The 90,941-nt window shown below is 71.2% G+C and carries 71 protein-coding genes and 3 pseudogenes (1 of these 74 only partly in view); 43 read left to right on the top strand and 31 right to left on the bottom strand.

The window, feature by feature from the left end; all coding sequences use genetic code 11:
• Positions 1-398, top strand: partial view of a helix-turn-helix domain-containing protein gene (locus tag ACZ4SV_RS12860; RefSeq protein WP_468003876.1) — the 3' portion only. It extends 34 nt beyond the left edge of the window; 398 of the gene's 432 nt are visible here — the last part of the coding sequence; its start codon lies beyond the left edge, outside the window; it ends in the stop codon at positions 396-398.
• Between the two features lie 851 nt (positions 399-1,249).
• Here ACZ4SV_RS12860 and ACZ4SV_RS12865 read toward each other — a convergent pair.
• Positions 1,250-1,978, bottom strand: a complete 729-nt coding sequence (locus ACZ4SV_RS12865; RefSeq protein WP_468003878.1) for a DUF4232 domain-containing protein — start codon at positions 1,976-1,978, stop codon at positions 1,250-1,252.
• A 773-nt stretch (positions 1,979-2,751) separates the two neighbouring features.
• On the opposite strand from ACZ4SV_RS12865, the gene ACZ4SV_RS12870 reads away from it, so the two are divergent.
• The 4 genes from ACZ4SV_RS12870 to ACZ4SV_RS12885 all read left to right on the top strand — a co-directional run bounded on the left by ACZ4SV_RS12870 (position 2,752) and on the right by ACZ4SV_RS12885 (position 7,003).
• Complete coding sequence (locus tag ACZ4SV_RS12870) at positions 2,752-3,471, top strand: RNA polymerase sigma factor (RefSeq protein WP_468004146.1); 720 nt, start codon at positions 2,752-2,754, stop codon at positions 3,469-3,471.
• Positions 3,468-4,571 carry a CU044_5270 family protein gene (locus ACZ4SV_RS12875; RefSeq protein ID WP_468003880.1) on the top strand — a complete coding sequence of 368 codons (1,104 nt, stop codon included), beginning with the start codon at positions 3,468-3,470 and terminating at the stop codon, positions 4,569-4,571. Before ACZ4SV_RS12870 ends, ACZ4SV_RS12875 begins: the two co-directional genes overlap by 4 nt.
• 435 nt (positions 4,572-5,006) lie before the next feature.
• Positions 5,007-6,002, top strand: a complete 996-nt coding sequence (locus ACZ4SV_RS12880; RefSeq protein WP_468003882.1) for a YdcF family protein — start codon at positions 5,007-5,009, stop codon at positions 6,000-6,002.
• Between the two features lie 413 nt (positions 6,003-6,415).
• A complete protein-coding gene (locus tag ACZ4SV_RS12885; RefSeq protein WP_468003884.1) occupies positions 6,416-7,003 on the top strand; it encodes a sigma-70 family RNA polymerase sigma factor in 588 nt (195 codons plus the stop codon).
• Between the two features lie 102 nt (positions 7,004-7,105).
• On the opposite strand, the gene ACZ4SV_RS12890 is transcribed toward ACZ4SV_RS12885, so the two are convergent.
• Both ACZ4SV_RS12890 and ACZ4SV_RS12895 read right to left on the bottom strand, forming a co-directional pair.
• Positions 7,106-7,696, bottom strand: a complete 591-nt coding sequence (locus tag ACZ4SV_RS12890) for a hypothetical protein (RefSeq protein WP_468003886.1) — start codon at positions 7,694-7,696, stop codon at positions 7,106-7,108.
• Entirely contained in the window at positions 7,693-12,342 is a 4,650-nt protein-coding gene (locus ACZ4SV_RS12895) for a DUF6531 domain-containing protein (protein ID WP_468003888.1), read from the bottom strand. Before ACZ4SV_RS12895 ends, ACZ4SV_RS12890 begins: the two co-directional genes overlap by 4 nt.
• Positions 12,343-12,508: 166 nt before the next feature.
• Here ACZ4SV_RS12895 and ACZ4SV_RS12900 point away from each other — a divergent pair, with 166 nt between their 5' ends.
• From ACZ4SV_RS12900 to ACZ4SV_RS12925, 6 genes are all read left to right on the top strand, one after another.
• Positions 12,509-13,684, top strand: coding sequence for a sensor histidine kinase (locus ACZ4SV_RS12900; protein ID WP_468003890.1), 1,176 nt, complete (start codon positions 12,509-12,511; stop codon positions 13,682-13,684).
• Positions 13,681-14,340, top strand: coding sequence for a response regulator (locus ACZ4SV_RS12905; RefSeq protein WP_468003892.1), 660 nt, complete (start codon positions 13,681-13,683; stop codon positions 14,338-14,340). The genes ACZ4SV_RS12900 and ACZ4SV_RS12905 overlap by 4 nt, the downstream gene beginning before the upstream one ends.
• Positions 14,341-14,733: 393 nt before the next feature.
• On the top strand, positions 14,734-15,876 hold the full coding sequence (locus ACZ4SV_RS12910) for a polyprenyl synthetase family protein (RefSeq protein WP_468003894.1): 1,143 nt from the start codon (positions 14,734-14,736) through the stop codon (positions 15,874-15,876).
• Positions 15,873-17,444: a phytoene desaturase gene (locus ACZ4SV_RS12915; RefSeq protein WP_468003896.1), complete on the top strand. Its 1,572-nt coding sequence runs from the start codon at positions 15,873-15,875 to the stop codon at positions 17,442-17,444. The genes ACZ4SV_RS12910 and ACZ4SV_RS12915 overlap by 4 nt, the downstream gene beginning before the upstream one ends.
• A complete protein-coding gene (locus ACZ4SV_RS12920) occupies positions 17,431-18,426 on the top strand; it encodes a phytoene/squalene synthase family protein (RefSeq protein ID WP_397939037.1) in 996 nt (331 codons plus the stop codon). The genes ACZ4SV_RS12915 and ACZ4SV_RS12920 overlap by 14 nt, the downstream gene beginning before the upstream one ends.
• Positions 18,423-19,430, top strand: coding sequence for a DUF5914 domain-containing protein (locus ACZ4SV_RS12925; protein ID WP_468003899.1), 1,008 nt, complete (start codon positions 18,423-18,425; stop codon positions 19,428-19,430). The genes ACZ4SV_RS12920 and ACZ4SV_RS12925 overlap by 4 nt, the downstream gene beginning before the upstream one ends.
• Positions 19,431-19,441: 11 nt before the next feature.
• On the opposite strand, the gene ACZ4SV_RS12930 is transcribed toward ACZ4SV_RS12925, so the two are convergent.
• The 4 genes from ACZ4SV_RS12930 to ACZ4SV_RS12945 form a co-directional block, all read right to left on the bottom strand.
• Positions 19,442-21,016: an FAD-dependent oxidoreductase gene (locus ACZ4SV_RS12930; RefSeq protein WP_468003901.1), complete on the bottom strand. Its 1,575-nt coding sequence runs from the start codon at positions 21,014-21,016 to the stop codon at positions 19,442-19,444.
• A 127-nt stretch (positions 21,017-21,143) separates the two neighbouring features.
• Positions 21,144-22,367, bottom strand: a complete 1,224-nt coding sequence (locus tag ACZ4SV_RS12935; protein WP_468003903.1) for a lycopene cyclase family protein — start codon at positions 22,365-22,367, stop codon at positions 21,144-21,146.
• On the bottom strand, positions 22,364-22,750 hold the full coding sequence (locus ACZ4SV_RS12940; RefSeq protein ID WP_468003905.1) for a hypothetical protein: 387 nt from the start codon (positions 22,748-22,750) through the stop codon (positions 22,364-22,366). Before ACZ4SV_RS12940 ends, ACZ4SV_RS12935 begins: the two co-directional genes overlap by 4 nt.
• A gap of 405 nt (positions 22,751-23,155) precedes the next feature.
• Positions 23,156-24,172 carry a MerR family transcriptional regulator gene (locus ACZ4SV_RS12945; RefSeq protein ID WP_468003907.1) on the bottom strand — a complete coding sequence of 339 codons (1,017 nt, stop codon included), beginning with the start codon at positions 24,170-24,172 and terminating at the stop codon, positions 23,156-23,158.
• A gap of 190 nt (positions 24,173-24,362) precedes the next feature.
• On the opposite strand from ACZ4SV_RS12945, the gene ACZ4SV_RS12950 reads away from it, so the two are divergent.
• On the top strand, positions 24,363-24,971 hold the full coding sequence (locus ACZ4SV_RS12950; protein WP_468003909.1) for an RNA polymerase sigma factor: 609 nt from the start codon (positions 24,363-24,365) through the stop codon (positions 24,969-24,971).
• Between the two features lie 253 nt (positions 24,972-25,224).
• On the opposite strand, the gene ACZ4SV_RS12955 is transcribed toward ACZ4SV_RS12950, so the two are convergent.
• Complete coding sequence (locus ACZ4SV_RS12955; protein ID WP_365873690.1) at positions 25,225-25,950, bottom strand: dienelactone hydrolase family protein; 726 nt, start codon at positions 25,948-25,950, stop codon at positions 25,225-25,227.
• Positions 25,951-26,438: 488 nt separating this feature from the next.
• Between ACZ4SV_RS12955 and ACZ4SV_RS12960 the strand changes: the two genes are divergently transcribed.
• Both ACZ4SV_RS12960 and ACZ4SV_RS12965 read left to right on the top strand, forming a co-directional pair.
• Positions 26,439-27,704, top strand: a complete 1,266-nt coding sequence (locus tag ACZ4SV_RS12960; protein ID WP_468003911.1) for a cytochrome P450 family protein — start codon at positions 26,439-26,441, stop codon at positions 27,702-27,704.
• A 248-nt stretch (positions 27,705-27,952) separates the two neighbouring features.
• Positions 27,953-28,225: a dienelactone hydrolase family protein gene (locus ACZ4SV_RS12965; RefSeq protein WP_468003913.1), complete on the top strand. Its 273-nt coding sequence runs from the start codon at positions 27,953-27,955 to the stop codon at positions 28,223-28,225.
• 235 nt (positions 28,226-28,460) lie between these two features.
• Here the strand turns inward: ACZ4SV_RS12965 and ACZ4SV_RS12970 are convergent, their stop codons facing one another.
• A complete protein-coding gene (locus tag ACZ4SV_RS12970; RefSeq protein ID WP_468003915.1) occupies positions 28,461-29,201 on the bottom strand; it encodes a GH32 C-terminal domain-containing protein in 741 nt (246 codons plus the stop codon).
• 989 nt (positions 29,202-30,190) lie between these two features.
• On the opposite strand from ACZ4SV_RS12970, the gene ACZ4SV_RS12975 reads away from it, so the two are divergent.
• The 17 genes from ACZ4SV_RS12975 to ACZ4SV_RS13055 all read left to right on the top strand — a co-directional run bounded on the left by ACZ4SV_RS12975 (position 30,191) and on the right by ACZ4SV_RS13055 (position 47,612).
• On the top strand, positions 30,191-30,508 hold the full coding sequence (locus ACZ4SV_RS12975; protein WP_468003917.1) for a hypothetical protein: 318 nt from the start codon (positions 30,191-30,193) through the stop codon (positions 30,506-30,508).
• A 163-nt stretch (positions 30,509-30,671) separates the two neighbouring features.
• Positions 30,672-31,721, top strand: a complete 1,050-nt coding sequence (locus ACZ4SV_RS12980; protein ID WP_468003919.1) for a transcriptional regulator — start codon at positions 30,672-30,674, stop codon at positions 31,719-31,721.
• 105 nt (positions 31,722-31,826) lie between these two features.
• Positions 31,827-33,473, top strand: a complete 1,647-nt coding sequence (locus ACZ4SV_RS12985) for a phosphohexomutase domain-containing protein (RefSeq protein WP_468003920.1) — start codon at positions 31,827-31,829, stop codon at positions 33,471-33,473.
• Positions 33,474-33,820: 347 nt separating this feature from the next.
• Positions 33,821-34,204, top strand: a complete 384-nt coding sequence (locus ACZ4SV_RS12990; RefSeq protein WP_468003922.1) for a peptidase inhibitor family I36 protein — start codon at positions 33,821-33,823, stop codon at positions 34,202-34,204.
• Positions 34,205-34,512: 308 nt separating this feature from the next.
• Entirely contained in the window at positions 34,513-35,565 is a 1,053-nt protein-coding gene (locus ACZ4SV_RS12995) for a hypothetical protein (RefSeq protein WP_468003924.1), read from the top strand.
• The gene (locus tag ACZ4SV_RS13000; protein ID WP_468003926.1) at positions 35,558-36,859 is read left to right on the top strand and encodes a galactosyltransferase-related protein; all 1,302 of its coding nucleotides are present in this window, start codon (positions 35,558-35,560) and stop codon (positions 36,857-36,859) included. The genes ACZ4SV_RS12995 and ACZ4SV_RS13000 overlap by 8 nt, the downstream gene beginning before the upstream one ends.
• The gene (locus tag ACZ4SV_RS13005) at positions 36,856-38,220 is read left to right on the top strand and encodes an MFS transporter (RefSeq protein WP_468003928.1); all 1,365 of its coding nucleotides are present in this window, start codon (positions 36,856-36,858) and stop codon (positions 38,218-38,220) included. The genes ACZ4SV_RS13000 and ACZ4SV_RS13005 overlap by 4 nt, the downstream gene beginning before the upstream one ends.
• Positions 38,217-38,858, top strand: a complete 642-nt coding sequence (locus ACZ4SV_RS13010; protein WP_468003930.1) for a hypothetical protein — start codon at positions 38,217-38,219, stop codon at positions 38,856-38,858. The genes ACZ4SV_RS13005 and ACZ4SV_RS13010 overlap by 4 nt, the downstream gene beginning before the upstream one ends.
• Positions 38,855-40,153, top strand: coding sequence for an FAD-dependent oxidoreductase (locus ACZ4SV_RS13015; protein ID WP_468003932.1), 1,299 nt, complete (start codon positions 38,855-38,857; stop codon positions 40,151-40,153). The genes ACZ4SV_RS13010 and ACZ4SV_RS13015 overlap by 4 nt, the downstream gene beginning before the upstream one ends.
• Complete coding sequence (locus ACZ4SV_RS13020) at positions 40,141-41,043, top strand: nucleotidyltransferase family protein (protein WP_468003934.1); 903 nt, start codon at positions 40,141-40,143, stop codon at positions 41,041-41,043. Before ACZ4SV_RS13015 ends, ACZ4SV_RS13020 begins: the two co-directional genes overlap by 13 nt.
• A 30-nt stretch (positions 41,044-41,073) precedes the next feature.
• Complete coding sequence (locus ACZ4SV_RS13025; RefSeq protein WP_365871354.1) at positions 41,074-42,249, top strand: glycosyltransferase family 4 protein; 1,176 nt, start codon at positions 41,074-41,076, stop codon at positions 42,247-42,249.
• A 68-nt stretch (positions 42,250-42,317) separates the two neighbouring features.
• Entirely contained in the window at positions 42,318-43,217 is a 900-nt protein-coding gene (locus tag ACZ4SV_RS13030) for an aminotransferase class IV (RefSeq protein WP_365871356.1), read from the top strand.
• Complete coding sequence (locus tag ACZ4SV_RS13035) at positions 43,217-43,810, top strand: NUDIX domain-containing protein (RefSeq protein ID WP_468003937.1); 594 nt, start codon at positions 43,217-43,219, stop codon at positions 43,808-43,810. Before ACZ4SV_RS13030 ends, ACZ4SV_RS13035 begins: the two co-directional genes overlap by 1 nt.
• A complete protein-coding gene (locus ACZ4SV_RS13040; RefSeq protein ID WP_468003939.1) occupies positions 43,807-45,153 on the top strand; it encodes an alkaline phosphatase in 1,347 nt (448 codons plus the stop codon). Before ACZ4SV_RS13035 ends, ACZ4SV_RS13040 begins: the two co-directional genes overlap by 4 nt.
• Positions 45,154-45,244: 91 nt before the next feature.
• Positions 45,245-46,450, top strand: a complete 1,206-nt coding sequence (locus ACZ4SV_RS13045) for an Nramp family divalent metal transporter (RefSeq protein ID WP_365871362.1) — start codon at positions 45,245-45,247, stop codon at positions 46,448-46,450.
• Positions 46,451-46,535: 85 nt separating this feature from the next.
• Positions 46,536-47,084, top strand: a complete 549-nt coding sequence (locus tag ACZ4SV_RS13050) for a GNAT family N-acetyltransferase (protein ID WP_365871364.1) — start codon at positions 46,536-46,538, stop codon at positions 47,082-47,084.
• A 363-nt stretch (positions 47,085-47,447) separates the two neighbouring features.
• Positions 47,448-47,612, top strand: a complete 165-nt coding sequence (locus ACZ4SV_RS13055) for a hypothetical protein (RefSeq protein ID WP_468003942.1) — start codon at positions 47,448-47,450, stop codon at positions 47,610-47,612.
• Between the two features lie 107 nt (positions 47,613-47,719).
• Here the strand turns inward: ACZ4SV_RS13055 and ACZ4SV_RS13060 are convergent, their stop codons facing one another.
• Complete coding sequence (locus tag ACZ4SV_RS13060; protein WP_468003944.1) at positions 47,720-48,619, bottom strand: alpha/beta fold hydrolase; 900 nt, start codon at positions 48,617-48,619, stop codon at positions 47,720-47,722.
• An 85-nt stretch (positions 48,620-48,704) separates the two neighbouring features.
• Here ACZ4SV_RS13060 and ACZ4SV_RS13065 point away from each other — a divergent pair, with 85 nt between their 5' ends.
• A complete protein-coding gene (locus ACZ4SV_RS13065; protein ID WP_468003946.1) occupies positions 48,705-49,295 on the top strand; it encodes a TetR/AcrR family transcriptional regulator in 591 nt (196 codons plus the stop codon).
• 609 nt (positions 49,296-49,904) lie between these two features.
• On the opposite strand, the gene ACZ4SV_RS13070 is transcribed toward ACZ4SV_RS13065, so the two are convergent.
• The 3 genes from ACZ4SV_RS13070 to ACZ4SV_RS13080 all read right to left on the bottom strand — a co-directional run bounded on the left by ACZ4SV_RS13070 (position 49,905) and on the right by ACZ4SV_RS13080 (position 52,221).
• Positions 49,905-50,480, bottom strand: coding sequence for a TetR/AcrR family transcriptional regulator (locus ACZ4SV_RS13070; RefSeq protein ID WP_468003948.1), 576 nt, complete (start codon positions 50,478-50,480; stop codon positions 49,905-49,907).
• Between the two features lie 129 nt (positions 50,481-50,609).
• A complete protein-coding gene (locus tag ACZ4SV_RS13075) occupies positions 50,610-52,001 on the bottom strand; it encodes an amidase (protein ID WP_468003950.1) in 1,392 nt (463 codons plus the stop codon).
• Positions 51,988-52,221, bottom strand: coding sequence for a hypothetical protein (locus ACZ4SV_RS13080; RefSeq protein ID WP_468003952.1), 234 nt, complete (start codon positions 52,219-52,221; stop codon positions 51,988-51,990). The genes ACZ4SV_RS13075 and ACZ4SV_RS13080 overlap by 14 nt, the downstream gene beginning before the upstream one ends.
• A gap of 126 nt (positions 52,222-52,347) precedes the next feature.
• Here ACZ4SV_RS13080 and ACZ4SV_RS13085 point away from each other — a divergent pair, with 126 nt between their 5' ends.
• The 3 genes and pseudogenes from ACZ4SV_RS13085 to ACZ4SV_RS13095 all read left to right on the top strand — a co-directional run.
• Positions 52,348-53,619 (top strand): MFS transporter, encoded by a 1,272-nt coding sequence (locus ACZ4SV_RS13085; protein ID WP_468003954.1) that lies wholly within the window; start codon positions 52,348-52,350, stop codon positions 53,617-53,619.
• Positions 53,620-53,641: 22 nt separating this feature from the next.
• The gene (locus tag ACZ4SV_RS13090; protein WP_468003956.1) at positions 53,642-54,541 is read left to right on the top strand and encodes an MBL fold metallo-hydrolase; all 900 of its coding nucleotides are present in this window, start codon (positions 53,642-53,644) and stop codon (positions 54,539-54,541) included.
• A gap of 485 nt (positions 54,542-55,026) precedes the next feature.
• A pseudogene (locus ACZ4SV_RS13095) lies at positions 55,027-55,218 on the top strand (IS630 family transposase); the annotation flags it as partial.
• A gap of 42 nt (positions 55,219-55,260) precedes the next feature.
• Here the strand turns inward: ACZ4SV_RS13095 and ACZ4SV_RS13100 are convergent.
• On the bottom strand, positions 55,261-55,944 hold the full coding sequence (locus ACZ4SV_RS13100) for an alpha/beta fold hydrolase (protein ID WP_468003958.1): 684 nt from the start codon (positions 55,942-55,944) through the stop codon (positions 55,261-55,263).
• Positions 55,945-56,126: 182 nt separating this feature from the next.
• Here ACZ4SV_RS13100 and ACZ4SV_RS13105 point away from each other — a divergent pair.
• Positions 56,127-56,959 (top strand): annotated as a pseudogene (locus tag ACZ4SV_RS13105) (IS5 family transposase).
• Between the two features lie 382 nt (positions 56,960-57,341).
• Here ACZ4SV_RS13105 and ACZ4SV_RS13110 read toward each other — a convergent pair.
• From ACZ4SV_RS13110 to ACZ4SV_RS13120, 3 genes are all read right to left on the bottom strand, one after another.
• Entirely contained in the window at positions 57,342-58,685 is a 1,344-nt protein-coding gene (locus ACZ4SV_RS13110; RefSeq protein ID WP_468003959.1) for an LGFP repeat-containing protein, read from the bottom strand.
• A 610-nt stretch (positions 58,686-59,295) separates the two neighbouring features.
• Positions 59,296-60,783, bottom strand: coding sequence for a UvrD-helicase domain-containing protein (locus tag ACZ4SV_RS13115; protein ID WP_468003960.1), 1,488 nt, complete (start codon positions 60,781-60,783; stop codon positions 59,296-59,298).
• The gene (locus ACZ4SV_RS13120) at positions 60,776-62,947 is read right to left on the bottom strand and encodes an ATP-dependent nuclease (protein WP_468003962.1); all 2,172 of its coding nucleotides are present in this window, start codon (positions 62,945-62,947) and stop codon (positions 60,776-60,778) included. Before ACZ4SV_RS13120 ends, ACZ4SV_RS13115 begins: the two co-directional genes overlap by 8 nt.
• A 401-nt stretch (positions 62,948-63,348) precedes the next feature.
• Between ACZ4SV_RS13120 and ACZ4SV_RS13125 the strand changes: the two genes are divergently transcribed.
• Entirely contained in the window at positions 63,349-64,791 is a 1,443-nt protein-coding gene (locus ACZ4SV_RS13125) for a hypothetical protein (RefSeq protein ID WP_468003964.1), read from the top strand.
• A gap of 50 nt (positions 64,792-64,841) precedes the next feature.
• On the opposite strand, the gene ACZ4SV_RS13130 is transcribed toward ACZ4SV_RS13125, so the two are convergent.
• The 4 genes from ACZ4SV_RS13130 to ACZ4SV_RS13145 all read right to left on the bottom strand — a co-directional run bounded on the left by ACZ4SV_RS13130 (position 64,842) and on the right by ACZ4SV_RS13145 (position 71,742).
• Positions 64,842-65,930: a tyrosine-type recombinase/integrase gene (locus ACZ4SV_RS13130; RefSeq protein WP_468003966.1), complete on the bottom strand. Its 1,089-nt coding sequence runs from the start codon at positions 65,928-65,930 to the stop codon at positions 64,842-64,844.
• A gap of 63 nt (positions 65,931-65,993) precedes the next feature.
• Complete coding sequence (locus ACZ4SV_RS13135) at positions 65,994-66,290, bottom strand: helix-turn-helix domain-containing protein (RefSeq protein WP_468003968.1); 297 nt, start codon at positions 66,288-66,290, stop codon at positions 65,994-65,996.
• A gap of 81 nt (positions 66,291-66,371) precedes the next feature.
• Positions 66,372-66,995 (bottom strand): tyrosine-type recombinase/integrase, encoded by a 624-nt coding sequence (locus ACZ4SV_RS13140; protein WP_468003970.1) that lies wholly within the window; start codon positions 66,993-66,995, stop codon positions 66,372-66,374.
• A gap of 2,404 nt (positions 66,996-69,399) precedes the next feature.
• Positions 69,400-71,742 (bottom strand): CRISPR-associated endonuclease Cas3'', encoded by a 2,343-nt coding sequence (locus tag ACZ4SV_RS13145; protein WP_468003972.1) that lies wholly within the window; start codon positions 71,740-71,742, stop codon positions 69,400-69,402.
• Between the two features lie 155 nt (positions 71,743-71,897).
• Between ACZ4SV_RS13145 and cas5c the strand changes: the two genes are divergently transcribed.
• The 3 genes from cas5c to cas7c all read left to right on the top strand — a co-directional run bounded on the left by cas5c (position 71,898) and on the right by cas7c (position 75,434).
• The gene (gene cas5c / locus ACZ4SV_RS13150; RefSeq protein ID WP_468003974.1) at positions 71,898-72,671 is read left to right on the top strand and encodes a type I-C CRISPR-associated protein Cas5c; all 774 of its coding nucleotides are present in this window, start codon (positions 71,898-71,900) and stop codon (positions 72,669-72,671) included.
• 1 nt (position 72,672) lies between these two features.
• Entirely contained in the window at positions 72,673-74,499 is a 1,827-nt protein-coding gene (cas8c, locus tag ACZ4SV_RS13155; RefSeq protein WP_468003976.1) for a type I-C CRISPR-associated protein Cas8c/Csd1, read from the top strand.
• Positions 74,500-74,564: 65 nt separating this feature from the next.
• Positions 74,565-75,434 (top strand): type I-C CRISPR-associated protein Cas7/Csd2, encoded by an 870-nt coding sequence (cas7c, locus tag ACZ4SV_RS13160; RefSeq protein ID WP_468003978.1) that lies wholly within the window; start codon positions 74,565-74,567, stop codon positions 75,432-75,434.
• A 911-nt stretch (positions 75,435-76,345) separates the two neighbouring features.
• Here cas7c and ACZ4SV_RS13165 read toward each other — a convergent pair.
• The 5 genes from ACZ4SV_RS13165 to ACZ4SV_RS13185 form a co-directional block, all read right to left on the bottom strand.
• Complete coding sequence (locus tag ACZ4SV_RS13165) at positions 76,346-76,600, bottom strand: hypothetical protein (protein ID WP_468003980.1); 255 nt, start codon at positions 76,598-76,600, stop codon at positions 76,346-76,348.
• Between the two features lie 10 nt (positions 76,601-76,610).
• A complete protein-coding gene (locus tag ACZ4SV_RS13170; RefSeq protein WP_468003982.1) occupies positions 76,611-78,575 on the bottom strand; it encodes a CRISPR-associated endonuclease Cas3'' in 1,965 nt (654 codons plus the stop codon).
• A gap of 96 nt (positions 78,576-78,671) precedes the next feature.
• A complete protein-coding gene (locus ACZ4SV_RS13175; protein ID WP_468003984.1) occupies positions 78,672-79,535 on the bottom strand; it encodes a hypothetical protein in 864 nt (287 codons plus the stop codon).
• A gap of 736 nt (positions 79,536-80,271) precedes the next feature.
• Complete coding sequence (locus ACZ4SV_RS13180) at positions 80,272-81,600, bottom strand: class I SAM-dependent RNA methyltransferase (protein ID WP_468003986.1); 1,329 nt, start codon at positions 81,598-81,600, stop codon at positions 80,272-80,274.
• A 117-nt stretch (positions 81,601-81,717) separates the two neighbouring features.
• Positions 81,718-83,766, bottom strand: coding sequence for an APC family permease (locus ACZ4SV_RS13185; protein ID WP_365871388.1), 2,049 nt, complete (start codon positions 83,764-83,766; stop codon positions 81,718-81,720).
• 371 nt (positions 83,767-84,137) lie between these two features.
• Between ACZ4SV_RS13185 and ACZ4SV_RS13190 the strand changes: the two genes are divergently transcribed.
• The gene (locus tag ACZ4SV_RS13190) at positions 84,138-84,809 is read left to right on the top strand and encodes a potassium channel family protein (RefSeq protein WP_365871390.1); all 672 of its coding nucleotides are present in this window, start codon (positions 84,138-84,140) and stop codon (positions 84,807-84,809) included.
• Positions 84,809-85,477, top strand: a complete 669-nt coding sequence (locus ACZ4SV_RS13195) for a potassium channel family protein (protein ID WP_365871392.1) — start codon at positions 84,809-84,811, stop codon at positions 85,475-85,477. The genes ACZ4SV_RS13190 and ACZ4SV_RS13195 overlap by 1 nt, the downstream gene beginning before the upstream one ends.
• Positions 85,478-85,635: 158 nt before the next feature.
• Here the strand turns inward: ACZ4SV_RS13195 and ACZ4SV_RS13200 are convergent, their stop codons facing one another.
• From ACZ4SV_RS13200 to ACZ4SV_RS13220, 5 genes and pseudogenes are all read right to left on the bottom strand, one after another.
• Entirely contained in the window at positions 85,636-86,424 is a 789-nt protein-coding gene (locus tag ACZ4SV_RS13200) for a DUF3159 domain-containing protein (RefSeq protein ID WP_398213032.1), read from the bottom strand.
• Between the two features lie 3 nt (positions 86,425-86,427).
• Positions 86,428-86,826, bottom strand: a complete 399-nt coding sequence (locus tag ACZ4SV_RS13205; protein ID WP_078629620.1) for an OB-fold nucleic acid binding domain-containing protein — start codon at positions 86,824-86,826, stop codon at positions 86,428-86,430.
• Positions 86,827-86,908: 82 nt separating this feature from the next.
• Entirely contained in the window at positions 86,909-87,598 is a 690-nt protein-coding gene (locus ACZ4SV_RS13210; protein WP_468003990.1) for a response regulator, read from the bottom strand.
• Positions 87,595-90,150 (bottom strand): ATP-binding protein, encoded by a 2,556-nt coding sequence (locus ACZ4SV_RS13215; protein ID WP_468003992.1) that lies wholly within the window; start codon positions 90,148-90,150, stop codon positions 87,595-87,597. The genes ACZ4SV_RS13210 and ACZ4SV_RS13215 overlap by 4 nt, the downstream gene beginning before the upstream one ends.
• 136 nt (positions 90,151-90,286) lie before the next feature.
• Positions 90,287-90,842: pseudogene (locus ACZ4SV_RS13220) on the bottom strand (ABC transporter ATP-binding protein).
• Between ACZ4SV_RS13220 and ACZ4SV_RS13225 the strand changes: the two are divergent.
• A partial coding sequence (locus ACZ4SV_RS13225; protein ID WP_468004155.1) for a hypothetical protein occupies positions 90,757-90,941 on the top strand: 185 nt, incomplete at its 3' end. The pseudogene ACZ4SV_RS13220 and the gene ACZ4SV_RS13225 sit on opposite strands and share 86 nt — an antisense overlap.

The raw sequence follows: 90,941 nt of genomic DNA on the forward strand, positions 1-90,941 counted from the left end.
TCGCCCGCAGCCTGCGGCAACTGCTCACGGATCTCGACATGATCACCCGTCTTCTGCGCACACTGGTGGACGCCCAGCAGTTCCCGTCCGGTCCGCCGGACCACTCGGTGACGGTGCGCGAGGTCCGGGCTCACTCCGGGAAAACGGCGGGGGCTCCGCTCGGGGAAAGAGCGAAGTCGCTCACGGATCGGGAGAACGAAGTATTCCGGTTACTGCTGACCGGAATGACGAACCGGCAGATAGGACGCAGCCTCGGCATAGCCGAGCGCACCGTCAAGAACAACCTGCACTCGATCTACCGCAAACTCGGAGTGGCGGGCCGGACCGAAGCGGTATCGAAATACCTCGGCTCCTCCGGCCGACCGGGCACCGGTTCCGCGGAGGCGAGCCACGGGTGAAGTCTTTGGATCACGTGAGGGCGCGGACGGGCCTTATTCGTTTATCGGGGTGGTGAAATCTTTTCCACGGCGCCGTCACGTGGAATTCAGGCGCTTGTTTCACCGGCGTACCACACAGCACGCGCCCTGGACGAGGGTCGTCCAGGGCGCGTGACGCGTCATCGCGGTCGGGTCGGAGCGGGCGGTCCGGCCGGCCGGCTCGCGGGGGTGGTCTGCAGGTGCCGGGCGGGGGCGGCGTCCGCCGGGGTGGCGAGGCCCGTTGTGGCGCCGAGGCCGTGCCGGGCATACGCCCGGTGTCTGTGTATGGGGGCTCTCCTGAACGTCTTCGCGCCGCGCCGGCGCAGGAGGTGAGGTGACGGTGCGGCCAGGCGTGTGCCGTGGGCGCCGGTTTCCGCGCCGGTCGTCAGGCGTGCGGGACGGCGTTTCCGGCGGCGGTGCCGGAGCCGGCCGGCCGCATCGCTCCGCGCCCCGGACGGGCGGCGGTGCGCCTGCACACCGGGCGGCCGAAGCGCCGCGCGGGAGCGCCGCGGACACCTCGGCGGGGTTCGGGGTGCGGCCGAGCCCGGAAGCGGCTGCACCGCGGGCGCGACCGGCCCGGGCCACGTAGAAGCAGGCCCGGCGGCGGTGGGGCCGGGCGTGCCACGGCCGGGGCCGGCTCCCGGAGCACCGTGGCCGCGAGAGCAGGCCCGGCGGCGGTGGGGCCGGGCGTGCCACGGCCAGGGCCGGTCCCTGGAGCACCGTGGTCGCGAAAGCAGGCGCGGCGGCGGACGCGGGGGCCGGTGGCGCGGAATCCGCGACCGGTGGCCGCCCGGGGTGTTCAGCCCGCCCGACCGGTGGCCGTCCCGGGGTGTTCAGCCCGCCGGAACCGCGTCCGCCGGGTTCGTGTGCCAGTTCGTCACGACCGGCTGGTCCACGACGATGTTCCCCACGGACAGCGAGACGGGGTGCGGGTCGGCGTCGCTGACGGACACGATGACGGTGCTGTACTCGGTGCCGCCGTCGCTGTTCGTGGTCTTCGGGTTGACGCCGGCGTAGAGCGTGGTGCCGCCGCTCAGGGTGATCTCGCCGCCCGCGGACTGCTCGGCGGGGTGGGCCTCCGTACCCCCGGAGCCGAAGGCGACGACCGGCAGCCCGCCGGGCAGCACACAGGTGATGCCGGGCTTCGCGCTGACGCTGATCCGGAGGTAGCCGCCGGCCTGGGTCATCGACTTCGCCGCCCAGCGCAGGTCGTTGGAGCCGCAGCTCTGCCCGTAGCCGGTCTTGTCGGCGGCACCGCCGCCGTCGGGCGTCTGGGCCGCGTCCGTGCCCGTGCTCTTGCCGCCACCGCCGCTGCCACCGCCGCTGCGGGCCGTGCCCGCCGTGCCGGCGGTCGACGGGCTCTCCTGGCCGCTGCCCGCACCGCCCGTCCCGGTGGCGCCGGACGACGGCTGGGAGGAGGAAGAGGACGTCGCCGTCGAACTGGCGGTGGACTGCGCCGAGTCGTCGCCGGTGGCGCCGGAGTCGTCCTGGCAGGCCGACAGGAACAGCCCGGCGCCGAGGACGGCGGAGACGGCGAAGGCGGCGCGGAAGCGGTGGTTCATGAGGGGTCCTCTCGATCTGCGGGCACCTGGCGGCGCCCTGGGTGACTGCCTCGTCCGATCAGCACAACGGGAGCGCCCAGGGATCAGTTCGATGCGGTGGCGCCTTCAGGACGGCTCCGGCACACGGCTGTTACAGAACACACCCGAACCTGGGCGATTACCGCTGGTTTGCCCATGGTTGGGCCTGGTGTGGGGTGGCTGCGCGAACGGCCGGTGAGGCCACGGGACTCATCAGGGTGTGCCGCATCCGGTTCCCTCCGCGCGGTGCTTCACCCGCGTCCAGGGAGGGCTGTCACCGTCACGTCCCGGGGTGGCCGTGGCCGTTCGTCGACGGGAGGACATGCAGCGAAGGGTGGGACAGCCCGCTCGTCGCGCCCTCTGCCGAAAGTCGTAGCGGTCGTCCCGGAGACCTGTCCTTCGCCGGATCCGCACAGCGGCCGGCGTCCGGGAGGGTGGCCACCTGTCCTGCCGGAAACCGGAGCAACTGCCGCATGCACGTGAACCTGACCATCGAAGCGCCCTACGTCCTGGGCCCCGCGCAAGGACACCCTGGCGGCCCATCCCAACTCGGCAGGCCAGTTCGCGATGGCGGCGGCAGCGTACGAGGCGGTCCGCAAGCCGTAACCGCCCGTATCCTTGCGTGTTCTCGGGGCCGGCGCCTTGGCGCGTCGGCCCCTTCGCGTTTTCCGTACCGGCCGAGCGCGCCCTCGACGTGACGCAGATCACGGGAAGCGGAGCCGGACTTCCGACAGGTTTCAGAAGTGAGCATTGACATGCGTGCCCGGCTACGGGCGGGGGAACCAGCCGCGTTCGCCGAGTTGTTCGACAGTTACGCCCGCGGCGTGTACAACCACGCTTTCCGGCTGACCGCCGACTGGTCGGCGGCCGAGGACATCATGGCCGCCACCTTCATGGAGGCGTGGCGGCTTCGCCTGCGGATCGACTCCGACGGCGGTTCGCTGCGCCCCTGGCTGCTCGGCATCGCCACCAACACGGCGCGCAACCAGTACCGCAGCAACCGCCGGTACCGGCGGGCGGCCCTCGCCACCGCGGCCGCCGAGCTGAACGTGCCGGACCACGCGGACGAGGTGACCGAGCAGATCGACGACCACCGCAGACTGGCCGTGGCCCTCCGGGCGCTCGCCACGCTGCGCAGACCCGAACGCGAGGTCATCGCGCTGTGCGTGGGAGAAGGACTCGACTACGAGGCCGCGGCGAAGGCGCTCGGGATCCCGGTGGGCACGGTCGCCTCCCGGCTGTCCCGCGCCCGCAAGAAGCTGCGTTCCCTCGCGGACGCCGAACTCGCCCGCCCCGCCGGGCCGGCAGCGGGTGCCGGCGCCGTCCCGGAGGACCCCGTACTCCACGCGACGCGCACCGGGCCGGCCGGACCAGCCGAAAAAACTCGCGGCAGACGGGAAGCCGGGGTGACCGGGCGACAGACAACAGGTGATCGGATCCACACCGTCCGGCCCGCACAGGAAGGAAACCGATGAACGCGAACACGCCCCGGCCCGGCCCGGCCGAGTGGGAGGAAGCCGCACGGCTGCTGTCCGGGACCGCGCGTGACCTGCCGGTGGGCCGCCATGAGCAGCACAAGGAGCGTCTGATGGCCCATATCGAGCAGGCACGGCGTACGCAGGACAGTTCCCCCGCCCCCGCGAAGGACCGCCGGGTGCGGCTGCCCCGCCCGGCGATCGCCCTGCCCGCCCTCGCCGCCGTCCTGGCCGCGGCCGTCGTCGCCGGGACCGCGATGTCCGGCGGGGACGGCGACGGGGACGGATCCGGCCTGCTCGCCGCCGGGCCGGCCCTGACCACGCGGCTCGGCGCCACCAGCCCCGACGGGGTGACCCGGCTGCTCGACCAGGTCTCCCTGGCGGCGGCGGAGGACGATCATCCGGCCGTCGGAGCGGGCCAGTACGTGTACATCGAGTCCAAGACGGCCGACACCTTCGTCAAGACCGTCGGCGACAAGAGCAGCCTGGCCAGCTACCCGCTGCACAAGCGTCAGGTGTGGCACTCCGCCGACGGGACGAAGGGATGGCTGATCGACCCGGCCGTCAACGACAGCCCGGAAGGGGAAACCCTCAGTCTCCCCGACGAGCAGGGCAACACCCCGGTCGCCGGCCTGAACAACCCGTCGTACGACTACCTGGCCAAGCTGCCCACCGATCCCGACGCGCTCCTGTCGAAGATCTACCAGGAGACCAAGGGCCAGGGGAACTCACCGGACCAGGAGGCGTTCACCACGATCGGTGACCTGCTCGGCGAGAGCTACCCGCCGCCCGCGCTCTCCAAGGCGCTGTTCAAGGCCGCCGCGAAGATCCCCGGCGTCGTCACCGTGAACGACGCGGTGGACGCCGCGGGGCGGCACGGCGTGGCGGTCGCCCGGCTGGACGAGACGAGCGGCCAGCGGGAGGAGTGGATCTTCGACGGCAAGACCCATGTGTTCCTGGGCGAGCGATCCGTCCAGGTGCGCAAGGTCCGCGGCCCGGAGGCAGAACTCGTCAAGCCCGGAACCGTCCTGTTCACCAGCGCCATTCTGCGCCGCGCCGTGGTCGACGGCATGAAGCAGGTGCCCACGCAGGCCGGGTGACGACCACGGCGGGGCCCGAGCGGGGCACCGCGGCACCGCGAAACGGCCGCCCACCGCGCCGCCCGAGAGGCGCCGCAAGGTGGGCGGCCGTACGTTCCTCAGGGCGGTGCGCCCGCCGCGCGCCGTGCGGGCCGGCGGCTGCTCGGCCGACGGAAAACCGCGGCGGGATGAACCAGCCCGGCCGGTCCGCCGTTGCAGGCGGTGAAGGCCGCCCGAGGAAGCGAGTGAGTCACCGTGCAGAAGAAGCGCAGCGCCCCGCCGGGAACCACTGCCATCTCTCCAGTCCTGACGACAACGCCCGCGGGGCAGCCGTACACCGGGCCGGTCGGTTTCGACTGCGACAAGTGCGGCGACAAGCAGCTCTGGGCGACCGGCTGACGGCCGTCTCCGACCTTGCCGGGCTCGTACGGTCCCGGCCGACCAAGGAAGTCCAGGGTGCTGATCGACATATTGGCCGCCGTCGCGCTGCTGCTGTTCGTCATCGGTGTCATCGCCGACGCGAGGCGCTTCGCGAACGCCGTGCTGCTCGGCATCTTCCTCACGCTCATGGCGGTGGCCCACGGACCGGACCTCCTGGCCCTTCACCACGCCCTGGACGGCACCTGGCTGACCAGCCCTGTCCTGGGCGGGCTGGCCGTACTGCTGGTCTGCTGCCTGCTGATGGGCAACGGGGTGCGGATGGTACGCAAGGAGGGCAGCCGCCCGGCCAACCTCCTGACGCTCGTCGCGGGCCTCGGGCTCCTGTCGCTCCTGGTGCTGACCGTGGTGGCGTTCATGACCGAGCAGCGCGCGCTGGTCGTCGCCGTCGTCATCGCGGCGCTGCTCACCTGCTACTTCGTCTTCCTCTTCGTGTGTTTCACCGTGTACGGCTACGCCTACAGCCGCCTGGCCGTGCCGTCCGGCCTCGACTACATCGTCGTCCTCGGGTCCGGTCTGACCGGCGGTGACCGGGTGCCCCCGCTGCTCGCCGCCCGGCTGGACCGTGCGCACGCGGTGTTCGAGGCCCAGGTGGCCCGGGGCGGTGAGCCCGTGCTGATCACGTCCGGCGGTCAGGGCCCGGACGAGGCCGTACCCGAGGCGCACGCGATGGCCGACTACCTGGCGGCGCGCGGGGTGCCGGCCGGGAACCTGCTGCGTGAGACGGAGTCCGCCACCACCGCGGAGAACCTCCGCAACAGCAAGGCCGTCATGGACGAGCGCGGCAACGGTTACCGCTGCGCGATCGTCACCAACGACTTCCATGCCTTCCGGGCCGCGATCATCGCGCGGAGCGTGGGTGTCGACGCCCAGGTCCTCGGCTCCCCCACGGCGTCCTACTTCCGGCCCAGCGCGACCATGCGGGAGTTCATCGCCGTCGTCCTGCACCACCGGTGGGTGCACCTCACGGTCTGCCTGTGCCTGGCCCTGGCCTGCTGGCCGATCCTCTTGTGACGGCCGGGCGCAACGCACCCACGATCGGCCGCGCTGCACCACCGCACCACGACCGCCCGGCTCGTCGAAGCGCCCCGCGCCGGCCCAGCCGAGCCCCGCCCCGCCTCGCCCAGGCGGCCGACCGGGGCCGAACAGCCGGTTCCGCATCCCGTGACGGCGTCCCACGTCGCTTGCGTTCCCGCAGGTGGGACGCCGTTTCGGCGTTCCACCCATCCCTGATACGCGGTGAGCGCCACCGGTGGGACAGGCCATGCCGCAGGCTGAGCACATCGCAGCCGCCGCTCCGCCGGCTCCACGGCGACCGGCCTGCGGCATCCACGTCCGACCCACCCGGCGACGACTGCCGCGAGCATCCGCCGGCGGAGGTCACGCGGCGCCGATGAGCGGACGCCCACCCATCACGGGGAGAGATCATGAGCACCCAGCAGACGACCGTCCCGACCGCCGAGCGCACCGGCTCCACGGCCCCGCGGGCCTCCGTACGACGCGAGGACGCGGACGCCGAGCGCTTCGTCCGCGAGCTGTACGCCGAGCACGGGACGGCTCTGCTGGCCTACGCGGCCCGTCGCCTGGACAACGACTGGCACCGCGCCCAGGACCTGGTGCAGGAAACCGCCGTACGCGCCTGGCGCCACGGCCCCTCGCTCAGCCTCTCCGCGGACGGTGTCCGGCCGTGGCTCTTCCGGGTCCTGCAGAACCTGGTGATCGACGAGCACCGGGCGCGGGCGGTGCGCCCCAAGGTGCCGCTTCAACTGGACGACGTGGTCATCGCGGTCGGCGACGACACGGACCGGGTGCTGGCCGCGCAACTGGTGCGGGAGGCACTGGCGGACCTGACCGGCCGGCAGCGCGAGATCCTGCACGTCATGTACTTCCGCGGCCTCAGCGTGGCCCACGTCTCGGACCTCCTGGGCATCCCGCCGGGCACGGTGAAGTCACGCACCTACTACGCGATGCGCGCGCTCAAGACGGCCCTGATCACCCGCGGCGTCCGCGACTGAACGCCCCGCCCAGCCGGGTCCGGCACCCCGGGACACGAGCGTCCGCCACCCCCAGAAGGCACGCCCCAACACCGAACCGACCAAGGCGGAGCATCGACCCGGCTAGAAGCCCATGGGGCGCGGGTGCGGTACGGCGCCGGGATCACTGGACCAGACCAGCCTCAGTTCGACGTTCTCCGGACCGACGATGGACCGGATCAGTCGCGCTGCCCATCCGTTCCAGTAGACGTACGTCCGGTTGTCCGTCAGCCGGAAGCACGGTGCGTCCAGCGGTAGTTCCTCGGGGACGAATACCGTGCGCTCGATTTCTCCTGCCTCGTCCGGAGGGGAGGACGCATTCTTGTCGAGGCAGTCGGCGACCACCGTGGGAACGTACGCGTAGTAATCACCGGCCTGCGTACCCGGTGCGGTCACGGGGATGTAGTAGCCGAAGTCCTGGAAGCGGGAGCGGGTCTCCTCGGTGAGCCGACGGCTCAGCACCGGGGCAGCCGGATGTCCGCTCGGATACTCCGCCGCCACGCCCTTCGGGTTCCCATGCCACTCGCTGGAAATGTCCGGAGGGAGGTCGTTCGCTTCGCTGTCGAGTTCCCAACCGATGACCGGCCTGCCGTCGATGAGGAGCCCCTTGAAATGATCGCCGAAGGGCGGGACGAGGCGGAATACCTCTAGGGGCGACTCGGATGGTTCGATCATGGTGCCGTCCAGTGTGCGGTCGAGTCCGGAGCTCCGTTCTTGAGCTCGCGGAGAATGTCCGTTCCGATCCTACGGAGCTCGGATCGCAAGGAGTTGGCGATGGTCTCGTTACTTGCGCCGCGCTGTTGCAACATCTGCACCCGAGCGTTCAGGTGGTCTTCGATGCGCTGCAGGAAGGCGCCCCGGTGCGTGTAATTGTGCGGCGTGGGATGGTCGAGTGGGACACCGTTGGAGGCGTCGTTGATGTCCACCCCGTACTGCTGGAGGAGCTGGCGGGCGCGGGCGCCCGGTGACCAGTGGCCTTTCGCGCCGCCGGACGGGACGATGTGCGCGGCCGCCTGCCCGGGCCGGAAGGTGACCCCGTTGGCCTCCATGTTGCCGCGCAGGATCTTGGCGTTCTCCTTGCAGGTGGCAAGGCCGAGCAGGTCGAACCAGGTCGCCGGGTTGAGGACGTACGCGCACGGGTTGGGGCCCGGTTCCAGGCCGAGGGGGTCGGGCGATACGTAGCGGGCGGTCTCGGGGTCGTAGTGGCGGAAGTAGTTGTAGTGCAGGCCGCCGGTCTCGGCGTCGACGTACTGGCCGGGGAAGCGCAGCGGGGTGTCGGCGAGGGCGCCGGTGTTCGGTGCGGTGGTGCCCCAGGTGGTCGTGCGGGTGTGCCAGGCGATCTCGCCGTCTTCGGTGACGAGTTCGGTGGGCGTGCCGATCAGGTCGGTGACGATGGCGAAGAAACGGGAGTCGACCTCGGTGTCCGACAGCGGTTTGCGCTCGTACTGCGCGAGGGGGCGGTGTCCGTCGTACTCCCAGGTGACGGTGACGCCGGTCGCCGTATGGGTCTCCTCGGCGAGACGGGTGCCGTCCCAGGCGAAGCGGATCTCGTCGAGCCGTGTGACGCCGTCGTCGGCCAGCCGGTACTTGGCGGTGCGGCGGCCGAGCGGGTCGTAGCGGTAGTGCCAGGTCCGGCCGTCCGGGGTGGTGCAGGACGTCAGCCGGTTCTCCGCGTCCCACGTGTACTGCCAGGTCTCGGGCGTGCGGGACAGACGCTTCTTGGTGCGGGAGGTCAGGCGTCCGGCCCGGTCGTAGCGGTACGTGGTGTTACCCGCGCGCACCAGGCGAGTGCCGGAATAGGTGCGCTGTCCGCGTGCGTCGGGGTCGGCCGGGTGGTCGGGCCAGTGGGCGCCGGTCTGGTTGCCGGCGCTGTCGTACGTGTACTGCTCGTGCCAGCCGCCGCTGTTGGCGGTGGTGGTCAGGGGGCGGCCGACCGGGTCCACGGTGTGCGTGAGGATGCGGCCGGTGACCTGCTCGGCGAGTTCGGTCAGCTGGCCGTCCGGGCGGTAGGTGTAACGGCGGTCGCGCAGGAACCGCCGGTCGGTGCCGCTCCGGGCGCTGAGTGTCTGCCGGGTGAGCCGGCCGAGGCCGTCGCGGACCGAGGAGAGCAGTACCCGCTGCCCGATGGTGCGTTCGGTCTCCTGGCCGAGGAGGTCGTGGGCGAAGGCGATGCCGTGCCGGGTGTCCAGTGAGAGACGGGTGCGGTTGCCGAACTCGTCCCATTCGGCGCTGGTTCGCGCGCCGGTCGGGGTGGTGCGGCCGACGCGCTGCCCGGCGTCGTCGTACCGGTAGTGCGTGGTGTGCCCGTCGACGGTCTCGGCGATCAGCCGGCCGAGCGCGTCGTAGGAGCGGGTCAGGGCCGAATCCGGGGAGCGCACACCGGTCAGCCGGCCCGCGGTGTCGTACGTGTAGCTGGTGCGCAGGCCCGAGACCTCTCTCGCCACGAGACGGCCGACCTCGTCCCGGACGAACGTGAACACGTCACCGGCAGCCGTGCTGGTGGAGACGAGGAAGCCGGCCGGGTCGTGGGCGAAGGTGGTGCGGCGTCCGTCGAAGTCGGTCTCGGCCACCACCTCGCCGCGCGCGTTGAGGGAATACCCCCAGGTCGAACCGTGCGGGTCGGTCACGCCCGTCAGGCGGCGCTCGGTGTCATGGGTGAAGGTATAGGTCGCGCCGTCCGGGGTGGTGCGCGAGGCGAGAAGGTCGAAGGGGCCGTAGGTGAAGGTGGTCACGCCGCCGATGGGGTCGGTGTGCCCGACGCAGTTGCCCTCTCCGTCGTACGCCCAGGACTCGCGGCTGCCGTCCGGGGCGGTGAGCATGACCAGGCGGCTCTCCGCGTCCCAGGCCATGCTGGTGACTCCGCCGAGCGGGTCGGTGACGGTGAGCGGGCGGCCCAGGGCGTCGCGGGCGCAGGAGGTGGTCGCGCCGCGTGCGTCGGTGACCGAGACCGGGAGGCCGGCCGCGTCCGCGTCGACGGACAGGGTGGTGCCGCGCGGATCGGTGATGCCGGCGAGGGCCCCGGTGGCGTGGTGGGTGAAGGTGGTGGCCGTGCCGTCGGGGGTGTGGACGGCGAGGCGGTTGCCGCGCGGATCGAAGTCCTGGCGGGTGACGGTGCCATCCGGGCCGGTCACCTCCACGGGAAGGTGCAGAGCGTTGTAGGAGAAGCGGGTGGTGGCGCCGTCGGCGGCGATCACCGCGGTGAGGTCGCCCTCGTCGTTCCACTCCCACCGGGTGGTGTGCCCCGAGGGGTCCGTACGGCTGAGCGGATGGTCGCGGGTGTCCCACTGGTGGTGGGTGGTGTGCCCGAGCGGGTCGGTGACCGCGACGATCCGGCCGTGGGGGTCGGCGCGGTAGGTGGTGGCGTGGCCGAGGGAGTCGGTGTAGGTGGCGGACGTGGTGCCGTCCTCGTCCGGCCCGCCGTACGCGATGCGGGAGTTGAGGATGCCGTCGGTGCCGTGGGTCTCGACGACCCGGCCCGAGTCGTCGTAGACGTACGTGAACCTGGTGCCGTTGGAGTCGTGCCAGCCGGTGATGCGGTGCGCGTCGTCGTAGGTGAAGCGGGTGAGCGCGCCGACGGCGTTGGTCACCTCGGTGAGGTCGCCGCTCTCGTCGTATCCGTACCCGCGCAGCCGGAGCGGTCCGTCCTCGGTGACGGCGTGCAGGCCGGTGACGCGACGGCTGTCCGGGTCGGTGGTGATCGTGAGGCGGTAGCCGCCGGAGTGGGTGACTTCCCGCAGTGCGTCGTCCTCGGCCCGCTCGACGCTGACGTGGTTGTGGTTGCGGTCCTCCGTCTTCGTCAGCCACCACACGTCCGCGCACGCCTGGGAGGGTTCGAAGTGCCGGGTCAGGCCCGTGTACGGGTCCTGCACCACCAGCGCGTACGAGGTGCCCTGGGACACGTACGTCAAAGGCAGCCGCTCGCCCGCGACCGGTTCGACGCGGTCTCCCACGATGTCCGGGGTGCGGGGGTAGTAGAGGCTGGAGCCGTCCTCGCGGCGCCACCACACTCCGTCCGCCTCCGGATCCCGCTCCAGGCGCTCGTCCAGAGTGGAGGCCCAGGACGGGCCGAAGCCGATGCCGTGGGTGTAGCCGGACAGGTGAGTGCGGTGCAATGCCAACGGGAGGACGCCGGGCAGGTCGGCGTCGGTCTGGGCGAGGATCATCTGGCCGGTGGCCATGTCGATCGGGTCACCGCAGGTGAACTTGTTCACCAAGGCACGTGCCCGCCGGGACAGTTCCTCCCGGGACTGCTTCTGCCCGTCCCTCCGTGCGGGCCCGCCGCCGGAGCCGGGCAGTCCGTGGCCGCCGTCGCCGTCACCGTGTTCGCCGGTCGTGATGGCGGCCACCTTGTCACGGACACCCAGGTCGTTGTGCTTGTGCAGCCGCGAGGTGGCCTTGACCCGGTCCGGCACGGTCTCCGTGATGTGCGTGGTGATCCGCTTCAGGGCCTTCTCCGAGCCCTGTATGGCGCCGTGCAGCACGCTGTCGAAGACCTTTGTGAACGGGTCGCGGCCCTTGCTGCGGCCGAAGGCCCCCTTGACCCGGTCCAGCGGGGAGGAGGCGGCGGTGCGCATGTCGCCGCCGTGCCGGGAGACCCGGTGCGCGCCGTGCTCGAACTCGGCGTGGTCGATGCGGAGGTTCTTGCCGCCGCCGGAAGAACCGGAGCCGCCTGCCGAGGCGAGGTGCATGCCGCCGTGTCCGCCCCCGCCGCCGGCACCGCCACCGGAAGCGCCGCCGGCCGGCATGGAGAACGCGCCCTCGGCCAGGTCGAGGACCATGTCCTCGACCATCGCCTCCAGTTTGGCGTTGACCGGTTCGGTGACCTTGGCGATCACCTCGTCCACAATCCGGTCCACCGCCTCGTCGATGATCCGCTTGACCGCCTGCCGCATCGCCGCGATCTCGGCCGCGCCCAGGACCGCCGACAGACCGCCGGTCACCCACGCGAGCCCGATCGACAGGCCGACCGACCCGGCCATCATGGCCAGTTCGGCCTCGGCCTTGGTCTTCATCCAGAAGATGATCTCGGCGAGGGCGTCGCACGCGTCCGCGAACAGCCGGGCCAGTTCGGGCAGTTTCTCCAGATGGCTCGCCTTGATCCTGGCCCAGTGCTTCTCCATCGCCTCCACGGCCCAGCCCTCCGAGGAGGACAGGAGCCGGGAGAACGCCAGGTGCGCATCGGCACCGTGCCCCTCGAACCGGTCGGCGAAGTCCCGCATGGCCTCGGCCATTTCGCGGTAGTCGTCCTCGTCGACGTTCGGGAAGTTGATGCCTATGAAGTCCAGGACCTCGTCCAGCCAGCCCGGGATCGTGTAACCCACCCTCGTCCAACCCCCACCAAGCGCGGCAGTTCACCTAGCACGTCATCACGAACAATGACGCGAGTGTATGAACACTAGTTCCTGCGGTTCCGTGGTGTCGGCGGGCCCAACCGGTGCTGGCCTGCGGCTACTTCGGCGGAGACGTCGGCGCGGTTAGACTCGCTCGGTGATCAGTCTTCGGAGGGTCCCGGTGCTGTGGCGCCGATGGGACGTCACGATCCTGGATCTCTCGCTCGGGCTCTTCTTCCTCGCCCAGTCGTTCCTGCCGGTGTTCGCCCGACACGGAACACAGCTCGGCGGCGTGCCGTCCCGCCCGTTCGACGGGGTGACCGTGCTGGCCGTCGCCCTCGAATGCCTCCCGCTCGCCGTGCGCCGGCGACGGCCGGTCCTCTGCCTCGCCCTCGTGTCGCTCGGTTTCGCCGTCGATCAGCTACGCGGTTACCACTTGGTCGCCGGCACCGCGCTGCTGGTCGCGCTGGTGAACGCGGGATGCTTCGTGGCGCGGCGCCGGTACGCCACCGCGCTGCTGTTCTCCGTGGCGTACGCGGTGCTGTCGGTCGCCCTCTCCCGTCTCGGCTCGGGCGAACCCGCGAGCGAGTTCCTCACGTGCTACCTGATCATGGCCTTCGGTTGGTGCGCCGGGGCGTGGTTGCGCTCCTTCCGGGCCGCGGAGGCCGAACGCCGTCGTCGCGTCGCCGAGGAGACCCGCGCGGCCGAACGCACGCGGATGGCAAGCGAGTTGCACGACGTGGTGACCCACCACGTGACGGCGATGGTCGTACAGGCCGAGGCGGCACGCTATCTGACCGCCGCGCCCGACCGGCTCGACCAGGCCATGACCGCCGTGTCCGGCACCGGTCGGCAGGCCATCGGGGACCTGCGGCACCTGCTCGACCTGCTCGACCCCGGCTATCGCGCCGGGGCGACGGAGACGGCCGGGCCCGGCGCGCCGCCGGCCGGCGAGCTGCTCGTGCTCGTGGAGCAGACGCGCCGGGCCGGGCAGCCGGTGGAGTTCACCGAGCAGGGCACACCGCCGGAGCCGGCCGGGAGCGCCGGCCTCGTGGCCTACCGGGTGGTGCAGGAATCCCTGACGAACGCCCTCAAGTACGCCCACGGCAGCCGCACCTCGGTCCGGGTGCGCCACGGCGAGCAGGACATCACCGTGGAGGTCAGCACGGACGAGTCCAGTTCGCGGACGACGGCATCCCCGGGCGGGAGCGGACGGGGCCTGGCCGGGCTGCGCGAACGGGTCGGCGTCCTGGGCGGCGACTTCAGCGCCCACCCGAGAACGGGCGGCGGCTTCGTCGTCCGGGCACGGATACCTGCGGGGAACCCGTCGTGACCGCGCCGACAAGGGTTCTGGTCTGCGACGACCAGATACTGATCCGCACCGGGCTGGTGACGATCATCGACGCCCAGCCCGACCTGGAGGTGGTGGGCGCCTGCGGGGACGGGCAGACCGCGGTCGACCTCGCCGGCACCTTGCACCCGGACGTCCTGGTGATGGACGTACGCATGCCGGTGCTCGACGGCATCGAGGCCACCCGGCTGCTGGCCGGCGCCGGGGTGCGGCATCCCGTCAAGGTACTCGTGGTGACCACGTTCAACCTGGACGAGTACGTCTACGAGGCGCTGCGCGCGGGGGCGAGCGGGTTCCTGCTCAAGGACGCGCCACCGGCCCGACTGCTGGACGGCATCCGGACCGTGGCCGCGGGCTCGGCACTGCTGGACCCCGAGGTGACGCGCCGGCTCGTGGGCCGGTACGCCTCCCGCATCCGGCCCGCCGAGGACGCTCCGCAGGACATCCCGCTGACCCCCCGTGAGCTGGAGGTCCTCCGTCTCATCGCGAACGGCCTGTCCAACAGCGAGATCGCCGCGACCCTGGTACTGAGCCGGGAGACCGTCAAGACCTTCGTGTCCCGCATCCTCACCAAACTCGGCCTCCGCGACCGCGTCCAGGCGGTCGTCTACGCCTACCGCCAGGGCCTGGTGACCTGACACCCGCGCAGTCGGCGTCATGACCGGGCAACCGGCTGCCCCCCCCCCCCGTCCGGTGCCCGCACCCGAGCGGGTGCCGACGTTCCCGGCCTGCCCGGCGACAGCCACGTGACAGGCCACGGCCGGGCCGCCCGTACACCGCCGGCCACCGGCCCCTCCCCGGCCGGCACCGGGACCGGCTCACCGACCTCACCGACCTCACCGACCTCACCGACGTACGCGACCAGGCACGCGCGCGGGGCGACGCACCACCATGAGAGGCCCCCCATTGCGCCGCTGAGGTGAGTTCGGCCGGCGTCGGGTGCCGGACCGGGCAGGAATCAGTGCATCCGTGACAAGGCACCCGGCGGAAACAGTGCCGTGCGGATAACCAAGAGCGAGAAGGGGTTGTGCATGCCTGGACTGCCGTCGACGGTGGCCCCACCTGCCGGACTCGCCGACGACCCTCTCAGCGCGATCGACGCCGCGGGGGCGGTCGGCACAGTCCTCGAGCAGGTACTCCACGAACGGCTGCGTCACTGTCGTAGCGTCGACGCCGTCTTCGCCCGGGAGCTGGCCGACCGCCTCGCCGCGCTGGCCGTGCGGGGAGGCAGACGCCTGCGCACCGCGTTCGCCCACTGCGGCTGGCGCGCCGCAGGCGGCTCGGGAGACGCCACCGCCGTCCTGCGCACGGGAGCCGCCCTCGAACTGCTCCAGGCGTGCGCCCTCGTACACGACGACGTGATGGACGGATCCGTGCAGCGACGGGGCGCACCGGCCCTGCACGTGCACTTCGCCCGCGCGCACTGGGCGAGGGGCATGCACGGCCGAGCGGAGTCGTTCGGCACGTCGGCCGCCGTGCTCGCCGGTGACCTGGCGCTGGCGTGGGCGGACGACCTGCTGACGGAGACGGCACTCGGCTCGCCGCACGGCTCGCGCCTGCACGAGGAGTGGCGGGCGATGCGCACCGAGATGGTCGCCGGGCAGTACCGCGACCTGCACGCCCAGGCCGCCCGGTCCTCCGATGCCGACGAGGCGCTGAGCATCGCCACCCTGAAGAGCGCGCTGTACACCGTCGCCCGGCCCCTCGCGCTGGGAGCGTCCCTGGCCGGAGCGGACCAGCATGTGCTGGACGCGCTGCGGGCGGCCGGCCGGTGCGCCGGGCTGGCCTTCCAGCTCCGTGACGACCTCCTGGGCGCCTTCGGCGACCCCGCGCTGACCGGCAAGCCGGCCGGCGACGACCTGCGCTCCCGCAAGCTCACCTACCTCCTCGCCATCGCCGTCCGGCTCGCCGACGCCGCCGGTGACCACCTGGCTGCCGCGGCGCTGGCTCCGGACGCGGACCCGAAGTCCGAGAAGGCCGTACGGCAGGTGCGGTCCGCGCTGCGGCGCACCGGCGCCCGGGACCTGGTGGAGGCCAAGATCGAGGAGCTGACCGACATGAGCCTCGCGCACTTCGAGCGCGCCGGCGCACGCTCCGCCGTGCGGCACGAGTTCGCCGCGCTGGTCTCGCGCGCGACGGGTGTGGCCCCGCGCCGTGCCGAGGAGGTCGCGTGAAGAGGGTGCCGGGGCCGACCGACCATGTCGTCGTGGTGGGTGCCGGGCTGTCCGGGCTGGCCTGTGCCCTGCACCTGCTGGGCGCGGGCCGCCGGGTCACCGTCGTCGAACGGGACGCCGGTCCCGGCGGCCGGGCCGGCCGGGTACGGCTGGGCGGCTACGAGCTGGACACCGGCCCCACGGTGCTGACCATGCCGCACCTGGCCGACGAGGCGTTCGCCGCCGTAGGGGACAGCCTGCACCGCCGCGTCGAGCTGACGGCCCTGGACCCGGCCTACCGGGCGTGCTTCGCGGACGGTTCCTCGCTCGACGTGCACACCGACGGCGAGGCGATGGAGGCGGAGGTGCGCCGCTTCGCCGGACCGGCCCAGGCGGCCGGCTACCGCGACCTGCGGCAGTGGCTGGAACGTCTGTACCGGGTCCAGATGCGCCGTTTCATCGACACGAACTTCGACTCGCCTTTCCAACTGCTGCACCCGGATCTGGCCCGGCTCGCGGCGCTGGGCGGTTTCGGGCGGCTGGACGGCCGCATCGGCCGCTTCCTCTCCGACGAACGCCTGCGCCGCGTCTTCTCCTTCCAGGCGCTGTACGCCGGGGTGGCCCCGGCCCGCGCGCTCGCGGCCTACGCGGTGATCGCGTACATGGACACCGTGGCCGGCGTCTGGTTCCCCAAGGGCGGGATGCACGCACTCCCCCGCGCCATGGCCGACGCGGCGGCGGATGCCGGTGCCGAGCTGTGCTGGACCGCCGACGTCCGCACGCTGGAGCGCTCCGCGGGCCGGGTACGGGCCGTCCGCCTGGCCTCCGGCGAGCGCATCCCCTGCGACGCGGTGGTGCTGACGTGCGACCTGCCGGCCGCCTACGGGCTGCTGGGGCGGGCGCCCCGGCGGCCGGCACCGCTGCGTCACTCACCGTCCGCCGTGATCCTGCACGCGGGAACCGACCGCACCTGGCCGCACCTCGCCCACCACACCCTCTCCTTCGGCGCGGCGTGGCAGCGCACCTTCGACGAGCTGACCCGCACGGGCGAGCTGATGAGCGACCCCTCTCTGCTCATCACCCGTCCCACCGCGCACGATCCGGCCCTGGCACCGCCGGGACGCCACCTGCACTACGTCCTCGCCCCCTGTCCGAACACAACCGTCGGTCCCCCGGCCGCCGCGTGGCGGGACCTCGGCCCGCGCTACCGCGACCGGCTGGTGGGTGAACTGGAGCGCCGGGGCCTGGACGGGTTCGCGGACAGCATCCAGGAAGAGCTTCTGGTGACGCCGCTGGACTGGGCGGGGCAGGGCCATGCCGCCGGCAGCCCCTTCTCCGTCTCCCACACCTTCGCCCAGACCGGACCATTCCGTCCGCGCAACCTCGTCAGGGGGCTGGACAACGTGGTGCTCGCCGGCTGCGGTACCACTCCGGGCGTCGGCGTGCCGACCGTGCTCATCAGCGGCAGACTCGCCGCCGTGCGCGTCACCGGCGGCACCGGCACCCGGCGCGCACGGACGGCGTCGCCTCCGACCGCGGCCGGCGCATCCTCCGTCCCGGCCCGGGCAGGTGCCGATGACCCGTCGTGAGCTGGACGCCGCCGGGATCACCGATCCCGCACTGCGCGCCGCCTACACCCGGTGCCGACGGCTCAACGCCCGCCACGGCAGGACCTACTTCCTGGCCACCCGCCTGCTGCCCCTGGAACGCCGCTCCGCCGTGCACGCCCTGTACGGCTTCGCCCGCTGGGCGGACGACATCGTGGACGACCACGACCGCCATCGCGCGCCCGAGGAGCGCGACCGGCTGCTGGGACGTCTGGAGAGCGACCTGGCCGACGGACTGCGCACCGGCACGGGCGACGAACCGGTGGTCCGGGCCGTCGCGGACACCGCCGGCCGCTATGGCATCGATCACGCCCTCTTCGCCGACTTCCTGTCCTCGATGCGTGCCGACCTGACCGTCACCCACTACCCCACCTACGCCGATCTGCAGGGGTACGTGCACGGTTCGGCGGCGGTGATCGGCCTGCAGATGCTGCCGGTCCTCGGTACGGTCACGGCCCGGGAGGAGGCGGCACCGCACGCGGCGGCGCTCGGTGTGGCGTTCCAGCTCACCAACTTCCTGCGGGACGTGGGCGAGGACCTCGACCGGGGCCGCGTCTACCTGCCCGGCGATCTGCTGGCCGCGCACGGTGTGGACCGGCCCCTGCTGGAGTGGAGCCGGCGCACCGGGCGGCGCGATCCCCGGATCCGCGCCGCCCTCGTCGCGGCGGAGGCCATGACGCGGGACGTGTACCGGACGGCGGAGCCGGGCATCGCGATGCTCGATCCCCGGGTACGTCCCTGTATCCGTGCCGCGTTCACCCTCTACGGCGGGATTCTCGACGCGATCGCCGAGCAGGACTACACCGTGCTGCATCGCCGTGCGGTGGTGTCGCGCCGGCGTCGGGCGGCCACGGCCGCGGCCGGTGTGCTGCGCGTGGCCGGCGCCCGGTGGCGTGCTCGCGCCGCGCACCGAGCGGTCCCGGCGGGTGGTCCGGCGGTCGAGTGGAAGGAACCGGTGCGGTGAGCGGTCGAAGGGACGGCGGGCGCTGGTCGCCGCCGTTGCGGCGGCGGTCCGGTGGGGACTGGGCGGCGCAGACACCGACCTGGCGCCAGGCGCGTCCGGCGCTCATCGCCGACGCGCTCGGGCGGGCGTCCGCCCGCCCGTCCGGCAACTGGTTCGTGGTGGGTGCCTCCCGGAACGTGCGCGCGGACGACCGCCCGTACGGCCGGACGGTCGGTGGTGTGGAGGTCGTGCTGTGGCGCTCCGAGGACGGCGGGCTCCATGCCGGTTCGGGCGTCTGCCCGCACCTGGGCGCTCCGCTGCGCGACAGCCGGGTGGTGTGCGGCGCGCTGGTGTGTCACTGGCACGGGCTCGTCCTGGACGGTTCGCCGTCCGCCGGCTGGCAGCCGTTCCCGGTGCACGACGACGGCGTACTCGTCTGGGTGCGGCTGGACGCGGTGGGGGGCGAGGAGCCCACCGAGCGGCCTGTCGTGCCCGCCCGGCCGGCGCGGGGCCGCGGGGTGGACGCGGTGTTCACGGCGGTGGGGCGGTGCGAACCGCAGGACGTGGTGGCCAACCGGCTCGATCCGTGGCACGGCTCGTGGTTCCACCCGTACTCGTTCGTCGACCTGTCGGTGGTGCGGGAGCCGGCGGGCGGCGAGGACGACGCCTTCGTCGTCGACGTCTCCTTCCGGGTGGCGGGGCGGTTCGTGGTGCCGGTACGGGCCGAGTTCACGGCGCCGGAGCCGCGCACGGTCGTCATGCGCATCACCGACGGCGAGGGCGCGGCATCCGTGGTCGAGACCCACGCGACACCGCTGACCGGGCCCGGTCACGAGCGTCCGCGCACCGCCGTGGTGGAGGCGGTCGTCGCCGCGTCGGACCGGCCCGGCTTCGCCCTGGCGCGGGCCGCCGCCCCCGTACTGCGCCCGCTGATGCGCCGTACGGCCGGCCGCCTGTGGCGCGACGACCTGGCCTACGCCGAGCGGCGCTGGACGCTGCGCAGCACCGGGCGGTTCCCCGGCTGACCGGGCACCGGTCAGCGAGACGAGCGGCGCCCCGCGACGGCTCCGAGGGCCCGGAGCCAAGGTGAGCGGCCCGCCCGGGGAACCGTCCACAGGACCTGGCCGCGCACCCCCCGGTCGGCGAGCAGGGCGTTCGCGGCGAGGAAGCCCGTGGTGGCGGCCCGTTCCATGAGGGCGACGGGCAGGTCGCAGCGGATTGCGTCGCCGGCCAGGGTCAGCCACGGGTGCGGGGTGCGCACCGTGGGGCGCCGGCGGTGGGAACCGGCCTCGAAGAGCGGGCAGTCCGAGCGCCACTCGTGCCGGGCGTCGACGGCGCGTGCCTCGCGGGTCTCCGGGTACACCTGGTGCAGCCGGTCGACGAGCATGTCCTGCACCTCCTTCGGTTCGGCCGACGGGGCCACGGCGTAGGCGTGCAGTTCCACGACCGAGCCCCCGGTCCGTGCGGCCCAGCGGGCGGCCTCGCCCTCGTACCGCTCCAGGACGCTGATGTTGTCGAGCCCGCCGTAGCCGCTGGTGCCGAGGAATCCGGGCCGGTCGGCGCGGACCGGCCGGTCGAGCCAGAGCCGGGAGACGAGGAACGGCGGTGCGGTGCGCAGGGCCGCGATGTCCTCGCACCAGCCGGGCGTGCCCAGGCCGGGTGACGCGCCGACGACCCGGCGCAGGCTCCCGGGGTCGAGGGCGAGCACCACGGCGTCGTGGCGCCCGGCGCCGGTGTCGGTGTGCACGTGCGCTCCGCCGTCGCCGTCGCCGAGGGGGAGCACGCCGTGGACCGGGGTGCCGGTGCGGATGTCCACGCCGAGGCGCTGGAGGTAGTCGCCGAGCGGGTCCCAGAGCGCCTGGGGGAAGGGTTCGCCGGGTACGTCGAAGAGCAGTCCCTCGGCCGATCCGAGGAAGTAGATGTGGAACATCAGCAGCAGTTCGGCGGCGGACAGCGTGCGCGGGTCGGCGAAGAAGCTGCGGGAGAACACCTCGAACGCCAGGTGGTGCGCGGCTTCCGGGAACCCCACGCCGTCCAGGAAGCCGGTCGCGGTGACCTCGTCGAAGCGTTCGTACACCTCGGGCACCCGCACGTCGAGCAGGGGCAGTGCCGCCCGGGCGTCCATGGCGGCGAGGTCGCGCCAGCCGAAGGTGGGGCTGAGGGCGACGAAGCCGAGCGCGCTGAAGGGCGGCGTCCTCGGGACCCGGGCGAAGCTGTCGGTCAGGCCGCCGCTGTGCCGCAGGGGGTAGTCGGGCAGCGCCGTGAGCCGCGCGAGGGCGGGGTCGGTACGGCGCAGCAGGCCGCGCAGGTTGTAGTACTGGCGGAAGAAGGCGTGGAACCCGCGGGTCATGGTCACGGTGGAGCCGTCCGCCAGCCTGGTGGGCCGGCCGGAGAGCCGGCCGCCCAGTGCGTCCTCTTTCTCGTAGAGGGTCACGCGGGCTCCCCGCTCGGCCAGCAGGGTGGCCGCGGCGAGACCGGCGATCCCGCCGCCGACCACCGCGACGGACGGCTCGTCCCCGCGCTGGAACCGGTCCCTGCCGGGTGGCGGCGCCAGCACCTCGGCCTTGCGGTCGCGGCCTCGCCGGGCGGCAGCGATACGACGGGCCGTCACCGGACTCCCTCCCGGCGGGCCGGGCGCGCAAGGCCGGTGCGGCGGCCGGGGTGGAGAGCGGTGAGGCGACCGCAGGCGCAGACGGCGTGGTCGAGGACACGGGCCGGGTCGTGCTCGCGCAGGAGGCTCATCGGTGATCGTCTCCGGTTCGTGCGAAGGGCTGGGAGCGTCGGCGGACGAAGGGCAGTTCGGCGGCCGTGCGAAGCATCGGCAGGACCGGGGTGCACAGCCCGATGTGCCACTCCTCCCGCAGGGAGGTGGCGCCGTCGAGGAAGCGCAGCAGGCGCTCCGCCGGGACCCGGCGGAACAGGTCGGTGAAGAAGCGCGGGCCGTCGACGCGCCCGGTGTCCAGGGCGCGCAGCAGGACCGCGTCCATGGCCGAGGCCCTCCGCCCGTGGGGTGGGGGGACGGCGGTGCGCCCGTCGAGCAGGGCGGCGGCGATGGCTCTGCTCTGCCGCTGCACCGCCGCGAAGGTGTAGCCGGTGGCCGCACGGGTGGCGCCCCCCGCGGTCCCGATACGGAAGTGGGCGGGACCGGCCCGTCGCGGAAAGCGGGCGTCGGTCATGGGGATGACCCCCTGCTCCGACCGTTCCACGGTGAGCGCGCCGAGCCCGAGGACGTCCCGGCAGTAGTGACGCAGAGCCGATTCGTACGCCTCGGTGGTCAGCGCGCTGCCGGAGAACCCGGTGTATTCCACGAGCGCCCGGTCCGGCGCCAGCGGCAGGACGTAGCCGAAGGCGAGTCCGTGCGCCGGCTGGGGAACCCGGAAGTCCATCAGATCCGCGACCGAGGGATCGAACCGGTCGGTGGCGGTACGTACGAACCAGCCGCGGAAGTGCTGCAGCCACCGCGTGCGGGCCGGCGGCAGGACAGGCAGCGGCCGGGAGTCGAACACCCGCCGGGCGCGCAGCGTCAGGGACCAGCCCCCGGGCAGCGTGCACCGGACCTCCGCGCCTGCGGACCCACCGCGCACACCGCGCACCGACTCCACCGTCGCGCGCAGGAGACGCCCGCCGTCCGAGCGGGCCAGGCGGCCGTGGACCAGCCGCTCGAAGTCGGCGGAGCGCACCATGCGGTAGGTGAACGGGGCGGGTGTGACGACGACCGGCCGCCCGTCGGTGCCGTACAGACGCAGCACGGACCAGGACGCGCCGACCGCCTCTTCCAGGCCGTCGGCGCCCGCTTCCCAGTAGCACCAGGTCCGTTCCGCGGGGCGGAGCGGACCGTCCGGCGGCTCGACCACGGTCACCGTGGCGGCGCCGTTCTCCGTCAGCCGGTGGGCGAGGCTGAGGCCGGCCGCGCCACCCCCGATGACGATCACGTCGGAGTCGTCGGCGGGGCGGGGCGTCACCGGCCTCGCCGTTCGGCGACGGGGCTTCGACCGGGGCCCGGGCGCGGCGGCCCGGCGCCGCGGCTCTGGCCGGGGCCCGGGCGCGGCGGCTCGGCGCCGGTCTCCTCGGCCGCGCCGAAGGCCACCGGCCCGGACGCGACGACGGCGGCGTCCAGCCCCTGGCGGGCTGCCGCCGCTGCGTGCCCGGCCCGGGCGCACGACCCGGGATCGTGGGCGTCGGAGCCGGCGGCCGGGGCACCGGAGTGCGCCCGCACGGTGTGGGCCGGACGGCCGCGGTCGCGTCCGGTGAGGGCCACCCGGGCGCCCCGGCCGGCCGGTTCGGCGGTGGTCGCACCGCCCAGCGCTCCCGTGGCACCGGCCACCAGGACACGGGCACCGCTCACTTCCACGCTTCACCCCTCGATACGGCCAACAGGTCCATCCGATCGTCACTGCTTCGCGTCCGAGACCGTCCGTGGATGCGGCCGGACACCGCTTCGGCCCACGGCGTCGCTCCTTGCCCCTGGTCGGCGACCACCTCCCTTGCTCCCGGTCGGCGACCACCTCGCGCGCGGCGCGCGCCCGGCGACGCCATGGCGCCCTGCACCGGACCGGTCGCCCGGTGGTCCCGCACACGTGTCCTCGGCCGGTACCCCGGAACCAGCGGATACGGACCCGCCGTGCCGCAGCGTGGCGCGGAAGCAGCGCTCACCCGGGGACGAACGACGCGGCCGCGACCACTGGTCAGCGGACCGTTTCCCCGGCCGCTGCCCAGGCGCCACGACCGGGTGCCGTCCGACGGCACCATGTCACGAGCAGGCCGACGACTCCAGAGCGGCGACCGCCTCGGCGAGTCCCGCCGGACGCGCCAGGCCCGCCACCGCCTGCCCCGCCCAGCCGGGTCCCAGCGTCAGCACGACCGGCCTGCGACGGGCACCGCGCACTCCCCACTCCATGGCCGCGACGTGCTGGGCCAACGGCCGGCTGGCGGTGGTACGGGACTGCGCCCACAGCCCGACCGCGGCCGGCCCGGTCCTGCGCACGGCCGCGACGAGCGACTCGACGGGCAGGGCACCGCCGAACATACGCACCGGAACGCCGCGTTCCGTCAATGCCGCGGCCAGCACCTCCAACGGCAGAGTGTGGTTCTCCCCCGGGACACAGGCGAGCACCGTGGTGGCGCCGGCACGGGCGGCGACCGTGGGGGGCGTGGCGCGCCGCAGCGCCCCGGAGACGTGCCAGGACAGGAAGTGCTCGACCTCGACGTACTTCTCGCCCGACGTCTCCCACTTGCGGCCGACGGCTTGGAGCGTCGGCACGATCACCTCGGTCCAGGCGACGACCAGTCCGTGTTCGGCGATCGCGGCGAGCAGCAGTTCGTCCAGCGCGGCGGCGTCGAGGCGCAGGGCGGCCCGGGCGATTCCCCGGCATTCCTGGCGTACGTCACCGAGCCGCAGGCCGCTTCCCGCCCGGCTGCGGGCCCGGACCGAGGCCCGCTGTGGCCCGGCGGTCCGTCGGGGCCGGGGCGCCGCCGGTGATGCTCCGCTCAGCGCGAGCCGTGCGGCCTCGGCCGGGGGCAGCCCTGTCGCCGTCAGCGCGCACATCCGCTCCAGCCGCGCCACGTCCCGGGCGGTCCAGCGGCGGTGCCGGCCGCCCGTGTGCGCGTCGGGCCCGAGGCCGTACCGGCGGTCCCATGTGCGGACCGTGGTGGGGGCCACCCCCAGGCGCCGGGCCACCTCGCCGGTGGTCAGCCCGCCGTCCGGCGGACCGTCCTCGCCCGACCGGCGGTCGCGGTCCTCACCGTCTTCCTCGCCAGACTCGCTCATGCGGTCACTGTACGACGCACAAACGACGCATGTTGATCGCGTCGTTCCGGCGTTCCAGACTCCAACCACACGGACGGCGGACCGGCGGACCTGCCCTCCGGGCACGCCCTTTCGTCCCCGGCGACGCACGGCAGGAGGAACCGGGCACGCCCTTTCGTCCCCGGCGACGCACGGCAGGAGGAACGCGCTCATGAACACGACCACGCGACCGAGTGCCGCTCCGGTCCCGCCGGTGGCGGAGACGCGGCGCGAAGAGGACCTCGCCCGCGGCCTCGTCGCCGCCGACGAGGAGGCGTTCGCGGCCATCTACCGGCGCTGGGGACCACTCGTCCACACCATGGCCGCCCGGTCCCTCGGCGACGCCCACGAGGCCGAAGACGTGACGCAGCAGGTCTTCATCGGCGCCTGGGGCGGGCGGCACGGCTTCCGCCCGGAGCGGGGCGCACTCGGTGCCTGGCTGGCCGGCATCGCACGCCGCAAGATCATCGACGCGCTGGCCGCCAGGACGAGGCGTCTGGCCCTCGTCGACTCGGCCACCCACGAAGCCGCGCCCGCCCGGCTCGTCCAGGAGATACCGGGCGAGGTGCTCGACCGCGTGCTGCTCGTCGAGGCCCTGTCCCGGTTGCCGCACGCGCAGCGCGAGGTGCTCTGCATGGCGTTCTACGAGGACCTGACCCAGGTCCAGATCGCTCAGCGCACGGGTGTGCCCCTGGGGACGGTGAAGAGCCACGCCCGCCGCGGCCTGCACCGGCTGCGTCTGGCCGTCGACCTCGGCGACGCGCACGGAACGGGAAGCTGACCGAGCCCGAGCCGCAGGAGGGCGCAGTGGGCCACGCGGAACCCTCACGCTTGGTGGAGCTGGCACTCGGTCACGCGAGCGGCGACGCGGACGCCGGTGCCCTGCGGCACGCCGCGTCGTGCCCGCGGTGCCGTGCGGAGCTGGCGCGGACGACCCGCGTGGTGACTGCCGCACGCGGCACGGAGGTGTCGGACCTGACGGCTGCTCCGCCCGAGCGCCGGCCGGACCTCGAACGCGGCCCTTTACCGCATCGTCACACCGTTACGGGCACACACTCGTCGAGCAGACCGACGACGTCACTCCAGGCACGTCGCGCGTGCCGGGGGTGGTGGCCCACTCCGGGGCGCACGCGCTGGTTCACCGGGGGGTGGTGGAAGGCGTGCAGAGCACCGCCGTAGATCACGAGACGCCAGTCGACTCCCGCGGCCAGTATCTCGGCGACGAAGGCCTCTCGTTGCGCGGGCGGCATGATCGGGTCTTCCGATCCGACCCCCGCCCACACAGGGCAGCGGATGCGCGCCGCCTCACCCGGTCGGCCCGTGGTCAGGGCGTTGACCGTCCCGATCGCCCGCAGATCGACACCGTCGCGCCCGAGTTCCAGCCCGATGGCGCCCCCGGTGCCGTAGCCGATGACGGCGATCCGGTCGGGGTCGGTCCGCGGTTCGGCGCGCAGCACGTCGAGCGCCGCGTGACCGATATGCCGCATCCGGTCCGGATCCGCGAGGAGTGGAGTCACTCGGGCCATCATCTCGTCGGGGTCGGTGAACCACCGTCCGCCGTGGATGTCGAAGGCGAACGCCACGTACCCCAGCTCGGCCAGGGCGTCGGCCCTGCCGCGCTGGAAGTCGTTCAGTCCGGTCCCCTCGGGCCCCACCAGAACTGCGGGCCGGCGGTCGGCGCCGGCCGGGAGCGCCAGGTGCCCGACCATCGTCAGACCGTCGGCCGGGTAGGCGACCGAGCGTGTGGTAACCGTGGTCATGGGAACGGACTGTAGCTACCTCCGGGCCGGGACGACCGGACCGACAGCGCCGACCGGAACACCGCTGCTACCTCTCTGAAGTGCGGCGATGGGCCGACAGGCCGCCCGATCTCGGTCCCGGTATGTCACCGGCATGGAGTAAAGCCCCGATTGACCCTATATAAGGGAAGCGAGGAGAGGGGACGGCCTCAACACCCTTCTCCCCGCCGGAATGCGCCACCGCACCGCCGACCGCGACTGGCTCACCGGCTACCGACCACCGGCCACCGGCCACCGGCTACCGGCTACCGGCTACCGCCGAGTTGATCACCGCGATCCGGCACGGCTGTCGCCGATTCCAGCACCGGCACGGCTCCCGCATTTCAAGGTCAACAGCAAGAAGGGCAAGGTAGTTGTGCGGGTAACAGTGCGGGATTAGAGTGAGCGGCCGTGCTCGGAGTGATCGGCGGGGGCCGGTTGACCCGGGCCTGAGGGAAAGGGATTCCGTCGTGACCGAGACCCAGAAAGCCGCCGCCGATCCCGCGATACCCGACCCAGCCGACGGGCTCGACAGCCCCGGCGACATCGAAGTGCTCGCCTCGCTCAGCCCCGACTTCGTCGCCGACCCGTACGTCGCCTACGCGCTGCTGCGCGAGCGCGGACCGGTGCACCAGGTCATCACACCCGACAGGGGCCGGGTGTGGCTCGTGGTCGGATACGAGGCCGCGCGCGAGGCCTTCAGCTCCCCGAAGCTCAGCCGGGACTGGCAGCGCGAGTGGCGGCAGGCCGGCTGGACCCCGCCGTACGCCCTGAACATGCTCGGCAGCACCAACATGCTGATGAGCGACCCGCCCCACCACACCCGGCTGCGGAAGCTGGTGGCGCGGGAGTTCACCGCCCGGCGGGTCGAGAAGATGCGCGAGCGCGTCCAGGAGATCACCGACGAGCTGCTGGACCGCATGACGGCGGACGGAGCGCGCCGCGCCGACCTCATCGACGCGTTCGCCTCCCCGCTCCCCATGATCGTCATCTGCGAACTGCTGGGCGTGCCCAACCTGGACCGCGCCGCCTTCCACGCCTGGTCCAACGAGACCCTCGCGCCCACCAGCCCGGAGGCGGAGAAAGAGGCGTACGAGCACGTCATGCCCTATCTCACGGGGCTCATCGCCGCCAAGCGCGAGAACCCCGGGGAGGACCTGCTCAGCGCCCTCGTCCACACGGTCGACGAGGGCGGCGACCGGCTCACCGAGGAAGAACTGCTCTCGCTGGCCTTCCTGATGCTCGTCGCCGGGCACGAGACGACGGTCAACACGATCGGCAACGCGGTGCGCGCGCTCCTCGCCCATCCCGAGCAACTGGCGGCCGTACGGGCCGATCCGGCCGGGCTGGCGGCGGGGCTGGTGGAGGAGACGCTGCGCTACGACGGGCCGGTGGAGACCACCACGCCGCGCATCGCCCTGGAGGAGACCGAGATCGGCGGCGTACGGGTGCCGCGCGGCGCCATCGTGCTGATCGCCATGGCCGCCGCGGACCGCGACCCGGCGCGCTACCCCGAGCCGGACCGCTTCGACGTACGGCGCGACGCCCAGGGCCACACCGCCTTCGGATACGGGGTCCACTACTGCCTGGGCGCCCCGCTCGCCCGCCTCGAGGCCGAGGTGGCGCTGCGCTCGCTGCTGGAGCGCTGCCCGGACCTGGCGGCTGACGGGGAGCAGGGCGAGTGGCTTCCGGGGATGCTGATCCGGGGGGTGCGGACGCTGCCGGTGCGGTGGTGACACGTCCGCCGCGGGCGGGCCGAGGGGCGGGTGAGCGCTCGCGGCACGCTGTTCGCGCGGGTCGGCGGGGACTGTGGGCGGCGGGGGCCGCACGGTCCGCAGCGCTGCGAAGCGCACTCAGCCTCCGGGAGAAGCTCCATGTCCGCTGCTGAAGCCGTTGACCTGAGCAGCCCAAGTGCCCCGGCCGGGGCTCGCAGCGGCTGAAGGGGCACCTCACCCGGCCGGACGGCCCGGGGCCCTGGCCGGGCGTGGTCATCGCGCACGAGGTACTCGGCGTCGACGACGTCATGCTCCGCCAGGCCGAGCGCCTGGCCGGCGCCGGGTACCTCACGCTGCTGCCCGACCTGTTCACCGAGGGCGGCGCACGGCGCTGTCTGATCCCCACGATCCGCGCGGCCCTGTCCGGGACCGGGCGTGCCCACCAGGACCTGGAGGCCGCCCGCTCCTTTCCGCTGTCCCGGAGCGACTGCACCGGCGCGGTCGGCATCATCGGCTTCTGCATGGGGGCGCGTTCGCTTTGATGACGGCCGGACGCGGTGGCTACGACGCGGCGTCCGCCAACTACGCACGCTCCCGGCACCTGAGCCGGGCATCACCTGAGCAGTTCACCCGACGCAGGCCGCCCGCCCTGGGAGACATGCCACACCTGCCCGCAAACAGCGTCACCAGGCCATGCGCCGGCCCGGCCCGCGGCGGAATCGCGGACCGGGCCGGCAGGGGCATGGGCGCCCGGGGCCGTCGGACAGGGCGGCTGGGTCAGTCGGTCATGTCGCCCATCTTCCAGACGGTCATGGACTCGACGACACTGCCGTCGCCGAAGAGGTGCAGGCCGAGGGAGTCCTGACGGAAGGGGTAGGCGCGGGTGGTGAGGGACTTGTGGTCGTTCGCGTACGCCTCGACCATCGAGCGGTCGACGAACACGTCGAGCGTCAGGCTGCCATTGGCAAGGGTCAACGGGCCTTGGTTGACGCCGAAGTTCGGCTCGGCGCTGGAGTTGTTCCCGGATCGCGTCCGGTCGACGCCCAGCTGTCCTGCGGGAGCGTCGTAGAACAGGCGGGTCCGTTCCTCGTCGCCGGGGCTGCGGAGCACGTCGAGTCCGAACGTGGCGGCGGTGCCGCGTTCCATCGTCAGCTTGATGTGGAGCATGTCTCCCTTGATGCCGGCCAGGCGGGTGTTGGCGTCGGTGAGGGAGGTCGGGGCGCCGATGTCCAGGAGGGGTGCGCCGGTGTGGAGGCGGGAGACCTCCTCCACGGGGCGGAATCCGAGGTCGCCGTCGGGACGCATGGACAGTTCGACGGGCAGGCCCGCGTTATGGGCCCAGCCGGCGTCGTAGTGGGCGCGTTCGGTGCGACGGTCCTGGGCGATGCTGAAGACGAGGGAGCGTCCCTTGTCGTCCACCGTTCCGCTGGGGCCGGTGAAGTGGTCGCCGTAGTCCATGAGCCGGGGCTCGGTGGTGTCGGGGGTCCAGCGGCGGGCCTGGGCGTCCCAGGTGCCCATCCCCGGCGCGAACCCGCCCTGGGCGGATGAGAGGGAGCCGGGGGCCGGCGTCAGTCGATTCCCGGCGCGACGAACGGGCTGACGGACTCCAGCCGCGTCTGGGCTGGCACGGGTCAACTCAGCCTCTTCGGCGGCGATGGGGGCGACCCCGCCTGCGCCCTCTCGTAGCCGGGCGCCACCAGGCCGTACACCCGGCCGTCCGCAGCCGGCCCGCGCTCTCCGACGTCTCCGACCCGCGGGTCGGAGAGGGAACGGCACCGCTCGTCACGCCGCCGTCCGGTGTGCGGGCCAGGCTCATGCCGCACTGCCGCGCCGTACGGGCAGTGGGTGGACGTGGCGGGGGACCCGGCGGACGGTGCGGCGGGTCCGGCCGGACGATTGGTGCTTTTCCGTCGTCGGCCGTGGCCCGCGTACCGGGAAGCCGGTGGGCACAAGGAGTGCGGGCACCGGGGCGGTCCGACAGGTGGCCTAAAAGGCCCAGAGGGGTGGCCTGAAACCGCTTGTCGGGAATCGACATCTGGGTAGGGTGAACTTCGGTTCGGTGATCAGTTTCTGCTCTTTCCCGTCGGCGAGGAACCCGAAAGGGCACAGCCGCCGGACTCCCGCTCGGTGCCTGACAAGCCATGGCGAGGGGCAGCGGGACAGATCCCGAGGTCGCGTCGAGCCAGTGGGAACCCGGGGAAAGGCGCATTCGCTGTAGGCGGTGAACCGGATGGTCCGACGGTTCGTCGTCCCGGACGTACAACACCGGGAAACCGGACGTGAGAAGGAGCGAAAGCCGCGTCGACCACGGCGGCCTCCGTCCCGGTTCTCGGTGTGTCATACCCAAGGGGTGCGCACGAGATGATGATCGATCAGCTCTGTTACCCGGTCGGTGGCACCAAGGTGGTGCGCGGAAAGGGGGTCCGCCTGTGCGACGCGGACGGCAGGGACTACACCGACTTCGCCTCCGCGCCCTCAACCTCGGCCTCGGCTGCTCCCACCCCGCGATGCGACGACAAACCGACGAACTGGCCCACCTCACCTCCTCGTTCCAGAGCGCCCCGGTCGACGGCCTGGCCCGACCGCTGGTGGAGACCTCCCCGGCGAACCTCACCAAGGTGCACCCCGAGGTGTCCGGAGGCTCGTCGGCCAACGAGGGCACCATCAAGAGGGCCCGGTGGCTGCCGCTGGAGCGGCTGGTGACGCGCCAGTTCCCGCGCTCCGAGGCCGACAAGGCACCGCAGGGCCTGCCGGCGGCGCCGGGCACCCAGTACACGGCCCAGAAGGTCGTCCTGGCGCTGGAGGGGCGTATGGTCCCGGCCTAGCGGACGTCCCGGGCACCCGTGGGCCCGGGGGCCGGAGGCTTGCGGGAGCGCTCCCGCACACTGCCAGGGAACTCTTCACAGGGCCTCCGGGCCTCATGGGAGCGCTCCCGCACCCCGCTTGGCACCAGCAGAGACCATGTGACGACAGGGCATAGGGGATGGGATGAGCAACGCCAGCCGACCGGACACCGATGACAAGGGAGCCGCCCGCGAGATCGCCCGGAGGATCAGCGAGATCCGCCGGTCCCCGGTGGAACAGGTCCTCATCGACGAACTGCGGCTGACCGGCTCGCCCCGGTCGCGCGGTAAGGACTCCCGTCATGTGCGACTGCTCGGGGAGGCGGACACCGAACTGCCGCCGGTCGTGGTGCACCGGGCCACCATGCGGGTCGTCGACGGGGCGCACCGGGTGAGAGCCGCCTCCTTACGGGGGCTGCGGCGGATCGACGCGCAGTTCTTCGAGGGCGGGGAGGAGGAGGCGTACCTTCTGTCCGTCGCGCTGAACACGGCGCACGGGCTGCCCCTCTCCCGGACCGACCGGACCGCCGCCGCCCTGCGCATCCTGGCGACCCACCCGTGCTGGTCGGACCGGAGCGTCGCGGCCGTCGCGGGGGTCTCCGCGTCGAAGGTGGCGCGGCTGCGGCAGGGCGCCGCGGCCCCCGGCGTCGGAACCCGGATCGGGCGCGACGGCAGGTCACGGCCCGTGGACCCGGCCGCAGGACGGGCCCGTGCCAGCGAGCTGCTGCGGGAGGACCCCACCGCCTCGCTCCGGCACGTCGCCCGGGCGGCCGGGATCTCGCCCGCCACCGCGGCGGACGTACGGGACCGGCTGCTGCGGGGAGCCGACCCGCTGCCCGACCGGCTGCGCCGTACGGCGGAGCACGCGGCGCGGCGGCCCGGTCACCGGGCCGGGCCGGCGGACGGGGGGTTCCCCCGTACGGCGCCCGCCTCGCCCGAGGCGCTCACCCGGGTGATCGAGACGCTGTGCCGCGACCCGTCGCTGCGGCTCACCTCGACCGGCCGCGAGGTCCTGCACCTTCTGCGGGTCTGCGCCACCGCGGTGCGCGATCAGCGGCGGATCGTCACGTCCGTGCCTCCGCACTGCCTGGCTCCTCTCGCCGAACTGATGCGGGGCTACTCCGGCATCTGGCAGTCCCTCGCCGAAGAACTGGAGCGGGCGCACAGCGCGAGCACGCAGGACCTGACGCACTGATCTCCCCCTCGCCGGGGCGGGGACCACACCGGGGCCACGGAAGAAGCACGAGGCAGCGGGGACCGCTTGCGCGCGGGCCCCGGACGAGGAGACGAGGAGACGAGGATGCCCCAGGACCAGACCGACGTGGCCGTACCGCACCGGGAGGAGCTGATCGACGTCTCGCGGGTGGTCGGTGCGTACCACTCGCTGCGGCCGGACCCCCAGGACCCACGGCAGCGCGTCGCCTTCGGCACCAACGGGCACCGCGGCTCCTCCCTGGATGCCGCCTTCAACGACGACCACATCGCCGCCATCAGCCAGGCGGTCGCCGAGTACCGCGCCGCACGCGGTGTGACCGGCCCGCTCTTCCTCGGCGTGGACCCGCACGCCCTGTCGGAACCCGCCCGGATCACCGCCCTCGAGGTGTTCGCCGCCAACGGGGTGATCGTCCTGCAGGACGCGCCGGGTGCCTTCACCCCCACTCCGGCCGTCTCCCACGCGGTGCTCGCGTACAACCGGGGGCGCGGCACGCAGGGCCTGGCCGACGGCGTGGTGATCACGCCGTCGCACAACCCGCCGGCCGACGGGGGCTACAAGTACAACGAAGCGCACGGCGGTCCCGCCTCCGCCACGGCCACCGCGTGGATCGAGCAGCGCGCCAACGAACTCCTCGCCACCGGGCTGTCACAGGTGCGCCGCGTGCCCTACGCCCGCGCACAGGCCGCGGACACGACAGGGCGGTACGACTTCCTCGGTGCCTACGTCGACGACCTGCCGTCCGTGCTCGACCTGGACGCGGTGCGCGCCGGCGGCGTCCGGATCGGGGCGGACCCGCTGGGCGGCGCCTCGGTGGCCTACTGGGGCCGGATCGCCGAGCAGTACGGCCTCGACCTGACGGTACTGAACGGCCACACCGACCCCACCTGGCGGTTCGTCACTCCCGACCACGACGGCAGGCTGAGGACGGACTGTTCGTCGCCGCACACCATGACACCGCTGGTGGAGCGGCGCGGCAGGTACGACGTGACCGTCGCCAACGACGCCGACGCCGACCGGCACAGCATCGTCACCCCGGACGGCGGACTGCTCCCCGCCAACCACTACCTCGCCGTGGCCGTCCCCTACCTGCACGCGCACCGGGAGGGCTGGCCGGCGGCGGCCGGGATCGGCAAGAGCGTGGTGACCTCGGCCCTGGTGGACCGGGTCACCGCCGAACTGGGCAGGCCGCTGGTGGAGATGCCGGTCGGCTTCAAGTGGTTCACCGAGGGACTGCGGACCGGGGAACTCTGCTGGGGCGGTGAGGAGTCGGCCGGAGCGTCGTTCCTCCGCCGGGACGGTTCGGTCTGGACGACCGACAAGGACGGCATCGTTCCCGCGCTGCTGGCCGCCGAGACCATGGCCGTCACCGGGTCCTCGCCCTCGGAGCAGTGGAGCCGGCTCACCGAGCGCCTCGGCCGCCCGCACCACGTCCGGGTCGACAGCCCCGCCACTCCCGGGCAGAAGGCTGCGCTGGCCCGGTTGTCCGCCGATCGGCTGCCGGGCGGCCGGCTCGCCGGGGAGGACGTCGAGTCAGTACGCACCCACGCACCGGGCAGCGGCACACCCCTGGGCGGCATCAAGGTGACCACGCGCAACGCCTGGTTCGCGGCCCGGCCGTCCGGCACGGAGAACATCCACAAGGTCTACGCCGAGTCGTTCCTCGGCCCCGGGCACCTCGCCCGCGTCCTGGAAGAGGCCCAGGCGATGGTGGAGAAAGCCCTCCAGGAGTGACCACGGCCTGAGCAGCGCCACGCTGCCCGCCCGTACCGCATTCCGGCCGCCGCGGGACGCGCAGAATGCGGAGGCAGCCCACCGGGGAAAAGGACGGTGAAGCTGTGCCGCACGCCGGCACCGGCATGTCGGAATGCGGACGCCGTGGCGCCAACACGTCCCAGAGTTCCGCCGGGCGTCGTCGGCCTTTTCTTGAGCGCCGATGAATTCCGGGGAAATGTCCGCGCTTTTCACCCCGTCGGGGTGAGCGCGGTCCGTACCGGATCCCCACCCCTCCCGTGTTTCCCCGCGTCGTGCGGCCGGGAGGTGCCGGGAAGTACCCATCCGTAACGAGAAAAGGGGTTTTCATGTTCCGTGCAGTACTCACCCGCGGCCGTGTGCTCGCCGCCGCTGCCTGTGCCGGCGCGATCGTCGCGGCGGGCACCGCGCCCGCCGCGGCGCAGCCGGCGCCGGCGTCCGCTGCGGCGTGCGAGTTCTCGGGCGCGCTCTGCCTGTTCGAGGGGACGGACTACACCGGCGAGAGGTTCACCGTCCAGTCGCTCGAACCGGGCGTCGCGGTCTGCGTCGACCTGGCGGAGCACGGCTGGGCGGACCGCGCGCACTCCGCCGTCAACAACAACAGCAGGTCCGCGACCCTCTTCACGGGCGCCGGCTGTACCGGGAGGGGCCTGCCCGTCACCGGCAGCCTGCCGTCCTTCGACTTCCCCGCGCTGAGCGTGCGGGTGTACTGACGGCCGGCCGCGGTGCGTGCCCGTCCGCGTCGGACGGGCACGCACTGCTGTTCAACCGCTTTGTCGGCGCGGTCGGACACTCCGACACGCCAACGTGGCGCCGCGGATCCGACGGAAGCACGGGCCTTTCCCGTCTGCCGCCCGTCGGGGTGGCCAACTTGGAAAAGGGAAACGTTGACAGTGAACGTTGCTTCCCGGAAGTACGCGAGATCGCCTGAACGCGAGCGCGCACACGTTGGAGGACGACGATGAACGAGCGGCCCGTTCTTATTCACACCCATGGAATCGGAACGATCGACTACAGCTCGATGTCTCCCGAAGAACTGGGCGCGGTGCATGAACTCGCCGTGGAAGGGGGATTCGACGTCGTCCCGGGAATTTTCTTAGGGCGCGACCATCTTTCTGCGCTGACGGACGTGATGTGCGCCTGGCACGAGAACCGCTCGTCACTGTCGGCCATTTCCGGCTTCTCCGTGGAGGGCCCTCTCCTGGGACGTACGGGCGGGGTGCCGCCGCGCGGGATCTGGTCGCCCACCGCCCGCGAATGGGAGCGCATCGCCGCCCTGGGCCGGTACGGACTCCGGTACCTCGTGATGGGCCCTGACATGGGCGACCTCGACGACGAGCTGGACGACGGTCTCTCCTACCGGGACGTCATCGACCTCTTCTACGCCAACGGCGTCAAGGTCGCACTCGGGCACTTCCAGCACGACGCGCCGGAGCTGAGCGCCGATCGCACCCGAGCCGTCATCGAGCACGTGCAGGACCGTTACGGTCCCGGCCCCGAGGTCCTGTTGACGGACCACCTCTACAACGACATGCCGCGGGCCTTCCGGCATGTGTGGCGCACCGCGCAGGAACGTTCCCGCCGTGCTCAGCAGCTCGCGCCGGTGCTCGCGGCCGACTGGGACACGGCAGATCTGGACCGGCTGCTGGGCCCGGTGCCCGCCACTCTGCTGCGGGCCGCCCGGGAAGGGCGGCTGCTGCCGTTCCTCAACTTCGACGGGGACCACGTCGACCTGGAGGTCTGCCGCCGCACGCTGGAACACCTCGGTCCCGAGGGCGTGATCGGCATCACCGACGACACCAGCATCCCCTTCCTGGCCGGCGAGGAACTCCACCACCGGGAAGGCAGCGGTCTGTGGTACCGCTCCGACGGCATCGTGGCGGCCGGCTCCAAGGGGCTCGCCACCCAGCGCCGCAACCTCGCCGGCCTCACCACCGACGACACCGCCTTCGACCGCCTGTTCCGGCACAACCCGCGCCGTGCGCTGACCCCGCTGGGGGCGCCCGCGACGGCAGGGGTGGGCGGCCGGCCGGCCGACGGGGCCCTGAGTCACGGGAAGCACGGCCGTGCCTGAGCCCGCCGTGGGGTACCAGCCCGCCGGTTCCGGCCCGCGGCAGCCCCTCGCCACCGCTGCCGGGACGACGGCCCGCGACGCGGCGGGCGTGTACGTCACCGCCTGCGACCCGGAGTCCGCCGTCAACGCCAGCACCTGGCGGGAGACGGAGGCCGCCCACCGCGCCGTACAGACCGCGCTGCTGTCCCACGCCTGGGCGGACGGGTCGGTTCCCCAGGTCCTGCGGCGACTGGCCGGAGACCCCGCCGACGCCACCGCGTACCGGCATGTCGAGGCGGCCCTCACCGCCGAGTTGGCCCGTGACGGCGCGTTCGCCGCACGGCTCACCGGGCTGCTCTCCGAGGTGACGCGGACCAGCGTCGTCCGGTACCACCTGGGCGCCGCCTACCGGCAGCCCACGCGGGACGAGCCCCCCGCTCCACAGACCCCGGAAGAGGTCCGCGCCCTGCTCGCCGAGGACCCGGCGGCCCGTCCGGCCCCCCGGGCGGGCGCGCCCGGCCCATTGGTGGCGGTCGTCGTCCCGGTCCGGGCGCACCCGTCCGACACCGGCCGGGCGCGCAACGCCGTGGCCGCCGTCGCCTCCGCGATGCGGCAGGACCTCGACCGGTCCGCGTACCGCGTCGTCGTCGTGGAGCAGGACACGCGGCCCCGGATGGACCGGTACCTCGCCGACCTCGCCGACGCGTACCTCTTCCTCCCCAACCCCGGTGCCTTCAACAAGAGCTGGGCGCTGAACGCCGGTGCGGCGGCCGTGCCGGAGGCGCGGTATCTGTGCTTCCACGACGCCGACATGGTGGTGGAGCCGGACCACCTGTCCAAGGTGGTGACCAGCCTGGAGGAAGGTCCGCCGGCGTTGCTGCCCTACGGCGACCTGATCTTTCTCGACCCGGTCAGCAGCGGCCGGGCCATCCGGTCGCGGCTGGCGCCCGGCGGCCCGGCGAGCGTGGCCCCGGCCGGCCTGCGGGGTTTCGCGCTCCGCGACGTGTGGGGCGGGTACGTCTGCGTCACCAGGGAGCTCTTCGAGGCCGTGGGCGGCTACGACGAGCGTTTCCGCGGCTGGGGCGACGAGGACAACGAGTTCTACCGGCAGGTGCTGCGGCACTCGTCCGTGCCCCGCTGGAGCCGGCCGCTCGCGCACCTGTGGCACCGCCGGCCGGTCATGGTCGACGCCGAGGGCCGCCGGGCCAACCAGCACATCGCCAGGACTCCGCGGCCCGCCGACCCGGGGCCGCTCGGCGACCCGGCCAAGTACGCGCACGAGATGCCGCACGACATGAGGACGGACACGGCGTGAGCACAGAAGACAAGGGACTGCTGGCCCGGTTCGGCGTACCCCCGCTGACCGAGGTGCGCCGGACCACGGCCGCGGTCCTCGTGGACACCGTGGGGGTGGGGCTGCTGATCCCCATCTCCCTGCTGTACTTCACCCTCACCACGGACATCCGGGTCGCGGAACTGGGCGTCGCCCTCACGGCGGCCACCCTGCTGTCGCTGCCCGCCGGGCTGGCCGGCGGAGCGATGACGGACCGCTTCGGCCCCAAGCTGGCCATGGTCACCAACAACCTCGTGTCAGCGGCGGGTTATGTCCTGTACCTCTTCGCGGACGGGCTGGTCACGGCCTTCCTGGCCATGCTGCTGGTCGCCGTCGCGGACCGGATGTACTGGGCCTGCTGGTCGTCGTACGTGCATACGCTGAGCCACAGACGGCCCTTCGAGCGCTGGTTCGCCTTCCTCGAGTCGATCAAGGCGGGCGCCATGGGGCTGGGTGCGCTCCTGGCCACCTTGATCCTCGCCGTCAGCACCGACGTGGGCGCCCGCTGGCTGGTCGTCCTCAACATCGCCACCTGTGTGGTGGCCGCGCTGCTGTTCGTCCTCCAGCCCATGACCCCGGCGGCCGGCGCCGTGCCCCCCGCCGCGGACGACGAGGACCCCGAACTGCTGCAGGCCGTACGGGGCTGGCGGACCGTGCTCGCGGGCCGCACCAACCTCCTCTTCGTGATCGGTCAGTTGCTGCTCAGCCCGGTGATGCTGCTGCCCTCCGTGGCGCTGCCGCTGCTGTTCGTGGAGAAGTGGGGCATGCCGGTCTTCGTGTCCACGCTGCTCTTCGCGCTGAACACCGGTATCGCGGCGCTGATCCAGACGCCGCTCAGCCACGCCGTGCGCTTCCGCTCCCGCGCCGGGGTCGTCTGCTTCTCCGCCGGGCTGCTGTCCGCCTCGCTGCTGGTGATGGCCATCCTGCCGGAGCGGCAGTCGGCCCTGGCCTGGTGCGTCGTGGTGTTCGTGGGCATCGTGCTGGCCGTCGTGGACGCGCTGTACATGCCGGCCTCCAACGCCCTGATGACCGAGTCGGCGCCCGACGCGGTGCGCGGCCGCACCGTCGCGGTGTTCCAGACCGCGGCGGCCGTGGGCATGGCGGTCTTCCCGGCCTGCTTCAGCTTCGTCTTCGAACAGTCGTCGGCGCTCACCTGGGTCCTGCTCGCCGTCGTCATCGCTGCGGGCGGGGTGTGCTTCGCGGCCGCCTCGGCGCGGCTGCCGTACGCCGTGCGCTTCCCGGAGTCCCGCACCCCGGACCCGGCCGCGCCGCCCGCGGCGGGCACCACGGAGCCCGGCGGCTCGCAGACCCAGGTGCCGGGGAAATGGGCGGGATCGCCGTGAGCCGCCTTTCCAGCGGTCCCGGACGCCCCGCCCTGCCGGTGCCGCAGGACCGGATGACCCCGGGCGTGCCTGCGGACGCCGCCGCCGTGACCGTGCACCGGCTGCGCGTCCCGGCCGCCGCGGTGCGCGGGCCACTCGTCCGCGACGGCGTCCTCTTCCACATCGACGTATGCCACCAGCACCTCGCCGCGGTCGTCGAGGGGCGGACCAGGGTGGTGCTGCCGAGCGTGCCGGCCGATGCCGTGCTCTGCGCGGTCGGCGACGAACTGCGCATCGCGTACCCGGTGCCCGGCGGCTTCGGTGGTGTCGGTTTCCACGTGCGCGAGGGCCTGTCAACCTGCCCGGTCCCCCGGTCCTTCCCGCCCGTCCTGCGGGCCCCGCTGCAGGCCGCCGCCGCGCCCGTCGGCGTGCCGGCGGGCGCGGTGAGGGAACACACGCAGATCCGGATGGAGACCGGCGGCCTGGCCCTGGAGCTGTCCCTGCCCGCCGCCCCGGCGGACAGCGGACCGCTGCTGCGGCCCGGGGACCGGGGCGCCATCTGGCCCGTACGGCGGATACTGCTGGAGCCCGCCGGTGAGGGAGGGTGCCTGGTCACCGAACGCCTCCCCGGCCTGGTGTCCGGGGCGGCACCGTGGTGACCGGCCTTCCGGCGGGGGACGGCGCGGGCGAGCGGGTGCACTGGCCGGGCGTGGTCGTCGTCGGCGCCGGTGTCACCGGACTGCTGGTCACGGAGCGGCTCAGACAACGCGGTGTGCCGGTCCTCCTGGTGGAGCAGAGCCGGCTCGGCGCGGGCCAGACCGGGCACTGCCACGGCTATCTGCACCGCGGCTACATCTACCGCGGCATCACCGCCGGCCAGCGGCAGGCCCTGGCCCGCTGCGCCGACTGGTGGGACGACCACCTCACCGGGGCGGGCGGCGACGCCGTCGTCGGCGTACAAAGCGTCGTCGGCTTCACCGGGGCCGCGGAGCGGGAGGAGACACTGGCCGCCTGGAAGACGCTCGGCATGCCCTGGCAGGACGTCGACGCGCCCGGTCTGGAGGGCACCGCCGGGACGTTCGCGGTACCGGAGACCACGGTGTCGCCGCGAGCGGCGATGCGCGTCGTGGCCGGCGCCGCGGCCTCCACCCCCACCGTCCACGGCCGGGCCACGGCCGTGCGGCTCTCCGGCCGGTCGGTGCGGGCCGTGGACGTCCTCACCGGCGAGGGCACGGTGACCGTAACGGCCCCCGCCTACGTCCTGGTGACCGGGCTGGGCACACCGGACCTGCTGGGGCCCTGGGCGCGCACCCTCGGCATACGGACCCGGCTCTCCTACATGCTGGTGTGCCGCACCGGCCGGGACCTCCCCCGGGCGTTCTGCCTGCCCGCCGACAGCGCGCAGGGCCTCTTCGTGGCGTCACGGCCTCTCGGCCCGGACCGCGTCTACCTGATGTCGACCTTCGTCAGCTTCTGGGCGAGCACCGAGGACGCGGACGCGCGCCGGTCCTGGCTCGGTGCTGCCTCCCGGGTGCTCGCCACCCACCTGCCCGGTCTGTGGGAGGACCCCGAGGCCCGGTGGGGGATCTACCCGGCGAGGAAGGTCGAGGTGGACGCACCCGGCGGCGGACTGCCCGAGGGCGGCGTCTTCGACCTCGGCTGGGACAACGCGGTGACCGTCCTGCCGGGAAAGATGGTGCTCGCTCCGCTGTACGCGGACCGCTGTCTGGAACGGCTCGCCCGGCTCACCGACCTCGGCCGCCTGCGCGGTCCGTCGCTGCCCGGGCCCGGCCCGCTGCCCACGCCGCACGGCCCCGGCGACTCGCCCTGGGCCGCCGAGGACTGGGAGATGACACCGCTCTTCACCCGCGCCGAGCTCTTCGGCCACCCGGAGCCGTACCACCCGGTCCTCGCGCCGCCGTCCCGAAAGGAAACCAACCGGTGGAGTGCCTGATACTCAGCGCCGGAGCCGGCAGCAGACTCATGCCGCTCACCGCCCGGCTGCCCAAACCCCTCCTGCCGCTCGGCCCGACGACCGTCCTGGGACGGCTGGTCGGACAGGTGGCGCCGCTCGGTCCCCGGCGGGTCCTGTGCAACCTGCACCACCACGCGGCGGCGGCCGAGCAGTACTTCGCCCGCGCGGATCTGGCCCTGCCGGTGGTCAGCCGCCGGGAGGACCGGCTGCGCGGACCGGCCGGCTCGATGCTCACCTTCCAGGACGAACTCGCCGCCGCCGACACCGTGCTCGTCGTCTCCGGCGACCTGTACCTGGGGGACGGGGCGCTGGCCGAACTGGTGGGACGGCACCGGGAGAGCGGGAGCGACCTCTCCGTGCTCGCCGTCGAGGTGGACGACGGTTCGCGCTTCGGCGTCTTCCGCTTCGACGACGGCGGACGCGCCGTCGCGCTGGAGGAGAAACCGGCCTGGGCGGACGGCCGCCGCAGCTGGGTCAGCGGCGGGGCGTACTGCCTCCGCCCCGAACTGCTGAAGAGGGTCCCGGCCGACGGCCTGTACGACTTCGGCGCCCATCTGATCCCCGAGCTGCTGGCCGAGCGGGCGGCGGTCTGCGTCGTCCCGTGGCTGGGACGGTGGGACGACCTGGGAACCACCGACTCCTACCGGCGGGCCGTCCTCGACGACCTCGCCTCCCGTGCCCCCGCGGGCGGGGACGTCAGCCATGTCGCACCCACCGCCCGCGTCCATCCGACGGCGCACCTCACCGGCCGGGTCCTCGTCGCGGACCTCGCCGTGGTGGGAGCCGGCGCCTGGCTCCACGACACGGTCGTCCTCCCCGGCGCGATGATCCCCGGCCACACCACCGTGGCCGACGGCTGCGTCGCCTGACCCCGAAGCCGAACGAATCCGGGAGATCCCATGCGCGTCCTCGCCCTCGCTCCGGCCTACCACCCGCTGATCGGCGGCGCCGAGTCCTACATCCGCACCATCGCGACCGGACTGGCCGCCCGCGGCCACGACGTGCTGGTCGCCACGGACGGCGACCGTGTCCCCGCGCCCGCCGACGACCTCGACGGCCAGGCCCGGATCCGGCGCCTCGTGGCGTACCGGGAACTGATAGACGACCCGACGAAACTCCGCTGGGAGCAGATGCAGTTCAGCACCGCGGAGGAACTCGCCGCCTTGGTCGACGACTGGGGCACGCCGGACGTCGTGTTCGCCAACAGTCACGAGACGGCCGTGCTCGGCAGCATGGTCGCCATGACCTACGGCCGCCCGCTGGTGGCCAACTTCCACGAGCAACAGCCCGAACGCGGCCCACTCGGCCGCGGTCGCGCCCGGCTGGTCTACGCCACCCTGCCGGTCAACGCGCTGGTCGCGGGCAGCCGCTTCTACTACGAGAAGGCGATCGCCTACGGCAGCCCGGTGGAGACCACCCACCACATCCCGCACGGCATCGAGTGCGAACGGTTCGCCACCGAGGGGCCACGGCGTCCCGACGGCCGCTTCGTCATCGTGCTCAGCGGCCGCATCGCCCCCCGCAAACAGCAGGACTTCATGGTGCGGGTGCTCGCCCGGCTGGTCGCCGGCGGGCTCGACGCCCACCTGGTCATCGCGGGCCGGGCCCACTCCTCCGACCTCAGCTACCACGAGCGGCTGCTCGCACTCGTCAAGGAGCTCGAACTGACGGACCGGGTCACGCTCCGCCAGGACCTCGCCCTCGACGACATGCCCGAGGTGTACCGGGAGTGCGACGTGGTGGTGCAGCCCAGCCTCGCCGAGGGCCTGGGGCTGGCCGTCCTGGAGGCGATGGCCGCGGGCCGCCCCACCGTGGTCAGCGACGTGAGCGGTCTGCGCGAGGTGATAGGCGACCCGCACGTCGGGCTGCGCCTGCCGCCCGGCGCCGAGGGCGCCTGGGCCGAAGCGCTGGCGCAGCTCGCGGCCGACGAGCGGCTGCGGGCCCGGCTGACCGCCAACGCCCTGTCCACCGTGCGCCGGGAGTTCAACGTCCGCCGGATGCTGGAGCAGACCGAACGGCTCCTGGAGGGCGTGCGCGCGGCGTGGAGCCCGGACGGGTTCGACACCGCCCGATAACGTCCCCGCGGCCGGCCGCCGCCGAACGGCCCGTCCCCCCTTCCGCCCTGACGCAAGGACACCTCACCATGCGCGTACAGAACGGCACCATCTGGCTCGACGGAGAGATCGCCCACTGGGACGAGGCGAGGCTCCCCCTGATGTCGGACGCGTTGCTGCGCGGACTCAGCGTCTTCGACGGTCTGGTCGCCCGGCGGCAGACCGACGGATCCCTGGCACTGCTCGGCGCCGAGCGGCACCTCGACCGGCTGGCCCGGTCCTGCGAGGTGCTCGGCCTGCCCCTGGAAACCGGCGTCCCCGGGCTGCTCGAGGGCTGCCGCGCCGCCGCCGAACGGGAGGCCGCCGGCTTCCCGGACTGCGACGTGTACGTCCGGCCCATGGTGGTCGGCGCGGTCCTCACCCCGCGCGCCCGTGAGGCGTCGGTGACCGTCGCGGCGTTCCGTCAGGCGCCCGCCGCCCCCGCGCCGGTGGCTCTGCTGACCAGCGCGTGGCGGCGCCCCACCGACGACACGCTGCCCCCCGCGCTGAAGGTGGTCGGCAACTACCAGCTCACCCGTCTCGCCCGGCTCGAGGCGAAGAAGGCCGGGTACGACGACGCCCTGGTCCTCAACGCCGCGGGGCGGGTCGCGGAGTCGGCGGGCGCCGCCGTGGTGCAGGAGCGCGGCGGACGGCTCAGCACCCCGCCACCGTGGGAGGGCTGTCTGGACTCGGTGACCGTCGCCCTGCTCGCCCTGCTCGCCCGGGCCGAGGGCATCGAGTGGGCCCGGGAACCGCTGCAGCGCACCACCGTGCTCGGTGCGGACGGCCTCGCCCTGGCCGGGACACTCGCCGATGTGGTCCCGGTGAGCAGGCTGGACCACCGCTCCTACGCCGCGCCCTCGCCCCTGCTGGAGCAGCTCGGCCTGCTGTGGGCCGACGCGTCCCGGGGCGGCAAGCACGCCGGGCTGCTCGAGACGGTGACGGTCTGATGGCGGAGCGGAACAGCACCGGCGCGTTCGACGTCCTCGCCACCCGGCAGGCGTACACGTCGCCGTACATGCGGCTGCGCGAGGACGACGTGCGCTTCCCCGACGGCTCGCTCGGCGTCTGGACGGTGCTGGAGCGGTCCGACTTCGCCTTGGTGGTGCCCGAGGCGGCGCCCGGCCGGCTGGCCATGGTCAATCTCTACCGGCATCCGGCCGGCCGCCGGTTCTGGGAGTTCCCCCAGGGCTCGGCGTCCCACCCGGGCGTCCCGCCAGAGGAAGCGGCCGCCGGGGAACTCCGTGAGGAGGCCGGCTTCACGGCCGGTGAGTGGCATCGGCTCGGCGTCCTGCACGAGGCGTACGGATACGCGACCGGCGTGTGCCACGTCTTCCTCGCGCGGTCACTCACCGCGGTCGGCCGTTCCCCGGAACCCGGGGAGGGAGACGTGTGGACCGGCGTGTTCGGCACCGAGGACCTGTGGCGGATGCACGACGCGGGCGACCTCACCGACGCGGTGACCGTCGCCGCGCTCGCCCTGTACGAGCGGACGCGGCGCGGGACCGGACCGCGCCCCGGGCAGCCGGGAGGGACGGCGTGAACTCCCGGACGGCCGCGCACGACGGCCACCGCACCGCCAGGTCCGCCGGCGCCGGCTCCTGGGGCGACCCGGCACGGGCCGGGGAGGCGCTCGCCCTCTCCGCCAAGGGCACGCCCCGCAACGTCATCCTGTTCGTGGGCGACGGCCTGGGCGAAGACGAGCTGACCATCGCCCGCAACTACCTCAGGGGTGCCGACGGGCGGCTCGTCCTGGACGGGTTCCTCTTCACCGGCACGGTGACCAACTACTCGGTGATGCCCGGCGACCCGACCCGGCACAACTACGTCACCGACTCCGCCGCCGCGGCCACCGCCTGGGCGACCGGGGTGAAGACCTACAACGGCGCGATAGGCGTGGACGCCTTCGGTGACCCCGCCCCCACCCTCGTGGAACTGGCCAGGGCACGCGGGATGGCCACCGGCATCGTCACCACCGAGGAACTCTGTGACCCCACCCCTGCGGCGCTGGGCGCCCACGTGGCCGACCGCAGCGGCCGGGGACCGGACACCATGCAGCGGTGCCCGGCGCAGGCGGCCGAGAACGGCGGACCGGGCTCCATCGCCGAACAACTGGTGCGCACCCGCCCCGACGTCCTGCTCGGCGGCGGCGCGCAGTACTTCCGGCAGACCGTCCGGGCCGGCGCATTCCGCGGCCGCACCGTCCTCGACCAGGCCGCCGCCAGCTACCGGCTGGTCACCACCGCGGCCCAACTGGCCGCCGCGGACGCCGGCGCGCCGCTGCTCGGCCTGTTCGGCGACGGCGCGCTGGCCCGCGCCTGGGTCGGACCGACAGCGCGCGTCGACCGGGGCCCCGCAGCCGTGTGCCGCGTCAACCCTGACCTCCCGGCGGACCAGCCGACGCTGGCCCGGATGACGGCGAAGGCGCTGGAGATCCTGGAGCGACGCGCGGCGGGCCGAGGGTTCCTGCTTCAGGTCGAGGCCGGCCTGATCGACACCGCGAGCCACGACGGCGATCCCTGCGGCATGATCAGCGAGGTGGCCGCCTTCGACGAGGCGGTCTCGGTGGGACTGCGCTGGGCGGACCGGCATGGGGACACCCTGGTGCTGGTCACCGCCGACCACGGGCACTCCGCCCAGATCGTCCCCACCGACGTCGAGAGCCCCGGGGCCACAGCGATGCTCCTGGCACACGACGGCGAGCCCATGCTGATCAACTACGCCACCAACCTGCCCGGCGAGATCCTCGTGCACACCGGCGCCCAGGTGAGGATCGCCGCCCACGGCCCGTCCGCCGCCTCGGTCCTGGGCCTCGGCGACCAGACGGACCTGTTCCACCTGATCACCCGGACGTGGCAGGAGGCGCACGACCGTGACGGCGGCTGACCCCGGCCCCCGGGGGCGAGGCCGGCCGACCGGCACGCTGCCGCGGAGCGGGGCGAACGGGCCGGCGGCGCGGGGCGCCGGACGGGGCGCCATGAGCCGCGCGGTCATGCTGGGCCCCGCCTTCGTCGCCGCCGTCGCCTACGTCGACCCCGGCAACTTCGCCACCAACTTCGCTGCCGGGTCACACTTCGGCTACCACCTGCTGTGGGTGGTGCTGCTGGCCAATGTGACCGGTCTGTTCTTCCAGGCACTGGCCGCCAAACTGGGCGTCGCCACCGGCCGTAACCTCATGCAGCTGTGCCGGGCCAGGTATCCGCGCCCGGTGACCTACGGCTTGTGGGCGCAGGCCGAGACGGTCGCCGTGGCCACCGATCTGGCGGAGATCATCGGCGGTGCTCTCGCCCTCCACCTGCTGTTGGGCATGCCGCTGCCGCTCGGCGGCGCCGTCACGGCGGCCGTCTCCTCCGCGCTGCTCTTCCTGGACCGGCGGGGCCGCCACCGGTTCGACTGGATGGTGGCCGGCGCACTGTTCGGCATCACGGGCGGGCTGCTGTGGTGCACCGCCGTGGCCGGCCCCGACATCCGCAGCCTGTCCGCCGGTCTCGTCCCGGGCTTCGAGGGCCGGGGGAGCCTGCTGCTCGCCGTCGGCATCATCGGGGCCACGGTCATGCCGCACGCCATCTACCTGCACTCGGCCCGGTCGGCGGAACGCGTCGGGACGCTGCGGAGCGCCGGGGTCTTCCGGCCCGGCCGCGACGACCGTGCGGTGCTGCGCGGGATCCGGTTCGACGTGACCGTCGCCATGGTGCTCGCCGGGATCGTCAACGCCTCCATGCTCGTCGTCGGCGCACAGTTGGCCGGGGGCACCGGACCGCTCGCGGAGTCCCTGGAGGACGTACGGGACGGACTGCGAGCGACGCTGGGCGAGGGTGTGGCACTGGCCTTCTGCGGGGCGCTGCTCGTCTCAGGACTCTCCTCCTCCTCGGTGGGCACCTACGCCGGGCAGGTGATCATGGCCGGGTTCCTCCGCCGGGTTCCCCGCCTGATGGTGCGCAGGGCCCTGACGGTGTTCCCCTCCCTGCTCGTGCTGGCAGCGGGCGTCGATCCGACGACGGCGCTCGTGTGGTCCCAGGTCGTACTGTCCTTCGGCCTTCCGTTCGCCCTCGTCCCCCTGCTCCTGGCCACCCGGGACAAGGAACTGATGGGCCCCTTCGTGAACCGCCCGGCGACCACGGCCTGCGGCGCCCTGGCGGGAGCCGCGGTCGTCTGCCTCAACCTCAGCCTCTTCCTGCCGTGACCAGCGGCTCCCCGCGCGAACCGGGGCCGCGGGCCGGGCGACAGTACGCTGTATGCCCGTCGGCGACAGAACGAAGCGAGAACCCATGCGTACCGGACCCGCGACCGAGACATACAGGCCCACCGACAGGACGCGGCTGCGCCCCGCGACCGCGGCGGACGCCGGCTTCCTGGCGGAGGTGCTCCTGGAGGCGTTCAACTGGTCCCAGCCGCGGTTCACCCTGGAGGAGATCCTGCGGACGCCGAGCATCGCGCACTACGTCACCGGCTGGCCCCGGCCGGGCGACTTCGGCGTGGTGGCCGAGGACGGCGCGGGCCGCCCGGTCGGTGCCGCATGGGCACGGACCTTCCCCGCCGACGATCCCGGCTACGGCCATGTCGACCCGCGGGTACCGGAACTGACGCTCGGTGTCCTCCCCGGGTACCGCGGTCGTGGCATAGGCGGCGCCCTGCTCGACGCGCTGGTGGCGCGGGCGGCCCAGGCCCGCGTCGACCTGAGCCTCAGCGTGGAGGACGGCAATCCGGCCGTCCGCCTCTACGCTGCCCGCGGCTTCGTGACGGTCGGCCGCGAGGGGGAGTCGGACACGATGCTGCTCCGGCTCACCGGCACGCCCGCGGGCAGCCCCCGGGCCTGACCGGCACCGCACGAGTGCCACGGACCCAGGCCGACCGGGCGCTGCGGATCGTGCACGCTCTTCCGACCGAGGGGGAACGCCACGGTGATCAGGTGGAGACCCTCACCGTCCACCGCCGCGGGGCCGTCCAGGAGATGGCCGTCGTCATCCGCGACCATCCGTTTCCGCTGGCCATCAGGGAGCGGACGACCAAGGTGCCGCACGAGCCGAGCCGGCAGCAAAGTGACGGCCGGTGGCGCTCACGGAACCTCCCTGAGTGCGCGAACGCCTCCGTCCTGTCCTTGAGGGGACAGTGCGGAGGAGTGTTCACGCGGCGATGACGAGCGGGCAGTCCAGGCGCTGCCACGCCCCGAGGACGGCCTTGTGGGCGTCGAGCCGGAGGCGGGCAAGATCCTGGCGGTCGTGCGGGAGGCGGACGGGCCGGTGCGAGTCAGGGCGGTCGGTGAGCGGCTGGGGCTGGACGCGTCGGTGCGCGGCAGGCTGGGACCTTTGCGGGCGAGGACGACCCAGCTCGCCGACCGGGACTGACTGCACAAGCGGGGCGGCGGGCGGTTCACGGCACGTCCGTGGGCGCGCGCGGCGGGCCCGTAACCGACAGGCCCCGACGGCAAGGGAATCGCCCTCCTGCCAGAGCGCTAACGGCCGCTGAAGAAGCCGGTGAGGGCGGCGGTGACGGCCTCGGGCTGCTCGTCGGGGATGTAGTGACCGGCGTCGGGCACGATGACGCCGGTCACGTTCTCGGCCCACGGGCTGAGGGAGGCCGCCATGTCCGGGATCGAGCCGTGGCTGCCGGAGATTCCGAGGACGGGCACGGTCAGTCGCCGTTGCTCGAGTGCCGCGCGGTTCCTGCGCGCGGACTCGGCGGCGTCGCGGTAGTAGGCGAGGGAGGCGCGCAGGCCGCCGTCGACGGCGAGGGCCGCGCCGTAGTGGTCGAGCTCCGCTTCCTCGAACGCGTCGGGCGCGAGGGACTTGGTCTTCAGGAACCAGCCGATGTACTCCCGCTCGCGGCCGGCTATCAGCGTCTCGGGAAGGCCGGGCACCACGTGGAACGCGAAGTGCCAGGTCTTGAACGCCAGAGCCGGGTCGAGGGGGATCGCTTCCGGCATGGTGATACCGGGAATTCCGGCGTCGAGCAGCGCGACCCCGTGCAGTCGGCTCTCGTAGTTCAGGGCGAGGGAGAAGGCGACCCAGGCGCCGATGTCGTGCCCGGCGAGCCAGTAGTCCCCCACGCCGAGAGCGTTCACGGCGGCCTGGGTGTGCGCGGCGACCGTGTGCGTGTCGTAGCTGAGTTCCGGATGCCCGGAATGGCCCTGGCCCGGCCGGTCGAGCGCTATGACCCGGAACCGGTCGGCGAGAGCGGGCATGACCTTGCGCCAGGCCCACCACGTCTGCGGGAAACCGGTGAGCAGGACGACGGCCGGTCCGTCCGGCCGGCCGCCTTCGACGGCGTGCAGGCGGACGCCGTCGGCGTCGACCCAGCGGTGCGTGAATCCGGCCAGGTCGTGCAGGGGCAGGGCGGGGACGGGGTTGGTCATGGGAATCCTCCATCGAGGCGGGCGGACCGTGATGCGACGCTAGCACGTCTTGAACTGATCAGTTCAAGATGGGAGGATGGGCCGCATGGCAGGCAAGAAACAGTTCGACATGGACACGGTGCTCGACGCCGCGATGATCCAGTTCTGGCGCTCCGGCTACGCCGACACCTCGCTCGACGACCTGTCCCGGGCGACCGGCCTGAACCGCAGCTCGATCTACTCCTCGCTCGGCGACAAGGACGCGCTCTTCCTTCGCTGCCTGGATCGCTACGCCACGCGCTACGGCGACAAGTTCGACGCCGCCCTCTCGTGCGCGGCCGAGGACCCGGTCGCCGCCGTCCGTGCGTTCTTCGACGTCACCCTGGGGCGCATCGCCGATCCCGCCGTGCCCGATGGATGCCTGATGGCCCAGTCGGTCATGGCGAGTCCGGCGCTGAGCCGGAACGTCGCAGAGCACGTCAAAGAGCTGTTCGGCCTCCAGCGCCCGCGCCTGCGCACCGCCCTGAAGGCCGGCGGAATGTCCGACGAGAACGCCGAGGCCTTCGCCGTACACATAGCGGCCGTGAATCAGTCCCTCGCGGTGATGGGCAGGGCCGGGTCGAGCCCGGAGCAACTCCGGGCGATCGTCGGCGTGACCGTCGACGCGCTCGCACGGGCACTGAGTCCGGCCGGATAGCTGGCACATCAAATCTCTGCCCGAGAGTCACCGGACCGAGGCGGTCCCGGCTCGCTCGCGTATCCGCCGGGGGTCGGATGTGCTTGCACGCGATGCCGTGTGCAACGACACCGCCGTACGCCGATCACCCCGTCTCTGCGGCGTCGCCGGGAGACGGCCGGCCTCCCTGCGCGGAGATGACCGCGTCGCCGAAGGCCCGCACAAGCGCGGCCACCTCAAAAAGTCTGCTCCCCGCACCCGCGGGGATGGTGGTCAAGGGTGCCCGCAGCCCCACCAGCCCGTCCTGCGCAAGCCGCGTCAGCGTAGGGGCCTCTACCGGACCGTCCCGCACGAGGGCCTGCGCGACGACCTGCCCCGCTGCCTCGACCAAGACCTGCTCCTCCGGCTGTGGCCGGTGCTGCGCACTCTCGTCGGCCGCACCGTGCGCGCGGTAGGGGAAGGCGCCTTCCCTCAGCTCGTCTCCCGCACCCGGGCAGCCGCGTGACGGACATGCCGGAGCTGCGCACGCGGCTCCTGGCGGAATCGATCACGTCCGGATGAGGCTCGCGGTGAGACTGCGGGGCTTGGGTGCTGCAATCGCTTTCGCAGACGACGGAGACAGCCGCCCGGTCACTGGTCGCCCTTCCCGCGTATGCCGAAGAGCCCGGTCACCAGCCGGCGGGCGTACGCGGCGTCGAGCCCGGCCGGGCGGAAGAGGATGCGGTACATCATGGGGGCGACGACGCGGTCCATGACCGTCTCGACGTCGGGAGTGTTCTCCTCGCGGTCGGTCGCTCGGGCGAGAATGACGTTGATCTGTTCCGCCGCGTAGGCCGAGCACTGACCGGCGTTGCCGCCGTCCGGGTCGCCGAGCAGGGCGTCGCGGATATAGGCGCGGCCCGAGGGGGACGTCATTTCGTCGAGGAACTGTTCGGCCCATGCCGTGAGGTCGGACCGCAGGTCGCCGTGGTCCTCCGGTTCGGTGTCGGGTCGCAGCCGCTCCACCGCGACGTCCGACAGCAGTTCCTGAAGGGTGCCCCAGCGCCGGTAGATGGTCGACGGGGTGACTCCGGCGCGCTGGGCGACCAGGGGGACGGTCAGTGCCTCGCGGCCCGTTTCCGCCAGGAGCTCCCGTACAGCGGTGTGCACCGACGCCTGGACGCGTGCGCTGCGCCCGCCGGGGCGGGCCCTCTGCTTGCTGCTCATCGCACCAGCTTAAAGCACATTACTTGCGTTTAACGGGAACGATATCCGGGCTCACCAAAGCTGATCCCGACGGAGCCGAGCGGCGTGTGGACCGGGCCGGAACTTCCCGGTCCGGCCCACACACCGCTCTCAGGCGAGGGGTGCGAGCGATCGGGCGGACTGCGTCCGCTCGTATGCGTGGCCCACCAGCAGCAGCGTCCGCTCGCCGAAGGGCCGCCCGAGCAACTGCAGGCCGACAGGCATACCTGCCGCGTCCTGGCCGACCGGGACGGAGAGTGCGGGCACTCCTGTGATGTTGGCCGGGGAGGAGAGCCGCACGTAGGCGTCGGAGACGCTTTCGACCGTGCCGTCGGGCCAGGTGACGGTCTCCTGGCCCGACGGGACCGCGGCCATCGGGACCGCGGGGGCGGCGATCACGTCAACTCCCTCCATGACGCGGGCCCATTCGTCGCGCATCAGCGTCCGGGCGCGCTGCGCCCGCAGGTAGTCGCCCGCACCCATCAGCTCGCCGGCCTCCAGGAGGATCCGCACGTCCGCCTGGTACAGCTCGGGGACGGTACGCAGGGTGCTCTCGTGGTACGCGGTGGCTTCCGGCACCATCAGACCCCACTGGACGGCCTGGATGTAGCGGGTCATCGGTATGTCGATCTCGATGAGCCGGGCGCCGAGCGCCTCCAACTGCGCGATGGCGCGGCGGACGGCGGCCTCGACTGTGGCGTCGACGTGTTCGAAGTAGTAGTTGCGCGGCACGCCGACGCGCACTCCCGTCAGGTCCGGGTCAGGGCGCGGCCGGTAGTCGACACCGGGGACGGCCACCGAGGCGGTTTCTCCGGGGTCGTGCCCGGCGATGGCCGTCAGAACCAGGGCCGCGTCGTCGACGGTGCGGGTGATCGGGCCGACGTGGTCGAGCGACCAGGACAGCGACGTGACGCCGCGACGGGGCACGAGTCCATACGTCGGCTTGAGCCCGACCACCCCGTTCAGGGCGGCGGGCACCCGGATCGATCCGCCGGTGTCGGTGCCGAGGGCGAATGTCACCGCACCGGAGGCCACGGCGACGGCGGAGCCGCCGCTGGAGCCACCGGCGACCCTGCCGCGATCCCAGGCGTTGTTGGTCTGCGGGGTGGTCAGACCGTAGGCGAACTCGTGGGTGTGCGTCTTGCCGATCAGAATCGCGCCGGCCGCCCGCAGACTCGCGGCGACCGCGCTGTCGGAGGCCGCACGGTGACCGGCCCGGGTCCTGGAGCTTGCCGTGGTGGATACGCCGGCGACATCGATCAAGTCCTTGAGCCCTACCGGGATCCCGTGCAGAGGGCCTCGGCAGGAGCCCTGTGCGGCCTCGCGCTCGGCCTCGCGGGCGGTCCGGCGGGCCTGATCAGCGTAAACCGCGACATAGGCCGCAAGGTGCGGCTCCACCTGCTCGATGCGGTCGAGGACCGAGTCGACCAGCTCGACGGGGGACAGCCGTCGCTCCCGGATCTCCTGCGCGGCGGCGGCGAGGGACAACTCATACGGCTGCATCGCGCTTCTCCTTTTCCGCACGGAAGGCAGCGACGGGTTCCGCACGGAAGGCACCGGCGGGCGGGGTGTCACCGAAGTTCAGCTCGCGCAGGACCGCGACGACGGAGTGGATGTGGTTGGCGGTGGCGGCAACCACGGAGTGGCGGTCATCGGGCAGCGGAAGCCCGCCACGGGCGGCCCAGCGGGCGGCCTCGGGCGGCGTGAGTCCGGCGGAGGACATGGATTCTCCCCTGGTCGGGCCTGAAGCGACGAGGCACCCCAGACCAAAAGCTATTGGTTTGCTTTAGCTCGACCGTAGAACCTATCGTCCCTTAAGGCAAACCCATTGCTTTTAGGGAGGAGTCTCATGCCCGACGCCGTGTCCGGCTCACTGGCGCACTGCCCTGTCGGGGGCAGTCGCGCCCGCGGGAGAACCCGCGCCGCCTCTTTCGGCCTGGACGCGTCCGTACTCGTGGCCCTCCTGGCGGCATCCAGCGCCCCGACACCGCTGTACCCGCTTTATCAGGACCGGTGGGGCCTTTCAGCGCTCGCCGTCACGGTGGTCTTCAGCGCATACTCCCTGGCGCTCCTGTCGGCCCTTCTCACCACCGGAGCGCTCTCCGACCGTCTGGGACGGCGTCCCGTCCTGGCAAGCGCCCTGGGCGCGCAGGCCGTCGCCATGGTTCTCCTCGCCTCAGCGGACGGCGCAGGCTCCCTGACAGCGGCCCGCCTCCTGCAAGGAGCGGCCACCGGCGTGGCCACGAGCGCCGCAGGCGCGGCTCTCCTCGACCTGGAAAACCCGCGGCATCCCGGTCGGTCCGCCCTGACCAACACCACCGCCCCGGTCGTCGGCATGGCCGCGGGCGTTCTCCTCTCCACCCTCCTCGCCCGCTTCGCCCCGGCCCCCACGGTCACCGTCTACGCACTGATGGCAGCGCTCTTCGCCGCCCAGGCGATCGCCGTCCCCTTCACCACGGAGACAGTCAACCGCCGGGCCGGCGCGCTCCGATCGCTGCGCCCGCAGCTCGGTGTACCGCCCGCTGTGCGGTCCACCCTGCTGACCACCGGCACCGCGATCGTCGCGATCTGGGCACTGGGCGGCTTCTACTCCTCCCTCGGGCCGGCCCTCGTGCGCCTGGCGGCCCCCCACGCCCCGCAGGCGGCCCTCGGCATGGTCTTCTTCGCCCTCAGCGCCGCAGCCGCACTCACCGTGTGGGTTCTGCGCCGCACCGATCCCCTCACCACCGCGATCGGTGGATGCCTCTCCGTCCTGCCCGCCGCGGTCCTGACCCTGAGCGGTCTGCACGGCCTCGGACTGCCGGCCGTCTACGGCGGCGCGGCCCTGGCCGGCGTAGCCTTCGGCGCCGTCTCCCAAGGAGTACTCCGCATGCTCCTCGCCTCGCTCGACGAGCAGTACCGCGCCGCGACGCTGGCCGCCTACTACGTTCTGAGCTACCTCTCCATGAGCCTGCCCGCCATCGCCGCGGGGGCCGCCACCCAGCACTACGGGCTCAGGACCACCTCGCATGTCTACGCCGTCATCGCCGCACTCCTCGCTGCGGCGGCCCTCACGGCGCTCGCCGTGTCACGAACCCGGACAAGGCCCGACAGCAGGACACGCAACCGGCCACTCCGCTGAAGGACAAAGGAAACGACAGATCATGCAGACTCCCTCGGACATCCCCATCCCGTCCTGGGCCGTGGGCGACATCACCGTCCACCGCATCGACGAGATACTGCTGCCGCCCGCGACCGGACCCTGGCTGCTGCCCGACGCCACGCCTCAGGTAGTAGCCGGCCAGGACTGGCTGCGCCCCCACTTCGCCGGCGATGACGGCATCCTCCACATCGACAGCCACAGTTTCGCGTTCGCCGTGGACGGGCTGCGCGTACTCGTCGACACCGGCATCGGCAACGGCAAGGAACGGGCCAACCCGGCCTGGCACAACTTGCGCACCGGCTTCCCCGAGCGCCTGGCCGCCGCCGGCTTCCCGCCCGACTCCGTGGACCTGGTGGTCCTCACCCACCTGCACGCCGACCACGTCGGCTGGAACACCCGGAAGGTGGACGACGAGTGGGTCCCGATGTTCCCCGGGGCGCGATACCTCACCGCACGCGCCGAAAGGGAGTTCTGGGCCGCGTACGACATGGAGGAGGCGCGCCGCCAGATGTTCCGCGACTCGGTGATCCCGGTCGAGCGGGCCGGTCTGCTCGACCTGGTCGACGTCCCGGCCGACGGCGTGCGGATCACCCCGGGCCTGCGCCTGGTCCCCACCCCCGGCCACACCCCCGGCCATGTCGCGGTCGAACTGAACAGTCAGGGTGAAACGGCGCTGATCACCGGTGACTGCGTTCACCACCCGGTCCAACTCGCCCACCCCGCCATCGGCGCCTGCGTGGACATCGACCCGCAGCAGTCCGCGACCACCCGCGGTGAATTGCTCGCTTCCCTCGCCGGCACGGACACCCTCCTCCTCGGTACCCACTTCGCCCCGCCCACAGCCGGCCGTGTCGTCGCGCACGGAGGCGCCTACCGGCTGCGGCCCGTCCCGGCGACCTGACCTGCAAGCCGACCGCGCCACCGGGACCGGCAGGCTCGGCGGCACCGCAGGCCGACACCCTCGGCCGCTCCATCACGCGCCTGCCCGAGTACGACCACGAGTGCAACGGCCGCCTCGTTCTCGACGCGCCCTCCGGCGGTCGCGGCGGACGAGGCGGACTGGCTGCGCAACCGCTGTTGCCGGGCGAGGGAGTTGACGCCGTCGGCGACGACGAACAGGTCGGCGCGGACGGTGTCGCCGTCCGCGAGGCGTACGCTCCCCTGCTCGCCGACGGTCTCGTAGCCGGTGACCGTACGGCGAAGCGCACTACGCCGCGCAGGCCGGTCAGCAGGATTCGGTGCCTTCCCAGCCGGCCTTCGCCGGCCCGCCGGGCAGGGTCGCCTCGGTGTACGGCGTGTCGTCGGATCCGGTCTCCGACGGGGTCAGGGCGTGGCTGCCGCGCACACTCCTCGCCGCTGGGCGAAGAAGAACAGATGTGCTTCACCGAGGCGCGCTACGGGCCGTTGCGGCAGCTCACCGTCGCCAACTCCGACCACCCCGATCACACCGTGCAGACCCGGGCTCTGCACGCCTGCCTGCGCTGGCGGAACGCCAACACCCGCCATCCCGGTGTTCTCGCGGCCCAGCGCAGGGAGCGTGCCCGCATCCGCAGCGAGAAGGGCCTGCGCTGGGGCGGCGGACCACTGCCGACCGCGGCCTGCCCATCCGACCCGGCGCCGCTAGGAGTTGGCAGCCTTCGCCAGGACGCGGGCGAGTTCGCGGGGGCGGGTGACCATCGGCCAATGGCCCGAGTCGAGATCCACGTACTCAAGGTGGGCAGCGCGGGCGAGCTCAGGACTCTCACCGGCGGCGATCCACTCCTCGGCCTGGGCGGGGGTGAACTCGGGGCAGACAACCACCACCGGGACGTCGAAGCGGCGCTCGTCACTCAGGCGCACGACTCCCCTGGCGACCGCCTCGGGGACAGGAACGGCGGCGGACGCGAAGCGGTCCCGGGCCTGCTGGTCCAGGTCGGCGGCGTCCGCGCCCTCGAAAGGATCCCAACCCGGGAAGGGCATCGCGCCGCCCTCGATCGCGAAGTAATCGGCGTAGGCCCGCCCGTCGGCGGCGGGGAAGCCGCCGATCAGGACGACCTTGGCCACCTTCTCCGGTCGTGCGTCGGCGGCCAGCCAGGCCAGGGTCGATGCTGCGGAGTGCCCTACCACCAGAGGCTTTCCGGGCACCGCGTCAACCGCGGCAAGCACTGCTTCCGTCTGGTCGTCAAGCGTCGCGGAAGCGGCGCCGTCGCCCTGGCCTGGGAGGGTGAGCGGCACGGGACGGTGGCCGAGCGCGGTGAGTTCGGGCATGACGTCGTCCCATGCGGATCCGGCGAGCCACAAGCCAGCGATGAGCAGGATGTCCACGGTGGTTCTCCCGGAGAGGAGTGGGATCTGGTTGCCGGCACGCTACCGGGAGGCTCTGACACCGGGCTCCGGTCAGCGTGCGATCTTCGAAAACGGCGGCCCGCCCCAACCCAACCCGGCGAACCTACGCAGTCACAGCACCAGACCGCGTCCTACATGGTCAGTTGGCCGTTGCGCTGGGCATGGGGAGTGGACGGTGGGGATGGATCGTTCCGGACGGCTTGTGGGAGTTGGCAAGACCGTTGCTGCCACCGGCTCGGGTGCGTCCACAGGGCGGCGGGGTCGCGAACATCGAAGATGAGGCGGTGTTTGCCCCGATCATCTACGGCCTGGTCAGCGGCTGTGCCTGGCGGGCGCTGCCACCGTGCTTCGGAGCGCCGAAGTCGACCGTGCATCGCCGCTTCGTCATCTGGTCTCGCCCCGCAGTGTGGGAGCGGCTGCATCAGAAGGTTCTCCAGATGTTGGACGAGTGAGTCCTGGTTGGCCTGTCTCGTGCGGTCCTCGATTCAGCCCACGTGAGGGCTAAAAAGGGGGGCGAACTTGCAGGTCCGAGCCCCGTGGACCGGGGTAGAGCGTGACTCTTTGGCACGGCGGCAAGAAGGTCAACGGCCGCAAGCGGCACATCGTGGTGGGCACCCGCGGACTGCTGCTGACCGTGATGGTGACCGCGGCCTCGGTCACCGACCGGGACGCGGGACAGACACTCCTGGTCCGGCTGCGTGAGCGGCACTGGCGCGTCACACGCGTATGGGCCGACGGAGGCTATACCGGGCGCCTGGTCGACCTCTCCCGCGAACTCCTGCGCGTCGCGCTGACGGTGGTCAAACGCAGCGACGGCACCGGCGGCTTCACCGTGCTGCCGAAGAGATGGCTGGTGGAGCGCACGTTCGCCTGGCTGATGCACTCACGCCGCCTGGCCCGCGACTACGAGACGCGCACCGGCACCTCGGAAGCGGTGATCCGGTGGTCGATGAGCATGGTCATGAGCCGCCGACTCGTGCGCCGGGCACGCTGAACAGCCCCGGACGTTCCTCCGCCAGCCAGCGCCGCGCGACCACCATGCCCTCGACCGCCGGCCCCGGGACCTCCTCGGCCAGGCCCTCACCTGATCGCGCGGCTGGCGGCCACAAGCACGGACGGTGGGGGCGAGGTCCTGGCGCTGGAGTGCGAGACCCGCCACGTCGGATCGGGCGAGCACTGCGTCACCAAGAACGGCTGGACCTCCGAGCGGCCTCCCACGAAGCGGCTGCGAACGGCGGACGCCAACGTCGATGCCCGCCTGGGCTACCTGGAGTTCAGCCGGGATACGCGCCAAAAGGGCAAACAGTGGATCCTGCTGACGAAAGCCCCTCGCCGGCCTGGAGGCTGACGCGGGGCTTCGTCGTGCCGCTACAGGCTCAACCGGTGCACGCCATGGTGGCGTCCTGGGAATCCGGATCGTTCCGGGTACAGGTGTGCTGGGGGGATTTCAGGTCGCTGACGTGGGTCTGCCAGACGGAGCCCTGCCATTTGGCCTGGGGGGCGCCGGCGTTGTCGAGGCGACTGGGGTAGCGCAGGACTTCCCACGAGGGGAATTGGTCCTTCGTCGTCGTGATGTCGAAGCCGGTGAAGGACTTGTTCTCGTCGTCGTACCCGTGCGGCGTCAGGTACCACGTCGCGTTGATCCGGCCGAGGTCTCCGAACTGGTAGCCCGGGACGCCTACGAAGGAGTTGACCGCCGAGATCGATACCTTGATGCCCCCGCCGGTGGTGGACTCGACCCAGTATTCATTCTGGGGGACCGGGTCATCCTGGACGGCTTCGGCGTGCGAGGTGCGGACGAGGGGCTTGGCGTCACGGCATCCGTTCAGCGTGGAGCTGGGGTCATGGACGCAGGAGTGTTCGACGTAGACGCCGACGCGACCCGTTTCGGTGTCCCACGCGACGGTCACCTTGGATTCGGCGGCCGGGTCGGTGCTCCACTGGCGGTGGTTGCCGATGATGTCGTTCACTGGGTTGTTGTCGGTGGCGATGTAGCCGCGTACGACGACGATTCCCCGGTCTCCTCCCAGGGGCAGCAGGTGCGCGGCCTCTTGCAGACCCCCGTCACGTTTACTGCTGCTGGGGGTCAGGTAAAGGTCGCGTGCCTGTGCGTACTGCGGGTTGGGAGTCTCCTCGGGAGACCATGCGATAGGGCCGTGCTCGAACATCTGGCTGACGCCCTTGACACCCGGAACCTGGACTTCGTCGCTGATGGGGTAGCCGTAGCGGCCGGACTCCCACTGGGCCATCCCCCAGCGTTCGCCGATGCGACCCCAGACAGGGTGTGCACCGGTGTCGGGGGACCAGTAGACCGAGCCGCCCTGGAAGACCTGGCGTACGCCCTTGCCGTCGGGGAGCCGGATTTCGTCGCTGGTGGGGTAACCGAGACTGCCGGCTTCCCAGCCGAGCTGTCCCCACTTGTCGCCGATGAGGCCCCAGATCGCGTGGGCCCCGCTGTTGGGGCTCCAGTAGATCGAGCCATGCTCGAAGACCTGACGGGCGCCCCCGTCCTTGGGGACCGGGATTTTGTCGGACTTCGGACAGCCCAGGGACTCCTGTACGCCCGGCGTCTGCGTGTACTCGGTCCAGATGGCCCCGTCGACCGAGTGGCCCTCGTCGCAGAAGATCTGAGCCGATGCGGGAGTAGCCTGAACGCCCAGCAGGAGCAGGGTACTTGAGGCTGTGAGGGCGAGGAGCTGGGATGCTCTTGCTCTGATCATGTCGGACAGTCTCTACAGCTGCAGGCAGTCCGGACAGAGAAACAACGAGACGAAGAGACCAAGCACCCGAATGGGTGACGGGCCGGGCTCTCAGGGCTTCAAGATCATCTCGTTGCCCCTTTGGCGCCTTCCTCGGTCACACCCCTACCCGGGGAACCCCGCGACTGCCGTAGAGGCCCTGGCGTTCCGCGATGTACCGGCCTGCGGTCCTGCCCCCGGGCAGGACCGTGGCCATGAGAATCCTCGAGATATCACCTGTAACACCCAAAGCACACATCACGCGCACCCACCGAAACCGGAGGTCAGGCGCCCTTCCCGGCCGGTTCCAGGATCGCCACGCACTCCACATGATGCGTCATCGGAAAGACGTCACGTCATGTGGAGCGAAGAGAAAGCCCAGGTCAGAGACCATCTTTCAGCTCTTTGGGTGGTCGTTTGGGCCGTCGGAGCGTCAAACGAGCGTCACGCGCAGCGCCGGTACGACTGCAGAAAGGCCAACGAATGCTGGCGTTGGACGGTACTCCCAACGGTCTCTGGGGGAGGCTCGCACCAGCGACCTGGCACGACGTCGCGATCAGGACCGTCCTTGGTCCTGCAAGCTACCCTCCGTTTACACCGCTAGACTGCAGACTCGTGCCCTGGTGAGTGCGACATAGAGCGAGCGGTGAGCCTCGTCGGTGGGATCGAGCCCCTCTCGGAGCACGGCGGCGTCAGACTCTTCCAGTCTCACCCCGACCCTCGCCCACTCTCTGCCCTTCGCCTGGTGGCACGTCAGGCCGAGAACAAGTCGCTCCTGCGCGTCCTCCAACCGCAAGCGCAGGTTACCGAGAGCCTTGCGCGGTGTCCGCTTCTGGCTCTCCGACGGCTGGAAGTGCGTCTTCGCGACCACGCTCTCCGCCAAGGCGGTCCAGACTTCGCCGAGGTCGTCCTGGCTCGCCAGTCGCTGAAGAGCAGTCTCTAGGTCCGGACGCAGCCTCTCGAACGTTTCAGCTTCTTCGATGCCCAGTGTGGACCGAGCATCGCTGAGAAATGCGGCGGGCAGGCCAAAGGAACCCTGGGTAAGCTCGTTCAGGAGCAAGGTGCACACTGCCTCCTGGAACGGTCCTGATGGCTGCTTGACGGCCAGCGGGAGGATGTGGGGGCTCCCGTCCCACAGCGTCTTCCAGCGCCGTGCGAGGACGACTTCGACGTCTCGTACCGCACCCGCGGGAAGGGTCACCGGCTCCCTGCGGCGCAGTCGGCGTGCCAGTGATGCCTGGTCGGTACTGCCCTGCCATCTGAACGACGTCTGGAGTTCGCGGCGCTCGAATTTCAGCAGCTCGATGAGCCGGCGCACGCTCTGCGGACGCGCGCCACGAAAGGCGTAGAGGGCTTGCCAGGGGTCTCCCACCAGAGTGACGGCCAGTCCCGCTTCCGCCGCGATGCCAATGATCTCCACGTCCAGGTCGTTCGCGTCGTAGACCTCGTCGACGAGTAGGGACCTGATCGTCATGGCGAAGTAGGTCGTCATATGGGCGCGGATACGGTCAATGCGGAGGGCCGCTTGCAGGACCTCACGTACGTTCTCGTGCGTGCACCTTCCTTCGTGGATCGCAGTGGCGAAGTCCGCTGGCTTTATGTAGTTGTCCGGCTTCGGCTCAGATAGGTAGGTGGTGCTGACCTGGGTGCCCACGAGTCGGAGAGCGGGCTTCGCGGTAGTGCGGATGGTGGGGAAGTGTGTCCGCCATGTGTCCAGCACCTCCAGCTCCTCGTGGCCACCTGGCCACTGGAGGACCCCAGACCGCAGGAGGTGGGTGAGTAGGTCGTTCAGGATGGTGTCGAGGGTGATGATGCGATGGGGCCACGCCAGGGCTGAAGGACCCCACTGTCGAAGCACGCGGCTACGTATCTCCTCAGTGGCCGAGCGTGTGAAGCTGACCGCCACAACCGCCCGGTGGTCGGTCGTACGCGCGAAGCGGTGCAGGCCAAAGCGCTGCTGGGAGACGGTCGTCTTCCCAGATCCGGGAAACGCCTCTACATAGACGAGGCGGTGAAGGCTTGCGGCGGTAAGAAGCTGCTCCGGCGTAAGACCGCGCGTGCCAGGCCAGCGACTACTCATCGGAAACCGTCATTCGACGTGTGACTGTCGGCCAGCCCCCAGGGGCGGGCTGCCAGTACTGGAGTTCCTCCCATGGCGGTGCGTCCGGATCCGGCACGGCGGAGTCCGGCGGCTCAGGAATCGGATCGTGTCCGGCTGCTTCCGCCCACGCCATCTCTTCCTTCTGCCAATCGTCCGGCCAGTAGAACTCCACTTCGTCAACGGCCTGCTGCGCATCCATGTCCCGTTGGTCGTCCAGCACGAGCCAGTCTGGCTCATCAATGTGCTCACAGGGGTCGGTCTCATCGGCCGGAACGGGCGGGTACAGGAACTCGAAAAGCCGCCGCATGTGATCGGGCACGGTCGGAAGGCTCGACGCCTGCTCGGGACCTGCTTCGTTGGCTTTTGCTAGGACACCGGCGAAGGCAAGCGCAAAGTCGCCCTTCTTACTGGAACCCCGCCCTGCTGGGACGCCGGGCTTCCCGTCCTTGCTCGCCCGAGCACTGCGGAACAGTTCATATACCGTCCGGGCCGTTACGACTGGCTCGTGCAGGTCCACTTCGAGTAGGGCCGTCTCGATCAAGTCCTCGTTACCCTCGGTGATCGATGGTTCCAAGGTCGGATGGCTGACGAAGGCATCGACGACCGAAGGATCGTGGTCAGAAAGCCAAGTCGGCTTCTTGCGCTCGTTGCTTTCGAACGGTAGATCGCTGTCGACGAGGATCGCCAGTTTGGTACACAGTTCCTGACCCCGAGTCGCCAGGAGATGCGCCGGCCACTGCCCGACCTTCCATCCCATGTGGACAATGCTGAGCGCGTCGATGAATGCCTGCTTGCGTGCGTCCTCTCCGGCCCAAGTTCTGCCGAACTCCCGAAGCACGGCGGCGTCGGTGACCCCCTCGACCAGGACGAGGCGGTCGGCGAAGAGGGCGGCGGACCGACTGGCGTCCAGATGGAGCCGTGTCTTCCGCAGTGTCACGTCGCGGTGCTTGTTCGGTACAACGTCGGCGACAGCACGGCACACTCTTCCCTGCGCCGTCTGGCGTACGACGACGAGTTCCTCGGGGGCGCAGGACGTGATGACGTCCGTCGCATGGCTGGAGAGGATGATCTGCAGCTCTGGCCGCTTCTTGACGGTTCTGCGCAGGTATCGGACGAGAGCGTGCTGCAACTGCGGGTGAAGGTGTGCCTCAGGCTCCTCGATGACGACCGTCGCGTGGAAGGGCTTTGCACCGAAGAAGGAGTCCTCCTCCGCCTCGGAATCGGCCTCTGCCTGTTCGGAGTTCCTGGTCGCCTGCTCGATCTGCTGGATATCCGTGAGGGGCGGCTGGTCACCAGCGTCTTGGGGAATTTCAGTGGAGTCCGGTATCGCCGCCAGGATCACGGCGATGTGCAAGAGGTTGACGTATCCCAATCCGGACACTTCAAGGGGCCGAGCGAATCTGCGTCCCTCCATGACAGCGAGCATGATTTCCAATACTCGAGCCAAGTAGGTGTCGTCGATGACCTGCCCGCGGATGTACGACCACTGGCGACTCACGCCAGCCGACAAGTCTGTGAGGTACCCGCCGATCCTCTTTTCGACGGCGTCGATGATGCTCTCCATGGCCAGCTTCTCAAGGAGCTGGGAGGCCCGCGCCCGGAGTCCCACAAGGTTCCGGGTGCCGTTCAAGCGCTGCTGTTCGGCACGGAGCAGCTCAACCAGGATCCGAGCTTCGCGGCGGGCCAGTTCGTCCAGCGGACTACGCAAGGCCGGCAGATAGATCAGCTTGTACGGGTCTAGGTCCAAGGACCTGCCAGGCGTTATCTCGATCTTCGAGGTAACGCTGCCGAGCCTGCGACCCAGTGTGACACCCCAGCTCTGAGCGACATCCCCAAGGCGCTGGTGGCCAACCTCGCGCAACTGGTGTCCGAGACGGCCTTCCCCGACGAGGCTATCGCCCAGCCGGTACTCCACCTTGATGGTGCGGGTGGACCTTTCGGGTGCGAGCGTGGCGGATCCGTACCTCGGCAGGACCGGGAAGCGAGAGCCGGGATGAGCAAGGTAGAGCGCATCCGTCAGCGTCGTCTTGCCGACGCCGTTGGCTCCGATCAGCACGCTGAAACGGCCAGGTAGATGGCAGACCATCTCACCGTCTACGCTCGCCCGAAACCCACTCACCGCGATACGACTCAGGTGCATCATGCCCCCCATGGACAAGAAGTACGTGAAGTCATCATCACCCCCAGCACTGACAACGCTGCTTCTTCTTTGATCACTTGCGGCCTGAGTGTGCCTGGGTTCGATCGGACGCCGGACGACTCCCCTTGCTCTCTTCAAGATGTTCTTTCTGACAGCTCGCCCCAAGACAGGCGGCACGGGCGGGCCGTGAACGTCCACTTGAGCAGGCAGATGCCGCTACTACGCCGGTTTCGGACGGAGCCTGCCGGCCAGGTTCTATGAGCCGGCTGGCCATGTACTCCACCGGCGCTGCTCGCAGGAGTGGCTTCGGCACCGTGCGCCCGGAAACGGGTTTCGGTGTGACCGTTCCCGGCCTCGCCGGCTCTAGGGTGGCAACCCGCCCCGCAGCAAGCCGAGTGGAGCCCATGGTCGTGAAGTACGTGTTGACGGAGCCGCAGGCTGTCTTGCTGCGGGAGATTGCGGCGGCTACCAATGCTGTGGCTCTTCCTCCCTCCGCCATCCACACGGCCTGGGCGCTGGAGAAGCGTGGCCTCATCAAAAGGACGCGGCGCGGTAGCGGGCACACCGCGGTCGTCACCGCAGACGGCCGCTACTACCTCGAGCACGGCAAGCATCCCCGCGAGGTGCAGGCGGAGCAGGAGCGGCTGGCCGACGACATCCGGCAGGCAGCTCTGGCTCCGGCCGGTGGGGCCGAGCTGGTCGCCCGGTTGCGCTCGGCCTCCGGGAGGGTAACCGTGTCAGATCCCGCTCCGCGGACCCGGGGCCGGTGGCGGGCGGCCTTCTACGACGCGGTGCATCACGGTCACGTACCCGAAGGGCACAAGCTGCGCTGGACGGGGCGGCAGCATGGTGACTGTGTCTTCACTCTGATGAACGAAAAGGCTGAGAAGCCTGCGCAATCGGTACCGGTGATCGATGTACCCGATGTGCTGAACCGTCCCCACCGGCTGGTCCGGGCCACACTCACGGCCCTCGGTAGGTCCAAGACCGTGGTCGACACCCGCGCGACGCCCGGGGTCATTCCGATGCATGTGTCACGTGCCCAGACCGACCGGGCGCTGCGGATCACGCACGCTCTTTTGACCGAGGCGGAACGCCGCGGTCATCAGGTGGAGTCCCGCACCGGCCACCGTCGCGGCAGGGCCGTCCAGGAGATGGTCGTCGTCATCCGAGGGCACGCGCTCCCGCTGGCCATCAGAGAGCGGACGACCAAGGTGCCGCACGAGCCGACCACTGAGGAGGCGAGCCGGCGTCAACGCTTGTCTCGGGCGCATGGCCCTCAGTCTGATCACGAGTTCAGCGGACGTCTCGAACTGGGTGCACCCGTCGGCAGCGGGTACCGGGCCTGGTACGCCTGCGGCGACAGCACACGGTGGTCCTTGGAAGCGCGCCTGGGGCACCTCCTGCACAGTCTCGAAGGCTGTGCCGCGGTGGCCGAACGGCGGCAGCAGGAGGAAGAACTCCGCAAGGCCGAGCAGCAGCGCCGCTGGCTCGCGGCGGTGCGCCAGGCCCGCGAGCAGCAAGTCGAGCGGCATCGAGCGCAGGTGCTTATCGAGCAGGTGGCAGCCTGGCGGCGAGTCGACGACATCCGCGCCTTCTGCCGCGCGGCCCGCGCCCGAACAGGCGACGCCAGCCCGCCCGGTGAACTGGAGTGGCTGCACTGGGCCGAAACCTACGCTGAGCGGACTGATCCGCTGCGCGGGCCGCTGCGGAATCCACCTGATCCGCCGGCCAGCCGTCAGGCTCTGGCCGAACTCCTCCAAGCGGATCCTTACGCCCATCCCTGGCCGTACGACAGTGATGGCCGCTGGACGCCGCCCGACGAGGAGCTGACGGAACATCCCTGAGTGCGCGAACGCCTCCGCCCTGTCCTTGAGGGGAGAGGACGGAGGCGTGTTTACGCGGCGATGATGAGCGGGGAGTCCAGGCGCTGCCACGCGCCGAGGACGGCCTTATGGGCGTCGGGCTGGAGGTGGGCGTAGCGCTGGGTGGTCTGGAAGCTCTCGTGACCGAGGAGGTGCTGGACCTCGTAGAGCGAGACACCCTTCTGCACCAGCCACGAGGCGCAGGTATGGCGCATGGAGTGCGGCGAGTAGTGCGGGACGGGCTGCTGTTCGCCGTCACTGTCGAAGTAGCAGGCGGCGTCGACGGCTGGCCACCAGGTCTGCCGACGCCAGTTCCCGTCATCGAGGCGGCGGCCGGCCCGGCCCTTGGTGATGGTGGTGAAGACCAGCGCGTCACGGTCGAGCCGGTGGATGTGGCGTTCGAGCGCCTCCAGGACGTGAGGCGGGAGCGGTACCTCGCGTCGGCTCTTGGAGCTCTTGGGGTACTCCTTGATGCCGCTCTTGGTGTTGACCTCCACCACGAACAGACGCGAGCGGCGCCGGTCGATGCGGTGGCAGTGCAGCCCGGAAAGTTCACCCCAGCGCAGCCCGGTGTAGAAGCCGAGCAGGCACATCGTCTTCCACGCGGTGGGGAGTTCGTCCAGGATGCTTTGCGCCTGGTCGAGCGTGAACCACTGCGGCGGCTTCACGGCGATCGGGGGGAGGTCGATGCTGCGGCACGGACTCACCGCGATGACGTCGTCGTCGACGGCCGCCCGCATGATGGAGGACGTCAGGTTGTAGGCCCGCTTGATGGCCGCGGGGCCCGTGCCCTTCTCGATCAGGGAGCGGATCCAGCTCTGGACGTCCATGCGGGTGATGGCCCGCATCTCCCACTCCGCCCAGTAGGGCAGAACATGGTTCCTGATGCTGGAGGCGTCTCCCCGCAGGGTGTGCGGCTCGACCACACGGGCGTTCCACCACCGGTCGTGCCACTCGCGGAAGGCCATCTCACCGGCCCGCGGATCACGCATGGTGCCGCGGGCGAACTGTGTCTCCATCTCGATACCCCAGGCACGGGCCTGGGCTTTGAGCGGGAAGCTCTCGCTGAACCGGTCTCCGCTCCGGTTGCGTACGGTCGCCTGCCACTTGCCTGACGTCAACTTGCGCAGATACGCGGTACTACTCCTTTGTTCGGGGATGAGGGACCGGCTGACAGCACGAGGTCAGCGACGGTTGCGCGGGGAAACGACCGACCTGCTGGCGATGAACTCCTCCAGCCCGCCGACAGGCACACGGACACGGGAGCGACCCGTTCCGGTACGCAGGTCGACAACCGGCAGTTCCCCGGCGGCAATGAAGCGGTAGACGGTACGCCGGTCGACGTCCAGAGCGGCGGCTACGGCAGGAACGGACAGCAAACGGGCAGGCATCGATGAGTCCTCGCGGGAGCTGAAGAGGGAAAAGGGGCAGCCGGCGTGCCGGCCCAGCCGGGCAACGAGACGGACCAGGACGAAGGTCACTGCCGTCAGAGCAACCGCCGCTCCAGAGGCGTGGTGTGTGGGCCCCGCCTTCACACGCCGGCCGGGGACCGGGGCGGGAAATTACCGGTTGAGCGAGTCGGGCACAGCCGTGACCTTCGCCAGGTGCTCCCAGTCGAGTTCGACGTCCTCTACCTGGAAGCGATGCGGGTAGCGCTGAGCAATCCAGCTAGCGCTCAGGCCCGCCCATTCAGCGACAACCCAGACAGGGACACCCGCCTTGAGCCACAGATCCAGGCAGGACTCGCGGAGAATCGCTACCCTCTCCCCCACTCCCGCTTCACGCTCCTCGCCGCTCAGCACCGCCTCGCACGCCCGCTTCCACGCCTTCCGGTATACCGAAGACGGAAGCGGCCCACCGCGCTCGCCGGGGAACAGCAGATCGCCCGGCTTCAAGCCGGCCTGGTCGATCCACTTCCGCAGCACACCGACGATCTCCGGGGTGAGAGGAACACTGCGGCCCTCACCGGCGCGGACCCGCACCTCACCGAACCCCTCCTCCGGGAGCGTCACATCGTGCACCCGGAGCCGGGTGGCCTCACCGGGCAGCAGGGCCGCACCCGCCATGGAAGCGAGGAAGGGAAAGACCGCCCCCGGTATCCCGGGATTCTCCTGCGCCCACCGCAGCAGGGCACCGATGCGCCGCTCGGAAAGCAAGGTCGATTCGTCTATTGCGAGCTGTGACAAAACTGCATGACTCCTTACGCGAGAGATCGGGACGCACTGACGTCCCCTGGTTCTTCAATGGTCCGAAGAAACGCCGGTTTGGCCAACCGGCGATCGTCGGGTATGTTGCGCCCAGTCCGGCGCTCGGCGCACCCCGCTGATACGCCTAGGAGATGAGATAGGTCGCCGGGCCTTCCCAGGACCGCTCTAGATTTACTTGCTTCGCCGCTGTATTCCAGTCCCTACCGGGGTCAAATGTGTCTGCCGTCGGCGAATCAACATCCTCAGCCATGATGAGTCGGCCAGAGGAGGCGCGTCTGCCACCATCCCCGCCAGCAGGGCAGCAGCACACGGATAGGACCGGCAACTCTCGGAATCGCTGGTGTATGCCAGAACAGAGCAGGCGCCTTCTAAGTGCCCGCTCCGTCTCAATTACACGCACCGGCGCGCGCAAGTTGCCCATGTCGATGTTGCGATCTTCAGGGGTGAGCCGGTGTTCGACACGACCGACGACGCGCGGTTGCGATCCTCGGCCGCCCGGGGCGGGGAGCGACCGCCAGCCCCAGCAGGGACGGCCAGATCAGGCGCTTCCACTTGTTGCGATCCTCGGCCGCCCCGAAGGGCGACCGCCACTACCTCTCCAAGGCGCAGAAGAGAGCGCAGGAGAAGGCGTTGCGATCCTCGGCCGTCCCGGAGGACGACCGCCACGGGAGGATCACGCGCGCCGCCTGACGGCGCATCATCGTTGCGATCCTCGGCCGTCCTGGGGGACGACCGCCACGCGGCTCCTGCTCCTCGCTGACGGCAGCGTGACGCTGTTGAGATCCTCGGCCGCCTCGAAGGGCGACCGCCACAGGGCGTTAGCGCTGAGAGCCCTTGGCCATCTCCACGTTGCGACCCTCGGCCGCCCTGGAGGGCGATCGCCACACCGGCGAGCGTCCACGTGAGGCCGGCACTGTCGGTGTTGCGCTCCTCGGCCGCCCCGGAGGACGTCCGCCACGCCACCAGTACGGACACGCTGTACCTGCTGAGCAAGTTGCGATCCTCGGCCGTCCCGGAGGACGACCGCCACCCCGATCCTCTCCGGTACCGGGCCCGACGCGTCCGCGTTGCAATCCTCGGCCGTCCCGGAGGACGACCGCCACGGTGATCAGATACGGGGCCTGCTTGGACTGGAAGACGTTGCGATCCTCGGCCGTCCCGGAGGACGACCGCCACGCGCCAACTTGTCCACGATGGGGCCCGCGACCACGTGGTTGCGATCCTCGGCCGTCCCAGAGGACGACCGCCACCACCACGGCGCAGGCCGCGGAAGGCGATCAGGTGGAAGTTACGATCCTCGGCCGTCCCGGAGGAACGACCGCCACGCGCACGGGCCCGGTAGCGGGGGTCGGTGGGGATGACGTTGCGATCCTCGGCCGTCCCAGAGGACGACCGCCACCCGGGTGGATGCGGCCGTTGCGGTCGACCGTTGCGAGGTTGCGATCCTCGGCCGCCCCTGAGGGCGACCGCCAGCCGACGCCAACGTGGTCGGTGCCCCACCCGGCGACGTTGCGATCCTCGGCCCCCCGGAGAGCGACCGCCACACGCGCAGCCCCTCGCGCGAGCCCCACCCCGCACTGTTGCAATCCTCGGCCGCCCCGGGGAGCGACCGCCACCTCGGTACCCGGCATGGCCAGGCGGAGCGTCCAGCCGGCTTTGCGATCCTCGGCCGCCCAGAAAGGCGACCGCCACTCCCCTCGGGCCGGTCGGTCACCGGCAGGCTACCCGATTACGATCCTCGGTCACCCCGAAGGGCGGGCGCCAGGTGGACGTGGAGACCTGGCCCGCTGTGCGTCGTGGAGTTACGATTCTCGGCCGCCCCCAAGGGCGACCGCCAGTCGTCTGGACGTCGTTGATGTGCTTGATCCACACGGTGTTGCGACCCTCAGTCGCCCCGACGGGCAACCGCCAAGCCGCCGTAGAGGCTGCACAGGTCGTCCACTTCCAGGTTGCGATCCTCGATCGCCCCGAAGAGCGACCGCCAGCAGCTCCCTGGCGACCGTCCTGCCCATCGCGTCGGCATTGCGATCCTCGGTCGACCCAAAAAGCGGTCGCCAAGTGCCCGCCCATCTGCGTTGTCGTCCGACACATTCGGGGTGCAATCCCCGGTCACCCCGAAGGGCGACCGCTACCTTCGTCCAACAGGCCCTCCGGATGGCGAGATCCTCGTTACGATCCTCGGGCGCCCCGAAGAGCGTCTGCCAGGCCACCCTCACAGTCCTCGTAGAGGCCGTCCCGGATGTTGCGATCCTCGGTCGCTTCTGGAGGGGCGCCGAGCCTGGTTCGGCCTTCAAACTGCGCAACTCTCGTTCTTGTGTAATTGACCATCACATCGTGATCGCGGCCAGTGTATCGATGAGTCGCTGCTTGGTGGTCTGGATGGTCATGTAAGAGGTTCGATACCTCGTTGGGGATGGTAGGGGCCGACCCACTGGTGCAGATCACCGGCGATTTCGATGGCGTGGCCGGCGTTGATTGCCAGTTCCAGTTCCCGCTGGGGGATGGACGCCATGTGTTCCTGCAGGGTGTGGAAGGTCGCCGGTGTTGGCAGGCCACGGCGGAGCTGGTCGACGGCGTTCTGGGCGGCCTGTCGGGTTTCTTCTTTGAGGTGGGGGCGGATGACGACCACGGCTACGGAGTGCTCGTTGTCGATGATCCTCATTCTGCGCGCGACCTCCGGGTAGTGCAGTTTTGCGCGCAGCGCTTCGATGACTTCTCCGGTGGCCCCGTTGGGGTCCTTGGAGTGTTGTCCTGCCTGGAGGCGGTAGCGGTGCTGGTAGTACGAGCGGAGGGCGTCCAGATCGTCGGGATAGGCCAGCCCGTCGCCGAAGTGGCGGGACGCTGCTGCGATGGCGCACGTGTTGTAGACCAGCTCCGGGTTGAGTCCGTCCCGGGGGTCGAAGATGGTCATGACGCTGTCCTTCGCGGGGCGTTTGCCCTCGCGGTTGACCCGTCCGGCGGCCTGCTGTTCGGACTCTGGTGTTGATCTGGCGCGGTATCCGCGGGGGAAGTCGAGGTTAACGCCTGCTTCGATGAGCGAGGTCGACACGAGGAGAGTGTCCAGGCCCTCCTCCAGACGTTGTTTCGTCGTCTGGATGGTTTCTCGGCGGTGGCCGCCGGTCATGCGGGTCGACAGGTGCAGGACGCCTGGGTCCTCGGCATGGTTGGTGCCGATCCAGACGCGGTGGACCTGGTTGGCGTCCTTGGTCCCGTTGACGACGACGAGGGCTTGGTCGTGCTCGGCCGCCTCGGTGGCGATGCTTGCCAGGGTCACGTCCGGGCCGGTCCGCCACTCGTACCTGACGCGGCGCAGCTGTTTGAAGAGCGGCGCGGGGTCGGCGACGACGTCGCGTTGGGGGAGGCCGGAGCGCCAGGGGTTCAGTGCGGCGAGTTCCGGCTGGGTCGCCGATGACAGTACGAGGGTGACTCCGTAGTGCTCTACGAGTTCTCGCAGGCCGGAGAGGATCGGGGTCAGGAGCCTGTCGGGGAGGGCCTGGACTTCGTCGAGGACGATCACGGAGTTGGCGAGCCGGTGGAGCCGGCGGGTGGCCCAGGGGGTGTTTCCGAAGATTGTTTCGATCAGGCGGACGGTGGTGGTGACGATGAAGGGGGCGTCCCAGTTCTCGGTCGCCAGTTTCGACCACCGGTTGGGTCGGCCGCCTTTCTGGCCGTGGCTCGCGTTCGTCGAGGTGCCGGCGGACTGCGGTGTGCGTTGCTGCGGGGCTTCGACGTTCACGGCTGAGTGGTGTTCCAGTACGACCGATGGTCCTTGCTCGGGGTCCAGGAGGTTTCGGTACTCCGCTGCGTTCTGTTCGGTGATGGAGATGAAGGGGACTGCGACGAGGACGCGCCGCAGTCCGTGCAGGGAGGCGTGGCGGAGGGCGAAGCCTCCGCCGGTGAACGTCTTTCCGGCGCCGGTCGGGAGGTGCAGCCGGTAGACGCCCGGCTTGCCGGTGGCGGTTTCGAGTGCCTCCTGGTAGACGTTTTCGCGGAGTTTGTCCAGCCAGGAGGCTCCCTTGGAGCGCTGGCGTTCGGTGATGGCCTCCTGGCGGCGGGCCTCGTACCGCTCCCAGAGTTCCGCCATCCCGATGTGCGGCCGGATGTGCGTGCCGGGCCGGAAGTGGGCTGCAGTGTCGAGCCGGTCGGCGTCGACCACGGCCGAGTAGGTCATGCGAACCAGCATCTCCACAGCGATCGTGTCACGGGGGTCGAGCCAGTCCGGAGCGGCCGGGCATGAGCCGTCCAGGATTTCCGGCATGACCGCGGCGACCCTGTGGATGGCTTCGTCCACCTCGCTGGCGTCGGCCATCAGGGCCTTGAGCCGGAGCCGGACTTCCGACCACGCGGACAGACCGGCGTGGTGTCCCTCGATCACACCGGCGCAGGGCAGCAGAGCGGGGGAACGTTCGGCCGCCCGGGCGAACAGGAGGGCTCCGGCGTCGTTGTGCGGGGGCCGTCTGGTCTTGCGGCCGGTGGTGGCCTCCTCGATCAGCCCCTCCTGCCACGCACAGGCCCCTTTGCCCGTGTCGTGGTCGCGTCCGAGCTGGTAGGCGAGGTCACCGCCTCCCCATGGCTCTGCGAACCGACGGGCCAGCTCGCCCGTGCCGCGGGCGTGGTCTTCGTACCAGTGCCAGGTCCCTTGGTGGCCCGGCGAGTGGGCCACCAGCCTGTCCTCAGGGACCGGATTCAAACCAGCTAACGCATCAACTACCTTGACCGCAACCATATTTGACTTTCTATCAGTTATACGCTGAGATCCCACCAGATCGCCGCATACCCCTCGAATCCCACGGCGTAGACCTCGGGGTTGCGCGACATATGGAAGCTAGCCGCAGGCACTGACAACGGGCCGTGTCAGCAGGCAGGGAAGGGAACAAGTGCATGGTTGCGTCGCGTCCCCGAAAGCAGCGCGAGGAGAGGGCTGACCGGCCACTTCACGTCCAGGTGGAGGCGTGGGGGCCGCTGGCCTGCTTCACCCGTCCGGAACTCAAAGTCGAACGTGTTTCCTATCCGACCATGACTCCCTCAGCGGCGAGGGGACTGCTGGAGGCCATCTTCTGGAAACCGGAGATGACCTACCGAGTCGAGCGGATCGAGCAGCTCAAGCCGGTGAGGTGGACCCGCTTCCGGCGTAACGAGGTCAACAACTCGATCGTCACCAGGCACACCTACGAGAGCCTGCGAGCCAACACCGGCTACCGCTACGACGCCGCCGAAGACCGCGGCCAGCGGGTCACCGTCGCCTTGAGCGACGTCGCCTACCGCATCCACGCAACGATCCGCGCCACCGACCGGTGCACCGCGCCCTTACCGAAGTACCGCGACCAGTTCGATCGCCGGCTCGCACGCGGTGCCTGCTACGAACAGCCCCACTTCGGCTGCCGCGAGTTCACAGCCTTCTTCGGGCCTCGCGGATCAGCGGAGGAGGCCGGCGCGGTCACGGTCGCCGATCAGGCGGGTATTCCGCCCATCGACGAGCTCGGGCTGATGCTCCACCACATCGAGTACCTCCCGAAGGGCAAGGAGCGCTACCACTGGTTCCGGGCCAGCCTGGAGCACGGCGTTCTTCACGTGCCCGACCGCCCGCTGGCCCCTGCCGAGGTCAACGGCATGCCCGGAACCGAGGGACGCGCCTCCGCGGACGGGGTGGCCTGACGTGCTGCTGCAGAGCCTCGTCCAGCAAACCGACAACCGCCAAGGCGATGTCCCCCAGTACTATCTCGCGCGCCGGGTCATGTGGCAGATCGACCTCTCCAGCACAGGGAACGCGGAACCGCTGGTCATCGACCTCCGCCAGGAACAGCGGAAGATCACCGCCCCGTACACCGGACGCTCCGGGCAGAAGCCGGCACCGATCCTGTTCGCCGACACCGCGCAGTTCGCGCTCGCTCACCCCGGCCTGATGAAAGGGCCGGACGGGGAGAAGGTCCTCTCGATCAACTCTGCCGACGTGACCAAGGCGAGAACCCGGCACGCCGCCTACCGCGCACTGGTCACGTCCTGGTGCAACGACCACCCGCACCTTCCCCAGGCGCAGACAGTGGCCGCGTGGCTGAACAGTCCGGCGCCGACCGCGTGGCCGCTGGAGATGGACAAGGATCACCTCGTCGCCATCAGCGTGGACGGCGAGTGGCTCCACGACCTGCCCGACGCAAGGAGCTGGTGGGCCGACAAGGTCAAGAAGGCGAAGAGCGGAAAGGCGGGCAAGGCGAACCAGGGACTGTGCCTCGTGTGCGGGCATGTCGCGCCGTTGCTGTCCACACTCCCGGTTCCCATCAAGGGCATCCCCAACTCCGGGATGAACACCCAACTGGTCTCTCTCAACCAGCCCGCCCACTTCAGGGCCGGCACCAAGCAGCTCGGTGCCACCCCCATCTGCGTCGACTGCGGCACCAAGTCCGCCACCGCCCTGAACACGCTGCTCGCCGACCCCGAACACCGCGCCTTCGCCGACGACTCCGCCATCGTCTGGTGGACCCGTAACCCCGACACCGACACGTCCATGTGGGCCCTGAACAACCCCGAGCCCGAGGAGGTGGCCCAGCTCATCGCCGGCCTCCGCCACCCCCGGCGGGGGCGAGACGCGCTGGCAGTCCTCGACGAGGACGCCTTCTACGCCCTCACCCTGCGGGTGAACACCAACAGGGTCATCGTCGCCGACTGGATCACCATCCCCGTCCCCGAACTGAAACGGAGACTCGGGACCTGGTTCTCCGACCAGCAGACCTGGGACGGCTGGAACAACACCTACACCTACTGGTCGGTCTGGCGACTCGCCCTCGCCTGCGCCCGCTGGGACAAGCGCAAGAACAAGTACGTCGACACCACCGTCCCCAAACACCTGCAAGCCGACCTCACCAAAGCCGCACTCCACGGTGCCGCACCACCGGCCCATCTCCTGCCGGTCCTCCTGCAGCGCGTCCGCGCCGACCATCACCTCGACCGGCCCCGCATCGCCCTGCTGCGCCTCGCCCTGATCCGTACGACCACTCGCCACAAGGAGCTCTGTGTGCCCCAGCTGAACCCCCAGTCGACCGAGCCCGGCTACGTATGCGGACGGATCATGGCCATGCTCGAAGCGATCCAGCGCAAGGCTATGCCCAAGGTCAACACCACCATCACCGACAAGTACCTGAGCACCGCGGTCGTCTCCCCCCAAGCCGTCCTCACCCGCCTCCGCATCGGAGCACGCCCCCACCTGCGCACCATCGCCCGCACCAGCGGACCTGCGGCCAAGGCCATGGACAACCGGCTGCGGGACACCTTCGACCTGCTCGACACCATCCCCGCCCACCTGAGCACCGAGCAGCAGGCCCTGTTCGTCCTCGGCTACGACCACCAGCGAGCCCACTCCGCACGCGCTGCCGCAGAAGCCATCAAGGCACGGGAAGCCGGCAAGGAACTCGCCGCAGGACAGCAAGCGGACGCCCTTCCTGAAGCCGTCGTCGAGGACGCCGACGCTTCGGACGACACCCTCTGGTGACGGACGCCCCGCCGCCGCCAGCTTCACCACGACACCACAGCCCCGGAAGGACACCCAGCACACCCATGACCGACGCGCACCTGGACCCCACCCGCAAGCACGACTACGTCTTCCTCATCGACGTTAAGGACGGCAACCCCAACGGTGACCCCGACGCCGGCGGCATGCCCCGAACCGACCCCATCACCGGCCAGGGCCTCATCACCGACGTCGCCCTCAAGCGCAAGATCCGCAACACCGTCACACTCCTCCACCAGGGCAAGCCCGGATTCGAGATGTACGTCGAACAGGGCGTCGCCCTCAACCCGCAGATCCAGCGCGCCTACATCGAAGGGGGCGCCAAGGAAGGCGAGACCGCCACCGCGCAGGAGTGGATGATCCGCAACTTCTGGGACGTGCGCCTGTTCGGAGCCGTCATGTCCGTGGGCGACCAGAAGAAGCACGCCGGAAGGGCCCGCGGGCCCATGCAGCTCACCTTCTCCCGCTCCATCGACCCCATCACCCCGCTGGAGGCCGGCATCACCCGCGTCGCCCCGAACAAACCCGAAGACCTGGCCAAGGGCAAGGTCACCGAGATGGGCAACAAGCACTACGTCCCCTACGGCCTCTACCGCGGCCACGGCTTCTATTCCGGAGCCCTCGGTGCCAAGGCCAAGGTCACCCCGGAGGACCTCGCCGCCTACTGGCAGGCCCTGACCATGATGTTCGACCACGACCGGGCATCCTCCCGCGGCGAAATGGCCATCCGCGGCCTGTACGTCTTCTCCCATGACGACGCCTACGGACAAGCCCCCGCCCACAAACTCTTCGACCTGATCCGCATCAAACCACTCGGCCACAGCGAGGCACGATCCTGGGACGACTACACCGACCGCATCACCATCGACGAAGACCACGTGCCCGCTGGGGTGACCCTGACCCGACTCATCGACTGAACCTGCCGGGCTGCTTGGAATCACCACCTCTAAGCAACCTGGCGTGACATACCGGAGGGTTGATGACGGTCGCCCGCCAATGCAGCCAGGGATCACAACCTCTTGGCCGAGGACCCGGAAGTCCGATTCGGATCAATGACGGTCGTCGTCCGGGCGGCCGAGGATCGCAACGTCAACAAATACGGTGCGCGCTTCCCATTCTGATGGGAGTTGCGGTTGTCTTTGGGACAAACAAGGATCGCCACCGCTCATTCGTCTTCGCCGCTGAGCAGGGCAACGTGTGGCGGTCGTCCCCAAAGACAGCCGAGGGTCGCAACGCCCCCTTCCCCCAGAGCACCGCGAAACACTGCTCAGGCGGCGGTCGTCCTCCGGGACGCCCGAGGATCGCAACTCATTGGTGCCGCCTCCGTGCTCGCCCGGGGTCACGTGGCAGTCACCTTCCGGGGCGACCAAAAATCGCAACACCAACTCCCGGATGGTCGAAGGCGTCAAGTACGCGATGGTGGCTGTCTTGTGGGACGGCCGAGGATCGCAACAACGAGTACGGCACTCAGTTTCGGCAGTTTGGACTGGACATAGCGGTCGCCCTCCGGAGCGACCGGGGGTCGTAACATCGAGACCGTGGTAGACAAGGGACTCATCAAAGCCTGTGGTGGCTCCCCTGTCAGGATCGCAACGCCCCAGTTGACGAACAGGCCGACAACCTGTACGGAGCAGCGGTCATTCTTCGAAGTGGCCGAGGATCGCAACCGCTAGTGAGGCGACACGGCCGACCGTGCGTGGGCCGTTCACGGTCGTCCGCCGGACCGAGGATCGCAATCTCGACACCCTGAACGAGTACTCGACTCAGTTGAACGTGGCGGTCGCCTTCGAGACGGCCGAGGATCGCAACGTAATGTTGTCGACGACACTCAAGTACGGCACGCACCCTGGACGGCAGGTCGCCCGTCACCGGGACGGCCAGCCCCCAGCGCCGCGTCGGCTTCCCTCTTGGGCAGGGAGGCCGTGTGCTGCTGGAGGCTGCGCAGCACCTCCGGGCCGCACGGCCGGAACGGATCCGTCAGCTGTGCGACGGCTTCTTCGATCTGCTCCCGGTCACGCTCATCCCGGATGACGACCACCGGGACACTGTGCTCGTCTTCGATCAGCTCGAACTCACGGTCCACCTAGAGGAAGTCAAGGACGCGCCGCAGCTTCTGGATGCGCGCTCCCAGCCCCGCTTCCGAGTCCCCGCGCTGCTGGTACGAATATCGCCGCTGGTAGTACTGGTGTAGCGCGTCGAGATCGTCCGGCACAGAGCGGATGCGGTCCGAAGAACTGTTCCCCGGTCTGCACCGCGGTGCGGTACTCGGCGCTGCACGGCCGGCCGCCATCTGCGGGGTCGAAGACAATCACGGTCCCAAAGGGCAGGCGTCCCTCGCGGTTGCAGCGTCCTGCCGCCTGCTGCAGGGACTCCGGCGACGCCCACGCCCGGTACACCCGTGGGAAGTCCACGTCCACACCCGCCTCGATCAGACTGGTCGACACCACCTGGACCGGCTCCCCCCGGCCGAGCAGTTCACGGATCTGTGCGATCACCTCCCGGCGGTGGGCGCCGGTCATCCGTGTCGACAGATGCAGCACCACACCCTGGGCGAAGGCGGCTTGAAGGTGGCGGTGGAAACGGGCTGCGTCCCTGGTCGTGCCGACCACCGTCAGCACCTGCGGGTGCGTGGCCGCCTCCCGGGCGATGCTCTCCAGCGTGACGTCCTGCCCTGTCCGCCACTCGTACTCCACCCTGCGCAGGGCGTCGAAGAGCGCCGCCGGGTCGTCGATGACCGCTTTGCGCTCCAGTCCCTTCCACGCCGACAGCTCCCAGAACGACGGCTGGGTCGCCGAGACCAGCAGCACCGTTGCCCCGAAGTGATCGACCAGCCCCCGCATCCCGCTCAGGATCGGCGCGAGAAGACGGTCCGGCAGCGCCTGCACCTCGTCCAGGACGATCACCGAGCCGGCCAGGTTGTGCAGACGCCGCATCCGCGACGGCTTGTGTGAGAAGAGGGACTCGAACAGCCTGACCATGGTGGTCACCACGAACGGCGCGTCCCAGTTCTCCGCCGCCAGCTTCGCCGTCCGGGCACGCTGCCGCAACGCCTCGCGCTGCTCCTCGGCCAGCTCGCCGAACCCAGCCCCCTCCACATCGAGGTCCACCGCGCTGTGATGCTCCAGCACCACCGCCGGCCCGCCGCCGGCGTCCTCGGGGTCGAGCAGGTCCCGGTACACGGCCGCGTTCTGCTCCGTGATCGAGATGAACGGCACCGCCAAAACGACACGGCGCTTGCCATGCTGCGCCGCGTGCCGCAGCGCGAAGGCGCCCGCAGCCATGGTCTTCGCCCTACCGGTGGGGACCTGAAGCACATACACGCCCGGCTCGCCCGCCGCCGCGCACGCCCGCTCATACACCGACTGCCGCAGCGCATCCACCGGCGAGGACTCCCGCCCCGCCAGGTACCGCTTGCGCCGGACCTCATAGCGCTCCACCAGCGCCGCCATGTCCGCCCACTCCCCCACCCGCACCGCCTCACCCTCGAAGTGGGCGGACGTATCGAGGTAGTCCGCGTCCACGACACAGGAGAACAGCATCCTCACCAGCAAGTCCAGCCCGAGGCGCTGCTCCCGCCTCGGCAGGTCGAGCAGCCAGCCGGGCAGCGCGATCCGCGACGAACGGTGAATCTCCGGAACGATCCCCTCCACAGCGCGGATCGCCTCCTGAACCCGCACAGCCTCCGAACCACCCGGACGGCCCTTGTGCAACTCGTCCCGCAGCCGCTCCAGGTCCGGAAGCCCGCCGTGATGCCCGAACACCACCGCCGCACACGCCAACTGCGTATACCGCTCCGCCAGCACCGTGCCGGCATGCTTGTGCCCAACCCCCACCCTCCCCCCACCTCTGCGCGCCTCGACAGCCCTGAGCCCGTCCTGCCACGCACACGCCCCCTTGCCCACGTCGTGCACCAAGGCCAGATACTCCGCCAGCTCCCCGGCCCCGAACACCTCCCCGAAACGCCGCGCCAACGCAGCCGAGCCACGCAAGTGGTCCTCCAGCGTGTGCCGCACCCCCGAGACACCACTCAGGCTGTGCGCATACAACACACCCGCCACTACACCTTCTCCTCCCCCACCAGGCGCACGGCGCCCTCCGCGCCGAACCCAAGACCGTATCCGCCCCCTCGGACACCGACCGGCCACAGACCCAAATCAGCCCCCAGAAGCCCTGGCCCGCACCGGGAACACCGAGCCGCGAAGCCGTTCTATTCCTGCTGACCTGGCAGCCGCCACCTCTCCAGCATCCCGGCCAAAGCCAGCAGGAGCCAGGAAGACCCGATGGCACAGCAGATCCAACTCACCCACCAACGCCCCCGGCAACCCGCCAGGAGACAGCCACACGCTGGCCGCCGACATGGTGTGCATGGCGATCCTCGCCATGCCGTCATCCAGGGTCGTCTTCACGCCCTTGTTGCGATCCTCGGTCGCCCCGGAGGACGACCGCCAGGGGTCCGGCGGCCTGTTGCCCGCCATGGGCGCCACGCTGTTGCGACCCTCGGTCGTCCCGGAGGGCGACCGCCAGCGGGCAGGCGACCATGAGGATGCCGCAGGCGATGCCGTTGCGATCCTCGGTCGCCCCGGAAGGCGACCGCCAGCAGCAGGTCCGCGGTGGTCTCGAGGAACGTCATCTTGTTGCGATCCTCGGTCGCCCCGGAGGGCGACCGCCAGGTCGGCCGGAGGTTCGACGAGGACGGAGTTCTCGAAGTTGCGATCCTCGGTCGCCCCGAAGGGCAGCCGCCAGCAGGCGAGCGGGATGACGCTGTCCTCGTCCGAGGCGTGGTTGCGATCCTCGGCCGTCCCGGAGGACGACCGCCACACGACGCCTCCCGGATCGCCGTCCACCCGGCCTCGTTGTTGCGATCCTCGGCCGTCCCGGAGGACGACCGCCACCTGCGGGTTCGACCGATCCAGCCGGCCGACGGGCGAGTTGCGATCCTCGGTCGCCCCGGAGGGCGACCGCCAGCTGACAGCGTTGGTGACCCCGCCGAGATCCTGATCGTTGCGATCCTCGGTCACCCCGGAGGGCGACCGCCACGCTGCTTGAGCAGTGTAAACAGCCTACCGCTCACTCCTCTGTGGGTGAGCATCGAGTAACAGAGTTACGGGATACGGACATACGGCTTAGGTGCAATTCGCGTGTCGCGTGTGTGCTTCTGGTTCCGAAGCAGTCGTGAGGAAGGAACACTCATCCAACTGTCGGCCTGTAGCGGACATCATGATCGTCAAAGTCCGCGATCGCCATAGAGAGGCTGGTGGAGGGCCTGCGCTCTGGCGCCCCAGAGGAGGCAACGCCCTGCTCCGCTGGGCCGGCGCCCTTCCGGTCCGGGGTCCGAGCCGGGCTGCCCGGGTCTGGCCGAGCGGTTGCAGGGCACGCCGGAGGCCCCCGTCGGCCGCCAGGCCGAGCCCGCTCCCCCGGGCGGCCCGTGGCCGGTCGCATCACCCGAACAACTGCTTACTTGGCTGATGGCGCTGGCGGCTGCCGTCGCCCAAGCCCGAGCCTGGGCAGCAGACAGGCTGGCTGGGGCTGTGAGCCGGTGACGGTGACGGCTGGGCGAGCGGCCCCGATGTCCCCAGCAACTCGCCACACCTACGAAACCAGGAGCCCACCTGAACAGCGACGCGATAGACCTGATGCCCCATCAGAACGAGCGTCAAATGAGCGTCCAGACACCTCGCAGAGCGTCATTTCAGCGTCAAGATATCGCCCGTAACGCACATAGCGCACACCATGCGCACCCATCGAAACCGCAGGTCAGCGGCCCTTTCCGGCAGGCTCCAGAATCGCCACGCACTCCACATGATGCGTCATCGGGAACAGATCGAACGCTCGCAGCGTCCGTACCCGGTAGCCGCCCTCGCGGAAGTACGCCAGGTCTCGGGCCAGGGCCGCGGGGTCGCAGGCCACGTAGGCGATGCGGCGGGCGTTGAGGGTGGCCAGGTGGGCGACCGTCGCGCGGCCGGCGCCCGCGCGCGGGGGGTCGAGGACGATCAGGTCGACCTCGGTGATGCCCGTGCGCGGCAGGACCGACTCGACCTTGCCCTGCTCGATGCGGACCCGCGGGAAGCCGTCCAGGTTGTGCCGCGCGTCCTCGACCGCCCGCTTGCCGGTCTCGATGCCGAGGACCGCGCCCTGGTCGCCGAGGCGGTCGGCGAGCGCGCCGGCGAAGAGGCCGACGCCGCAGTAGAGGTCGAGGGCCATGTCGCCCTTGCGGGGCAGCAGGCCCTGCATGACGGCCGTGACGAGGGTGTCGGCCGCCTTCGGGTGGACCTGCCAGAAGCCGCCGTTGCCGACCCGGTACGTCCGGCCGTCCGCGCGTTCGCGGACGAAGGGCCGGCCGTGGACGCGGTGCACGCCGCCGGAGTTCTCGTCGACCCGCTGCACCGACACCGGCCGGTCCAGTTCGACCAGCGGAAGGCGGGCGCCGGGGCGCGGGGTGAGGATCACCTGGCGGTCCTGGGAGCCGGACGCGGCGATCGCCTCGACCGACTCCATGCCGGTCCAGTCCCGCTTCTCGATGCCCAGCTCGCTGACGCCGGCCGCGGCGATCATGCAGTGGTCGATGCGCTCGACCTCGTGCGAGCGGTGCCGGCGCAGTCCGGCGTGGCCCTCGGCGTCGACGGCGTACTGGACCCGGGTGCGCCACTGCGGCACCTGGCCGGCGGGCAGCTTGTCGCCCTCGGCCGGGACCACGGTGCCGTCCCAGCCCGCCTCCTCGGGCGTGAGCCCGGCGAGCCGCTGGAGCTGTTCGGCGACGACGTCGGCCTTGAGGCGGCGCTGCGCGCCCGGCTTGGCGTGCTGCCAGTCGCAGCCGCCGCAGCGGCCGGGGCCGGCGAAGGGGCAGGGCGCCTCGATGCGGTCCTTGGACGCCTCCAGGATCCGTACGGCGTCCGCGCGCAGGAAGCGGGCGCCCTCCTCCCCCTCGGTCACCCGTGCCACCACCCGCTCGCCGGGCAGCGCGTGCCGGACGAAGAGCACCTGGCCCTCGGACGTGCGGGCGATGCAGTGGCCGCCGTGGGCGACGGGGCCGATCTCGACCTCGTACTCCTCGCCCACCACAGACGTGGTCGGTTCTGCCTGCATGGTGGGGTGACTCCAGATCGACGAGGGGGGCGGAGGCGCGGGGCCACGGGGCCGGTGACGGCCGTGGACCGGTGGATCCGACAACAGCCCACCAGTCTACGGCCTTCCCGTCGCCGCTCAGTCCTTGCCGGACGGCTCCTTGGGCCGCACCACGGCCGGGCCCCGCCGGACCGCGCCCGGCGCGCTCCACTCCTGCCGCTTGCGGGCGCGGGCCCGGGCGGCCTCGGAGGACGCCAACTGGTAGGGGACGGAGGTGACCATGACGCCGGCCGTGAACAGCAGGCGGCCCTTCAGGCGCAGCGCGCTCTGGTTGTGCAGCAGGTGCTCGTACCAGTGGCCGACCACGTACTCCGGGATGATCACGGAGACCGCGTCGCGCGGGGACTCCTTGCGCAGGCTCTTGACGTACTCGATCACCGGGCGGGTGATCTCCCGGTACGGCGAGTCCAGGACCTTCAACGGTACGTCGATGCCGCGCCGCTCCCACTCCTCGCGCAGTGCCTTGGTCTCGGCCGGGTCGACGTTGACGGTCAGCGCCTCCAGGGTGTCCGAGCGCATCAGCTTGGCGTAGGCCAGGGCGCGCAGCGTGGGGCGGTGGATCTTGGAGATGAGGACGACGGAGTGGACGCGCGAGGGGCGGACCATGTCGTCGCTCGGGCCCTCGGGGGCGGCGATCTCGTCGGCGACGCGGTCGTAGTGCTTCCGGATCGCGGTCATCGTCGCGTAGAAGATGCACATGCCCAGCAGGGCCACCCAGGCGCCGTGCGTGAACTTGGTGACGAGGACGACGACGAGCACCAGGCCGGTGAAGAAGGCGCCGAACGCGTTGATCGCGCGGGAGCGGATCATGTGGCTGCGCTTGGCCGGGTCCCGCTCGGCGGCGAGGTGGCGGTTCCAGTGCCGGACCATGCCGGTCTGGCTGAGCGTGAAGGACACGAACACGCCGACGATGTAGAGCTGGATCAGGCGGGTGGAGTCGGCGCCGTAGATGAACACCAGCAGCATCGCCGCGCCGGCGAGCAGCACGATGCCGTTGGAGAAGGCGAGCCGGTCGCCGCGGGTGTGAAGCTGGCGCGGCAGGTAGCGGTCCTGGGCGAGGATCGAGCCGAGCAGCGGGAAGCCGTTGTAGGCGGTGTTGGCGGCCAGGAACAGCACCAGGGCGGTGGCGGCGGCGAGCAGCACGAACAGGAAGCTGCCCTTGCCGAAGACCGCCTCGGCAACCTGGGAGATCACCGGGTTCTGGACGTAGCCGGTCCCGAGCGGCACGCTGCCGTGGAACAGGTCGGTGGCCGGGTGCTCGGCCATGCGGACCTTCGTGACCATGGCGAGGGCGATGATGCCGCAGAACATGGTGACGGCGAGCAGGCCCATCATCGCCAGCGTGGTGGCGGCGTTCTTGGACTTGGGCTTGCGGAAGGCGGGGACGCCGTTGGAGATCGCCTCGACGCCGGTGAGGGCCGCGCAGCCGGAGGAGAAGGCGCGCAGCAGCAGGAAGACGAGCGCGAAGCCGGCGAGGCCCTGGTGTTCGGCCTTGATGTGGTAGGCGGCCGTGGGGGCCCGCATGGTGTCGCCGAGGACCAGGCCCCGGAACGCGCCCCACAGGATCATGATGAAGACGCCGCCGACGAAGACGTACGTCGGGATCGCGAAGAGCTTGCCCGACTCCTTCACGCCGCGCAGGTTCATCAGCGTCAGCAGCACGATCACGGCGGCCGCGCAGAGCACCTTGTGCTCGACCACGAACGGGACCGCCGAGCCGAGGTTCTCGATGCCGGAGGAGATGGAGACGGCGACGGTCAGGACGTAGTCCACCAGCAGGGCGCTGGCCACGGTGAGGCCGGCCTTGGGGCCGAGGTTGGTGTTGGCGACCTCGTAGTCGCCGCCGCCGCTCGGGTAGGCGTGCACGTTCTGCCGGTAGGAGGCGACCACGGTGAACATCAGCACGACGACCGCGACCGCGATCCAGGGGCTGAAGTGGTACGCCGACACGCCCGCGATGGACAGGACCAGCAGGACCTCCCCCGGCGCGTAGGCGACGGAGGACAGCGGGTCGGAGGCGAAGACGGGGAGTGCGATGCGCTTCGGCAGGAGCGTCTCGCCCAGCCGGTCACTGCGCAGTGCGCGCCCGATCAGGATCCGTTTGGGCACGTCGGTCAGTTTGGACACGAGAGAGGATCGTAAGCCTTCGAACTGGCACCCGCCCACCCGGCGTGCTGCATCTGCCTCACGAGTGAAATCGGGGGCACGCGGAACTTCGGAATCCGTGGTGCGGGTGCCCGCCGTGCCGAGTCGGCAAACCCCGTCTGTCAGCGCACTTCGGAGGTCGCGTGCGGCCGCCGCGGAGCTGATCGGGACGCTGTGCGCCCCGGCCGGCCTCGGAATCCTGACCCGGTGCGGCGTGCGCAGCATCACTCGGCCGGCGGCCGCCGCCGGCCCGGTCACGGGGGTGCCCACCGCACGGCGCCCGTGTGTAGCTTTGGTCCGCGGTCTGAGACCCTGATGCCCAGCAGTAACTTTTGGACACCGGAAGGACGGTCGTGCACATCGTCATCATGGGCTGCGGGAGAGTGGGTTCCGCTCTCGCCCAGACCCTGGAGCAACAGGGCCACACGGTCGCCGTGATCGACCAGGACCCCACCGCCTTCCGCCGGCTGGGCCCGGGCTTCGGGGGCCGCCGGGTCACCGGGGTCGGCTTCGACCAGGACACCCTGCGCGAGGCGGGCATCGAGGAGGCCGGCGCCTTCGCCGCCGTCTCCAGCGGTGACAACTCCAACATCATCTCCGCGCGCGTGGCCCGCGAGATGTTCGGCGTGGAGAACGTGGCGGCCCGCATCTACGACCCCCGCCGCGCCGAGGTCTACCAGCGTCTGGGCATCCCGACCGTGGCCACGGTCCGCTGGACCGCCGACCAGATGCTGCGCCGGCTGCTGCCGTCCGGGGCCGAGCCGCTGTGGCGCGATCCCACCGGCGGGGTGCAGCTCGCCGAGGTGCACGCCTCGCCGAAGTGGGTCGGTCACAAGATCAGCAAGCTGCAGGACGAGACGGGCGTCCGGGTGGCGTTCCTGACCCGGCTGGGCGAGGCGGTCCTGCCCACCTCCCAGACGGTGTTGCAGGAGGGTGACCTCGTGCACGTGATGATGCGGACGGACGACGTGGAGAAGGTCGAGGCGGCGTTCGCCGGTGGCCCGGAAGAGGAGGGCGGTCACTGATGAGGGTCGCCATTGCCGGGGCCGGTGCCGTCGGCCGCTCGATCGCGGGCGAGCTGCTGGAGAACGGCCACGAGGTCCTGCTGATCGACAAGGCGCCGACCGCCATCTCGGTCGAGCGCGTCCCGCAGGCGGAGTGGCTGCTCGCCGACGCCTGCGAGATCACCTCCCTGGACGAGGCGGCGCTCCAGCGCTGCAACGTCGTGATCGCCGCCACCGGCGACGACAAGGTGAACCTGGTCGTCTCGCTGCTCGCCAAGACGGAGTACGGCGTGCCGCGCGTCGTCGCCCGGGTGAACAACCCCAAGAACGAGTGGCTGTTCACCGAGGCCTGGGGCGTGGACGTGGCCGTCTCCACCCCGCGGCTGATGTCCGCCCTGGTCGAGGAGGCGGTGAGCGTCGGCGACCTGGTCCGGCTGCTGCGCTTCAGCCACGGTGACGCCAACCTCGTGGAGCTGACCCTGCCGGAGGAGTCGGCGCTGGCCGGCACGCAGGTGGGGGACGTGGAGTGGCCGCAGGACACCTCCCTGGTCACCATCATCCGCGGTACCCGGGTGCTGACGCCCTCCAAGGAGGACTCCCTGGAGCCGGGCGACGAGCTGCTGTTCGTGGCGGCGCAGGCCCGGGAGGAGCAGTTGGAGGAGCTGCTGTCGGTGCGCCGGGAGAGCTGAGCCCGGACGGACGGAAGGGCGCCCTTGGTGACAAGGGCGCCCTTCGGCGTCGTAGGAGAGCGTCGAGCGGGAAGGCCGGCGGCGGTACGGCGGCCGCTCCGGGCTCGGCCCCTCAAGGCTCGGCCCCTCAAGGCTCGGTCGCTCCGGGGCTCGGTCGCTCAGGGATCCCTGCGGTGCCGGCCGCCGTTGTTCGGCTCGCCGCTCTCCGCGGCCTGGCGCTCCCGCTCCGCCTTCTCGGCCTTCGCCGCCTTCTCAGCGTTCTCCTCGGCCTCCATCTCCGCGAACACGTCGATGGGGGCGGGCGCCTTCGCCAGGAAGACCCAGGTGAGCCAGACCGCGAGCAGGAACGGCGGGATCTTCAGGGCGATCAGGACCCAGCCGAGCTGGGTGGTGTCGGCCCACCAGTACAGCGGGAAGAGGATCGCGCACTTGGCCAGCAGGATCAGGCCCCAGGCCCAGCTCGCCTTGGCGTACGCCTTCTTGCGGCCCGGGTTGCGGGTGCGCCAGGAGAGGTTCTCCTTGAACACCGGGCCCAGGATGAGGCCCATCAGGGGCACGCCGGCGAGGGTCGTGACGATGTACGCCAGCGCCAGGCCCAGCGTGTACAGCATGCCCGGCAGGTAGAAGTTCTTGGCGTTGCCGGTGAACATGGCGAACGCCACGCCGAAGGCCACCCCGAAGACGCCGCTGAAGGCGTGCTTGACGGTGTCCTTCATGACCAGCCGGACCACGACCAGCACCAGCGAGACCGCCAGCGCGGCGATCGCGGAGAGGTGCAGGTTCTTGTCGATGGTGAAGATCGCGACGAAGAGCAGGCCCGGCACGACCGTCTCGACCATGCCGCGGACCCCGCCGAAGGCCTCGAACAGCGCCGCCTCGGTCACCGCACGGGCGTCGTCGGGCTGGATCTGTTCGGTGTCTTCGGTCGGCTTGTCGAGGGACGTCACCGGCTACTCCCGTCCGAGGGGTCGCAGTTCGTATTTCGGGTTGAACAGCACCCGGCGGCCCCGGCTCATGGAGATCCGGCCCGATGCGATCAGCTTGCGCCCCGGTTCTATGCCCACGATGGAGCGCCTGCCGAGCCACACCACGTCCAGCGCGGCGGAGCCGTCGAACAGCTCCGCCTCCAGGGCCGGGACTCCGGCGCGCGGACGCAGGGTGACCGTGCGCAAGGTACCAGTTACGGTGACGATCTGCCGGTCGTGGCAGTCGCCGATCTTGGTGCAGCCTGCCGTCTCGGCGTCTTCGCGCAGCTCCTCCGACTCCAGGTCCTCCTGGGACGAGGAGAGCCGGTCGAGCATGCGCCGGAACCGGCCGGCCGGCTTCTCGGAACGAGGAACAGCAGTCATGACTGAAGCCTACCGGGGACCCCCGACAGGGCGGATAAGGTCACCCGCCCGCCGCCCGCCCGCCGGGCCTCTGGCCTCCGGTTCACTTCTCGAACCGGTAGCCCATCCCCGGCTCCGTGATGAAGTGCCGCGGGTGCGACGGGTCCGTCTCCAGCTTGCGCCGCAGCTGCGCCATGTAGACCCGCAGGTAGTTGGTCTCGGTGCCGTAGGAGGGCCCCCACACCTCCTGGAGGAGCTGCTTCTGGCTGACGAGGCGGCCGGTGTTGCGGACCAGCACCTCCAGCAGATGCCACTCGGTCGGGGTGAGCCGGACGTCCTTGCCGCCGCGGTTGACCTTCTTCGCGGCCAGGTCGACGGTGAAGCCCTCGGTCTCCACAGTGGTCGGCTCGTCCTCGCCCGGCCCGACCGGCTCGGCCCGGCGGACCGCCGCCCGCAGCCGGGCCAGCAGCTCGTCCATGCCGAACGGCTTGGTCACGTAGTCGTCGGCGCCCGCGTCCAGCGCCTCGACCTTCTCGTCGGAGGAGTGCCGGGCGGACAGCACCAGGATCGGCACCCGGGTCCAGCCGCGCAGCCCCCGGATCACCTCGACGCCGTCCATGTCGGGCAGTCCGAGGTCGAGGACGACCACGTCGGGGTGGCGGGAGGCGGCGAGTTCGAGCGCGGTCCTGCCGTCGCCGGCCGCGTCGACCTCGTACCTGCGTGCCTTGAGGTTGATCACGAGCGCGCGCACGATCTGCGGCTCGTCGTCGACCACGAGCACCCGGGTCGTCATAGGACCTGCCTTTCCGGTTCTGCGATGTCCGTGTCCGCGCGCGGGGTCACGGGAGGCGGCGCCGCCGCGCGCAGGCTCAGCACCATGGTGAGCCCGCCGCCCGGGGTGTCCTCCGCGTGCAGGGTGCCGCCCATGGCCTCGGCGAAGCCCCGGGCGACCGCGAGGCCGAGTCCGACGCCGGCTCCGCGCGGAGCGTCACCGTACCGCTGGAAGGGCTCGAAGATCCGTTCCTTGGCCTCGTCCGGCACGCCCGGGCCGCGGTCCACCACGCGCACCTCGACCCGGTCGGCGATGGCGCTCGCGGCGACCAGGACGCGCCGTCCGCGCGGACTGTACTTGACGGCGTTCTCCACCAGGTTGGCCACCGACCGCTCCAGCAGCCCGGGGTCGACGGCGACCATCGGCAGCGTCTCGGGCACGTCCAGCGCGACGCTGTCCTCCGGTACGCCGCCGAGGGCCATCGGTACGACCTCGTCCACGTCGATCTCGCGGATCAGCGGCGTGACGGTGCCGGTCTGGAGCCGGGACATGTCGAGCAGGTTGCCCACCAGGTGGTCGAGCCGGTCGGCACCCTCCTCGATGCCCGCCAGCAGCTCCGCCTGGTCCTCCTCGGACCAGGCCACGTCGTCGGAGCGCAGCGAGGAGACCGCGGCCTTGATGGCGGCCAGCGGGGTGCGCAGGTCGTGGCTGACGGCGGCCAGCAGGGCGGTGCGGATGCGGTTGCCCTCGGCGAGCGCGCGGGCCTGGTCGGCCTCCTCCTGGAGACGCCGGCGCTCCAGGACGACGGCGGCCTGCGCGGCGAAGGCGGCCAGGACCCGGCGGTCCGCCGCGGGCAGCACCCGGCCGGTGAGCGCGAGCGCCATGCGGTCGCCGACGGGCATGTCCACGTCGGCGTCCTCGGGGCGCTCCAGCGGCGGTCCGGTGCCGGCCCGGCCCGCGCAGGTCCAGGGCGCCACCTCGCTCTCGCGTTCCAGCAGGGCGGCCGACTCCAGGGCGAAGGTCTCCCGGACCCGTTCCAGCAGTTCCTCCAGTCTGGTCTCGCCGCGCAGCACGTTGCCGGCGAGGAAGGAGAGGATCTCGGCCTCGGCGCGCAGCCGGGCCGCCTGATGGGTGCGCCGGGCGGCGAGGTCCACCACCGAGGCGACCGACATGCCGACGCCGAAGAAGATCGCGATGGCGACGATGTTCTTCGGGTCGGCGACGGTCAGCCGGTGCAGCGGCGGGGTGTAGAAGTAGTTCAGCAGCAGCGAGCCGAAGGCGGCCGAGGCCAGCGCGGGCAGCAGGCCGCCGAGCAGGGCCGCGGCGACGGTGACGGCCAGGAACAGCAGCATGTCGTTGGCGAGGCCGAGGTCGACGGTGTTCAGCAGCACCGCGAGGACCGCGGGGCCGGCCAGTCCGACCAGCCAGCCCCACAGGAGCCGGGCCCGCCCCAGCCGGCCGCCGCGGGCCACGGGCAGGCCGCGGCCCTTGGCGACCTCCTCGTGGGTGACGATGTGCACGTCCAGGTCGGGTCCGGAGTCCCGGGCGACGGTGGCGCCCACGCCGGGCCCGAAGACGTACTGCCAGGTCTTGCGGCGCGAGGAGCCCAGCACGATCTGGGTGGCGTTCACCCCGCGCGCGAAGTCGAGCAGGGCCGCCGGGATGTCGTCGCCGAGCACGTGGTGGAAGGTGCCGCCCAGGTCCTCCACCAGGGTGCGCTGGACGGCCAGCTCCTTCGGGGAGGCGGAGGTCAGTCCGTCGCTGCGGGCGATGTAGACGGCCATCACCTCGCCGCCGGCGCCCTTCTCGGCGAGCCGGGCGGCCCGGCGGATCAGGGTGCGTCCCTCGGGGCCGCCGGTCAGGCCCACCACGATCCGCTCCCGGGAGCCCCATATCGCCGACACCCGGTGCGCGCTGCGGTACTCGGTCAGGTACGCGTCGACGCGGTCGGCCACCCACAGCAGCGCCAGTTCGCGCAGGGCGGTGAGGTTGCCGGGCCGGAAGTAGTTGGACAGGGCCGCGTCGACCTTGTCGGGCTGGTAGATGTTGCCGTGGGCCATCCGCCGGCGCAGGGCCTGCGGGTCCATGTCCACGAGTTCGATCTGGTCGGCCCGGCGCACGAGTTCGTCCGGGACGGTCTCGCGCTGGCGCACCCCGGTGATCGACTCCACGACGTCACCGAGTGACTCCAGGTGCTGGATGTTGACGGTGGAGACGACATCGATGCCGGCGTCCAGCAATTGCCGTACGTCCTGCCAGCGCTTGGGGTGGCGCGAGCCGGGGACGTTGGTGTGGGCCAGCTCGTCCACGAGGGCGACGGCGGGGGCCCGGCGCAGTACGGCGTCGACGTCCATCTCCTCGAAGGCGGCGCCCTGGTGCTCCAGCCGGCGGCGCTCCACCCGCTCCAGGCCGTGCAGCATCGCCTCGGTGCGCGGCCGGCCGTGGTGCTCGACGAACGCGACCACGCAGTCGGTGCCCCGCTCGGCGCGGCGGTGCGCCTCGGCGAGCATGGCGTAGGTCTTGCCCACGCCCGGTGCCGCGCCGAGGTAGATCCGGAGCGTGCCGCGTGCCATGGCCCTCCTCGTCTTCCCGTGCCGGTCGCCTACGCAGCGTCGACCCTACGGCCAAGGATCGCGGTACACGGGGCAGGGGCGCGAGCGGCGGGCAACTTTGACGCATCCCTGATGAGCGGCTCGCCACGCGGCGGGCCTAGGGCTCGGTGATCTCGCCGTCGCGCAGATCCAGCACCCGGTCGGCCAGGTCCAGCAGCGTCGCGTCGTGCGTGGCGACCAGAGCGGTGGCCCGCTCACCGCGGACGACGGCCCGCAACAGCGCCATGACGGCGTGCCCGGTCTCGGCGTCGAGCCGGCCGGTCGGCTCGCCGGCGATGAGCAGGGCGGGGCGGCCTGCGAGGGCCCGGGCGACGGCGACCCGCTGCTGCTGGCCGCCGGACAGCTCGCCGGGCCGCTGTGCCGCGTGTCCGGCGAGCCCGACCAGCGACAGCAGCAGCGCCACCCGCTCCTCGCGCACGCGCGGGCCGGCGCGGCGCAGCCGCAGCAGCTCGTTCTCGCCGAGCCCGGCGAGGTCCCGGCCCTCGACCCGGGCGCGGCCCCGGTCGGGCACGTCGAGCCCGCCGACGATGTTTCAGCAGGGTGGTCTCGCCGGAACCGGAGCGGCCCTTGAGGGCGACGAGCTCGCCGCGCGGCACCTCGACGGACGCCAGTATCACCGGCCGGAGCGACACCCCGGAAGGGGTGCGGGGCAGCGCCCCGGAAGGGGTGCGGGGCAGCGCCCCGGAAGGGGTGCGGGGCAGCGCCCCGGAAGGGGTGCGGGGCAGCGCCCCGGAAGGGGTGCGGGGCAGCGT

It is taken from the genome of Streptomyces sp. NPDC027672 (assembly GCF_055566335.1).

Coding starts and splice junctions, on each gene's coding strand:
- ACZ4SV_RS12885 (WP_468003884.1), top strand. CDS start 6,416: ATGAGCACCCAGCAGACGACCGTCCCGACCGCCGAGCGCACCGGCTCC.
- ACZ4SV_RS13070 (WP_468003948.1), bottom strand. CDS start 50,480: ATGAGCAGCAAGCAGAGGGCCCGCCCCGGCGGGCGCAGCGCACGCGTC.
- ACZ4SV_RS12870 (WP_468004146.1), top strand. CDS start 2,752: ATGCGTGCCCGGCTACGGGCGGGGGAACCAGCCGCGTTCGCCGAGTTG.
- ACZ4SV_RS12985 (WP_468003920.1), top strand. CDS start 31,827: ATGCCCCAGGACCAGACCGACGTGGCCGTACCGCACCGGGAGGAGCTG.
- ACZ4SV_RS13125 (WP_468003964.1), top strand. CDS start 63,349: ATGGTCGTGAAGTACGTGTTGACGGAGCCGCAGGCTGTCTTGCTGCGG.
- ACZ4SV_RS12990 (WP_468003922.1), top strand. CDS start 33,821: ATGTTCCGTGCAGTACTCACCCGCGGCCGTGTGCTCGCCGCCGCTGCC.
- ACZ4SV_RS13215 (WP_468003992.1), bottom strand. CDS start 90,150: ATGGCACGCGGCACGCTCCGGATCTACCTCGGCGCGGCACCGGGCGTG.
- ACZ4SV_RS12970 (WP_468003915.1), bottom strand. CDS start 29,201: ATGGGCACCTGGGACGCCCAGGCCCGCCGCTGGACCCCCGACACCACC.
- ACZ4SV_RS13145 (WP_468003972.1), bottom strand. CDS start 71,742: ATGGTTGCGGTCAAGGTAGTTGATGCGTTAGCTGGTTTGAATCCGGTC.
- ACZ4SV_RS13045 (WP_365871362.1), top strand. CDS start 45,245: ATGAGCCGCGCGGTCATGCTGGGCCCCGCCTTCGTCGCCGCCGTCGCC.
- ACZ4SV_RS13075 (WP_468003950.1), bottom strand. CDS start 52,001: ATGCAGCCGTATGAGTTGTCCCTCGCCGCCGCCGCGCAGGAGATCCGG.
- ACZ4SV_RS12920 (WP_397939037.1), top strand. CDS start 17,431: ATGACCCGTCGTGAGCTGGACGCCGCCGGGATCACCGATCCCGCACTG.
- ACZ4SV_RS12875 (WP_468003880.1), top strand. CDS start 3,468: ATGAACGCGAACACGCCCCGGCCCGGCCCGGCCGAGTGGGAGGAAGCC.
- ACZ4SV_RS13085 (WP_468003954.1), top strand. CDS start 52,348: ATGCCCGACGCCGTGTCCGGCTCACTGGCGCACTGCCCTGTCGGGGGC.
- ACZ4SV_RS13060 (WP_468003944.1), bottom strand. CDS start 48,619: ATGACCAACCCCGTCCCCGCCCTGCCCCTGCACGACCTGGCCGGATTC.
- ACZ4SV_RS13115 (WP_468003960.1), bottom strand. CDS start 60,783: ATGAGTAGTCGCTGGCCTGGCACGCGCGGTCTTACGCCGGAGCAGCTT.
- ACZ4SV_RS13035 (WP_468003937.1), top strand. CDS start 43,217: ATGGCGGAGCGGAACAGCACCGGCGCGTTCGACGTCCTCGCCACCCGG.
- ACZ4SV_RS13195 (WP_365871392.1), top strand. CDS start 84,809: ATGAGGGTCGCCATTGCCGGGGCCGGTGCCGTCGGCCGCTCGATCGCG.
- ACZ4SV_RS12910 (WP_468003894.1), top strand. CDS start 14,734: ATGCCTGGACTGCCGTCGACGGTGGCCCCACCTGCCGGACTCGCCGAC.
- ACZ4SV_RS13025 (WP_365871354.1), top strand. CDS start 41,074: ATGCGCGTCCTCGCCCTCGCTCCGGCCTACCACCCGCTGATCGGCGGC.
- ACZ4SV_RS13080 (WP_468003952.1), bottom strand. CDS start 52,221: ATGTCCTCCGCCGGACTCACGCCGCCCGAGGCCGCCCGCTGGGCCGCC.
- ACZ4SV_RS12995 (WP_468003924.1), top strand. CDS start 34,513: ATGTCTCCCGAAGAACTGGGCGCGGTGCATGAACTCGCCGTGGAAGGG.
- ACZ4SV_RS13065 (WP_468003946.1), top strand. CDS start 48,705: ATGGCAGGCAAGAAACAGTTCGACATGGACACGGTGCTCGACGCCGCG.
- ACZ4SV_RS13030 (WP_365871356.1), top strand. CDS start 42,318: ATGCGCGTACAGAACGGCACCATCTGGCTCGACGGAGAGATCGCCCAC.
- ACZ4SV_RS12890 (WP_468003886.1), bottom strand. CDS start 7,696: ATGATCGAACCATCCGAGTCGCCCCTAGAGGTATTCCGCCTCGTCCCG.
- ACZ4SV_RS12945 (WP_468003907.1), bottom strand. CDS start 24,172: ATGAGCGAGTCTGGCGAGGAAGACGGTGAGGACCGCGACCGCCGGTCG.
- ACZ4SV_RS13110 (WP_468003959.1), bottom strand. CDS start 58,685: ATGATCAGAGCAAGAGCATCCCAGCTCCTCGCCCTCACAGCCTCAAGT.
- ACZ4SV_RS12980 (WP_468003919.1), top strand. CDS start 30,672: ATGAGCAACGCCAGCCGACCGGACACCGATGACAAGGGAGCCGCCCGC.
- ACZ4SV_RS13210 (WP_468003990.1), bottom strand. CDS start 87,598: ATGACGACCCGGGTGCTCGTGGTCGACGACGAGCCGCAGATCGTGCGC.
- ACZ4SV_RS13180 (WP_468003986.1), bottom strand. CDS start 81,600: ATGCAGGCAGAACCGACCACGTCTGTGGTGGGCGAGGAGTACGAGGTC.
- ACZ4SV_RS12955 (WP_365873690.1), bottom strand. CDS start 25,950: ATGACCACGGTTACCACACGCTCGGTCGCCTACCCGGCCGACGGTCTG.
- cas5c (WP_468003974.1), top strand. CDS start 71,898: ATGGTTGCGTCGCGTCCCCGAAAGCAGCGCGAGGAGAGGGCTGACCGG.
- ACZ4SV_RS12975 (WP_468003917.1), top strand. CDS start 30,191: ATGCGACGACAAACCGACGAACTGGCCCACCTCACCTCCTCGTTCCAG.
- cas7c (WP_468003978.1), top strand. CDS start 74,565: ATGACCGACGCGCACCTGGACCCCACCCGCAAGCACGACTACGTCTTC.
- ACZ4SV_RS12950 (WP_468003909.1), top strand. CDS start 24,363: ATGAACACGACCACGCGACCGAGTGCCGCTCCGGTCCCGCCGGTGGCG.
- ACZ4SV_RS13120 (WP_468003962.1), bottom strand. CDS start 62,947: ATGATGCACCTGAGTCGTATCGCGGTGAGTGGGTTTCGGGCGAGCGTA.
- ACZ4SV_RS13050 (WP_365871364.1), top strand. CDS start 46,536: ATGCGTACCGGACCCGCGACCGAGACATACAGGCCCACCGACAGGACG.
- ACZ4SV_RS13090 (WP_468003956.1), top strand. CDS start 53,642: ATGCAGACTCCCTCGGACATCCCCATCCCGTCCTGGGCCGTGGGCGAC.
- ACZ4SV_RS13205 (WP_078629620.1), bottom strand. CDS start 86,826: ATGACTGCTGTTCCTCGTTCCGAGAAGCCGGCCGGCCGGTTCCGGCGC.
- ACZ4SV_RS12865 (WP_468003878.1), bottom strand. CDS start 1,978: ATGAACCACCGCTTCCGCGCCGCCTTCGCCGTCTCCGCCGTCCTCGGC.